Source organism: Klebsiella sp. K5-204 (genome assembly GCF_030128585.1).
Taxonomy (GTDB): domain Bacteria; phylum Pseudomonadota; class Gammaproteobacteria; order Enterobacterales; family Enterobacteriaceae; genus Klebsiella; species Klebsiella quasipneumoniae.
Genome location: NZ_JAKUZS010000006.1, coordinates 342,564 through 453,372 on the forward strand (window position 1 = coordinate 342,564; position 110,809 = coordinate 453,372).

The 110,809-nt window shown below is 56.0% G+C and carries 88 protein-coding genes, 2 pseudogenes and 1 riboswitch; of the genes and pseudogenes, 56 read left to right on the top strand and 34 right to left on the bottom strand.

Going from position 1 to position 110,809, the window contains the following annotated elements; genetic code table 11:
• Nucleotides 1–21 precede the first annotated feature (21 nt).
• A complete protein-coding gene (gene fghA / locus MKR05_RS17685) occupies nt 22–855 on the bottom strand; it encodes an S-formylglutathione hydrolase (protein WP_107112127.1) in 834 nt (277 codons plus the stop codon).
• 360 nt (nt 856–1,215) lie between these two features.
• On the opposite strand from fghA, the gene folE reads away from it, so the two are divergent.
• From folE to mglC, 6 genes are all read left to right on the top strand, one after another.
• Nucleotides 1,216–1,884: a GTP cyclohydrolase I FolE gene (folE, locus tag MKR05_RS17690; protein ID WP_023290444.1), complete on the top strand. Its 669-nt coding sequence runs from the start codon at nt 1,216–1,218 to the stop codon at nt 1,882–1,884.
• A gap of 15 nt (nt 1,885–1,899) precedes the next feature.
• Nucleotides 1,900–3,057: a DUF418 domain-containing protein YeiB gene (gene yeiB / locus MKR05_RS17695; protein WP_044524213.1), complete on the top strand. Its 1,158-nt coding sequence runs from the start codon at nt 1,900–1,902 to the stop codon at nt 3,055–3,057.
• A gap of 155 nt (nt 3,058–3,212) precedes the next feature.
• Nucleotides 3,213–4,235 (top strand): HTH-type transcriptional regulator GalS, encoded by a 1,023-nt coding sequence (gene galS, locus MKR05_RS17700; RefSeq protein WP_065804930.1) that lies wholly within the window; start codon nt 3,213–3,215, stop codon nt 4,233–4,235.
• Between the two features lie 296 nt (nt 4,236–4,531).
• Entirely contained in the window at nt 4,532–5,530 is a 999-nt protein-coding gene (mglB, locus tag MKR05_RS17705; RefSeq protein WP_023290441.1) for a galactose/glucose ABC transporter substrate-binding protein MglB, read from the top strand.
• Between the two features lie 118 nt (nt 5,531–5,648).
• Nucleotides 5,649–7,169, top strand: coding sequence for a galactose/methyl galactoside ABC transporter ATP-binding protein MglA (gene mglA / locus MKR05_RS17710; RefSeq protein ID WP_072420991.1), 1,521 nt, complete (start codon nt 5,649–5,651; stop codon nt 7,167–7,169).
• A gap of 15 nt (nt 7,170–7,184) precedes the next feature.
• Nucleotides 7,185–8,195, top strand: a complete 1,011-nt coding sequence (gene mglC / locus MKR05_RS17715; protein ID WP_002912871.1) for a galactose/methyl galactoside ABC transporter permease MglC — start codon at nt 7,185–7,187, stop codon at nt 8,193–8,195.
• A gap of 70 nt (nt 8,196–8,265) precedes the next feature.
• Here the strand turns inward: mglC and sanA are convergent, their stop codons facing one another.
• The 4 genes from sanA to MKR05_RS17735 all read right to left on the bottom strand — a co-directional run bounded on the left by sanA (nt 8,266) and on the right by MKR05_RS17735 (nt 11,430).
• Entirely contained in the window at nt 8,266–8,982 is a 717-nt protein-coding gene (sanA, locus tag MKR05_RS17720; RefSeq protein ID WP_004201624.1) for an outer membrane permeability protein SanA, read from the bottom strand.
• Between the two features lie 345 nt (nt 8,983–9,327).
• Nucleotides 9,328–10,212 carry a cytidine deaminase gene (gene cdd, locus MKR05_RS17725; protein ID WP_053810132.1) on the bottom strand — a complete coding sequence of 295 codons (885 nt, stop codon included), beginning with the start codon at nt 10,210–10,212 and terminating at the stop codon, nt 9,328–9,330.
• Nucleotides 10,213–10,340: 128 nt separating this feature from the next.
• Nucleotides 10,341–11,036: a CidB/LrgB family autolysis modulator gene (locus MKR05_RS17730; RefSeq protein WP_004201621.1), complete on the bottom strand. Its 696-nt coding sequence runs from the start codon at nt 11,034–11,036 to the stop codon at nt 10,341–10,343.
• Entirely contained in the window at nt 11,026–11,430 is a 405-nt protein-coding gene (locus MKR05_RS17735; protein ID WP_023290438.1) for a CidA/LrgA family protein, read from the bottom strand. The genes MKR05_RS17730 and MKR05_RS17735 overlap by 11 nt, the downstream gene beginning before the upstream one ends.
• Before the next feature lie 358 nt (nt 11,431–11,788).
• On the opposite strand from MKR05_RS17735, the gene dusC reads away from it, so the two are divergent.
• From dusC to MKR05_RS17760, 5 genes are all read left to right on the top strand, one after another.
• Complete coding sequence (dusC, locus tag MKR05_RS17740; protein WP_023290437.1) at nt 11,789–12,721, top strand: tRNA dihydrouridine(16) synthase DusC; 933 nt, start codon at nt 11,789–11,791, stop codon at nt 12,719–12,721.
• A 356-nt stretch (nt 12,722–13,077) separates the two neighbouring features.
• Nucleotides 13,078–14,442 (top strand): carbohydrate porin, encoded by a 1,365-nt coding sequence (locus MKR05_RS17745; protein WP_238875196.1) that lies wholly within the window; start codon nt 13,078–13,080, stop codon nt 14,440–14,442.
• Nucleotides 14,443–14,597: 155 nt separating this feature from the next.
• Nucleotides 14,598–15,431, top strand: a complete 834-nt coding sequence (gene bglG, locus MKR05_RS17750) for a transcriptional antiterminator BglG (RefSeq protein ID WP_023290435.1) — start codon at nt 14,598–14,600, stop codon at nt 15,429–15,431.
• 29 nt (nt 15,432–15,460) lie between these two features.
• On the top strand, nt 15,461–17,431 hold the full coding sequence (gene bglF, locus MKR05_RS17755) for a PTS beta-glucoside transporter subunit IIABC (RefSeq protein WP_238875195.1): 1,971 nt from the start codon (nt 15,461–15,463) through the stop codon (nt 17,429–17,431).
• A 15-nt stretch (nt 17,432–17,446) separates the two neighbouring features.
• Entirely contained in the window at nt 17,447–18,841 is a 1,395-nt protein-coding gene (locus tag MKR05_RS17760) for a glycoside hydrolase family 1 protein (RefSeq protein WP_048297900.1), read from the top strand.
• A gap of 33 nt (nt 18,842–18,874) precedes the next feature.
• On the opposite strand, the gene MKR05_RS17765 is transcribed toward MKR05_RS17760, so the two are convergent.
• Nucleotides 18,875–19,609 carry a bifunctional 2-polyprenyl-6-hydroxyphenol methylase/3-demethylubiquinol 3-O-methyltransferase UbiG gene (locus tag MKR05_RS17765; RefSeq protein ID WP_032453514.1) on the bottom strand — a complete coding sequence of 245 codons (735 nt, stop codon included), beginning with the start codon at nt 19,607–19,609 and terminating at the stop codon, nt 18,875–18,877.
• 128 nt (nt 19,610–19,737) lie between these two features.
• Here MKR05_RS17765 and mdtQ point away from each other — a divergent pair, with 128 nt between their 5' ends.
• On the top strand, nt 19,738–21,177 hold the full coding sequence (gene mdtQ, locus MKR05_RS17770; protein ID WP_080901712.1) for a multidrug resistance outer membrane protein MdtQ: 1,440 nt from the start codon (nt 19,738–19,740) through the stop codon (nt 21,175–21,177).
• Between the two features lie 32 nt (nt 21,178–21,209).
• Here the strand turns inward: mdtQ and MKR05_RS17775 are convergent, their stop codons facing one another.
• Nucleotides 21,210–21,779, bottom strand: a complete 570-nt coding sequence (locus MKR05_RS17775) for a DedA family protein (RefSeq protein ID WP_023290430.1) — start codon at nt 21,777–21,779, stop codon at nt 21,210–21,212.
• A 153-nt stretch (nt 21,780–21,932) separates the two neighbouring features.
• On the opposite strand from MKR05_RS17775, the gene MKR05_RS17780 reads away from it, so the two are divergent.
• Both MKR05_RS17780 and pbpG read left to right on the top strand, forming a co-directional pair.
• Nucleotides 21,933–22,520, top strand: coding sequence for a Yip1 family protein (locus MKR05_RS17780; RefSeq protein WP_032453512.1), 588 nt, complete (start codon nt 21,933–21,935; stop codon nt 22,518–22,520).
• Between the two features lie 188 nt (nt 22,521–22,708).
• Nucleotides 22,709–23,659, top strand: coding sequence for a D-alanyl-D-alanine endopeptidase (pbpG, locus tag MKR05_RS17785; protein WP_023290428.1), 951 nt, complete (start codon nt 22,709–22,711; stop codon nt 23,657–23,659).
• A gap of 389 nt (nt 23,660–24,048) precedes the next feature.
• Here pbpG and MKR05_RS17790 read toward each other — a convergent pair whose 3' ends face one another.
• Both MKR05_RS17790 and dld read right to left on the bottom strand, forming a co-directional pair.
• A complete protein-coding gene (locus tag MKR05_RS17790; RefSeq protein ID WP_002912829.1) occupies nt 24,049–24,603 on the bottom strand; it encodes a GNAT family N-acetyltransferase in 555 nt (184 codons plus the stop codon).
• A gap of 85 nt (nt 24,604–24,688) precedes the next feature.
• Nucleotides 24,689–26,434, bottom strand: a complete 1,746-nt coding sequence (gene dld, locus MKR05_RS17795; RefSeq protein ID WP_048982084.1) for a D-lactate dehydrogenase — start codon at nt 26,432–26,434, stop codon at nt 24,689–24,691.
• A gap of 194 nt (nt 26,435–26,628) precedes the next feature.
• On the opposite strand from dld, the gene bglX reads away from it, so the two are divergent.
• The 5 genes from bglX to MKR05_RS17820 all read left to right on the top strand — a co-directional run bounded on the left by bglX (nt 26,629) and on the right by MKR05_RS17820 (nt 32,806).
• Complete coding sequence (bglX, locus tag MKR05_RS17800) at nt 26,629–28,926, top strand: beta-glucosidase BglX (RefSeq protein WP_284118441.1); 2,298 nt, start codon at nt 26,629–26,631, stop codon at nt 28,924–28,926.
• A 136-nt stretch (nt 28,927–29,062) separates the two neighbouring features.
• Nucleotides 29,063–29,980, top strand: coding sequence for an ABC transporter substrate-binding protein (locus MKR05_RS17805; protein ID WP_023290425.1), 918 nt, complete (start codon nt 29,063–29,065; stop codon nt 29,978–29,980).
• 7 nt (nt 29,981–29,987) lie between these two features.
• Nucleotides 29,988–31,145, top strand: a complete 1,158-nt coding sequence (locus tag MKR05_RS17810) for an ABC transporter permease (RefSeq protein ID WP_044524199.1) — start codon at nt 29,988–29,990, stop codon at nt 31,143–31,145.
• Nucleotides 31,138–32,085, top strand: a complete 948-nt coding sequence (locus tag MKR05_RS17815) for an ABC transporter ATP-binding protein (protein ID WP_044524197.1) — start codon at nt 31,138–31,140, stop codon at nt 32,083–32,085. Before MKR05_RS17810 ends, MKR05_RS17815 begins: the two co-directional genes overlap by 8 nt.
• Nucleotides 32,069–32,806, top strand: a complete 738-nt coding sequence (locus tag MKR05_RS17820; protein WP_023290422.1) for an ABC transporter permease — start codon at nt 32,069–32,071, stop codon at nt 32,804–32,806. The genes MKR05_RS17815 and MKR05_RS17820 overlap by 17 nt, the downstream gene beginning before the upstream one ends.
• Here MKR05_RS17820 and MKR05_RS17825 read toward each other — a convergent pair.
• A complete protein-coding gene (locus MKR05_RS17825; protein WP_002912762.1) occupies nt 32,781–32,894 on the bottom strand; it encodes a protein YohO in 114 nt (37 codons plus the stop codon). The two genes, MKR05_RS17820 and MKR05_RS17825, sit on opposite strands and share 26 nt — an antisense overlap.
• Before the next feature lie 229 nt (nt 32,895–33,123).
• On the opposite strand from MKR05_RS17825, the gene MKR05_RS17830 reads away from it, so the two are divergent.
• Genes MKR05_RS17830 through MKR05_RS17840 form a run of 3 tightly spaced genes read left to right on the top strand, consistent with a single transcriptional unit; the run spans nt 33,124 to nt 36,043 of the window.
• Nucleotides 33,124–34,812: a sensor histidine kinase gene (locus MKR05_RS17830; protein ID WP_004189065.1), complete on the top strand. Its 1,689-nt coding sequence runs from the start codon at nt 33,124–33,126 to the stop codon at nt 34,810–34,812.
• Nucleotides 34,806–35,525 (top strand): two-component system response regulator BtsR, encoded by a 720-nt coding sequence (gene btsR / locus MKR05_RS17835; RefSeq protein WP_023290421.1) that lies wholly within the window; start codon nt 34,806–34,808, stop codon nt 35,523–35,525. Before MKR05_RS17830 ends, btsR begins: the two co-directional genes overlap by 7 nt.
• A 47-nt stretch (nt 35,526–35,572) precedes the next feature.
• Nucleotides 35,573–36,043, top strand: coding sequence for a DUF1456 family protein (locus MKR05_RS17840; RefSeq protein WP_023290420.1), 471 nt, complete (start codon nt 35,573–35,575; stop codon nt 36,041–36,043).
• 109 nt (nt 36,044–36,152) lie between these two features.
• On the opposite strand, the gene metG is transcribed toward MKR05_RS17840, so the two are convergent.
• Nucleotides 36,153–38,186 (bottom strand): methionine--tRNA ligase, encoded by a 2,034-nt coding sequence (metG, locus tag MKR05_RS17845; protein ID WP_032429194.1) that lies wholly within the window; start codon nt 38,184–38,186, stop codon nt 36,153–36,155.
• Between the two features lie 153 nt (nt 38,187–38,339).
• Between metG and apbC the strand changes: the two genes are divergently transcribed.
• A complete protein-coding gene (gene apbC / locus MKR05_RS17850; protein WP_023290418.1) occupies nt 38,340–39,449 on the top strand; it encodes an iron-sulfur cluster carrier protein ApbC in 1,110 nt (369 codons plus the stop codon).
• Here apbC and MKR05_RS17855 read toward each other — a convergent pair.
• Together MKR05_RS17855 and MKR05_RS17860 are read right to left on the bottom strand one after the other, a co-directional pair.
• The gene (locus tag MKR05_RS17855) at nt 39,446–39,907 is read right to left on the bottom strand and encodes a GNAT family N-acetyltransferase (RefSeq protein ID WP_032453497.1); all 462 of its coding nucleotides are present in this window, start codon (nt 39,905–39,907) and stop codon (nt 39,446–39,448) included. The two genes, apbC and MKR05_RS17855, sit on opposite strands and share 4 nt — an antisense overlap.
• A complete protein-coding gene (locus MKR05_RS17860; RefSeq protein WP_004201590.1) occupies nt 39,882–40,199 on the bottom strand; it encodes an RcnB family protein in 318 nt (105 codons plus the stop codon). Before MKR05_RS17860 ends, MKR05_RS17855 begins: the two co-directional genes overlap by 26 nt.
• 183 nt (nt 40,200–40,382) lie before the next feature.
• Here MKR05_RS17860 and MKR05_RS17865 point away from each other — a divergent pair, with 183 nt between their 5' ends.
• A complete protein-coding gene (locus MKR05_RS17865; RefSeq protein WP_032453496.1) occupies nt 40,383–41,282 on the top strand; it encodes a LysR family transcriptional regulator in 900 nt (299 codons plus the stop codon).
• Here MKR05_RS17865 and MKR05_RS17870 read toward each other — a convergent pair.
• Both MKR05_RS17870 and MKR05_RS17875 read right to left on the bottom strand, forming a co-directional pair.
• On the bottom strand, nt 41,272–42,615 hold the full coding sequence (locus MKR05_RS17870; RefSeq protein WP_023290415.1) for an NCS2 family permease: 1,344 nt from the start codon (nt 42,613–42,615) through the stop codon (nt 41,272–41,274). The two genes, MKR05_RS17865 and MKR05_RS17870, sit on opposite strands and share 11 nt — an antisense overlap.
• A gap of 2 nt (nt 42,616–42,617) precedes the next feature.
• Nucleotides 42,618–44,429 (bottom strand): adenine deaminase, encoded by a 1,812-nt coding sequence (locus MKR05_RS17875; RefSeq protein WP_238875193.1) that lies wholly within the window; start codon nt 44,427–44,429, stop codon nt 42,618–42,620.
• Nucleotides 44,430–44,549: 120 nt separating this feature from the next.
• On the opposite strand from MKR05_RS17875, the gene MKR05_RS17880 reads away from it, so the two are divergent.
• Nucleotides 44,550–45,464 (top strand): LysR family transcriptional regulator, encoded by a 915-nt coding sequence (locus tag MKR05_RS17880; protein ID WP_048336188.1) that lies wholly within the window; start codon nt 44,550–44,552, stop codon nt 45,462–45,464.
• Here MKR05_RS17880 and MKR05_RS17885 read toward each other — a convergent pair.
• Both MKR05_RS17885 and MKR05_RS17890 read right to left on the bottom strand, forming a co-directional pair.
• Complete coding sequence (locus MKR05_RS17885; RefSeq protein WP_023290412.1) at nt 45,461–45,883, bottom strand: universal stress protein; 423 nt, start codon at nt 45,881–45,883, stop codon at nt 45,461–45,463. The genes MKR05_RS17880 and MKR05_RS17885 overlap by 4 nt on opposite strands.
• Nucleotides 45,884–46,022: 139 nt before the next feature.
• Nucleotides 46,023–47,999, bottom strand: a complete 1,977-nt coding sequence (locus MKR05_RS17890; protein ID WP_104466545.1) for an alkyl/aryl-sulfatase — start codon at nt 47,997–47,999, stop codon at nt 46,023–46,025.
• Nucleotides 48,000–48,200: 201 nt separating this feature from the next.
• Between MKR05_RS17890 and MKR05_RS17895 the strand changes: the two genes are divergently transcribed.
• Complete coding sequence (locus MKR05_RS17895; RefSeq protein WP_087827396.1) at nt 48,201–48,836, top strand: helix-turn-helix domain-containing protein; 636 nt, start codon at nt 48,201–48,203, stop codon at nt 48,834–48,836.
• Nucleotides 48,837–48,903: 67 nt separating this feature from the next.
• Here MKR05_RS17895 and MKR05_RS17900 read toward each other — a convergent pair whose 3' ends face one another.
• On the bottom strand, nt 48,904–50,880 hold the full coding sequence (locus tag MKR05_RS17900; RefSeq protein ID WP_023290409.1) for an alkyl/aryl-sulfatase: 1,977 nt from the start codon (nt 50,878–50,880) through the stop codon (nt 48,904–48,906).
• Between the two features lie 238 nt (nt 50,881–51,118).
• Nucleotides 51,119–51,216: riboswitch (TPP riboswitch) on the top strand.
• A 34-nt stretch (nt 51,217–51,250) separates the two neighbouring features.
• On the opposite strand from MKR05_RS17900, the gene thiM reads away from it, so the two are divergent.
• From thiM to fbaB, 3 genes are all read left to right on the top strand, one after another.
• Nucleotides 51,251–52,024, top strand: a complete 774-nt coding sequence (gene thiM / locus MKR05_RS17905) for a hydroxyethylthiazole kinase (RefSeq protein ID WP_023290408.1) — start codon at nt 51,251–51,253, stop codon at nt 52,022–52,024.
• The gene (gene thiD, locus MKR05_RS17910; RefSeq protein WP_009307429.1) at nt 52,021–52,821 is read left to right on the top strand and encodes a bifunctional hydroxymethylpyrimidine kinase/phosphomethylpyrimidine kinase; all 801 of its coding nucleotides are present in this window, start codon (nt 52,021–52,023) and stop codon (nt 52,819–52,821) included. Before thiM ends, thiD begins: the two co-directional genes overlap by 4 nt.
• Before the next feature lie 147 nt (nt 52,822–52,968).
• Nucleotides 52,969–54,021 (top strand): class I fructose-bisphosphate aldolase, encoded by a 1,053-nt coding sequence (fbaB, locus tag MKR05_RS17915; protein ID WP_004201578.1) that lies wholly within the window; start codon nt 52,969–52,971, stop codon nt 54,019–54,021.
• 81 nt (nt 54,022–54,102) lie between these two features.
• Here fbaB and MKR05_RS17920 read toward each other — a convergent pair whose 3' ends face one another.
• The gene (locus MKR05_RS17920; RefSeq protein WP_048982266.1) at nt 54,103–55,044 is read right to left on the bottom strand and encodes a sugar-binding transcriptional regulator; all 942 of its coding nucleotides are present in this window, start codon (nt 55,042–55,044) and stop codon (nt 54,103–54,105) included.
• A 206-nt stretch (nt 55,045–55,250) separates the two neighbouring features.
• On the opposite strand from MKR05_RS17920, the gene dalD reads away from it, so the two are divergent.
• The 4 genes from dalD (at nt 55,251) to MKR05_RS17940 (ending at nt 60,149) form a co-directional block, all read left to right on the top strand.
• Entirely contained in the window at nt 55,251–56,618 is a 1,368-nt protein-coding gene (gene dalD, locus MKR05_RS17925; RefSeq protein ID WP_044524177.1) for a D-arabinitol 4-dehydrogenase, read from the top strand.
• A gap of 9 nt (nt 56,619–56,627) precedes the next feature.
• Nucleotides 56,628–58,091: a xylulokinase gene (gene xylB / locus MKR05_RS17930; protein ID WP_284118448.1), complete on the top strand. Its 1,464-nt coding sequence runs from the start codon at nt 56,628–56,630 to the stop codon at nt 58,089–58,091.
• A gap of 69 nt (nt 58,092–58,160) precedes the next feature.
• The gene (dalT, locus tag MKR05_RS17935) at nt 58,161–59,438 is read left to right on the top strand and encodes a D-arabinitol transporter (RefSeq protein WP_032453479.1); all 1,278 of its coding nucleotides are present in this window, start codon (nt 58,161–58,163) and stop codon (nt 59,436–59,438) included.
• 48 nt (nt 59,439–59,486) lie between these two features.
• A complete protein-coding gene (locus MKR05_RS17940) occupies nt 59,487–60,149 on the top strand; it encodes an HAD family phosphatase (RefSeq protein ID WP_284118485.1) in 663 nt (220 codons plus the stop codon).
• A 290-nt stretch (nt 60,150–60,439) separates the two neighbouring features.
• Here MKR05_RS17940 and yegS read toward each other — a convergent pair whose 3' ends face one another.
• The 8 genes from yegS to MKR05_RS17980 all read right to left on the bottom strand — a co-directional run bounded on the left by yegS (nt 60,440) and on the right by MKR05_RS17980 (nt 74,328).
• Nucleotides 60,440–61,336 (bottom strand): lipid kinase YegS, encoded by an 897-nt coding sequence (gene yegS, locus MKR05_RS17945; RefSeq protein ID WP_023290399.1) that lies wholly within the window; start codon nt 61,334–61,336, stop codon nt 60,440–60,442.
• 242 nt (nt 61,337–61,578) lie between these two features.
• Nucleotides 61,579–62,940: a tRNA 5-hydroxyuridine modification protein YegQ gene (yegQ, locus tag MKR05_RS17950; RefSeq protein ID WP_032428934.1), complete on the bottom strand. Its 1,362-nt coding sequence runs from the start codon at nt 62,938–62,940 to the stop codon at nt 61,579–61,581.
• A gap of 320 nt (nt 62,941–63,260) precedes the next feature.
• Nucleotides 63,261–63,983 carry a two-component system response regulator BaeR gene (baeR, locus tag MKR05_RS17955; protein ID WP_023290397.1) on the bottom strand — a complete coding sequence of 241 codons (723 nt, stop codon included), beginning with the start codon at nt 63,981–63,983 and terminating at the stop codon, nt 63,261–63,263.
• Nucleotides 63,980–65,476 carry a two-component system sensor histidine kinase BaeS gene (baeS, locus tag MKR05_RS17960; protein WP_023290396.1) on the bottom strand — a complete coding sequence of 499 codons (1,497 nt, stop codon included), beginning with the start codon at nt 65,474–65,476 and terminating at the stop codon, nt 63,980–63,982. The genes baeR and baeS overlap by 4 nt, the downstream gene beginning before the upstream one ends.
• Nucleotides 65,473–66,888 (bottom strand): MFS transporter, encoded by a 1,416-nt coding sequence (locus MKR05_RS17965; protein WP_284118452.1) that lies wholly within the window; start codon nt 66,886–66,888, stop codon nt 65,473–65,475. Before MKR05_RS17965 ends, baeS begins: the two co-directional genes overlap by 4 nt.
• A 1-nt stretch (nt 66,889) precedes the next feature.
• On the bottom strand, nt 66,890–69,967 hold the full coding sequence (gene mdtC / locus MKR05_RS17970) for a multidrug efflux RND transporter permease subunit MdtC (RefSeq protein ID WP_284118454.1): 3,078 nt from the start codon (nt 69,965–69,967) through the stop codon (nt 66,890–66,892).
• Entirely contained in the window at nt 69,968–73,090 is a 3,123-nt protein-coding gene (locus MKR05_RS17975; protein WP_284118455.1) for an MdtB/MuxB family multidrug efflux RND transporter permease subunit, read from the bottom strand.
• The gene (locus MKR05_RS17980; RefSeq protein WP_284118457.1) at nt 73,090–74,328 is read right to left on the bottom strand and encodes an MdtA/MuxA family multidrug efflux RND transporter periplasmic adaptor subunit; all 1,239 of its coding nucleotides are present in this window, start codon (nt 74,326–74,328) and stop codon (nt 73,090–73,092) included. Before MKR05_RS17980 ends, MKR05_RS17975 begins: the two co-directional genes overlap by 1 nt.
• 300 nt (nt 74,329–74,628) lie before the next feature.
• Here MKR05_RS17980 and MKR05_RS17985 point away from each other — a divergent pair, with 300 nt between their 5' ends.
• On the top strand, nt 74,629–75,903 hold the full coding sequence (locus MKR05_RS17985; protein WP_109547120.1) for a dicarboxylate/amino acid:cation symporter: 1,275 nt from the start codon (nt 74,629–74,631) through the stop codon (nt 75,901–75,903).
• Between the two features lie 274 nt (nt 75,904–76,177).
• Here MKR05_RS17985 and MKR05_RS17990 read toward each other — a convergent pair whose 3' ends face one another.
• The 5 genes from MKR05_RS17990 to yegD form a co-directional block, all read right to left on the bottom strand.
• Nucleotides 76,178–76,789, bottom strand: coding sequence for a transcriptional regulator (locus MKR05_RS17990; RefSeq protein WP_023290390.1), 612 nt, complete (start codon nt 76,787–76,789; stop codon nt 76,178–76,180).
• 116 nt (nt 76,790–76,905) lie between these two features.
• Nucleotides 76,906–77,046, bottom strand: coding sequence for a small membrane protein (locus MKR05_RS17995; RefSeq protein WP_004146563.1), 141 nt, complete (start codon nt 77,044–77,046; stop codon nt 76,906–76,908).
• Between the two features lie 237 nt (nt 77,047–77,283).
• Nucleotides 77,284–77,988, bottom strand: a complete 705-nt coding sequence (locus MKR05_RS18000; RefSeq protein WP_080901732.1) for a response regulator transcription factor — start codon at nt 77,986–77,988, stop codon at nt 77,284–77,286.
• Between the two features lie 14 nt (nt 77,989–78,002).
• Nucleotides 78,003–79,859 carry a sensor histidine kinase gene (locus tag MKR05_RS18005; RefSeq protein ID WP_101992260.1) on the bottom strand — a complete coding sequence of 619 codons (1,857 nt, stop codon included), beginning with the start codon at nt 79,857–79,859 and terminating at the stop codon, nt 78,003–78,005.
• 289 nt (nt 79,860–80,148) lie between these two features.
• Nucleotides 80,149–81,501 (bottom strand): molecular chaperone, encoded by a 1,353-nt coding sequence (gene yegD, locus MKR05_RS18010; RefSeq protein ID WP_284118460.1) that lies wholly within the window; start codon nt 81,499–81,501, stop codon nt 80,149–80,151.
• 136 nt (nt 81,502–81,637) lie between these two features.
• Here yegD and alkA point away from each other — a divergent pair, with 136 nt between their 5' ends.
• From alkA to asmA, 4 genes are all read left to right on the top strand, one after another.
• A complete protein-coding gene (gene alkA, locus MKR05_RS18015) occupies nt 81,638–82,486 on the top strand; it encodes a DNA-3-methyladenine glycosylase 2 (RefSeq protein ID WP_102006413.1) in 849 nt (282 codons plus the stop codon).
• 114 nt (nt 82,487–82,600) lie between these two features.
• Nucleotides 82,601–83,242 (top strand): uridine kinase, encoded by a 642-nt coding sequence (gene udk / locus MKR05_RS18020; RefSeq protein WP_002912442.1) that lies wholly within the window; start codon nt 82,601–82,603, stop codon nt 83,240–83,242.
• A gap of 90 nt (nt 83,243–83,332) precedes the next feature.
• Nucleotides 83,333–83,914, top strand: a complete 582-nt coding sequence (gene dcd, locus MKR05_RS18025) for a dCTP deaminase (protein ID WP_004151145.1) — start codon at nt 83,333–83,335, stop codon at nt 83,912–83,914.
• A 30-nt stretch (nt 83,915–83,944) separates the two neighbouring features.
• Complete coding sequence (asmA, locus tag MKR05_RS18030; protein WP_284118462.1) at nt 83,945–85,792, top strand: outer membrane assembly protein AsmA; 1,848 nt, start codon at nt 83,945–83,947, stop codon at nt 85,790–85,792.
• 749 nt (nt 85,793–86,541) lie between these two features.
• Here the strand turns inward: asmA and MKR05_RS18035 are convergent.
• A complete protein-coding gene (locus MKR05_RS18035) occupies nt 86,542–88,125 on the bottom strand; it encodes a TerC family protein (protein ID WP_023290384.1) in 1,584 nt (527 codons plus the stop codon).
• A gap of 757 nt (nt 88,126–88,882) precedes the next feature.
• Between MKR05_RS18035 and galF the strand changes: the two are divergent.
• Nucleotides 88,883–89,811 (top strand): annotated as a pseudogene (gene galF / locus MKR05_RS18040) (GalU regulator GalF).
• A 360-nt stretch (nt 89,812–90,171) separates the two neighbouring features.
• The gene (locus MKR05_RS18045) at nt 90,172–90,801 is read left to right on the top strand and encodes a phosphatase PAP2 family protein (RefSeq protein ID WP_284118463.1); all 630 of its coding nucleotides are present in this window, start codon (nt 90,172–90,174) and stop codon (nt 90,799–90,801) included.
• A 544-nt stretch (nt 90,802–91,345) separates the two neighbouring features.
• Here the strand turns inward: MKR05_RS18045 and MKR05_RS18050 are convergent.
• A pseudogene (locus MKR05_RS18050) lies at nt 91,346–91,472 on the bottom strand (hypothetical protein).
• A 287-nt stretch (nt 91,473–91,759) separates the two neighbouring features.
• Here MKR05_RS18050 and MKR05_RS18055 point away from each other — a divergent pair.
• From MKR05_RS18055 to MKR05_RS18130, 16 genes are all read left to right on the top strand, one after another.
• A complete protein-coding gene (locus tag MKR05_RS18055) occupies nt 91,760–93,193 on the top strand; it encodes a capsule assembly Wzi family protein (RefSeq protein ID WP_117129385.1) in 1,434 nt (477 codons plus the stop codon).
• Between the two features lie 145 nt (nt 93,194–93,338).
• Nucleotides 93,339–94,475, top strand: coding sequence for a polysaccharide export protein (locus tag MKR05_RS18060; protein WP_117129386.1), 1,137 nt, complete (start codon nt 93,339–93,341; stop codon nt 94,473–94,475).
• Between the two features lies 1 nt (nt 94,476).
• Complete coding sequence (locus MKR05_RS18065; RefSeq protein WP_071787526.1) at nt 94,477–94,914, top strand: protein tyrosine phosphatase; 438 nt, start codon at nt 94,477–94,479, stop codon at nt 94,912–94,914.
• A 14-nt stretch (nt 94,915–94,928) separates the two neighbouring features.
• Entirely contained in the window at nt 94,929–97,091 is a 2,163-nt protein-coding gene (locus MKR05_RS18070; protein WP_023340512.1) for a polysaccharide biosynthesis tyrosine autokinase, read from the top strand.
• A gap of 67 nt (nt 97,092–97,158) precedes the next feature.
• Nucleotides 97,159–98,256 carry a glycosyltransferase gene (locus MKR05_RS18075; RefSeq protein WP_284118466.1) on the top strand — a complete coding sequence of 366 codons (1,098 nt, stop codon included), beginning with the start codon at nt 97,159–97,161 and terminating at the stop codon, nt 98,254–98,256.
• Between the two features lie 22 nt (nt 98,257–98,278).
• Nucleotides 98,279–99,124, top strand: coding sequence for a glycosyltransferase (locus MKR05_RS18080; protein ID WP_117129388.1), 846 nt, complete (start codon nt 98,279–98,281; stop codon nt 99,122–99,124).
• A gap of 57 nt (nt 99,125–99,181) precedes the next feature.
• Nucleotides 99,182–100,282 (top strand): EpsG family protein, encoded by a 1,101-nt coding sequence (locus MKR05_RS18085; protein WP_117129389.1) that lies wholly within the window; start codon nt 99,182–99,184, stop codon nt 100,280–100,282.
• Between the two features lie 154 nt (nt 100,283–100,436).
• Nucleotides 100,437–101,459, top strand: coding sequence for a cellulase family glycosylhydrolase (locus MKR05_RS18090; RefSeq protein ID WP_284118469.1), 1,023 nt, complete (start codon nt 100,437–100,439; stop codon nt 101,457–101,459).
• A 151-nt stretch (nt 101,460–101,610) separates the two neighbouring features.
• On the top strand, nt 101,611–102,765 hold the full coding sequence (locus MKR05_RS18095; RefSeq protein ID WP_284118470.1) for a glycosyltransferase family 4 protein: 1,155 nt from the start codon (nt 101,611–101,613) through the stop codon (nt 102,763–102,765).
• Between the two features lie 71 nt (nt 102,766–102,836).
• A complete protein-coding gene (gene wcaJ / locus MKR05_RS18100) occupies nt 102,837–104,234 on the top strand; it encodes an undecaprenyl-phosphate glucose phosphotransferase (protein ID WP_117129392.1) in 1,398 nt (465 codons plus the stop codon).
• Between the two features lie 21 nt (nt 104,235–104,255).
• Nucleotides 104,256–105,236 (top strand): glycosyltransferase family 2 protein, encoded by a 981-nt coding sequence (locus MKR05_RS18105; RefSeq protein WP_284118474.1) that lies wholly within the window; start codon nt 104,256–104,258, stop codon nt 105,234–105,236.
• Between the two features lie 18 nt (nt 105,237–105,254).
• Complete coding sequence (locus tag MKR05_RS18110) at nt 105,255–106,160, top strand: glycosyltransferase family 2 protein (protein WP_284118475.1); 906 nt, start codon at nt 105,255–105,257, stop codon at nt 106,158–106,160.
• A gap of 33 nt (nt 106,161–106,193) precedes the next feature.
• Complete coding sequence (locus MKR05_RS18115; RefSeq protein ID WP_284118477.1) at nt 106,194–107,726, top strand: oligosaccharide flippase family protein; 1,533 nt, start codon at nt 106,194–106,196, stop codon at nt 107,724–107,726.
• A gap of 63 nt (nt 107,727–107,789) precedes the next feature.
• Nucleotides 107,790–108,809: a polysaccharide pyruvyl transferase family protein gene (locus MKR05_RS18120; RefSeq protein ID WP_284118478.1), complete on the top strand. Its 1,020-nt coding sequence runs from the start codon at nt 107,790–107,792 to the stop codon at nt 108,807–108,809.
• Nucleotides 108,810–108,984: 175 nt separating this feature from the next.
• Entirely contained in the window at nt 108,985–110,391 is a 1,407-nt protein-coding gene (gene gndA, locus MKR05_RS18125) for an NADP-dependent phosphogluconate dehydrogenase (protein ID WP_284118479.1), read from the top strand.
• Between the two features lie 225 nt (nt 110,392–110,616).
• Nucleotides 110,617–110,809: sugar phosphate nucleotidyltransferase (locus MKR05_RS18130; protein ID WP_167876883.1), on the top strand; the 193-nt coding region annotated here is incomplete at its 3' end.

Consider the following 110,809-nt stretch of genomic DNA (forward strand, 5'->3'; position numbering starts at 1 on the left):
GAGTCGCGGCGCAGGTTGCGTTTAGTTAAAGAGATGCTGCGCGTGGAAACGCAGATGGTCTTCGATAAACGAGGCAATAAAGTAGTAGCTATGATCGTAACCGGGCTGGATGCGCAGCGTTAACGGCCAGGCCTTCTGCCGCGCGACCTCCGCCAGCACCGCGGGCTGCAGCTGTCCGGCGAGGAACGGATCGTTATCGCCCTGATCGATAAGCGTCGGCACCGCGTCCGCCGGCTGGCTGGCCTGCATCAGGGCGCAGCTGTCCCAGGCGCGCCATGTCGATTCATCGGCGCCGAGATAGGCGGTAAACGCTTTCTTGCCCCACGGCACCTGGGAGGGATTGACGATTGGCGCGAAGGCGGAGACGCTGACGTAGCGGCCGGGATTGGTGAGCGCCATGATAAGCGCGCCGTGACCGCCCATCGAGTGGCCGCTGATGGCGCAGCGTTCGCCGACGGTAAACTCGCTGCGGATAAGCGCGGGCAGTTCGTCGCGCAGGTAATCGTACATCCGGTAGTGCGCCGCCCACGGCGCCTTGGTGGCGTTCAGGTAGAAGCCAGCGCCTTGCCCCAGATCGTAACCGTCATCGTTGGCCACCTCGTCACCGCGCGGGCTGGTATCCGGCATCACCAGCGCGATGCCCAGCGCGGCGGCAATGCGCTGAGCGCCCGCCTTGGTGGTAAAGTTTTCATCGTTACAGGTCAGCCCGGACAGCCAGTACAGCACCGGCGGCGGCGTTTCACGCTCAGGCGGTAAAAAAATGCTGAACGTCATGGCGCAGTTCAGGACAGGGGAGTGATGACGCCAGCGTTGTTGCCGGCCGTCAAAACAGCGATGCTCTTCAAGCAGTTCCATGCAAGGCTCCTCGGAAGGGATGTGCGCGTAAACGTTCATAATACAGATATTTCATTAGCCGGTGAGCAACTTTCACTTTCTCCTTTTGAGAACTTACTGCATCATTAATGCAACTTATAGCCAACATGCCGGTGTAGCGATGGCGCTTATGGATGCGTACAGCGGTTGGATCATTCCGGATTCGGCGATAGGGATTTGGCGTCGCGCCTGAGGCGTGGCTTCGCGCCTTAATAAAAGGCAGCGCCAATTTCAATAATTATCGTTACGGCTACTGGATTCTGTGCGCCACCTCACGCACAATGAATACAAACTTTGCCCCCAGAAAAAGCAAAGAGCGCCACACCTGCAGGAGAAACCCAAATGTCATCACTGAGTAAAGAAGCCGTCCTCGTTCATGAAGCGCTGGTCGCTCGTGGGCTGGAGACGCCGATGCGTGCGCCAGTACAAGAAATTGATAACGAAACACGCAAGCGTTTGATTACCGGTCATATGACCGAGATTATGCAACTGCTGAATCTGGATCTGAGTGATGACAGTCTGATGGAGACCCCGCATCGCATCGCCAAAATGTATGTCGATGAGATCTTCTCCGGACTGGATTACTCCCGTTTCCCGAAAATCACCGTCATTGAAAACAAAATGAAGGTCGATGAAATGGTCACCGTGCGCGATATCACCCTGACCAGCACCTGCGAACACCACTTTGTCACCATCGATGGTAAAGCGACGGTAGCCTATATCCCGAAAGATTCGGTGATCGGCCTGTCGAAAATCAACCGCATCGTGCAGTTCTTCGCCCAGCGCCCGCAGGTCCAGGAGCGTCTCACGCAGCAGATCCTGATCGCGCTGCAGACGCTGCTCGGCACCAGCAACGTGGCGGTATCCATTGACGCGGTGCATTACTGCGTGAAAGCGCGCGGCATCCGCGACGCGACCAGCGCCACTACCACCACCTCCCTCGGTGGCCTGTTCAAATCCAGCCAGAATACCCGCCAGGAATTCCTGCGCGCAGTACGTCACCACAACTAAAACGGAGCAGGGTACATGGAGAGAAATGTCACGCTGGACTTTGTCCGCGGCGTCGCCATCCTCGGTATCCTGCTTCTCAATATCAGCGCCTTCGGCTTGCCGAAGGCCGCTTACCTCAATCCGGCCTGGTCAGGAAGCGCGACCCTCAGCGACGCCTGGACCTGGGCGATCCTTGACCTGCTGGCGCAGGTGAAGTTTCTTACCCTGTTCGCGCTGCTGTTTGGCGCCGGTCTGCAGCTCCTGCTCCCCCGCGGCAAACGCTGGATCCAGTCGCGGCTGACCCTGCTGGCGCTGCTTGGTTTCATTCACGGTCTCTTCTTCTGGGATGGCGATATTCTGCTGGCCTACGCCCTGGTGGGGCTGGTGAGCTGGCGCATGGTGCGCGAGGCGCAGCATGTTAAATCGCTGTTTAACACCGGGGTGGTGCTCTACCTCACCGGTATTGCGGTGCTGGTCCTGCTGGGGATTATCTCGGGGACGGCCGCGAATCGCTCCTGGGTACCGGACGCGGCCAATCTGCAGTATGAGCAGTACTGGAAGCTGCACGGCGGCATGGAGGCGGTCAGCAACCGGGCGGATATGCTGTCGGACAATCTGTTGGCGCTCGGCGCGCAGTATGGCTGGCAGCTGGCGGGGATGATGCTGATAGGCGCGGCGCTGATGCGCAGCGGCTGGCTGAAAGGGCAGTTCAGCCAGCGTCACTATCGGCGCACCGGCGCGCTGCTGGTGCTAGCCGGGATGGCGGTGAATGTGCCGGCTATTGTCGCCCAGTGGTATCTGGCCTGGGACTATCGCTGGTGCGCGTTTTTACTGCAGGCGCCGCGTGAACTGAGCGCCCCGCTGCAGGCTATCGGCTATGCCTCGCTGGCCTGGGGCTACTGGCCGCAGCTCTGCCGTTTCCGCCTGGTGGGGGCTATCGCCTGCGTCGGACGCATGGCGCTGAGCAACTACCTGCTGCAGACCCTGATCTGCACCACCCTGTTTTATCATCTCGGGCTGTTTATGCGCTTCGATCGTCTGCAGCTGCTGGCCTTTGTTCCCCCCATCTGGGCCGTCAACCTCCTCGTGTCATCACTCTGGCTGCGCCGCTTCCGCCAGGGGCCGGTGGAATGGCTGTGGCGTCAGTTAACCCTGCGTGCGTCAGGGACATCATTGAAAGACACATCCAGATAACGATCTCGATCACAATCATTAACAAAACGGATGTAAACGTTTCCAGCCGTGTGACCTCACTCACGTAGCGGACCGCGGGTCGCTGCCAGAATAGCCTCCTTGCTGAGCACAGGAGGTGAATGTGACGTGCTGTAATTCTCTTAAGGTCGCTGAGTATGATCACCATTCGTGATGTCGCCCGCCAGGCGGGCGTATCCGTGGCCACCGTGTCGCGGGTGCTGAACAATAGCGCGCTGGTGAGTCCGGATACGCGCGACGTGGTGATGAAAGCGGTGACCCAGCTGGGCTACCGGCCCAACGCCAACGCCCAGGCGCTGGCCACCCAGGTCAGCGATACCATCGGCGTGGTGGTGATGGACGTCTCCGATGCCTTCTTCGGCGCGCTGGTGAAAGCGGTGGATACCGTCGCCCAGCAGCATCATAAGTATGTGCTGATCGGCAACAGCTATCACGAGGCGGAAAAAGAGCGCCATGCCATCGAGGTGCTGATCCGCCAGCGCTGCTCGGCGCTGATCGTCCATTCTAAAGCGCTCAGCGATGCTGAACTGAGCGACTTTATGCAGCATATCCCGGGGATGGTGCTGATCAACCGCATCGTGCCGGGCTTTGCCCATCGCTGCGTCGGCCTCGACAACGTTAGCGGCGCGCTGATGGCTACCCGCATGCTGCTCAATCACGGCCACCAGCGCATCGGTTATCTCTCCTCCAATCACGGCATTGAAGACGACGATATGCGCCGGGAAGGGTGGAGCAAAGCGCTGCAGGAGCAGGGCATCATCGCCCCGGACAGCTGGGTCGGGTCCGGCTCCCCGGACATGCAGGGCGGCGAAGCGGCGATGGTCGAACTGCTGGGGCGGAATCTCGGCCTCACTGCGGTGTTCGCCTATAACGACAGCATGGCGGCCGGCGCGCTGACCACGCTGAAGGACAACGGCATTGTCGTGCCGCAGCATCTGTCGCTGATTGGCTTTGATGATATTCCTATTTCCCGTTACACCGATCCTCAGCTGACCACCGTGCGCTATCCGGTGATGTCGATGGCGAAGCTGGCCACTGAGCTGGCGCTGCTGGGGGCGGCCGGCAAGCTGGATCGCGAGGCGATGCACTGCTTTATGCCCACCCTGGTGCGCCGTCACTCCGTTGCCCAGCGGCAAACTGTGGGGCCGATCACTAACTGAAGCGGCGGCGGGATGTAACCGCTTTCAATTTGTGAGTAAATTCACAGTATATTAACATTCACCTGATTATGATGGCAGCGTTTACCAGTCTGAACCGCGAGGTGATGGGAAATCCTCACTTTCTTCAGTAGGAACAAGGCGTTAAACGAGTATTAGAGTCGTATTTTTCTGGAGCGTTACCCGACACGGAAGACCGAATTTTCGTCGTGAAATGCGTTGTGCGGTAACACTAATGCAACAAATCCCGCCCGCACTTTTTCACAAAAATGACCCTGCATAATAAAACCGGAGATTCCATGAATAAGAAGGTGTTTACCCTCTCTGCTGTAATGGCTGGTCTGTTATTTGGCGCCGCAGCGCACGCAGCAGATACCCGTATCGGCGTGACGATTTATAAATATGACGACAACTTTATGTCGGTGGTGCGTAAGGCGATTGAAAAAGATGGCAAATCCGCGCCTGACGTCCAGCTGCTGATGAATGACTCGCAGAACGACCAGTCGAAACAAAACGATCAGATTGACGTGCTGCTGGCGAAAGGCGTGAAAGCCCTGGCGATCAACCTGGTTGACCCGGCTGCGGCGGGAACGGTCATCGAAAAAGCGCGCGGGCAGAACATTCCGGTGGTGTTCTTCAACAAAGAGCCTTCCCGTAAAGCGCTGGATAGCTATGACAAAGCTTATTACGTCGGTACCGACTCGAAAGAGTCCGGGATTATTCAGGGCGATCTGATCGCCAAGCACTGGAAAGCCAACCCGAACTGGGATCTGAATAAAGACGGCCAGATCCAGTACGTCCTGCTGAAAGGCGAGCCGGGCCATCCGGATGCGGAAGCGCGTACCACCTACGTTATCAAGGAGCTGAATGATAAAGGCCTGAAGACCCAGCAGCTGCAGATGGACACCGCCATGTGGGATACCGCCCAGGCGAAAGATAAAATGGACGCCTGGCTCTCCGGCCCGAATGCGAACAAGATTGAAGTGGTGATCGCTAACAACGACGCCATGGCGATGGGCGCGGTTGAAGCGCTGAAAGCGCACAACAAGAGCAGCATTCCGGTGTTCGGCGTGGATGCGCTGCCGGAAGCCCTGGCGCTGGTGAAATCCGGCGCGATGGCCGGTACAGTGCTGAACGATGCTAACAACCAGGCGAAAGCGACCTTCGATCTGGCGAAAAACCTGGCCGACGGAAAAGACGCTGCGGCAGGCACCAACTGGAAAATTGACAACAAGATTGTTCGCGTCCCCTATGTGGGCGTCGATAAAGACAACCTGAGCCAGTTTACCGGCAAATAATCGTGATGTGAGTTGCGGGCGTGGGTTATCCACGCCCGATTATTCCTGATACAGAACCAGACTCCTGCTGGCGTTATTGCGCCGGACGGGGCGTGCATGAACGCAGCCAGGTATAACTATGGTCAGCAATAATAGCGAACGGTCAGGCGAATATTTGTTGGAGATGAGCAACATCAACAAATCGTTTCCTGGCGTCAAGGCTCTTGATAATGTCAACCTGAAGGTTCGTCCGCACTCCATTCATGCGTTAATGGGTGAGAACGGCGCCGGTAAATCGACATTATTAAAATGCCTTTTTGGGATCTATCAAAAAGATTCCGGCAGCATTCTTTTTCAGGGAAAAGAGATCGATTTCCATTCGGCGAAAGAAGCCCTGGAAAACGGTATTTCGATGGTACATCAGGAATTAAACCTGGTCTTACAGCGTTCGGTCATGGACAACATGTGGCTCGGGCGTTATCCCACTAAAGGTATGTTTGTCGATCAGGACAAAATGTACCGGGACACCAAGGCCATATTTGATGAGCTGGATATTGATATCGACCCTCGCGCCCGCGTCGGTACCTTATCGGTATCCCAGATGCAGATGATTGAGATCGCCAAGGCGTTTTCCTATGACGCCAAAATCGTCATCATGGACGAGCCGACGTCCTCGCTGACGGAAAAAGAGGTCAACCATCTGTTTAAGATCATCCGCAAGCTGAAAGATCGCGGCTGCGGTATCGTCTATATCTCGCACAAAATGGAAGAGATTTTCCAGCTGTGCGATGAAATTACCATCCTTCGCGACGGCCAGTGGATCGCCACTCAGCCGCTGGAAGGGCTGGATATGGACAAGATAATCGCCATGATGGTCGGGCGTTCGCTCAACCAGCGCTTTCCGGATCGCGAAAACACCCCGGGAGAAGTGATCCTCCAGGTACGCAATCTCACCTCCCTTCGCCAGCCGTCCATTCGCGATGTCTCCTTCGATCTGCATAAGGGCGAAATTCTCGGTATCGCCGGTCTGGTGGGCGCGAAGCGGACCGACATCGTGGAGACCCTGTTCGGGATCCGTGAGAAGGCCAGCGGCACCATCACCCTGCACGGGAAGAAGATCAACAACCACAGCGCCAATGAGGCGATTAACCACGGTTTTGCGCTGGTGACCGAGGAGCGGCGCTCCACCGGGATTTACGCCTATCTGGATATCGGTTTTAACTCGCTGATCTCCAATATTAAGAAATATAAAAACAGCCTCGGCTTGCTGGATAACTCGCGGATGAAGAGCGATACCCAATGGGTCATTGACTCTATGCGCGTTAAAACCCCCGGCCAGCATACGCAGATTGGTTCGCTTTCCGGTGGTAACCAGCAAAAGGTCATTATTGGCCGCTGGCTGCTGACCCAGCCGGAGATCCTGATGCTGGACGAGCCGACGCGCGGTATCGACGTCGGCGCCAAATTCGAGATCTATCAGCTGATTGCCGAGCTGGCTAAAAAAGATAAAGGGATCATTATTATTTCCTCCGAAATGCCGGAACTGCTGGGGATTACCGACCGCATTCTGGTGATGAGCAACGGCCTGGTCGCGGGCATTGTTGAGACTAAAACCACCACGCAAAACGAAATACTGCGTCTTGCGTCATTGCACCTTTAAGATCAGGGGCTTCACATGAGTGCGTTAAATAAAAAGAGTTTTCTCACTTACCTGAAAGAGGGTGGGATATATGTCGTCCTTCTGGTCCTGTTGGCCATTATTATTTTCCAGGATCCGACATTTTTAAGTCTGCTGAACCTGAGTAATATTCTGACCCAGTCCTCGGTGCGTATTATTATTGCCCTCGGGGTGGCCGGACTGATCGTCACGCAGGGCACCGACCTCTCCGCCGGCCGTCAGGTGGGACTGGCGGCGGTGATTGCCGCGACCATGCTGCAGGCGGTGGATAATGCCAACAAGGTGTTTCCGGATATGGCGACCATGCCGATCCCGCTGGTCATCCTGCTGGTATGCGCCATCGGGGCGGTCATCGGCCTGATTAACGGGATCGTCATTGCCTATCTGAACGTGACGCCGTTTATTACCACCCTTGGGACCATGATCATCGTCTACGGCATTAACTCGCTGTACTACGACTTCGTGGGCGCGTCGCCGATCTCCGGCTTCGACAGCCATTTCTCCCATTTCGCGCAGGGGTTTGTGGCGCTGGGCTCGTTCCGCCTGTCCTACATCACCTTCTACGCGCTGATTGCCGTCTTCTTTGTCTGGATCCTGTGGAACAAGACGCGCTTTGGCAAAAACATCTTCGCTATCGGCGGTAACCCGGAAGCGGCGAAGGTCTCCGGGGTCAACGTAGCGTTGAACCTGCTGATGATTTACGCCCTCTCCGGCGTGTTCTACGCCTTCGGCGGCCTGCTGGAAGCCGGTCGTATCGGCTCGGCGACCAATAACCTCGGCTTTATGTACGAACTGGACGCCATCGCCGCCTGCGTGGTGGGCGGCGTATCGTTCAGCGGCGGGGTAGGGACCGTATTCGGCGTGGTGACCGGGGTGATTATCTTCACCGTGATCAACTACGGCCTGACCTATATCGGCGTTAACCCTTACTGGCAGTACATCATTAAGGGGGCGATCATTATCTTCGCCGTGGCGCTGGATTCCCTGAAATACGCCCGTAAGAAGTAATTTTTGCCTGAGTAAAAACCCGCGCCTGGCGCGGGTTTTTTTATATCTGAAACGGATGCGTTGATGGAGGCTACTTTTCTTTCTGCAGCTCCAGTAGCTGCTCCGGGGTGACCGCCGGGTAGGACTGGGCGTCATCCGGCACGTCGTGCTGCTGCGCCGGAATCGGAATTAAAGGACCGAGGAAGCGCGGTTCCCGTTTGAAGATGTAGAGGTCCGCCAGCGCGCCGAAGCGGGCGCCGAATTCGCGCAGCCGCACGCTCCACATATCCTTCGGCGACGGCACCGCGTAGCACTGAGCCTGGATCCCCATATGCAGGGCGATAAACAGCGCCCGTTCGCAGTGGAAGCGTTGGGTGATGATAATGAAGTCGTTGGTGTCGAACACTTTGCGGGTGCGGACGATCGAGTCGAGCGTGCGGAAACCGGCATAGTCCAGCACGATATCCGCCGGATCGACGCCGCCTTTAATCAGGTCCCGGCGCATAGTCATCGGTTCATTGTAGCTTTGCAGGGCGTTATCCCCGCTCAGCAGCAGATAGTTGACCTTGCCGCTGTTGTAGGCGTTGAGCGCGCCCTGGATGCGGTAGCGGTAATACTGATTGATCACCCCGGTGCGGTAGTATTTAGCGGTGCCCAGCACCACGCCGACCTGGCGGTAGGGGAGGTCCTGCAGCTCGTCATAGATATAGGGCGCGGTTTTCCAGCTCATCCAGCGGTCAAGACCCAGCACGGTCAACAGCAGCAGGCCGAGCAGGACTAACAGGCTGTAGAACACACGCTTTAACATGAACTTGGCTCAATAATAGACAACGGAGTCTTCAGGCTACTTTACCCGCCGGGTAAGCGCAAGAAACCCGCGTTTAATTGCGGGGATTTTCAGCAATATGGACCGATCGCCGATCCCAGACCGGGTAAGGCGTAGCCGCAACCTGTTCTCCGGCCCTCCGGGAACGTCTCAGCGACTTTGAGGCTGTCAGGTCGGCAGTTTCAGCAGCCATCGCGATCTTCAGCTCGCAATGGCGCGAACGGTAGGTCGGGTTAGCGGAGCGCCACCCGACAACATAACGGCATAAAAGGTCGGCCGGATTAGACGAAACCGCCATCCGGCCATCTGCTCAGGCGCGCAGGCTGATTAACCTAACAGCACGCGCTCGATATTGTGGCAGCCCAGCGCCTTCAGGGTGGCGACGGTGGCGTCCCACTGAATCAGCGCCGCATCGGCTTTCTCCGCCAGGATCGCCCGCTGGATGTCCGGATAATCATAGCCGTTGAGGCTGAGGAGATTCAGCGCCCCCTGCAGCGGCGGCAGCGTCGGGTTGAACGCCGCGTTTTCCGCATAGCTGCCGCTGAAAAGGGTGCCATCTTTCAGCTCCAGCGCTACGCCGGAAGGCGAGTGGCTGTAAGGCGCGTGGCAGCGGTTAGCGGCCTCAATCGCCGCCTGGGACAGGGCATCGCCGCTGACCGGGAAGCCGTGGTTCTGGTGGTCCATCAGCAGGGTTTTGATCTCCAGGTCTTTCGGGCCGAAGGCATCCGGCAGATAGTGCTGCAGCGCATGGGCTTCGCGACCGGGCAGATGAATGCGCAGCGCCAGTCCGCTGTTCAGTTCGTTCATAAACTGACGACAATGGCCGCACGGCGTGTAGTTCACCGTGATAGCGCGCAGGGAGGTTTCACCGCGCAGCCAGGCGTGGCTGATGGCGCTCTGCTCTGCATGGACGGTCTGCTGCATGGTGGCGCCGAGAAACTCCATGTTGCCGCCAAAGTACCAGCGGCCGCTGACGCCGCGGGCGATAGCCCCGACGTTAAAGTGGGAAAGGTCGGCGCGCGCGCAGGCGGCGGCCAGCGGCAGTAGCGCAAAGGCCAGCGCGTCTTCGTCCAGACCTGTCGCCTGTTGCAGCGTCGCCACCTGATCGGCCTCGAGCAGCGCCGGGAAGTGCGGGTCGGCGAGCATCGGGGCGATGGCCGCCTGCAGGTCTGCTGCCAGAGTCGTCAAAGCAGCTTGAAAACGTGAGTGCATAGCGTTGCCTCATAACAGTGTAATGGGAAACCAGTGTACGGGCGTCAAGGGGTTTCAAATGTGATTTACGTCCCATTGCTAATGCAACTTTTCATCGTTGCATTAATAAATGTGATACGAGTCACATTTTATCCCACTACCGCAAGGATCAGCGGGAATAAAAACGGCGCCATCAACGAGGTGATGATCCCGCACAGCACCAGCGCCAGCGAGCTGAACGCCCCTTCCTGATAGTCCAGTTCCGCACAGCGGGCGGTACCGAGGGCGTGCGAGGCGGTGCCCATCGACAGGCCGCGCGACGCTTTAGTGCGAATACGCATCAGGTTGAGCAGGGTATGGCCGAATACCGCGCCAAGGATGCCGACAAAAATCACGCACACGGCGCTGATGGCCGGGATGCCGCCGATACTGCCGCTCACCGCCATGGCAATCGGCGTGGTCACCGATTTGGGCAGAACAGAGGCGGCGATCTGCGGTGTGGCGCCCATCAGCAGGGCCACGGTGGTGCCGGTGATCATCGCCACGCAGCTGCCGATAAAACAGATGGTGATGATCGATTTCCAGCGCGCGCGGATCTGGTGCAGCTGTTCATACAGCGGGAAAGCCAGCGCGACCACCGCCGGCTGCAGCAGATCGTTCAGGATCTTGCTGCCGGCAAAGTAACGCTCATAGGAGATCCCGGTCAGCAGCAGAAACGGGATTATCACTACCATCGCCACCAGCAGCGGGTTGAGCAGCGGGAATTTGAAGCGGGCCGCCAGTTTGCGGGCGAGGAAAAAGACGATCAGGGTTAGCGGCAGCGACCACCAGATTTCATGCATCATTTTTCTTTTCCTTTTGCCCAATCACTTTGCGTTCGCCGTGCACCAGGTGGGAGCTCCAGCTCACCACCACAAACACCACCAGCGTGCTGATGGCGCAGGAGATGACGACCGGCCCCAGCTGGGCGCGCAGCAGATCCCAGTACTGCATCACGCCGACGCCGATCGGCACGAACAGCAGCGCCATATAGCGGATCAGGATATTGCAGCCGGGGTTGACCCACTGCGGCGGCATAATTTGCAGCGCCAGCAGCACGAAGAGGATCAGCATGCCGATGATGCTGCCGGGGATGGTGATGGGCAGCAGCCCGGCGATAAATATTCCGGCGTATAAGCAGGCGTAAATCAGGACAAAAGCCCGCAGGTAGTGCCAGATAATAGTCAGCGATTTACTCATGGTAATAACCCTTGATGAAGTGCATTCATCATACAATTAATCCCTAAAATGTGCTACCGATCACATCATGAATTCTATGCATAGCGCTGATAGCGTACGGGAACAATAGCCTCTCCCGGTAGGACCTGACAGCTCGCAGCTTTGGGTATATCGGGTCCCACGCTACCTTTTTGGAAGAGAAGCGGCAAATGAAGGCGGTATGAGATGCCGCAGACTCCTGTAAAGCATAGAGATTATCTCCTCGCTTTGTCGCATTCGCCGAATGGGGAATGGCGTACGGCAGGGGGGACGCATTGAGCACTTTCAACCAACGCCCGGAGGCGCTACCATAGCGCCTCTTTTTTTTCCGGGTAACGATATGCGTGTACTACTGGCGCCGATGGAAGGCGTGCTCGATTCGCTGGTGCGCGAGCTGCTGACCGAAGTGAACGATTACGATCTGTGCATCACCGAGTTTCTGCGGGTGGTGGATCAACTGCTGCCGGTTAAATCGTTCTACAGGCTGTGCCCGGAACTGCATCATCAAAGCCGCACCCCGTCCGGTACCCGCGTGCGCGTCCAGCTGCTGGGGCAATATCCCGAGTGGCTGGCGGAAAACGCCGCCCGCGCGGTGGCGCTGGGCTCGTGGGGCGTCGATTTAAACTGCGGCTGTCCGTCGAAGCTGGTGAACGGCAGCGGCGGCGGGGCGACGCTGCTGAAAGATCCGGAGCTTATCTATCGCGGCGCGAAGGCGATGCGCGAGGCGGTGCCCGGACATCTGCCGGTGACGGTGAAAGTTCGTCTCGGCTGGGACAGTGGCGAACGGCGCTTTGAAATCGCCGACGCGGTGCAGCAGGCGGGGGCCAGCGAGCTGGTGGTCCACGGCCGCACTAAAGAAGATGGCTACAAAGCGGAGCGCATCAACTGGCAGGCCATCGGCGAGATCCGCCGGCGCCTGACCATTCCGGTAGTCGCCAACGGCGAAATCTGGGACTGGCAAAGCGCTCAGGACTGTATGGCCGTCACCGGCTGCGATTCGGTGATGATTGGCCGCGGGGCGCTCAACGTACCGAACCTCAGCCGGGTGATCAAATACAACGAACCGCGCATGCCGTGGCCGCAGGTGGTTCAGCTGTTGCAAAAATATACCCGTCTGGAAAAGCAGGGCGATACCGGCCTGTATCATGTGGCGAGAATTAAGCAGTGGCTAGGCTATTTACGCAAGGAATATACCGAGGCGCTGACGCTGTTTAATGAAATTCGCGCCCTGCAAACCTCTGCTGAAATAGCGGCGGCGATCGCCCGCTATTAAGCGCCATATTGTTATTCGCTTCACATATTATTACTTGTCTGCCTATTGATGATAGGCATGAGTGAAATAAAGTGATACTGTGCGGTCAATCAATTCAGGATTGCTACTGAACGCAGGCAAAACCTAAGCACTTCCGTCATTCGTGGCGGCAAGTGCTTAGGTTTTTTTTTGGCCAAAATTTAACGGTGGGTAAATGATGACGTAAAACAAGAGATTGTCATTCATCTTTTCTCTGGCACGGTCGCGGTTTTATTACCGAAGGAGGCCCCTGCCATTCATTTTTTAAAAAAAGAAAACAGGTAAATAAATAGCCTGGGGATCCCCTTTGTTTTTATTCAGTCACGGTGGAGATCACAATGTATAACAAAAAAATAAATCAGCTTTTTATCGGCGCGGCGCTGGCGGCGATGGCGCCCGTCGTGAACGCGGCGCAAACCCCGGCGTGGAACGGCAGCGTGCTGGGGTTTGAAGCCGGACAGCCAGGGCTGCTGGGCGATATGCTGGGCATTCGTCCAATCCTTGAAGAGAACGGCTTTCATTATAATCTCGGCTATCTTAACGAGATGGCCTACAACGCCGGCGGCGGTTATAACCACGATAAACATCTGGCCTATATTGACCAGGTGTCGTTGACCTTTACCCAGGATCTGGAGCGCTGGACCGGCATACCGGACGCCCGTCTCGAGGGCAACATCGTCAACCGCAACCACGATGATAACCTCACCACGAAACGGCTGCAGGATCCGCGGGTCAGCTTCAACGATCTGTCGCAGGAGAGCTGGGGCGGCGGGTCGATCACCCGTCTCGGCTGGCTGACCTTCGCCCGCAGCTTTGACGACCGTCGCCTGACCTGGCGCATCGGCATGATGAACAAGGTGCAAACCTTCGACCAGATCATTCCCTGCGATTTCCAGTTGCTGACCCAGTGCGGCGGCAAATCGGCCAACTCGCTGACCTGGAATAACTGGAACATCCACACCTGGGGCACCACCCTGGAGTACAAGCTGACGCCGACGATCACCCTCAAAGGCGGGGTGATGGAGCAAAACCCGCAGGCCGCCTCGCGCAGCCATGCCTGGAGCTGGTCGACGAAGGGCAGCAAAGGCATTTTACTGCCGATGGAGATCGAAACCCGTCCGCTGATGAATGGCCTGCCGGGAGCCTATAACCTCGGCGTGGTCTGGACTAACGCGCCGCAAAGCGACCTCTACAGCGGCAAATCCGGCGGCGCCGGGGCGACGGACCCGCAGGGCTACGCCGAGCACGACAGCACCTGGTTTATGTACGCCGGCCTGAACCAGCAGATTACCCGCCACGCCGACGATCCGCTGCGGGGAATGAGCGTCTCGCTGAGCGGCAGCCTCAGCGACCAGCGCAGCAACTATATCCACTCCGCCGTCGCCGCCTCGATGCGCTACCGCGGGCTGTTTGACGCCCGTCCGGAGGACTGGATCGGCTTCGGCCTGACGTGGATCGACATGAGCAGCCACTACGCGCGCAATCAGCGCTATATGAACCAGCTCAGCGGCGCCGCCGACTATAACGATCCGGCCTGGCAGCCGGTGGCCGGCCACTCGCTGAACGGCGAACTCTATTATCGCTTCCGTCCGGTCTCCTGGCTGGAGCTGCAGCCGGGCCTGCAGTACTGGCACCGTCCGGGCGGCGTTGCGCAGACCCAGGACGCGTGGGTGGTGGAGTGGAAAACCGTCGTCACCTTCTGATAGTCGCGATCTTAATCACGTTTTTTCACTTGTCAGGTTGAGCGCCTAGCAGAAGTTGTTACAGTGCTGGCGTTGGATTGCAACTGCTGCGGCAGGCAAAACCTGATTACCTGGCGTTTCGTCGGGGGTCAGGTTTTTTTGTTTCTGGGGTCAATATGCAAATCGCCAAAGTACTCAATAACAATGTGGTGGTGGTTCTTGACGAACACCAGCGCGAACAGGTGGTGATGGGGCGAGGGCTGGCCTTTCAGAAACGCCCGGGCGACGCGCTGGACGACAGCAAAATTGAAAAAGTCTTCGCCTTACAAAGCGATGAACTGGTCGGCCGCTTAGGTGAACTGCTCAGTCAGATTCCGTTAGAAGTGATGACCACCTGCGATCGCATTATCGACCTGGCGCGCGGGCGGTTGGGCAAGTTACAGGAAAGTTTGTACATCACGTTAACGGATCACTGTCACTTTGCTATCGAGCGGCAGAAAAAGGGTATCGCACTGCGTAACGTGCTGCTGTGGGAGATCAAGCGGCTCTATCCGAAGGAGTTCGCGCTGGGCCAGGAGGCAAGGGCCATTATTGGCAAACGGCTCGGCGTGGCGCTGGCGGAGGATGAGGCCGGATTTATCGCCCTCCATCTGGTGACGGCGCAGCTCAACAGCGAAATGCCGGAGGTCATGCACGTGACCCGGGTGATGCAGGAGATCCTGCAGCTGGTGAAGTATCAGCTGCAGCTGAACTACGACGAGGAGTCGCTGAGCTATCAGCGTTTCGTCACCCACCTGAAGTTTTTCGCCCAGCGGATGCTGACCCGCACGGTGGTGGAAGATGACGACGTCTCGCTGCACAGCGCGGTGAAAGACAACTACGCCAAAGCGTGGAAGTGCGCGGAAACGGTGGCGACGCATCTGCAAAAGCAGTATCAGCGGGCGCTGACCACCGAAGAAATTATGTTTCTTGCCATTCATATTGAACGGGTAAGAAAAGAGGGACGCTAAGTCTCCCGACAAAACTGGATTGTTACTGCATGATGCAGGCAAAACCTGAGCGCGACGCCTACCGGCGTGGTTCTCGGGTTTTTTTATTTTTACTACTCAGTCGCCGGTTGTCTGCGGGCAGCGGCAGTAAGGAAAAGAGCATGGAATATAAAGCACTCGCGCAGGATATTCTCCGCCGCGTCGGCGGCAAAGAGAACATTGTGAGTCTGGTTCACTGTGCGACACGTCTGCGTTTTAAGCTGAAAGATAACGGCAAAGCCGATGCCGAAGGGCTGAAGGCCAACCCGGGCGTCATTATGGTGGTGGAGAGCGGCGGCCAGTTTCAGGTGGTGATTGGCAACCACGTTCACGACGTCTGGCTGGCGGTGCGTCAGGAGGCAGGGTTAAGCGACGACAGCGAACCGGTGGCGGAAAGCGTTGAAAAGGGGTCGCTGCTGGGGCAGATCATCGATGTCGTGTCGGGAATTTTCACGCCGTTTATCGGCGTGCTGGCGGCCTCCGGTATCCTGAAAGGGATGCTGGCGCTGGCGGTCGTCTGCGGTTGGCTGACCCCGCAACAGGGAACCTATAAAATCTGGTTTGCCGCCAGCGACGCGCTGTTCTTTTTCTTCCCGCTGTTTCTCGGCTACACCGCCGGTAAAAAATTTGGCGGTAACCCGTTTGTCTCGATGGTGATCGGCGGGGCGTTAACCCACCCGCTGATGATTCAGGCCTTTGAGGCCAGCCAGGCGCCGGGCGCGGCGGTGGAGCACTTTCTCGGCATCCCGGTGACCTTTATTAATTACAGCTCATCGGTGATCCCGATTATTCTCGCCTCATGGGTCTGCTGCTGGCTGGAGCGCAAGAGCAACGCGCTGCTGCCGTCATCGATGAAAAACTTTTTTACGCCGGCGATTTGTCTCGCCGTTGTGGTTCCGCTGACGTTTCTGCTGATTGGCCCTCTGGCGACCTGGCTCAGTCATCTGTTGGCCCAGGGGTATCAGATTATCTACGCGGTGGCGCCGTGGCTGGCGGGAGCGGCGATGGGCGCGTTGTGGCAGGTTTGTGTGATCTTCGGCCTGCATTGGGGACTGATTCCGCTGATGATTAACAATCTGACGGTGCTTGGCCATGATTCCATGCTGCCCATGCTGCTGCCGGCCGTTATAGGGCAGGTCGGCGCGGTGCTGGGTATTTTGCTGAAAACCCGCGATGCCCGTCAGAAAGTGCTGGCCGGTTCTGCGTTTTCAGCGGGCATCTTCGGCATTACCGAGCCCGCTATCTATGGCTTAACATTGCCGCTGCGCCGGCCGTTTATCTTCGGCTGCGTGGCGGGCGCCATCGGCGGCGCTATTGTGGGTTTCAGTAACGCTAACGTCTATTCATTTGGCTTCGGGAACATTTTTACCGTGGCGCAAATGATCCCGCCCCAAGGGCTTGATAGCACCGTTTGGGGCGGCATAGTGGGCATCTTCGCGGCGTTGATTATCTCCTGTGGCTTAACTTTCTTCGCCGGCCTGCCGCGCGCCAGCGCCGCGCCGGGCGCCGTGGCGGTAGCGCCGGTCTCGGCAAACGACATTCTGGCGCCGATAAGCGGCAGCGTCATCGCCCTCGATCAGGTGCCGGACAGCACCTTCGCCAGCGGCCTGCTGGGGAAAGGGGTCGCCATTATCCCGGCGGTAGGCAAAGTCATCGCCCCGTTCACCGGCGAAGTGGCCTCTCTGTTTCAGACCAAACACGCCATCGGCCTGCAGAGCGACAGCGGCATTGAGCTGCTGATCCACGTCGGCATCGACACGGTCAAACTCGACGGCGTGCCGTTTACCGCGCATGTGAAAGAGGGCGACAGAGTACAGGCCGGCGATCTGCTGATTGAGTTCGATCGTCAGGCAATTCTGGACGCCGGTTACGACCTGGCGACCCCGATTATTATCAGCAACAGCGATGACTATCGCGAGATCGACACGGTGGCGCCCAGCGCCGTCGAAGCCGGTCAGCCGCTGTTGTCAGTCAGCCATTAATCACAGGAGAGAGAGATGAAAACATTCCCGGCAGATTTTTTATGGGGCGGCGCGACCGCGGCGAATCAGGTGGAAGGGGCGTACCTGGAAGATGGCAAAGGGTTATCCACCTCCGATGCGCAGCCGCACGGCGTCTTCGGCGAAGTGGTCGAGCGCGTACCCGGCGACAGCGGGATTAAGGATGTGGCGATCGATTTTTACCATCGTTACCCGGAAGATATCGCCCTGTTTGCCGAGATGGGCTTTAACTGCCTGCGGGTGTCCATCGCCTGGACCCGTATCTACCCCAACGGCGATGACGCCGAGCCGAACGAAGCCGGACTCGTGTTCTACGACAAGTTGTTCGACGAGATGGCGAAGCACAACATCACCCCGCTGGTGACGCTGTCGCATTATGAAATGCCGTGGGCGCTGGTGAAAAACTACGGCGGCTGGGGTAGCCGGGAGGTGATTGGCTTCTTTGAGCGCTACGCCCGGACGGTGTTCAGCCGTTATAAAAACAGGGTCAAACTGTGGCTGACCTTTAACGAAATCAATATGTCGCTGCATGCCCCGATGACCGGCGTCGGCCTGCCGGCCGGCAGCAGCAAAGGCGAGGTGTATCAGGCCATTCACCACCAGCTGGTGGCCAGCGCCCTGGCGGTCAAAGCCTGTCACGAGCTGGTGCCCGAGGGCAAAATCGGCAATATGCTGCTCGGCGGGCTGATGTATCCCCTGAGCTGCAAACCGGAAGATGTGTTCGAGACGCTGCAGGAGAACCGCAGCTGGCAGTTCTTCGGCGACGTGCAGGCGCGCGGGGCGTACCCGGGCTATATGCAGCGCTTTTTCCGCGACAACGGCATCACGCTCGACATCACCGAGGCCGATCGCGACACGCTGAAAACCACCGTCGATTTTATCTCCTTCAGCTACTACATGACCGGGTGCGTCACCGCAGATGAGGCGCTGAACCAGCAGGCGCGCGGCAATATTCTCAGCATGGTGCCGAACCCGCACCTGGCGAGCTCGGAGTGGGGCTGGCAGATAGACCCCCTGGGCCTGCGTACGCTGCTGAACGTGCTGTGGGATCGCTATCAGAAGCCGCTGTTTATTGTGGAAAACGGTCTGGGCGCCAAAGATAAGGTGGAAGCCGACGGCAGCATTAACGATGACTACCGCATCAGCTACCTGAACGACCATCTGGTGCAGGCGCGGGAGGCCATTGACGATGGCGTTGAGCTGATGGGCTTTACCAGCTGGGGACCGATTGACCTGGTGAGCGCCTCGAAGGCGGAGCTGTCGAAGCGCTACGGCTTTATCTATGTCGACCGCCATGATGACGGCACCGGCACCCTGGCGCGCAGTAAGAAGAAGAGCTTTGACTGGTATAAAGAAGTGATTGCCAGCCGCGGCGCCAGCCTGAAAGCGTAACGCTTCTCCGCCCGGCCATCGTCGGGCGGGGGATTAAGCCGGTTTACGCGCGCGCAGTAAAAAGATCATCGGCCGCTCTTTCTCTTCATCCAGGGCGGGCTGTTGAGCAATCTGTTCGGCGCCTGGCCCCCACTCATCCAGTTGCTCCAGCACAAAACCGGCGGCGATAAGCGCGTTTATCCAGCTCGAGAGTTTGCGGTGCTGTTTAATGACGCCCTCGGCAAACCAGTTGCTGACGCGCTCCCCCTCCTGCTGATAGTGGCTGACCGGCCAGCTCTTTTGCCCCTGTTCATTCACCTGCCATCCCTGCTGCAGCGGCGCGGTATAGATGGGATGTTCGGCAGAAAAGACCAGGATACCGCCAGGGACCAGCGCCTGCTGCAGGGTGGAGAAGAGCGGGGCGATGTCGGGTAAATAATGCAGAGCCAGCGAGCTGTAGATCAGATCGCAGCTGTTGGCGGGCAGCGTCAAGGTTTGCAGATCGGCGCAGCGGTAGTCAATCTCATCCCCGCGGGTCATTTCCCGTGCCTGCGCCAGCATACGCCGGGAGATATCAAACCCCATTATCTGGCTGGCTCCCTGCTGCTGCGCCCAGCGGCAAAACCAGCCGTAGCCGCAGCCGAGATCCACCACCCGCAAACCGGCTAGCGGCGGCAGCATTTGTTGCAGGGCAGGCCACTCCGGTGCGCCATCCAGCCCTTTCACCGAACGATCGAGGGTTGCATAGCCGGCGAAGAAGTGCGGATCGTCATAAATATTCTGGCTCATATTCATCCCTTGAATTGATAAGTTTGTTTATTTTTAGCAAACTAATAATTTAGTCACACGCTTTACTAAACGCGTTTAATTCAATTAACTTATGATCACTCACCTGATTATGTTATCTGACCTGTCTAATGAAATTGAGATTAAATAATAGCGCGCTGGCGGCCTTGCCCCTGGCCATCGCGCTGGTAGGCTGCGCGCCTTCCCATGAGGTTGCTCGTCCGCCGCAGCAGCAAATTCCGGCTTCCCACGTTGCCATGGATCTTCCCGCCGCCGTCAAAAACGGCTGGCCGCAGACCGACTGGTGGAAAGACTACCACGATGCCCAACTGGATAATTTGATTCAGCGCGCGCTCGCCAACGCACCGGATATGCAGATTGCCGAACAGCGCATCAGGCTTGCCGAAGCGCAGGCCAGAATGTCGCAGGCGAATCTTGGCCCGGAGATGGATTTCTCCGCTGACATCGAACGTCAACGCATGTCGGCCGAAGGCCTGATGGGGCCGTTCGCCACCGACACCGACGGCAATACCGGCCCGTGGTACACCAACGGTACCTTCGGCCTGACCGCCGGCTGGGATCTCGATCTGTGGGGCAAAAACCGTGCGCTGGTGAAAGCCCGCATCGGCGAGCTGAAAGCCCAGGTGGCCGAGCAGGCTCAGACCCGCGAGCTGCTCTCCGGCAGCGTGGCGCGCCTGTACTGGCAGTGGCAGACGGAAGCGGCGATCAAAGCGGTGCTGCAGCAGGTGAAAAACGAGCAAAATAATATCGTGACGGTCGACAAGGCCCTGTATCAGCGCGGGATCACCAACTCCGCCGAAGGGGCGGAAAACGATATTAACGTCAGCAAAACCGACCAGCAGCTGGCGGACGTGGCGGGCACGATGAAAGAGATTGAAGCGCGGCTGATGGCCCTGACCAACAGCCAGAGCCAGTCGCTAAACCTCAAACCCGCCAGCCTGCCGACGGTCAGCGCGCAGCTGCCGGACACCCTTGGCTATGAGCTGCTGGCGCGTCGTCCGGATCTGCAGGTCGCTCACTGGTATATCGAGGCGTCGCTGAGCGAAGTGGACGCGGCGAAGGCGGCGTTTTACCCGGACATCAATCTGATGGCGTTCCTGCAGCAGGATGCCCTGCACTTAAGCGATCTTTTCCGCCATTCGGCGCAGCAGATGGGCGTCACCGCCGGACTGACGCTGCCGATCTTCGACAGCGGTCGCCTCAATGCCAATCTGGATATCGCCAGCGCGCAGAACAGCCTGTCCATCGCCCAGTACAACAAAGCGGTGGTGGATGCCGTCAACCAGGTGGCGAAAACCGCCAGCCAGGTCGAGACGCTGATGGCCAAGAGCCAACAGCAGCAGCAGGTTGAAAAAGACGCCCAGCGGGTGGTGGACCTGGCGCAGGCCCGGATGGCGGCGGGGATCTTGCCCGGCTCCCGGGTCAGTATGGCGAAACTCCCGGCGCTGCAGGAGCGTATCACCGCCTTGCGCCTGCACGGCCAGTGGATTGACGCCAGCATTCAGCTGACCTCGGCTCTCGGCGGCGGCTACCACCAGGCGGTGAAGTAACCGGCCACCCGGCGCGTCAGCGGGCGCGCCGCTCAGTCTTTCTTCTTCCCTTCGCGCCGCCTGAACCACCAGTGGGCGGCCACGACCACCACCACCGCGAGGATCAGCCAGATCCAGTGCTTCAGATGGGCGTCGAGGTGGTGCAGCCACGGGCCAACCACCTCGCCGCCAAGATAGCCTATGGTGGTAAACAGCAGAGCCCACACCAGCGCCCCGGCAATATTGAGCGGCAGGAAAATGCGCGGCGGCAGGCGGCTGGCGCCGATCAGCAGGGGGCCGATCACCCGGAAGCCGTACATAAAGCGGGTGCCGATGACAAACAGCCACGGCCGGTGCTGGATCATGCGCTGGGCTTTCCTGATCCGCGCCTTCTGGCTGGCGAAACGGCGCAGAATGCGCCCGCCGAAGCGGCGACCAAGCAGATAGAGCAACTGATCGCCAATCATCCCGCCGAGGGCGACAGCGATCACCACCAGGGGAAACTTCAGTAGTCCCTGATGCGCCGCGACGCCGCCCAGCAGGGTAATGGTCTCACCTTCCGCCATGCTGCCGACGATCAGCGCCGCGTAGCCATACTGGGAAATCAGGTGATTGATATCCATAAACAGCTTATCTCCTTACCTCATCACCTGTTAATCATACACCCTGCAGACCAAAACGCGTCGACGCAGATTTTTTGTCCTGTACACAAAATAATCTACAGGGTGAATTATACTTGGATCAGTGCAGTACGAAGCCGTGACAAGGGGGACGCTATGAACCATGTCTGGGGGCTCTTCGCTCATCCCAATCGGGAGATGAGCGTGATAAAGAGCGAGAATGAAACCATTTCTCATCACTATACGCATCATGTGCTGCTGATGGCGGCGGTTCCGGTGGTTTGCGCCTTTATCGGCACCACGCAGCTGGGCTGGAACTTCGGTGACGGCACCATTATTAAACTGTCGATGTGGACCGGGCTGGCGCTGGCTGTCCTGTTTTATGCCGTGATGCTGGCCGGGGTGGCGATCATGGGGCGGGTTATCTGGTGGATGGCCAGGCAATATCCACAGCAGCCTTCCCTGAAACGCTGCATGGTCTTTGCCGGCTATGTGGCCACGCCGCTGTTCCTGAGCGGGATTGTGGCGCTCTATCCGCTGGTCTGGCTGTGTGCGCTGATCGGTACCGTTGCCCTGTTCTATACCGGTTATCTGCTCTATCTCGGGATCCCGACCTTCCTGAGCATTAACCGGGAAGAGGGGCTCAGTTTCGCCAGCTCGACCCTGGCCATCGGGGTGCTGGTGCTGGAAGTACTGCTGGCGATCACCGTGGTGCTATGGGGGTATGGCTACCGACTGTTCTGATCGGACGAAACGGGTCAATATGCATTGCCGGCAAATATGTATTTTATGTCGGCAATGCAGCATTTCTTCACGATTCTTATTAGGCACAGGGCCTTACGGCGCGGTATGATGGCGTTTGCCAGCGAAGTTGCCCACTTAACCTCGCGGCGTACGTTCAATAACGTGCAAAAATACTTTTCAGAATGCCCATGATGCCGAAATTCCGAGTCTCTTTGCTCAGCCTGACCTTGCTGCTGGCTGTGCCTTTTGCGCCCCAGGCGTTAGCAAAAACCCCGACGGCGGTAGCCGCCTCGCAGCCGGACATCGCTTCCGGCAGCGCCATGATCGTCGATCTGGCCACCAAAAAAATCATCTACGCCAGCCAGCCGGATCTGGTGCGCCCGATGGCGTCGATCACCAAGGTGATGACCGCCATGGTGGTACTCGATGCCCATCTGCCGCTGGATGAAATGCTGACGGTGGATATCAGCCATACTCCGGAAATGAAGGGGATTTACTCCCGCGTGCGTCTCAATAGCCAGATCAGCCGCCGCGATATGCTGCTGCTGGCGCTGATGTCTTCCGAGAACCGCGCGGCCGCCAGCCTGGCGCATCACTATCCGGGCGGCTACGACGCCTTTATTCGCGCGATGAACGCCAAAGCGCAGGCGCTGGGTATGACCCATACCCGCTATGTGGAGCCCACCGGTCTGTCGGTGCATAACGTCTCCACCGCTCGCGATCTGACCAAACTGCTGATCGCCAGCGAGCAGTATCCGCTGATTGGCCAGCTGAGTACCACCAAAGAAGAGACCGCCACCTTTGCCCATCCGGCCTACAGCCTGCCGTTCCGCAACACTAACCATCTGGTGTATCGCGACAACTGGAACATCCAGCTGACCAAAACCGGCTTCACCAACGCTGCCGGCCACTGCCTGATTATGCGCACGGTGATTAACCAACGCCCGGTGGCGCTGGTGGTGATGGATGCCTTCGGCAAATATACCCACTTCGCCGACGCCAGCCGTTTGCGGACGTGGATCGAGACCGGGAAGGTGATGCCGGTCCCGGCTTCGGCGCTGAGCTATAAAAAGCAGCGCGAAGCGCAGATGGCGGAGGCGATGCTGAAAGGCGGCGCCCAGACCGCGCAGAACGATTAATCTGCATATACCCCGGATGACGGCGCATTGCGCCTTATCCGGGATAAAGATGCATTTATATCAAAGGGTTATCAGGTCTTGTAGGCCCGGCAAGCGCAGCGCCGCCGGGCGATCACGCCGAGTGCCGCGTTTGTGCCGGATGGCGGCGGACGCCTTATCCGGCCTACGTTATTTGGCGCTGGGTTCGCCCCCTTCGCAGGCCCGGCAAGCGCAGCGCCGCCGGGCAATCACGCCGAGTGCCGCGTTTGTGCCGGATGGCGGCTGACGCCTTATCGGCCTACGTTATTTGGCGCTGGGTTCCGCCCCTTAGTAGGCCCGGCAAGCTCAGCGCCGCCGGGCAATCGGGCTGGGGGGTTTATGCCGCGAGCCGCGGGATGTGACGCCGAATATTACTCCGGCAGCGTCCAGTCGCCGTCACCCAGCGCGCGCTGCATAATCAACGTATCCCGCCAGTCGCCCATCTTATAGCCGACGCTGCGCAGCTGACCTGCCACGGTAAAACCGAACTTTTTATGGATCGCCAGCGAGCCGGCATTGTTATGGCCATCGCCGATGATCGCCAGCATCTGCCGCCATGGGCCTTTCTCGCATTCGGCGATCAGCCGCGACAGCAGCGCGCTGCCGATGCCGCGCCCGCCCATTCCGGATTCCACGTAGATCGATTCTTCTAGGGTGTAGCGATAGGCCGGGCGCGGGCGATAGAAAGTGGCGTAGCAGTAGCCGACGATAGCCCCGCGCCACAGCGCTACCAGCCAGGGCAACCCGTTATCGCGCACGGTCTGGATCCGTTTACGCATTTCGTCAACGGTGGGAGGGATCTCTTCGAAGGAGGCGCGGCCATTCAGCACGTGCCAGACATACAGCGCGGCGATGGCGTGGGCATCGTCGGGCAGCGCTTCACGAATTTCTAAATCACTGTCGAGTAACGGGGCCTCTGCAGGCATGGCGGCGCTCCTGAATCTGCCGGAGAGACATTCTCCGGCGTGCAGCGTAATACAGAAGCGCCAGGCTGAATAGTCCTGCCGCCGATTATTGCGGATCCGTCGGGGAGGCCGGCGCCGGGGCCGCTTCACCCCAGTATTTCTGCTTGCTGGTTTTGCCGATCCCCGGGTTCATGCTGTTGGTCGGATCGTTCTGGCGATAGAACTGCTGCAGGCTCTCCGGCGCTTCATACAGATGACCCACGTTATGCTCCGCCGGGTACTGGGCGCCGCGGGCTTTCAGCAACGCCAGCATCTGCTCCTTCAGCGCATGGGCGTCGACCCCTTTCTTGACGATGTAATCCTGATGGAATACATGGCACATAAAGTGGCCATAGTAGAGCTTATGCACCAGCTGGCTGTCGATCTCCGGCGGCAGATGTTCGAACCACTCGGTATCGTTGCGGCGCAGGGCGATATCCAGCGCCAGAATATCTTCCACCTCGTCAGCATGCACCGCCTGATAGCGGATCGCCGCGCCCGCGGCGGCAAAGCGATGGAGGAACGCTTTGCTGCCTTCCTCCGGCGTGCAGGCGAAGAACTCCCCCTCGGCCTGTTGGAAGTACGCCGTCAGCCAGCGCTGCGCTTCTTCGATGCCGTCGCCGGCCATCTTCAGCAGCAGATGGTGTTCATATTTGTCGCGCCAGGTTTTCATCCGCTCCGGTAAATGCGCCGGGAAGACGTGGCCGAGCTTCTGCATAAAGCGGTCGGTAAAGTGCGGCTTAAACAGCGACACTTTCTCCAGCATCGCGTCGGTGCGCCCCTTCATGGTGAAGAAGAACGGCATTTTGTCGGTGCCGAGCTTGTCGATCATCAGGAAGGTGTCTTTGCCATACTTCTCGGCGATATCGTAAATATCGCGGTGCATATATTCCCCGGCCACCGGCAGATGCTGGAACTCGGCGAGGATATGGCGGCGGATCTCGGTCAATACCTGCGGCTGATTGGTGCCAATGTAAAACACCTGCTGGCGCTTCTCCGCCGGGAAGGTATCGAGACGCGCGGCGAAAACCGCCAGTTTACCGGCGCAGCCGGAGGATTCGAACAGGCGGTCCGGGTCGGCGTTGTAGCGCGCCGGGGTGTCGGCATCGACATCACGCACGCGGGTAACATAGTCGTGATCGTGGGCGTGACGGCCATCGTGCAGCACATCGCTATCGCTGATCCGCTCGTCGTCGAGTCGGCTGAGGATCTGCTCCGGCGTACTGCCGAGATCGATGCCCAGATGGTTGACCAGCTTCAGCTTACCGTCGGCGTCAATCTGCGCGAACAGCGACATCTCGGTATAGGCTGGCCCGCGCTGCACCAGGGAGCCGCCGGAATTGTTGCAGATCCCGCCGATCACCGACGCGCCGATGCACGATGAGCCGATCACCGAGTGCGGCTCGCGCCCCAGCGGTTTCAGCGCTTTTTCCAGTGAATAGAGAGTGGTGCCGGGCCAGGCCAGCACCTGCTCGCCTTTGTCCAGCAGATGCAGCTTATCCAGGCGCAGGGTGCTGATAATCACGATCTCGCGATCGTAATCATTGCCGTTGGGGGTGGAGCCTTCGGTCAGGCCGGTGTTGGCCGCCTGCATCAAAATGATTTTATCGGCGTCGACGCAGGCGTTGAGCACGCGCCAGAGTTCCAGCAGGGTGCCGGGAAAGACAACCGCCAGCGCTTCGCCCTGGCCGGAGCGGAAGCCTTTGCGGTAGCGCTGGGTTTTTGCCGGGTCGGTCAGCAGATGCGAAGGGCCAACCAGGCGCGCCAGGTCAGCCAGAAACGTTTTATGGGTGTTAGTGGGTGCAGATGACATGTTCCACTCCTTGTGGTGGTGCGCGAAATATCGAGGATAAGCATAGCGCTTTGTATGACAATTTGATGCATGAATGTTTCGCAAAAATCAGAGAAGAACCTTAGCATTCTGCGGGCGCGTTGTTTATATATATGGCAAACTGCGGTTTTTATTATGTTTTACCAAGTCCCCGTCTGAGAAAAAGCGAGATAACAATGAAATGGCTCTGCACTGTAGGCGTCGCCGTGAGTCTGGCGCTGCAACCCGCGCTGGCGGATGAACTGTTTGGTAACCACCCCCTGACCCCGCAGGCGCGGGATGCCTTTGTTACCGACCTGCTGAAAAAAATGACCGTGGACGAGAAAATCGGCCAGCTGCGTCTGATAAGCGTCGGCCCGGATAACCCGAAAGAAGCGATCCGCGAGATGATCAAAGCGGGCCAGGTGGGAGCGATTTTTAACACCGTCACCCGTCCGGATATCCGCGTTATGCAGGATCAGGTGATGCAGCTTAGCCGCCTGAAGATCCCGCTGTTCTTTGCCTACGATGTGCTGCACGGCCAGCGCACTGTCTTCCCAATAAGCCTCGGTCTGGCCTCGTCGTTTAACCTCGACGCGGTGAAAACCGTGGGCCGCGTGTCAGCTTATGAAGCCGCCGATGACGGGCTGAACATGACCTGGGCGCCGATGGTCGACGTCTCCCGCGACCCGCGCTGGGGACGCGCTTCCGAAGGCTTCGGGGAAGACACGTATCTGACCACGATGATGGGCCAGGCGATGGTGGAGTCGATGCAGGGCAAGAGCCCTGCTGACCGCTATTCGGTGATGACCAGCGTCAAGCACTTCGCCGCCTACGGCACGGTGGAGGGCGGGAAAGAGTACAACACGGTCGACATGAGCCCGCAGCGTCTGTTCAACGACTATATGCCGCCGTATAAAGCCGGTCTCGATGCCGGCAGCGGCGCGGTGATGGTGGCCCTGAATTCGCTGAACGGCACCCCGGCGACCGCCGATTCCTGGCTGCTGAAAGATGTCCTGCGCGACCAGTGGGGCTTTAAAGGCATCACGGTTTCCGACCACGGCGCCATCAAAGAGCTGATCAAGCACGGCGTGGCCTCCGACCCGGAAGACGCGGTGCGCGTGGCGCTGAAGTCCGGCATCAACATGAGCATGAGCGACGAGTATTACAGCAAATACCTGCCGGGGCTGGTGAAATCCGGCAAGGTGACCATGGCTGAGCTGGATGACGCCACCCGTCACGTGCTCAACGTCAAATATGACATGGGGCTGTTCAACGATCCGTACAGCCACCTGGGACCAAAAGATTCTGACCCGCAGGACACCAACGCGGAAAGCCGTCTGCATCGTAAAGAGGCGCGCGAAGTGGCCCGCGAGAGCCTGGTGCTGCTGAAAAACCGTCTCGATACGCTGCCGCTGAAAAAATCCGGCACTATCGCAGTGGTGGGCGCGCTGGCGGACAGCAAACGCGACATGATGGGCAGCTGGTCGGCGGCGGGCGTGGCCGATCAGTCGGTGACCGTCCTGACCGGCATCAAAGAAGCGCTGGGCGATAACGGCAAAGTGATTTACGCCAAAGGGGCGAACATTACCGACGACAAAGGCATTGTCGATTTCCTCAATCTGTATGAGAAAGCAGTGCAGGTTGACCCGCGCTCGCCGCAGGAAATGATCGACGAAGCCGTCGCGGCGGCGAAGCAATCCGACGTGGTGGTCGCCGTAGTGGGCGAGGCGCAGGGGATGGCCCATGAGGCCTCCAGCCGGACCGACATCACCCTGCCGCAGAGCCAGCGCAATCTGATTGCCGCCCTCAAAGCCACCGGCAAACCGCTGGTGCTGGTGCTGATGAACGGCCGTCCGCTGGCGCTGGTGAAAGAGGATCAGCAAGCCGATGCGCTGCTGGAGACCTGGTTTGCCGGCACCGAAGGCGGGCATGCCATCGCCGACGTGCTGTTTGGCGACTATAACCCGTCGGGCAAGCTGCCGATGTCCTTCCCGCGCTCGGTGGGGCAGATCCCAACCTACTACAGCCATCTGAATACCGGTCGGCCGTATAATCCGGAGAAGCCGAACAAGTACACCTCGCGTTACTTCGATGAGGCCAACGGCCCGCTGTACCCGTTTGGCTACGGTCTGAGCTACACCACCTTTAGCGTCTCCGATGTCACTATGTCGTCGGCCACCCTGCCGCGCGACGGCAGCGTGACCGCCAGCGTGCAGGTGACCAACACCGGCAAACGCGAAGGGGCGACAGTCATTCAGCTGTATCTGCAGGACGTCACCGCCTCCATGAGCCGGCCGGTGAAAATGCTGCGCGGCTTTAAAAAGGTCACCCTCAAGCCGGGTGAAACGCAAACCGTCAGCTTCCCGATCGACGTCGACGCGCTGAAGTTCTGGAACCAGCAGATGAAATACGTCGCTGAGCCGGGCAAATTCAATGTCTTTATCGGCGTGGACTCCGCCCGCGTGCAGCAGAGCGAGTTTGAGCTGTTGTAAGACAGAGCCCTTAAGCCCAACGTCACACGTTAAAGGCCGATTAATCGGCCTTTTCTTTTTCGTATCGCTGGCAAATGGACTACGCTTTTCTCTTAAGCTTCTGTAAGCGAAGCGCAAAAGAACTGAGGGAAGCGGGATGAAGATGGCGACGAAATGGTCCGGCGCGCTGGCGCTGGCCGCCCTGATAAGTGTGCCGCTGCAGGCGGCGGAGCCGGTGAAGGTCGGCTCGAAAATTGATACCGAAGGGGCGCTGCTGGGCAATATGATCCAGCAGGTGCTGGAAAACCACGGCGTCAAAACGATTAATAAAATCCAGCTCGGCACCACGCCGGTGGTGCGCGGGGCGATTGTCGCCGGCGAGCTGGATATCTACCCGGAGTATACCGGCAATGGCGCTTTCTTCTTTAAAGATGAAAACGACCCGGCATGGAAGAATGCCCGGCAGGGCTATGAGAAGGTGAAACGCCTGGATCAGGAGAAACATCAGCTGGTATGGCTCACCCCGGCGCCGGCTAACAACACCTGGACCATCGCCGTGCGCCAGGAGCTGGCGGAGAAAAATCATCTGACCTCGCTGGCCGACCTCAGCCGCTATCTGCAGCAGGGCGGCGAATTTAAGCTGGCGGCTTCGGCGGAGTTTATTGAACGCCCGGACGCGCTGCCGGCGTTTGAAAAAGCGTATGACTTCAAACTCAACCAGAACCAGCTGCTGTCGCTGGCCGGGGGCGATACGGCGGTGACCATCAAAGCGGCGGCGCAGCAGACCTCCGGCGTTAACGCGGCGATGGCCTACGGCACCGACGGCCCGGTGGCGGCTCTGGGGTTACAGACGCTGAGCGACCCGCAGGGCGTGCAGCCGATTTACGCCCCGACGCCGGTGGTGCGCGAGGCGGTGCTTAAAGCCTACCCGCAGATCGCCGACTGGCTGAAGCCGGTCTTCGCCAGCCTCGATGAAAAGACCCTGCAGCAGCTCAACGCCCGCATCGCGGTGGAAGGCCAGGATGCGAAGCGCGTGGCGGCAGATTATCTGCAGCAGAAAGGCCTGCTGAAGTAAGCCACCGGTGACCATTCGCTGTACTCACCGCGTCGGCCTGCTGCTGACAGGCCTGCTGCTGGTTACGCTGGCGCTGCCGTTTATCGCTTACGCGCCGAATCGCTTACTCTCCGGGGAAGGGCGCGGGCTGTGGCAGGTGATGCCCTGGCTCGCCGGCGTTCAGCTGGCGGCAGCCCTCGCCGGGATACTGCTCTGCTGGCTGCCGGGCAGGGTTGCGCCGCTTCTCCATCTGCTGCTGGCCGAACTGCTCTTCCCGCTGCTTATCTGGGGCAGCGGCCAGGCGGCGATTGAGCTCTCCCGGCACGGCTCGCCGCTGGCGCGCACCTCGCCCGGCAGCGGTCTGTGGCTGTCGCTGGCGCTCTGCCTGCTGCTGGCCAGCGAGGCCATTCGTCATCTTACCGCCCGGCCGCTGTGGCGCTGGCTGCTCAATGCGCAAGTCTGGCTTCTGCCCATCATCCTGCTCGCCGCCGGGGCGCTCGATCAGCTCTCGCTGCTGAAGGAGTATGCCAACCGCCAGGAGGTGTTTGACGACGCCCTGCGCCAGCATCTGCTTCTGCTGTTTGGCACCCTGCTGCCGGGCCTGATCATTGGCCTGCCGCTGGGGGTATGGCTCTGGCGGCGTCCGCGCTGGCAGGCGCCGGCCTTCACCGTGCTCAATGTGATCCAGACTATCCCGTCGGTGGCGCTGTTCGGCCTGCTGATTGCCCCGCTTGCCGGTCTGGCGCGCTATTTCCCGGCGCTGGGCGAGCTGGGCGTCTCCGGGACCGGCGTGGCGCCGGCCCTGATCGCCCTGACGTTGTATGCGCTGCTGCCGCTGGTGCGCGGGGTGGTGACCGGCCTGCAGCAGGTGCCGCGGGATGCGCTGGAGAGCGCGACGGCGATGGGCATGAGCGCCGGTCAGCGTTTTCGTCAGGTGCAGCTCCCGCTGGCGATGCCGGTGCTGTTGCGCAGCCTGCGGGTGGTCAGCGTGCAAACCGTCGGCATGGCGGTGGTGGCGGCGCTGATCGGCGCCGGCGGCTTTGGCGCGCTGGTGTTCCAGGGGCTGCTGAGCAGCGCGCTGGATCTGGTGCTGCTCGGGGTCGTGCCGACCATTGCCCTGGCGGTGGTCGTGGATGCTCTGTTCGCCCTGTGGGGCGCCTGGCTGAAAGGAGAGGCCAATGATTGAATTTGAAGGGGTCAGCAAAGCGTTTGCCGGCCACCCGGCGGTGAAGGACCTGACCCTGCAGCTGCGCGAAGGCGCTTTCTCGGTGCTGGTGGGAACCTCCGGCTCGGGCAAGTCGACGACGCTGAAAATGGTCAACCGCCTGCTGGAGCCGGACCGGGGCATGATTCGCTTTGCCGGCGAAGACATCCGCCAGCAGCCGCTCCTGACCCTGCGGCGGCGGATGGGCTATGCCATCCAGTCCATCGGCCTGTTTCCCCACTGGACGGTGGCGCAGAATATCGCCACCGTGCCGCAGCTGCAAAAATGGCCGCGGGGGAGGATCGCCGACCGGGTCGACGAGCTGATGGCGCTGCTGGGGCTGGAGGCAACGCTGCGCGACCGCTACCCTCATCAGCTCTCCGGCGGCCAGCAGCAGCGGGTCGGGGTGGCGCGGGCGCTGGCGGCAGACCCGGAGGTACTGCTGATGGATGAGCCCTTCGGCGCCCTCGACCCGGTGACCCGTGAGGCGCTGCAGCAGGAGATGCTGCGCATCCATCGCCTGCTGGGGCGGACGATTGTCCTGGTGACCCATGATATTGACGAAGCGCTGCGTCTCGCGGACCACCTGGTGCTGATGGACGGCGGCGAGGTGGTCCAGCAGGGGGCGCCGCTGGAGATGCTCCTGCGGCCAGAGAATCGCTTTGTGCAAACCTTTTTTGGCCGCAGCGAGCTGGGCGTGCGCCTGCTGTCGCTGCGCGAGGTGCGAGACTATCTGCGTCCCGACGAGCGGCTGGCGGGCGAGGGGCTGACCGTCACCATGACCCTGCGGGAAGCGCTGTCGCAGTTTGTCGCCCGGCGCTGCGAGGCGCTGCCGGTGGTGGATGCCGAGGGGCACCCCTGCGGCACGCTGCATTTTGCCGATCTGCTGCGCCAGGAGGCGAGTCATGAAGGCGCTTCGTGAGCCGCTGTGGTGGCTTAGCGCGCTGTTTATCGGCCTGCTGGCGGGGCTGCCCTACAGCGCGCCGCTGTTCAGCCGGCTGTTTCCGGAACTGCCGCGGCCGGTCTACCAGCAGGAGAGCTTCTGGGCGCTCACTGTCGATCACGGCTGGCTGGTGGCGGCGTCCAGCCTCGCGGCGACCGCTGTCGGGCTGGGGGCAGGGGTGGCGGTCACCCGGCCCGCGGGCAGCGCGTTTCGTCCGCTGGTGGAGACCATCGCCGCTATCGGGCAGACCTTTCCGCCGGTGGCGGTGCTGGCGATGGCGGTGCCGGTGCTGGGCTTTGGCTGGCTGCCGGCGCTGATCGCCCTCGCGCTGTATGGCATACTACCGGTGCTGCAAGGGACTCTGGCCGGTCTGGGGTCGATACCGTCGGGCGTGTCAGATGTGGCAGAAGGAATGGGCATGACCGGCTGGCAGCGTCTGTGCAAGGTGGAGCTGCCTCTGGCGGCCCCGGTAATCCTGGCGGGGATCCGCACCTCGGTCATCGTCAATATTGGTACCGCGACGATAGCCTCGACGGTGGGGGCCAATACGCTTGGGACGCCGATCATCATCGGCCTGAGCGGGTTTAATACCGCCTATATCGTGCAGGGGGCGCTGCTGGTGGCGCTGGCGGCGATTATTGTCGACCGCGCATTTGAGCGCCTGGCCCGCTGGCTCAGCCGACACCGCCACGTACAATAAAGGAATAGCCGGCCAGCATCACGCCGCTGATCCCGCCGATGGCCATAAGTAAGAAGAGAGTGACGACCGCGATTTTCGCTGGCTTCATAATAGGCTCCTGATGTTAACAGGGGGATTATACGGTGAAGCACAGGTGTTAATGAAACATTAATTGCGGTTTAGCGCGCCGCGCCGGGCTTTTTGCCGCTTTCGCTGCGTCACACGCCGCAAAAAAGTGTGATCCTGCCCGTCATTTTTCATTTTTATGCAGGGCTTCAAAGAAAGTCTCCGCCAGGCAGTGTAAGGTACGCGCTTTCAGGAATGTGTGGTTTGCGGGTATGTACGAGTTTGATCTGGTGTTGCTGCTGCTTCAGCAGATGTGCGTATTTTTGGTCATCGCGTGGTTGATGAGCAAAACCCGACTGTTTATCCCCCTGATGCAAGTCACCGTTCGCCTGCCGCACAAGCTGCTGTGCTACGTCACCTTCTCCATTTTCTGCATTATGGGGACCTATTTTGGTCTGCATATCGAAGACTCTATCGCCAACACCCGCGCCATCGGCGCCGTGATGGGCGGCCTGCTCGGCGGCCCGGTGGTCGGCGGGCTGGTGGGGCTGACCGGCGGCCTGCACCGCTACTCGCTGGGGGGGATGACCGCCTTAAGCTGCATGGTCTCCACTATCGTCGAGGGGCTGCTGGGCGGTCTGGTGCACAGCGTGCTGGTCAAGCGCGGCCGGCCGGACAAAGTCTTTAGCCCGCTGACCGCCGGGGCGATCACCTTCGTGGCCGAGCTGGTGCAGATGATGATTATTCTGCTGATCGCCCGCCCGTTCCAGGACGCCCTGCATCTGGTGCAGAGCATTGCTGCGCCGATGATGGTGACCAATACCGTCGGCGCGGCGCTGTTTATGCGCATTCTGCTGGACAAGCGGGCGATGTTCGAGAAGTACACCTCCGCCTTTTCCGCCACGGCGCTGAAGGTGGCGGCGTCCACCGAGGGGATCCTGCGTCAGGGGTTCAACGAAGAGAACAGCATGAAGGTGGCCCAGGTGCTGATCCAGGAGCTGGATATCGGCGCGGTGGCGATCACCGACCGCGACAAGCTGCTGGCGTTTACCGGCATCGGCGACGACCACCACCTGCCGGGCAAACCTATCTCCTCCTCGTATACGCAACGGGCGATTGAGACCGGGGAGGTGGTGTATGCCGACGGCAACGAGGTGCCCTACCGCTGCTCGATTCATCCGCACTGTAAGCTGGGGTCGACGCTGGTGATCCCCTTGCGCGGCGAGAACCAGCGGGTGATCGGCACCATCAAATTGTATGAGGCGAAAAACCGCCTGTTCAGTTCGATCAACCGCACCCTCGGGGAGGGGATTGCCCAGCTGCTGTCGGCGCAGATCCTCGCCGGGCAGTACGAGCGGCAGAAGGCGCTGCTGACGCAATCCGAAATCAAGCTTCTGCATGCCCAGGTCAACCCGCACTTCCTGTTTAACGCGCTTAACACCCTGAAGGCGGTGATCCGTCGCGACAGCGAGCAGGCCGGCCAGCTGGTGCAGTATCTGTCGACCTTCTTTCGCAAGAACCTGAAGCGGCCGACAGAAATCGTCACCCTCGCCGATGAGATCGAGCATGTTAACGCCTACCTGCAGATTGAGAAGGCCCGCTTTCAGGCTAACCTGCAGATCCAGATGGCGGTGCCGGAAGGGCTGGCGCATCACCAGCTGCCGGCCTTTACCCTGCAGCCGATCGTGGAGAACGCTATTAAGCATGGCACATCGCAACATCTTGGCGTCGGCGAAATTACCATTCGCGCCAGCCAGGACGATCGCTGGCTGCAGCTGGATATCGAAGATAACGCCGGGCTGTACCGGGCCAACCCTCAGGCCAGCGGGCTGGGGATGAATCTGGTGGACAGGCGGCTTCGGGCGCGTTTTGGCGCCGACTGCGGTATCAGCGTCACCTGCGAACCGGAGCGCTTTACCCGTGTCACCCTACGTTTGCCCCTGGAGGAGAATGCATGCTGAGAGTATTGATCGTCGATGATGAGCCGCTGGCGCGGGAAAACCTGCGTATTTTGCTGGAGACTCAGCGCGATATCGAGATCGTCGGCGAATGCGGCAACGCGGTGGAGGCGATTGGCGCGGTCCATAAGCTGCGTCCCGACGTGTTGTTTCTCGACATCCAGATGCCGCGCATCAGCGGCCTGGAGATGGTCGGGATGCTCGACCCGGAGCACCGCCCCTATATTGTGTTTCTCACCGCCTTTGATGAATACGCGGTGAAAGCCTTTGAGGAGCACGCCTTTGACTATCTGCTCAAGCCGATTGAAGCTGCCCGGCTGGAGAAAACCCTCGCCCGTCTGCGCCAGGAGCGTAATCTGCAGGATGTGTCGCTGCTGGATGACGCCCGGCAGACGCTGAAATACATACCCTGTACCGGACACAGTCGTATCTGGCTGCTGCAGATGGAGGATGTGGCCTTCGTCAGCAGCCGGATGAGCGGGATCTACGTGACCGACCGCGAGGGCAAGGAGGGGTTTACCGAGCTGACCCTGCGCACCCTTGAGAGCCGCACGCCGCTGCTGCGCTGTCATCGCCAGTATCTGGTGAATATGGCGCACCTGAAGGAGATTCGCCTGGAGGAGAATGGTCAGGCGGAGCTGCTGATGCGCGCCGGGCAAACGGTGCCGGTGAGCCGGCGCTATTTAAAAAGTCTGAAAGAGGCGATTGGCCTGTAAAGCTGCTACACTGCGCCCCATTGCATCATCGACAGTAAAAGGCACTCATGCTCAGTAATGATATTCTTCGTAGCCTGCGCTACACCCTGAAAGTCAATAATAACGATATGGTGCGCATTCTTGCGCTATCCGATATGGAATCCACCTCCGCCAGCTTCGACACCTGGACGACGAAAGAGGATGAAGAGGGCTTTGTCCGCTGCCCGGACATTATTCTGTCGGGGTTCCTCAACGGCCTTATCTATGACAAGCGCGGTAAAGACGATTCGGCGCCGGAGCTGGCGCTGGAGCGCCGGGTGAATAACAATACGGTGCTGAAAAAGCTGCGGATCGCCTTCTCGCTGAAAACGGACGATATTGTGGCGATCATGAGCGAGCAGAAATACCGCGTTTCGGTGCCGGAAGTGACCGCCATGATGCGGTCGCCTGACCACAAAAACTACCGCGAGTGCGGCGACCAGTTTCTGCGCAATTTCCTGCGCGGCCTGACCCAGCGGGTACATAACCCGAAGGCGTGATGGTTAGCCGGGGGGCGGCTTCGCCTTACCCGGCCTACAAAACCCGTCGGCCCGTGCAAGGGTAGCGCCGCCGGGCAAAAAAAGCCGGAGATATTCTCCGGCTTTTTTATTATTTCACCTGCTGACCCGGCTTCGCGCCGTCGTCAGGGCTTAACAGGAAGATATCCTTCCCGCCAGGGCCGGCGGCCATCACCATCCCTTCCGAGATGCCGAAGCGCATTTTGCGCGGCGCCAGGTTGGCGACCATCACCGTCAGGCGGCCAATCAGCGGCTGCGGATCCGGATAAGCGGAGCGGATGCCGGAGAAGACGTTACGCTTCTCGCCGCCAAGATCCAGCGTCAGGCGCAGCAGCTTGTCGGAGCCCTCGACGAATTCCGCGTTTTCAATCAGCGCCACGCGCAGGTCGACTTTGGCGAAATCGTCAAAGGTGATGGTTTCCTGAATCGGATCGTCCGCCAGCGGGCCGCTGACCGGCGCCGCGGTGGCTTTCACCTCTTCTTTAGAGGCTTCCACCAGGGCTTCCACCTGCTTCATCTCGATGCGGTTGTACAGCGCCTTAAACGGATTGACCTTATGCGCCAGCAGCGGCTGCTGGATGGCGTCCCAGCTCAGCTCGCTGTTGAGGAACGCTTCCGCGCGCGCGGCCAGCTGCGGCAGGACCGGCTTCAGCCAGGTCATCAGCACGCGGAACATATTCAGGCCCATGGTGCAGATGGCCTGCAGGTCGGCGTCGCGGCCTTCCTGTTTCGCCACCACCCACGGAGCCTGCTCATCGACATAGCGGTTGGCCACGTCGGCGAGGGCCATGATTTCGCGGATGGCCTTACCGAACTCGCGGCTGTCCCACGCTTCGCCGATGCTTTCCGCCGCGTCGGTGAAGGTTTTGTACAGCGCCGGGTCGGCCAGCTCAGCGGCCAGCACGCCGTCAAAACGCTTGCTGATAAAGCCGGCGTTGCGCGAAGCGAGGTTAACTACCTTGTTGACGATGTCGGCGTTAACGCGCTGGATAAAGTCTTCCAGGTTGAGGTCGATATCATCGATGCGCGAAGAGAGCTTGGCGGTGTAGTAGTAGCGCAGGCTGTCGGCATCAAAGTGCTTCAGCCAGGTGCTGGCCTTAATGAAGGTGCCGCGCGACTTAGACATCTTCGCGCCATTGACCGTCACGTAGCCATGCACGAACAGGTTGGTCGGTTTACGGAACTGGCTGCCTTCCAGCATCGCCGGCCAGAACAGGCTGTGGAAGTAGACGATGTCCTTGCCGATAAAGTGATACAGCTCGGCCGTGGAGTCTTTCTTCCAGTATTCGTCGAAGCTGGTGGTGTCGCCGCGCTTGTCGCACAGGTTCTTGAAAGAGCCCATGTAGCCGATCGGCGCGTCCAGCCAGACGTAGAAATATTTGCCCGGCGCGTTCGGAATTTCGAAGCCGAAGTAAGGCGCATCGCGGGAGATGTCCCACTGCTGCAGGCCGGATTCGAACCACTCCTGCATTTTGTTCGCCACCTGCTCCTGCAGCGCGCCGCTGCGGGTCCACGCCTGCAGCATTTCGCTGAACGACGGCAGGTCGAAGAAGAAGTGTTCGGAGTCACGCATCACCGGCGTGGCGCCGGAGACCACCGATTTCGGGTCGATCAGTTCGGTGGGGCTGTAGGTCGCGCCGCACACTTCGCAGTTATCGCCGTACTGGTCCGGAGATTTACACTTCGGACAGGTGCCTTTCACAAAACGGTCCGGCAGGAACATGCCTTTTTCCGGATCGTAGAGCTGAGAGATGGTGCGGTTTTTGATAAAACCGTTCTCTTTCAGACGGGTGTAGATAAGCTCCGACAGCTCGCGGTTCTCGTCGCTGTGCGTCGAGTGATAGTTATCGTAGCTGATGTCGAAGCCGGCAAAATCGGTCTGATGCTCCTGACTCATCTCGCCAATCATCTGCTCCGGAGTGATACCGAGCTGTTGCGCCTTGAGCATGATCGGCGTGCCGTGGGCGTCGTCGGCGCAGATGAAGTTGACCTCGTGGCCGCGCATTCGCTGGTAACGGACCCAGACATCAGCCTGGATGTGCTCCAGCATGTGGCCGAGGTGGATGGAGCCGTTGGCGTACGGCAGGGCGCACGTTACCAGAATTTTCTTCGCGACTTGAGTCATAGTGAGCATTACATCTTCTGTTGTAAAAAGGGCTTCCGATATTACCAAAAGGGCTGTGGGTGCGCCATAAATGGCTGCCCATATATGGATAATCCTTTCCTGTGATAAACTCTGTGATTACTGAAAGCATCTCAAAACAACAAAGGAGTCGGGATGAATTCGCAATCCCAGGCCAAATCCCCCGAGCGCCTCCGCGCGATGGTCGCCGGAACGCTGGCCAATTTCCAGCACCCAACCCTGAAGCATAATCTCACCACCCTCAAGGCGCTGCACCATGTCGCCTGGCTGGACGATACCGTTCATATCGAGCTACAAATGCCGTTCGTCTGGAGCAGCGCCTTCGAAGCGCTAAAAGAGCAGTGCAGCGCCGAGCTGTTGCGCATCACTGGCGCGAAGGCCATCGACTGGAAGCTGACCCACAGCATCGCGACCCTCAAGCGCGTGAAAAACCAGCCCGGCATCAACGGCGTGAAGAACATTATCGCCATCAGCTCCGGGAAAGGCGGCGTCGGTAAATCTTCTACTGCCGTAAACCTGGCGCTGGCGCTCGCCGCGGAAGGGGCGAAGGTGGGCATTTTGGATGCCGATATCTACGGCCCGTCGATTCCGACCATGCTTGGCGCGGAAGACAGCCGCCCGACCTCGCCGGACGGTACCCATATGGCGCCGATCATGAAGTTCGGTCTGGCCACCAACTCCATCGGCTACCTGGTGACCGACGACAACGCCATGGTGTGGCGCGGGCCGATGGCCAGCAAGGCGCTGATGCAGATGCTGCAGGAGACCCTGTGGCCGGATCTCGACTACCTGGTGCTGGATATGCCGCCGGGCACTGGCGACATCCAGCTGACGCTGGCGCAGAACATTCCGGTCACCGGCGCGGTGGTAGTCACCACGCCGCAGGATATCGCGCTGATCGACGCCAAAAAAGGCATCGTGATGTTCGAAAAAGTGGAAGTGCCAGTGCTGGGGATCGTGGAAAACATGAGCATGCATATCTGCAGCAACTGCGGGCACCATGAGCCGATCTTCGGCACCGGCGGCGCGCAAAAACTGGCCGAGAAATACCACACCCAGCTGCTGGGCCAGCTGCCGCTGCATATTACGCTGCGGGAAGATCTGGATAACGGCACGCCGACGGTGGTGGCGCGTCCGGAAAGCGAATTTACCGACATCTACCGCCAGCTGGCGGGTCGGGTGGCGGCCCAGATGTACTGGCAGGGAGAAGTGATCCCGGGTGAGATTGCCTTCCGCGCCGTTTAAGGCCGCGGCGAGCGCATCAGCCAGTATCCGCCCTCGGGCGAGGCGCCCTGTGCTTCGATGGTCCAGCCGTGACGCTGGTAGAAGCGCAGGGCGTTTTTATTTTCCATCAGGCACTTCAGCGTCCCGCTGGCGGTAAAGGTCCGTTCGACCTGCGCCAGCAGCGCGCTGCCGATATGCTTGCCCTGCCAGTCCGGGTCGACGAACAGATGGTGAAGAAAGTTATCGGCGGTCCATACGGCGGCAAAGCCCACCGGCAGGCCGTCGTATTCCGCGACCCATAGCTGTTCATCCGCGGTGGCGGCATCGAAATCTTCCAGCCGCCATGTCGTGGAGGGAAGCCAGGTCCACGACATACTGCGCGCCCGCAGAAAGAGCTGGCGCAGCGCCGGAAAGTCCGCTGGTTCGCCGGGGCGGATGCGGAGTTTGAGCGGATCAGCGATGATAGAAGATCTCGCCATCGTACACCTTGAGGATTTTGCCTTCGGTGTCGGTGATCAGCACGTAGTTACCGCCCATATAGGTCCAGTGGCTGCCGGCGTCCGGCGCGGGCAGATTACGCTGCTGCCACCCTTTGATGTTGTATTCGGGGGTGAGGTACATCGCCGGAACGGTGTCGCCAATGTGAAACTGGGTGAAGTCGGCGGTGAACTCTTTCAGCGCATACTGATCGATCCCCGCGGCAGAAGCCGTCCAGCTGGCGCCGGCGGTGGCAAGGAGTACGCCCAGAAGCATCATTTTTGTTTTACGCATAGTTTCCTCAATATTACCTGGACTCAAAATAGCAGCCTCGTATCATTCCTGATGCGTTGCTGAAATGGCAAGCACTGGATTTTTAAAAAGTGTAAGCAAAACACGGCGCAAGTCCTGCGCCGCTTGCGTTGCAGCGACGGTGATGCCTATTTTGGGAGCAATCTGAAGCAGGGGAGAATCGGCATGTTCAGGCTGGAAGATCTGACCTTATTTGTCCGCGCCGCGGCACTGGGCAGTTTTAGCGACGCCGCGCGCGAGGCGGGGCAGCAACCGGCGCAGGTGAGCGCGGCGATTAAGCGTCTGGAGACAATCCTCAATATTCGCCTGTTCGCCCGCTCGACCCGCAGCCTGCGCCTGACGCCGGAGGGGGAGACCTGGCTGCCGTATGCCACCCAGATGCTCGATACCCTCGAGGCCGGCCTGCAGAAGATCCAGACCCCGGACGATGAAATTCGCGGCATGCTGCAGATCGCCGTGCCATCGGATCTCGGGCGTAACCTGCTCCTGACCCTGTTCCGCGACTTTCGGCAACGCCACCCGGCGCTGCGCCTGCGGCTGCTCTTTTCCGACCAGCTGACCGACGTGTTTAAAGATCCGGTGGACGTCGCGTTTCGCTATGGCAATAACGATGACGCCTCGTTTATTTCGCTGCCGGTGGCGCCGGAAAATCGTCGGGTGCTGGTGGCCTCTCCTGAGTGGATCGCCCGCCACGGCGAGCCGCAGACCCTTGAGGAGCTCGGCCAGCACAATGCGTTGATCTACATATTGCGCGGCCGCCCGTTCGACCGCTGGTCGCTGAGCCTCGACGGCGAAGTTCTGCAGCAGAAGGTCTCCGGCACGGTGATGAGCGATGACGCGGAGGTGATCCGCCGGCTGGCGGTGGCCGGGGAGGGCATTGCCTATAAATCGATGCTCGACGTCAGCGACGATCTGCGGGCGGGTCGCCTGCGGCGCCTGCTGCCGCGTTACCAGGGGGATGTGGTGCCGTTGAACCTGATTTGTCCGCACCGCAAACAGCTCTCTGCCGCGGTGCGTTTGTTATATGAAGAGGTGAAATCACATTGTGAAGGGCTTAATGTCTAACTAAGGTCGCGAAGTAGTAGACCAGCGGGACGGCCAGCACCCACAGGCCAATCGGGATTTCCCGCCACTTGCCGGCGATGGCCTTGATCACAATGTAAAACAGCAGCCCGCCGGCGATGCCGGTGCCGAAGCTGTTGGCGATGAGGGTGATCATCACCATCATCAGCACCGGCAGGCCGTCGGTGAAGTTGCCGAGATCCACTTTGCGCAGGCCGCTGAACATGTTCAGGCCGATCAGGATCAGCGCCGGGGCGGTGGCCTCCTTCGGGATCATCAGCGCCACCGGCGTGAACAGCAGCATCAGCAGGAACATCACCGCCGCTGACAGCGCGGTGAGGCCGGTTTTGCCGCCGGCTTCCGCCGCCGCCGAGGACTCAATCAGCGCCGTCGCCGCCGGAATACCTACCCACGGGCCGAGCGCCGCGGCAATCGAATCGACCATAAACGGGCGATTAATCTGCGGCATGTTGCCTTCTTCATCCAGCAGACCCGCCTCGCCGCCCACCGCCAGCGTCGTCCCCATGGTGGAGAAAAACTCAGAAGCGAAAAAGACGAACAGGAACGGCAGGAAGGCGATGTTTAACGCCCCCAGCAGGTCAACCTCTCCCAGCACCGGGGCCAGCGAGTGGGGGACATCGATAAAATGCGTCGGCAGTTTCGTGACGCCGAACGGGATCCCCACCAGGGTAGCGCACAGAATGGCCCACAAAATGGCGCCCGGCACCTTACGCGCCTGCAGGGCTATCGCCAGGAACAGGCCGCACAGCGCCACCAGCGCGCCGGGGGCGAGGAAGTCGCCGAGCATCAGGGCGTTGGTTTTGGCATTGGCGAGCACCAGCCCGGCGTTGCGAAAGCCGAGGACGGCGACGAACAGGCCGATGGAGGCCGTCAGCCCCAGCTTGATCGACTGCGGAACCGAGCGGGTGACCACTTCGCGCAGGCCAAAGCGGGTCAGCAGGAAGAAGAGAACCCCCGACCAGCAGGCGATCCCGAGGCCTGTCTGCCAGCCAATCCCCTCGCTACCGGCCAGCGTGACCCCCACCAGCACTGAGCCGCCAATGCCCGGGCCGACGATAAACGGCAGGTTGGCGTAAAACGCCATCAGCAGCGAGCCGACGACGAAGACCAGAATGGTGCCGGTGGTGGCGGCGCCTTTGTCCATTCCGCCTATCGCCAGCAGTCCCGGGATGACCACCAGTAAATAGGCGGCGGCGAGAAAACCGGTGATCCCGGCCAGGCATTCGCTGCGCAGCGTGCCGCCGCGCGAGCGCAGCGCAAAGCGGCGCTCCAGCCAGTTATCGCGGGCGGAAGAGTGAAGTGTGTTATCGGCCATGCTCAGGCTCCGTGAGGATTATTGTTGTGAGGCGTTGGCGCCGGGGTTTCCCGGCAGGCTATCAACGGGTCGACTATCTGGCGGCTGCCGCCGTCGGTCAGACCCAAATCGGTTAAATGCGGCCCGGCGTTACAGGCAAGACAGGTGCCTTCAATGGCCTTAAAGACCCGGTACGGCGGCTCCCAGTCGGCGACTTTGCTGCTCAGATCGCGCAGCTCGCGGAACTGACGCGCCAGGTCGGCCGCCGGGAGATCCGACAGCATGCCGGCAATCGGCATCGCCACATGGGCGAGGATCTCGCCCCGTTGCGCCAGCGCCATCCCGCCGCCGGAGGCGATAAGCTGGTTGGCCGCCTGCGCCATATCCTCAGCATTGCGCCCGAGCACCACAAGATTGTGTGAATCGTGGGAATAGCTGGTGGCGATGGCGCCGCGCAGCTCGCCCCAGCCTTCAAGCAGGGCGATTTGCGGCGTCGCCTGATGGCGGCCGTGGCGGTGCTTGACCCAGATCAGGCTGAAGCCGGCAGGCAGTTGGACCTGGCCGTCGCGGATCTGCACTTCGACCTCACCCCACTGGGTGAAGCGCGCGCCGCGGATATGGCGCAGGCGGGCGACGCCGTGGCGAATGCCCTTGATGCGCAGGATAAAGTCATCGGCGGCGAGGGGGGCTATCTGCAAGGTATCGCGCGGCGGCGTCACGCCCGGCGCGGGGGCGATCGGCTTCAGCAGGCGGCCGGCATGGGCCAGCCGTTCCCCGCCAACGTAGACTTCGCGGGCCGCCAGTTTCTCCAGGGAATCAAACACCACCAGGTCGGCGCGTCGCCCGGCGGCAATCAGCCCGAGATCGTGACGCTGCAGGCGAATAGCGGCGTTGAGGGTGGCGAAACGCAGCGCATCGACCGCCGGTAATCCATGCTCGATCAGCAGGTTGAGCAGGGCGATGATCCCGCCTTTCTCCAGCAGCATATCCGGCGGCACGTCATCGGTGCAGACGGTGATCTGCGAGGAGAGGTGCGGCAGCGTTTTCAACGCCGCCACGATATCCGGCAGCAGGTAAGGGTGCGAGCCGCGGATCTCGATCGTCAGCCCGGCGCGCAGTTTTTCCAGCGCGTCGTCCGCCGAGGTCAGTTCGTGATCGGAGGTGACGCCGGCGGCGAGGTAGGCCTGCAGGTCGGCGCCGCTCAGCCCGCGGGCGTGGCCTTCAATCAGTTTTCCGCTGTTGAGACCGGCCTGGACAATCTCCTGCATCCGCTCGCTACCGTGCAGCACGCCGTGCATATCCATCACTTCCGCCACGCCGCGCACTTCCGGCCAGCCGAGCATGGTCTCCATTTCCGCGCCGGCGAAATCGGCGCCGGACATTTCGAGTCCGGGGGTGGAAGGCACGCTCGACGGCGCGGCGACCATCACCTGCAGCGGCAGGTGGCGGCTGGCGTCTACCGCGTAACGCACGCCCTCGACGCCGAGCACGTTGGCCAGCTCATGCGGATCCCAGAACACCGCGGTGGTGCCCTGGGTGAGGACGATTTCGGCGTAGCGCTCGGGCGGCAGGTGGGAGCTTTCGAGGTGCACGTGGGTGTCCATCAGGCCGGGCGACAGGTAGCCGCCGGACAGGGAACGCACTTCATGGGCGTCGACGCGGCTGCCGCGCGGGTGGACGCTGGCGATCATCTCGCCGACGATACCGACGTCAGCCGGGCGGATTTCGCCCGTGGCCATATCGACGATCTGCGCATCGACCAGCAGCAGATCAAACGGGGATTCGCCGCGCGCGGCCTGCACGGCGCGACGGCGGACTTGAGCATTGCTGGACATAACCACTCCGGCACAAGGATAATGCGGATACTCTAGGGGCATAGCAAACGTTTGCCCAGATGAATAAATTTATCACCCGATAAGCTCGGGTTATTGTGCAGGACCACCGTAGCGAACCCGATGATGAACGAACCCTGGCAGCGGCTGCCCGCGCTCTCTCTTAAACAGCTTCAGTATTTCGTCACCCTGGCCCAGCTGCGCCATTTTACCGATACCGCCAGTCGGCTGGCGATTAGCCAGCCGGCGCTGAGCAGCGCTCTGCGGCAAATTGAAACGGTGCTCGGCGGCAAGCTGGTCAACCGCACCGCTTCGGCGGTCACCCTGACTGAACTGGGGGCGGCGATTTTACCCCACGCCCAGCGGATCCTCAGCGTGGCGCAGGCGGCCTTTTTCGATATGCAGCAGATCGTCGAGGCGGGCGGCGACGGGACGGTGCGCATCGGCCTGGTGCCGTCGGTCAGTTCGCTGCTGTTTCCGCTGCTGCCGCAGACCCTGGCCCAGGCCTTTCCCCGCCTGCGTATTGAATTTCACGATCAGACCAACGATGCGCTCATCCAGGCGCTGCAGCGCGGCGAGATTGATTTCGGCATCGGGGCGATCGACAGCTCACTGCCCGCAGAACTGCTGGTCTATCCGCTGCGCGACGATCCCTTCGTGGCGGTGCTGCACCGCGACGATCCGCTGGCCGCGCAGGCGCATCTGCCGTGGAAACAGCTGGTGGGGCGGGACATTGCCGTCTTCTCGAAGGGCAATATTCAGCGGCTGGTGGCGGCATTAGTGGAGAGCCATCGCCTGACGCTGACCACCCGCTACCAGGTGGACTATATCGAAACCCTGTATGGCCTGGTGCGCTCGCGCTTAGCGGTGGCGATACTGCCGGAGCTGTACACCACCCATCTGCAGGACCCGGCGCTCAAGGTCGCCCAGCTGCAGCAGCCGGCGTTGACCCGCACGGTGGCCCTGATGCGCGGGCCGCAGGCGCTGCCGCCGCTTATCGAAGACTGTTTTTCCCTGCTGCAGGCCGCCTTGCGCTAGGGCAGGTGCTTGATCAGCACGTCTATGGTCAAGTGGTTGATGTACTCCAGCGAGTGTGAGGAGAGGACGCCCAGCAGCCGGTTATGGTGCCCGGCAATAATTAAATCGATCTGCCGCTGTCGAACGCAGGTTTCGACATCTTCAAAGCGGCGGGTGGTCACCAGCGAGAGGGTATCCACCGGCAGGGAGACGGTGCAGGCCAGCTCGTTGAGCAGGGCTTTGGCCTGGATCACCTCCTGCGAGACCTGATCGTCGCGCAGGCTGTCGGAAACATAGTTCAGCGCCCGGTAGTCGGTGCTGATGTGGGCGATAGTGATGCGCATGCCGTTCTCTTCCGCCATTCTGGCGGCATGCTCGAGCAGCGGGACGCCGTCCTGACTGCTGTTAATCAGTACCAGCGCATGGTGATAAAGCGCCATAAATACCTCCGCGCAAAAAGTTGTCCTCAGCGTATTTTGAGCCGCGGGCGGGGGGATGGCAAACCCTCGGCGCGTTTGCCTGAAGATAAAGTTCCCCCGCGGCCTGACAGGCGGCGGGGGAGCGTGGGGCGCGTTGCGCTTACGGGGTGACGATGTTGAACCAGAAGGCAAAGGTGTCCATATAGCTCAGCATTTCGTCGAGCTTAGCGCCATTGCCGCTAATGTTAACCTCGCCGTTGGCCTGAGCTTGCTTCAGCGTCTCCTGTTTCAGGATGATCTTATTCAGGGTGTCGCGGCTGAGCGAGATGCTGGCGTCTGCGTTGTCGGCTACCGCATTGGCGGTATGGTTAAGCACGCCGTTTTCCAGCTCCAGTTTGTACTTGCCGCCGTCTTTACCGAGGTCGATGTTAAAGACCGCTTTAGCCGCCCCGGCTTTTTCGCCGTTGATATGCACCCCGAGGTAATCGAAGAACATTTCCGGCGTCATCGCCCGCACGGTATCCGGACTGGCGGTGTTCGGCGTCGGCAGTTTCTGCACGCCGTTACGCAGCTCCTGAGCGCCGGTGAGGTAGAAGTTGCGCCAGGTCCCGGCTTCCGCCTGATACCCGAGCTGCTCCAGGGCGTCGGCTTCCAGATGACGCGCCTGCTGATTGTTCGGATCGGCGAAGACGATTTTGCTGGTCACCTGCGCCACCCAGCGGTAGTTCCCCTGCTGGTAGTCGGCTTTGGCTTTCTGCATGATGGCATCGGCGCCGCCCATATATTCCACGAACTTCTTCGCCGCCTGCTCTGGCGGCAGCTCGTCGAGGGTGGCCGGGTTGCCGTCGAACCAGCCGAGGTAGAAGACGTAGGTCGCTTTTACATCGTGGCTGACGGAACCGTAGTAGCCGCGGCTGGACCACTGTTTCTCAAGGGACTCCGGCAGCTTGAAGTTGGCGGCGATCTCATCGCGGGTCATGCCCAAATTCGCCATCCGCAGAGTCTGGTCGTTGATATAGCGATACATATCGCGCTGACCTTTCATCAGCTTAACGATATTGTCGTTGCCCCAGGTCGGCCAGTGGTGCTGCGCGATAATCACTTCCGCATCGTTGCCCCAGCGGTCGATGGCGGCGTTGATGTATTTCGACCACGCCAGCGGATCGCGGATTTTGGCGCCGCGCAGCGAGTAGGTGTTGTGCAGGGTATGGGTGACATCCTCTGCCGCCTCGATCATTTTCTTCTCTTTGACATACCACAGCATCTCAGACGGCGCTTCCGAGCCCGGCGCCATCATAAAGTCATAGGTCAGGCCGTCGATCACTTCCTGCTGACCGGTATGGGTAATGTAGTTGGTCGGCGGGATCAGCGTGACGGTACCCGCCGAGGTGGTGGTGCCGAGACCGGCGCCAACCTGACCTTTGGCGTCCGGCTTCAGCAGGTTGCCATACATATAGCTGGCGCGGCGGCTCATTGCGGTACCGGCCATGATATTTTCGGAAACCGCTTCTTCCATAAAGCCGTCCGGGGCGTAAATCTTCACTTTTCCGGCTTTGACATCGGCTTCATCCACCACCCCGCGGATACCGCCGTAGTGGTCTACATGGCTGTGGGTAAACAGCACCGCCACCACCGGTTTTTTCGGCCGGTGGGCAAAATAGAGCTCCAGAGCCTCTTTAGCCGGTTCGGCGCTTAGCAGCGGGTCGATGATGGTGATCCCGGTTTTGCCTTCAATAATGGTCATATTGGAAAGATCGAGATTACGGATCTGGTAAACGCCGTCGGTGACTTTGAACAGACCGCCGATATTAAGCAGCTGCGACTGTCGCCACAGGCTGGGATTGACGGTGTCCGGCGCCTTTTCGCCCTCTTTGACGAAATTATATTTGGCCGGATCCCAGATAATATTTCCCTGGTCACCTTTGAGCATCGCCGGCGGCAGGGGCGCGATAAATCCCTGATGGGCGTTGTTAAAGTCGGTTTTATCCGCAAACGGCAGTTTACGGTATAGGGCCTGGTTCGCCTCCCGCGTGGCCGGTGTGGCATCCTGTTGTTGCGCGGCGGCAAAGGCGGTTACCGACAAAGACGATAACATTCCGGCCAGCGCCAGATTTTTGGCTATCTGATTTAATTTCATCACTACCTCTCAGGTAATTTATTATGCGGAAATAAAAAATATCTCCCGCTTAAAAAGTGAATGGCTTGTCGTTTATTCTAAAGACTAATATTCCGCTGAATAGTCCCATATGGGACTGGCGCGGCGCCGCTAAAGGATCTCCTCGTCTTTAGCAGGCGAGGGCTGCTATACTGTCGCTAACGGCGCAGGCGAGGGCAGAAAATGAATTTCCAGGAAATACATAGTTATTATAAGACGTTAGCCATAGCCGACTTTTTTGCCGATATCCTCGTGGAAGGTGAAGAGGTTATTCTCGCCGCCAATAAAAAATGGTGCCCGCAACCGGGGTATATTTATTTTTGTACCGAGGGTTCGCTATCCATATTAATGCCGGATGATGGGTTGAATATCGGTAATACTATTGAGCATATGCCGATTGGCCTGATGGAACGGTATTGCCCGCTGGCGAAATTTGAATATACCGGAAGCGCAACCGTGACGCTGCGTAAAATTTCCTACGCCACTTTTGATCGCCTTTTTATTGCTACCCACCCGCAACGCGTTGAGGCGCTGGCGAAGGTGTTGGTGTTCATGAGTATCTTTACCATCGACCTGCACAATGAACGTCGCCAGGTCACCAGCTACCAGACGATTCGTCCGATGCTGTATCGCTATTTGTATCGGCAGCATACGCATGAGGGTGAAAATGAGGGGCTGGCGTTATTTATCATCCGGCGTACCAATCTTTCGCGCACTCATGTGTTTCGCGTGCTGGCGGACTTAAAGGCGGGGGGATATATCACGATGAAACGTGGCAAACTGATCTCTATCGATCGACCGCTGCCTGCGGAGTACTGACCGGGCAGGAGAGGGTAACAAGGCAGAATGCTCTGTCTTGTTACCCACGACGCCTGTCAGCGAATCATTACGGCGTCACGATGTTAAACCAGAAGTCAAACGGGTCCATATAGCCTAACATCTCATCGAGTTTAGCCCCGTTACCGCTGATTTTAACTTCCCCTTTATCTTCCGCCTGCTTCAGGGTCTCTTCTTTGAGAATGATTTTATTCAGGGTAGCGCGATCCAGCGTCAGGGTGGCATCCGCCTCTTTGGCTTGCGCATTGGCGGTGTGGTTCAGCACGCCGTTTTCCAGTTCCAGTTTATATTTACCGCCGTCATTGCCCAGATCGATATTGAAGACCGACTTCGCATTGCCCGCTTTTTCGCCATTAATATGGACCGCCAGATAATCAAAGAACATTTCCGGGGTCATGGCGCGGACGGTGTCCGGGCTGGCGGTGTTCGGGGTCGGACCTTTCACCACGCCATTGCGCAGTTCCTGGGCGCCGGTAAGGTAGAAATTACGCCACGGGCCGGACTCCGCCTGATAGCCTAATTGCTCCAGGGCATCGGCTTCCAGATGACGCGCCTGCTGGTTGTTAGGGTCGGCGAAGACGACTTTGCTCACCACCTGGGCAACCCAGCGGTAGTTACCCTGGTCGTAATCCTCTTTCGCTTTCTTCAGGATGGCATCCGCGCCGCCCATGTACTCGACGAACTTCTTCGCCGCTTCTTCCGGCGGCAGTTCGTCAAGGGTGGCCGGGTTGCCGTCGAACCAGCCGAGATACAGCACGTAGGTGGCCTTCACATCGTGGCTGACCGAGCCGTAGTAGCCGCGGTTAGCCCATGTATTGGCGAGGCCGTCCGGCAGCTTAAAGTTAGCGGCGATTTCATCGCGGGTCAGGCCTTCGTTAGCCATCCGCAGGGTCTGGTCGTTGATGTAACGATACAGGTCACGCTGACTCTTCAGCAGGTTAACCACGTTCTCGTTGCCCCAGGTCGGCCAGTGGTGCTGGGCCATAATGATCTCAGCCTTATCGCCCCAGCGAACGATCGCCTGGTTGATATATTTCGACCACGGCAGCGGTTCACGGATCTTCGCCCCGCGCAGCGAGTAGGTGTTATGCAGAGTGTGGGTGACATCCTCTGCGGATTCGATCAATTTCTTCTCTTCGATATACCACAGCATTTCTGACGGCGCTTCGGAGCCTGGCGCCAGCATGAAGTCATAGGTCAGGCCGTCGATCACCTCTTTCTGGCCATCCTTATCAATGATGTTGGTTGGCGCAATCAGGGTGACGGTGCCTGCCGAGGTGGTCGTCCCCAGGCCCGCGCCCACCTGGCCTTTAGCGTCCGGCTTCAGCAGGTTGCCGTACATATAGCTGGCGCGGCGGCTCATGACGTTCCCGGCCATGATATTTTCCGCCACCGCCGCTTCCATAAATCCGGACGGCGCGTAGATTTTTACTTTACCCGCTTTGACGTCGGCTTCATCAACCACGCCGCGCACGCCACCGTAATGGTCAACGTGGCTGTGGGTGTAGATCACCGCGACGACCGGTTTTTTACCCCGGTTTTTATAGTAGAGATCCATGCCGACTTTGGCGGTTTCAGCCGAGACCAGCGGGTCTACGACGGTGATCCCCTCTTTGCCCTCAATGATTGTCATATTGGAGAGATCGAGGTTGCGGATCTGGTAGACCCCGTCGGTGACTTCAAACAGGCCGCTGATGTTGATCAGCTGCGACTGACGCCACAGGCTCGGGTTTACGGTTTCTGGCGCTTTTTCCCCTTCTTTAATGAAGGCGTACTGGCCCGGATCCCAGATGACATTGCCCTGTTCGCCTTTGATGACCTCTGGCGGCAGGGCGGCAATAAAGCCTTTATGCGCATTGGTGAAATCGGTGTTATCGGAGAAGGGGAGTTGGTTGTAGAGGGCATCGTTCGCTTTTTTGGTCGCTTCGGTTGCCTCTTTGGCTGACGTATCTGCCCAGGCGGCGAAAGCGAGACTACTCAACATGCCCGCTAACGCTAACCCTTTCACTATCGGGGTTAATTTCATTGGAATCCTCATTTATTGCATGGTTCGTTCGGTTTTACCGATTTAACGCAGGTGACTGTTTGTTACAGATTTTTTAAATATAACCACACATTTACATTCATCCAGTTTTGTTTGCAAAAAACACATTTTTAATCAGAAATTACGCCTTTTGTATTAGCTGGCGGACGGGGAAAAAAGCCGGTCAGCTTGTGTTACACCGCCACATTTCATATCCTGCTTCAGGAAAATGTTGTACCGCTTTTATGACTCGGGGTGCCCTTCTTCGTTGAAGGCTGAGAAATACCCGTACCACCTGATCTGGATAATGCCAGCGTAGGGAAGTCAGAGACCGCAGGGTCATTGCTTCTACCTCGTCTGGCGGGAGCAAACCATGCCTGAGCTGTTGAATCCCGCGCCTGTCGCGCACCTGCGCCATCTGCTGCGCGCCCATTCCCCCCTTGTGCACTGCATGACCAATGACGTGGTGCAGACCTTTACCGCCAATGTCCTGCTGGCCGTCGGCGCCTCGCCGGCGATGGTGATCGATCCCCGCGAAGCGGCGCAGTTCGCCGCCATCGCCGATGCGCTGTTAATCAACGTCGGCACCCTGACCGAAGATCGCGCAGTGGCCATGCGTGCCGCAGTGGAGCAGGCCCGCCAGGCCGGCAAGCCCTGGACGCTGGATCCGGTGGCGGTCGGCGCCCTGACCGTGCGCACGGCCTTTTGTCACGCGCTGCTGGCCTTCCAGCCGGCGGCCATTCGCGGGAATGCCTCCGAAATTCTGGCGCTGGCCGGGATGAGCGCCGGCGGGCGCGGGGTGGATACCACCGATACGGCCGCCGCGGCGCTGCCGGCGGCCCAGGCGCTGGCTCGTCAGTTGACCACCGTCGTGGCGGTCACCGGTGAGGTGGATTACGTCACCGACGGCGAGCGGGTGCTCAGCGTGGCGGGCGGCAGTGCGCTGATGACTCGGGTGGTGGGCACCGGCTGCGCGCTGTCGGCGGTGGTGGCGGCGAGCGCGGCGCTGCCGGGAGACCGGCTGGAAAACGTGGCCGCCGCCTGCGGGCTCATGAAGCAGGCCGGGGAAATCGCTGCCCGTCACGGGGGGCCCGGGAGCTTTGTTCCGGCGTTTCTCGACGCGCTGTATCAGGAGGTGCGCGCATGAAACGCATCAATGCTCTGACCATCGCCGGCACCGATCCCAGCGGCGGGGCCGGTATCCAGGCCGATCTGAAAACCTTCTCCGCGCTGGGGGCCTACGGCTGCTCGGCGATCACCGCCCTGGTGGCGCAGAATACCCGCGGCGTGCAGTCGGTCTATCGTATTGAACCGGACTTTGTGGCGGCGCAGCTCGATTCGGTGTTCAGCGATGTGCGCATCGATACCACCAAAATCGGCATGCTGGCGGAAACCGATATTGTGGAAGCCGTGGCCGAGCGGCTGGCGCGCTACCGGGTGGCCAACGTGGTGCTGGATACCGTCATGCTGGCGAAAAGCGGCGATCCGCTGCTGTCGGCCTCGGCGGTGGAGACCCTGCGTCAACGATTGTTGCCGCAGGTGTCGCTGATCACCCCGAACCTGCCGGAAGCGGCCGCCCTGCTTGATGCACCCCATGCGCGCAACGAGCGCGAAATGCTGGAGCAGGGGCGGGCGCTGCTGGCGCTGGGCTGCGGCGCGGTATTGATGAAGGGCGGCCATCTCGACGATGCCGAGAGCCCGGACTGGCTCTTCACCCGCGAAGGGGAACAGCGATTTACCGCGCCGCGAGTACAGACCAAAAACACGCACGGCACCGGCTGCACGCTCTCGGCGGCGCTGGCGGCGCTGCGTCCGCGTCACGCCGACTGGGCGGCCACCGTTACCGAGGCCAAGGCCTGGCTGTCGGCGGCCCTGGCGCAGGCCGACTCCCTGGAGGTGGGCCACGGCATCGGGCCGGTGCACCATTTCCATGCCTGGTGGTAAATGGCAGCGTAACGGGACAGCAGAATCTCCTGAAAAAATGCCCTCCCGGCTGGAAAATAGGCTAAGTCGGTACCAGGCTTAACCTGCCCAAAATAATTGGGTTGGGATAATGCATGCCGGCTCCGGCCGGCCTTACGGGAGATTGCTATGACTGATATTACGCAGTTGCTGGGCAAAGATGCCGAGAGCCTTTTGCAGCACCGTTGTATAACCATTCCGGCCGACCAGCTGTATCTGCCTGGCGCAGATTATGTTGATCGGGTGATGGTGGATAACAACCGGCCGCCGGCGGTGCTACGCAATATGCAAACCCTGTACAACACCGGACGACTGGGGGGGACCGGCTACCTGTCCATTCTGCCGGTCGACCAGGGCGTGGAGCACTCGGCGGGGGCCTCCTTCGCCGCCAACCCGCTGTACTTTGATCCGAAAAATATCGTCGAGCTGGCGATCGAAGCCGGCTGTAACTGCGTGGCGTCGACCTACGGCGTGCTGGCCTCGGTGTCGCGCCGTTACGCGCATCGTATTCCTTTCCTGGTGAAGCTCAACCATAACGAAACGCTGAGCTACCCCACCGAGTACGACCAGACCCTCTACGCCAGCGTTGAGCAGGCGTTCAATATGGGGGCGGTGGCCGTGGGCGCGACGATCTATTTCGGCTCGGAACAATCGCGTCGTCAGATAGAAGAGATCTCTGCGGCCTTTGAGCGGGCCCATGAGCTGGGCCTGGTCACCGTGCTGTGGGCCTATCTGCGCAATTCGGCATTCAAGAAAGACGGTGTCGACTACCATGTTTCCGCTGACCTGACCGGTCAGGCCAACCACCTGGCGGCCACCATCGGCGCCGATATCGTCAAGCAAAAGATGGCGGAGAATAACGGCGGCTACAAAGCGGTTAACTTCGGCTATACCGACGACCGGGTGTACAGCAAACTGACCAGCGATAACCCCATCGATCTGGTGCGCTACCAGCTGGCCAACTGCTACATGGGCCGCGCCGGGCTGATTAACTCCGGCGGCGCGGCGGGCGGGGAGACCGACCTTGCCGACGCGGTGCGCACGGCGGTGATCAATAAACGCGCCGGCGGCATGGGGCTGATCCTTGGCCGCAAAGCGTTTAAGAAATCGATGGCCGACGGCGTGAAGCTGATCAATGCCGTGCAGGATGTCTATCTCGACGGGAAAGTGACTATCGCCTGATAAGCACCAGTATCGTTGGGTTCCCCGGTGGCGCGACGCGCACCGGGGTTACCGTTTTGTATGTGTCCTCAGTCCGCGCCGTTAGCGCGTCAGCAGCCAGCGCGCGGTATGTTCATCGGTCACCAGACCGTTGATCCAGCCGCCTTTAAGGGCGGCCAGGATCGCCGGTCGTTTGTATTCTCCACAGGCCGCGGCAATCCGCGGGCAGTGGTTCTGGCGGATATCATAGCTGGTGATCATGCGGTTGATCTCGCTGTCTACCACCTCGCCTTCTGCATCGATAAACCGCCCGAGGATCTCCCCGATGCCGCCGCGGGCGGTCAGCTCATCCATCTGCGCCTGATTGATAAAGCCGTCTTTAAAGATGGGACTTTGCGTGCCCAGCGGACCAATGCCGACAAAAATGACGTCCGCCTCCCGGGCGACGCCAGAGACGCTGCGGAATAAGCGATTGGTGCACCACATCTCATACTCATCCGCGGTCTGGGCGTAGCGCGGCGCAGGCCACTGATAGTACTTGGCCTTAATTTTGCGGGTGAGCAACAGGGGCACGTCATCGTAATAGTTGCACTGCCCGTCGGCGTCCATGGCGCTGATCAGCGCCACGCAGCGGGTATTCAGGCTGTCGAAATCGATGCGCTGCAGCGCTTTTTTCAGGGTCAGGCCCGAGCCCAGGCCGATGATTTTCTCTTTATCATCCTGCAGATAGCGAGCCATCAGCTGATAGCAGCCAAACGATACGCTGTCGAGGGTACTCTCTTCGCTAAAGGCGGGGACCACATTGCACTCGAGAAGTCGGTACTTTTCCTGCAACAACTGCGCATAATCGAGGCAGTTCGCCACCGGATGGTGCAGATTAATCGACACAATCCCTTCTTCTTTCGCGGCGGCGATCAGCCGTTGCACCACCGGTCTGGAGGTGCCCAACTGGCTGGCGATCTCGCTCTGATTCTGGCCGGCGATGTAGTACATCCATGCGGCACGCACCTTCTGATCCAACCGGATATCGTCTTCTTTACTCATGGTTTCCCGCCCTAAGTTGCTGGCCAGGGCACGCAATTGGCCCGGCGAATATCCGCATTCTCGCCGTGGTTGCCATAACTGGCAAGCTTTTGCTCTTTTCTGGTCATTTGTAATTTAATTGGGTAATTGCTCTTTTGTGATCCTTGGCTCTTATTTTGGTCAAATGATCAATTACAGTGGCGCCATCCACTCAAGGAGAGCAGAACATGAACAATCAATTCACATGGCTTCATATCGGTCTGGGTTCTTTTCATCGCGCGCATCAGGCGTGGTATCTGCACCGTCTGATCGCTTCCGGCGATAAGCGCTGGCGCATCGCGGCGGGCAATATTCGTAATGACGCCGAGCAGGTGGTGCAGGCGCTGGCGGCGCAGGACGGACGTTACGTCCTGGAGACCGTCAGCCCCGAAGGGGAGCGTGAATATGAAGAGATCACCTCAATTCAGAAACTGCTGCCGTGGCAGGCCGGGCTGCAGCCGCTGATTAACGAAGGGGCCAACCCGCAAACCAAAGTTATCGCCTTTACCGTGACGGAAGGGGGGTACTACCTGAATACCCGCCATCAACTGGAAACCAGCAACCCCGATCTGCAGGCTGACCTGAAAGGCGAATGCAAAACCATTTACGGCACCCTCGCGCGGATCCTGGAAAAGCGCATGGCGGACAACGCCGGGCCGCTGACCCTGCTCAACTGCGACAACGTGCGTCATAACGGCGAGCGCTTCCACGACGGGATGGTGGAGTTCCTGCAACTTACCGGCAAACAGGCGGTGATTGACTGGATGGCGGCCAATACCACCTGTCCGAACACCATGGTGGACCGCATCACCCCGCGTCCGGCGGCCGATCTGCCGGCCCGTATCAAAGCGCAAACCGGCATTGACGATAAGGCGCCGGTCATGGGCGAGACCTTTATCCAGTGGGTGGTGGAGAACAATTTCCGCGATGCCCGCCCGAACCTGGAAGCGGTCGGCGTGGAGATGGTCGAGTCGGTTATCCCGTATGAAGAGGCGAAAATCCGCATCCTGAACGCGTCGCACAGCTGCATTGCGTGGGCGGGGACCTTAATCGGCCAGCAGTATATTCACGAAAGCACGCTCACCGATGTTATCTACGCCATTGCCGACCGCTACGTCACGGAAGATGTGATCCCATGCCTGGGCGATAACGGCATTGATTTGCCGACCTACCGCGATGTGGTGCTCAAGCGCTTTACCAACCCGCATATCCAGGACACCAACCAGCGCGTCGCCGCCGACGGTTTCTCGAAAATTCCGGCGATGATCGCCCCAACCCTGCAGGAGTGCTATCAGCGCGGCGTCCGCCCGGAAGCGACCGCCATGCTGCCGGCGCTGTTCTTCGTCTTTATGGAGCAGTGGCATAAGGGAACCCTGCCGTATCAGTACCAGGACGGCATCCTGGATGAGCAGGCGGTGCATGAGATGTATGAGGCTCAGGATCCGCTGGCTGTCTTCGCCCGCGATAAAGCCCTGTTTGGTGACCTGGCCGACAACGCGGATTTCCTGGCGCTGATGCGCGAGAAAGTCGCCGCCGTTTACACGCTGATTAAATAAGAGGTGGCTATGTATCTGGGTATCGATCTTGGCACATCGGAAGTCAAAGCGCTGGTCATTGATGAGAACAATCAGGTTATCGCCAGCCATAGCGCGCCGCTGAGCATTCAGCGGCCTCATCCGCACTGGTCAGAACAATCACCGGAGTTATGGTGGGAGGCGACGGAGTATCTGATGGCCACGCTGCGGGAAAAATGCGCCCAGCACTGGCCGGCCGTCAAGGCGATTGGCCTCTCCGGACAGATGCACGGCGCGGTGTTGCTGGATGAAAAGGGGGAGACGATCCGTCCGGCCATTCTGTGGAACGACACCCGCTGCGCCGCAGAGTGCGCGGAGCTGGAGGAGATGGCGCCGGACCTGCATCAGGTGGCGGGTAACCTGGCGATGCCCGGCTTTACCGCGCCGAAGCTGCTGTGGGTGCGTCGTCACGAGCCGCAAAACTTTCAGCGCACCGCCACGGTGCTGCTGCCGAAGGATTATCTGCGCTACCGGATGACCGGGAAGAAAGTCTCCGATATGTCGGACGCCGCCGGGACGCTGTGGCTGGACGTGGCGAAGCGCGACTGGTCCGATGCGCTGCTGGACAAGTGCGGTCTGTCGCGCAGCCAGATGCCGACGCTGGTGGAAGGCTGCGAGGTTTCCGCCACCCTTGACCCGCAGGTGGCCGAACGCTGGGGGCTGAACGCCTCGGTGGTGGTGGCCGGGGGCGGCGGCGATAACGCGGTCAGCGCCATTGGCGTCGGCGCGGTCTCGCCGGGGGACGCGTTTATTTCGCTCGGCACCTCCGGGGTGCTGTTTGTGGTGACCGACGCCTATCGTCCGGCGCCGCAGTCGGCGGTCCATGCGTTTTGTCACGTTCTGCCGAACCTGTGGCATCAGATGAGCGTGATGCTCAGCGCCGCCAGCTGTTTGCAGTGGTTCTGCCGCCTGACCGGCACCACGGAGGTGGCGCTGCTGGCGGAGATTGCCGAGCTAAGCGAAGAGGAGAAGGCCAACGCGCCGTTCTTCCTGCCCTATCTCTCCGGGGAACGTACCCCGCATAACGATCCTGACGCTCGCGGCATCTTCTGGGGCATGACCCACTCCAGCCTGCGCGCCCAGCTCGGCTACGCGGTGCTGGAGGGGGTGAGCTTTGGCATCAACGACGGCCTGCAGGTATTGAAAGAGAGCGGGACGCCGATCGCGCAGTGCTCGCTGGTGGGCGGGGGCGCCCGCAGTCCGTTCTGGGCCCAGCTGCTGGCCGATATTCTCGCTATGCCGGTGGTGACCCACAAAGGCGGAGAGACCGGCGGCGCGCTGGGCGCGGCGCGGCTGGCCTGCCTGGCGGCGGGCAAACCGGTTGCCGCGGTATGTGAAAAACCGGAAGTGTGGCAGACCTGGCGTGCGGACCCGGTACGCCATCAAACCCTGATGCAACGCTACGCACAGTTTAAGGCCCTGTATTTAAACGATCTGCACTATCGGCAGCATTAATTTTTATCACCATAACCGCTCCGGTGAACTAACCGGAGCGGCCTCCTGTACCCTGAAAACGAGGTCATTATGTCTATCAATAATAAACAGTGGCTCGGTTTACCCCTGAACCTGCTCTGGGGATACATCGCCATTGCCGTATTTATGACCGGCGACGGTTTTGAATTAGCCTTTCTCTCGCACTATATCAAAGCGCTCGGATTCTCCCCGGCGGAGGCCTCCTTTGCCTTTACCCTCTACGGCCTGGCCGCCGCGCTGTCGGCGTGGATTTCCGGCGTGGTGGCGGAAATTATTACGCCGCTGAAAACCATGATGATTGGCTTCGTGCTGTGGTGCGTGTTCCACGTGCTGTTCCTCGTTTTCGGCCTCGGTCACGCCAACTATGCGCTGATCCTGGTTTTCTACGGCATTCGCGGCTTCGCGTATCCGCTATTCCTCTACTCGTTTATCGTGGCGATTGTCCATAACGTCAAAAGCGACAACGCCAGCTCGGCCATCGGCTGGTTCTGGGCGGTCTATTCCATCGGCATCGGCGTCTTCGGCAGCTATATTCCGAGTTTCACCATTCCGCACATTGGCGAAATGGGCACCCTGTGGCTGGCGCTGGCCTTCTGCGTTACCGGGGGCGTGATTGCTCTGGCTTCCCTGCGCCATATTAAAACGCCGCAGCATATGCAGAACCTGACCACCCGCGAGAAGTTTGCCGAGCTGGGCCGCGCCGCGACGCTGCTCTATACCAACCGCAATATTCTGCTGTCGAGCATGGTCAGGATCATCAATACCCTCTCGCTGTTCGGCTTTGCGGTGATTATGCCGATGATGTTCGTCGATGAGCTGGGCTTTAGCACCTCGGAATGGCTGCAGGTGTGGGCGGTCTTCTTCTTCACCACCATTTTCTCTAACGTGCTGTGGGGCATTCTGGGCGAAAAACTGGGCTGGATGAAGGTGGTGCGCTGGTTCGGCTGCATCGGGATGGCACTCTCCAGCCTGGCGTTTTACTACATCCCTCAGCACTTCGGCCACAGCTTTGCGATGGCGCTGATCCCGGCCATCGCCCTGGGGATCTTTGTCGCCGCCTTCGTGCCGCTGGCCGCCGTGTTCCCGGCGCTGGAGCCGAAGCACAAAGGCGCGGCGATTTCGGTGTATAACCTGTCGGCGGGGATGTCGAACTTTCTGGCGCCGGCGATCGCCGTGGTGCTGCTGCCGTTCTTCAGCACCATTGGGGTCGTCATCGCCTATACCGCATTGTACGTGGTGGCCTTTTTCCTCTGTGCGTTTATCCGCGTCGAGCAGCCGGGATTTTCCCACAAGGAAGCGCCGGCCAGCGAGCAGGTGGAGTTCTCTTAAGGTGATGCGGCTGGCGTGCCAGGCATGCCAGCCTTAATGAGGTGAATGATGAGTATTCAGGCAGTGATTTTTGACATGGATGGCGTGATTATTGATTCCGAAAGCCTGTGGCGGCAGGCGCAAATCGAGGCCCTTGCGCAGTGGGGGGCAACGGCGAGCGTGGCTGAGTGTGAAACCCTGACCAAAGGCAAACGCCTCGACGAAATTGCCCGCACATGGTGCCGCTATTTTCAGCTTAACGTTGCCCCGTCGCTGCTGGAAGACGCCATATTGCAGCGCATCACCGGCCTGATCGCCGCCGAAGGCGAGCCGATGCGCGGCGTGCATGAGGCGTTACGCTATTTTCGCCATGCCGGCTATAACATTGCCCTCGCCACCTCCTCGTCCCGGCAGGTTATCGCCGCCGTGCTGAACAAGCTCTCGCTGTGGCACTTTTTTGACGTGATCTCCAGCGCGGACGATGAAGCGCAGGGCAAGCCGCATCCGGCGGTGTATCTGACGACGTTGGATAAGCTTAATCTCGACGCCAGCCGGTGCCTGGTGATCGAAGACAGCTTCAACGGCTTTTGCGCGGCTCAGGCCGCGGGTATTCCTGCGGTGGTGATTGCCGAAGATAGCCAGCACGCGCGTTTTCAGGCCGCCGTGGGCCGTTACCGGGCGCTGCCTGAACTGCTGGAAGCCCTCACCGCCGAGCCAGAGGCGGCGGTTTAAGTCAACCATTTGTGGGCGCAGACATTCCCGGGATGTAGCTGGTCGGTTAATCTCTTCTCTGCGCTCACGCCCCATTTATAGCTTTAACACCCTCGGAGGCAGGGGAGCTGTGCCGAACCGGTGTTTTGCCGGGTGGCGGCTGACGCCTGACCCGGCCTACATTGACCCACCCGGCTGACCCGGCCTACATTGACTTACCGGATGGCGCGGCGCTTGTCCGTGCTGCATGAGAGCCGCGGACCGCAGGCCCGGCAAGCGCAGCGCCGCCGGGCGATGGGCGCCTGTCCGCCTCAGCGCAACAGCGGGCAGTCGGGCGGCAGCCGGCAGCGCAGGGCCGCCGGTAACAGCTCCATGCGGAAAGTTTTGCCGGTCAGCGGTTCGCCGTCGAGGTTAAACGTCATCTCATGAGGGGCGGTGATCTCAAACCACGAGGAGACGCCGTCGACAATATTCGGCGAGTTTTCCGGATTCGCCAGGGTGCTGAAGAGGGCAGGGATCAGCTCTTCGCCGGTGAAAATGCGCAGATGCAGCAGGCCGTCGTTAATCAACGCCTCCGGACACAGCTGCTGGCCGCCGCCCGCCTGGCGGCCGTTGCCGATGCCGATGACCAGCGCATCGCCCTGCCAGTGAAAGTTCTCCCCGCGGATCTCGCAGCGGTCCGGCTTCAGGGTATCCATGCGCATCAGGCCGTGGATTAAATAAGAGACACCGCCGAGCGCGGCTTTGAGTTTTTCCGGCGTTTCGGTGGTGATCCGGGTGCCGAACCCGCCGGTCGCCATATTAATAAAGCCGGTCTTATCATTAACCCGGGCGATATCTATCGGCACATCGCGGCCGACGATCGCCAGCTTCAGGGCGCTGGCCAGATCCTGCGGAATACCGACGCTGGTGGCGAAGTCGTTGGCCGTGCCCAGCGGTAAAATCCCCAGCGCCATCCTGCTGCCGCGCTCCACCAGCGCCGTCGCCACTTCATTAATGGTGCCGTCGCCGCCGCCGGCGATCACCGTTTCAACGTTCAGCTGCAGGGCTTCATCGATAAACCGTACGGCATCGCCCTTTTCCCAGGTGACGCGGACGTGAATATCGATCCCTTCGTCACGCAACAGGTTAACCGCCTCGCGTAGCTGCGGTTCATTGGCACCTTTGCCGTTAAGGATCAGTAAGCTGGCAGTAAACGTAGACATCATCAAGGGAACCTTTATTGCTCAATGTTGCATAAAGTGTACCGCATGACGCCAGCGAAGGCCGGAGGAGAGACAAAAAAATAAGCCCGCGTAAGGGAGATTACGCAGGCTAAGGAGGTGGTTCCTGGTACAACTAGCATTTATGGGTTATGTTTTTCAGCGAAATGGATGATACCTGTTTCGATCGAAACGGTATGTGATCCGATTCTAATATCCTTACATCGTGAAAAAATAACGCAAATTAACTAGTTACCGTGCGGATTTCTGGTTGTCTGACCAGTAAAGTTGCGCATCAGCAGCGCATACTGCAGGGGCAGGTCATCCGGCACAGGCAACCATACGGTATAGCCGTCGCCCGGGGCCACCGGCATGGCTTCGCCTTTGCCATTTTCCATCTGCTCGAGGGTGAAGTTGACGTTACCCTGCGGGGTCATCAGTTCGAGACTGTCGCCAACGCTGAACTTATTTTTGACCGCCACAGCCGCCAGCGGGCCGTTACGCTCCCCGGTGAATTCGCCGACAAACTGCTGGCGCTCGGAGAGCGAGTAGCCGTACTCGTAGTTCTGATAATCGTCATGGGTATGGCGGCGCAGGAAGCCTTCGGTGTACCCGCGATGGGCCAGTCCTTCCAGCGTTTCCAGCAGGCTGGTATCGAAAGGTTTGCCGGCGGCAGCGTCGTCGATCGCCTTGCGGTAAACCTGTGCGGTGCGCGCGCAGTAATAGAAGGATTTGGTGCGGCCTTCGATCTTCAGCGAGTGAACGCCCATCTGGGTCAGACGCTCAACGTGGGCGATAGCCCGCAGATCTTTCGAGTTCATGATGTAGGTGCCGTGCTCGTCCTCGAAGGCGGTCATGTACTCGCCCGGGCGTTTGGCTTCCTCGATCATAAAGACTTTATCGGTCGGCGCGCCGATGCCGAGGGTTGGCTCCACGGTCTGCACCGGGATCGGCTCATATTTGTGGACGATGTTGCCGACGTCGTCCTCTTTGCCTTCCGCCACGTTATATTCCCAGCGGCAGGCGTTGGTGCAGGTTCCCTGGTTCGGGTCGCGCTTGTTGATATACCCGGAGAGCAGGCAGCGGCCGGAGTAGGCCATGCACAGCGCGCCGTGGACGAAAATCTCAATTTCCATCTCCGGCACCTGGCGGCGAATTTCTTCGATTTCATCCAGCGACAGTTCACGCGACAGGATCACGCGGGTCAGCCCCATCTGCTGCCAGAATTTGACCGTCGCCCAGTTGACGGCGTTGGCCTGCACCGAAAGATGGATCGGCATATCCGGAAAGTTTTCCCGCACCAGCATGATTAAACCCGGATCGGACATGATCAGCGCGTCCGGACCCATCTCCACCACCGGCTTCAGATCGCGAATAAACGTTTTCAGCTTGGCGTTATGCGGGGCGATGTTGACCACCACATAGAATTTTTTACCCAGCGCGTGGGCTTCATTGATGCCGAGCTGCAGATTTTCGTGATTGAATTCGTTGTTACGCACGCGCAGCGAGTAGCGCGGCTGGCCGGCATAAACGGCATCGGCGCCATAGGCGAAAGCGTAACGCATATTCTTCAGCGTTCCCGCCGGGGAAAGGAGTTCTGGTTTAAACATGGTGTTCTCGTTCTGATGACAGGTCAGATTCGCCGCACCCGGTGCGGCGAGTTGGGGGAGTGTCCCCACATTAAGGGCGGGCATTGTAGCGCCGCGGCGAAGGGGAGTAAATATCAGTTGGGTATCTTTCAGCATGGCTAATTTGTTTGCCATTTTGAACCTGGGCAGTGCTCATACTGACAGCACTAATAACGCCTGGAGGGATAGGCTCTATGGAATTCCCCCGGGTTGCGGCGTAAACGCCTTACCCGGGCTGCGGATTGCAGACGGCGGTGAACGTGTAGCCCGGCTAAGCGCAGCGCGAGCCGGGAAAAGGCTAACTACGCCAGCCGGCAGGCGTCCGCTTCCCAGCGATAGCCAACCCCGTATACGGCGCGGATAAACGACTGTTCGGCGTCCAGCGCCTCCAGTTTGCGCCGCAGGTTCTTGATGTGGCTGTCGATGGTGCGGTCGGTCACTACCCGATAGTCGTCATACAGATGGTTGAGCAACTGTTCGCGGGAGAAGACCTTCCCCGGCTCCTGGGAGAGGGTTTTCAGCAGCCGGAACTCGGCGGGGGTGAGGTCCAGCAGCTTGTCGCGCCATGAGGCCTGAAAACGCCCCTCGTCGACAATCAGCGGGCTCTGGGCGTCCAGCGCCTGCAGGTCGCGCTGCGGCTTGCAGCGGCGGAGAATGGTTTTCACCCGGGCGACCACTTCCCGCGGGCTGTAGGGCTTGCAGATATAGTCGTCGGCGCCGATCTCCAGCCCCAGCAGGCGGTCGATCTCTTCGATTTTCGCCGTCACCATCACCACCGGAACGTCGGAGAAGCGGCGGATTTCCCGGCACAGCGTCAGGCCGTCGGTGCCGGGCAGCATCAGATCCAGCAGGATCAGATCCGGCGGGGTCTGCCGAACGTAGGGCAGGACCTTATCGCCATGGTTAATCAGCGTAGGCGCATAGCCGGCGGCCTGCAGATAATCAATCAGCAGCTGGCCGAGCTTGGGTTCATCTTCCACGATCAGAATGCGCGGGGTGTTTTCATCTACAGGCAATTCAGTCATACGTCTCTCGGTAAATCATGTTCCAGAGGTAACTCAACTTTAATGCTAACCCCGCCAAAAGGCGAATGGTCGGCGCGCAGGGCGCCGCCGTGGGCCGCTACGATATTGAGGCAAATCGCCAGCCCGAGGCCGGAGCCGCCGCTGGCGCGGTTGCGCGATCCTTCCGCCCGATAAAAGCGTTCGCACAGGCGGGCCAGCTGCTCATCGCTGACCCCGGGGGCGCTGTCGGCGAAGTCGATCACCAGCATCCGTCCGCTGCGGCGGGCGGTAATGTGCAGGCTGCCGCCGCTGTCGGTATAGCGCAGGCTGTTCTCCAGCAGATTGTTGAAGAGCTGCATCAGGCGGTCGCGGTCGCCGAAGATCATCGCCTGCTCCGGGAGCGACACCTGAATGCTCAGCTGCCGGCCGGCGAAGCGCTCGCGAAACGCGCCTGCGGCCACCTCCAGCAGGGTGATGATATCCAGCGAGGTTTTCTGGTAGGCCAGCGCGCCCTCATCGGACATCGACAGCTGGTGAAGGTCGTCCACCAGCTTGGTGAGGGTGGCGACCTCGGCCTGCAGGGAGGGAATGGACTCAGGAGTGAAGCGCCGGACCCCGTCCTGAATCGCCTCCAGTTCGCCGCGCAGCACCGCCAGCGGGGTACGCAGTTCATGGGAGATGTCGGCCATCAGATCGCGACGCATCTGCTGGTTGCGCTCCAGGGTGCTGGCGAGCTGGTTAAAATCCTGCGCCAGGCGGCCGAGCTCATCGCCGCCGGTCACCGTCACGCGGGTGGAAAAGTCGCCCGCCGCCAGCTTATGGGTGCCTTCCACCAGCCGCTTCACCGGCGCCAGCAGGCCGCGGGCCAGCGGGAAGGTGGCCAGCGCGGCAAGCAGGGTGGCAAGGGCAACGATCAGCCAGCTGGTGCGCTTCTGCTGCCGGTCGAAGTTAATGTCGGTATTGCGGGTTAGCCTTTCCACCGGCGAGGCGATCACTCTCCCTACCTCCACGCCGTTGACCATAATGCTGCGCTGGCTGCCGTCCTCCGGCACGCGCTCGCGGGGGCCCACCAGCACGCGGCCAGACTGATCGACCACCCAGAACATGGTGCGCCAGCCGTGGGGCGGCATTTCCGGCCTCGGGCGCGGGCCGTCAGGGGGGCCATCCGGCGGCGGCCCGTCCGGACCGGCGTCCGGCGCGTCCATCGCCCCCGGCTTCATGGCGTGCCCCGGCGGCGAGCGGTCGTCATTATCCCGTTCGAAGGTGCGCAGCAGCTGGAAGATAAAGCGGTCGTTGTTGCGCAGAAACGCCCAGCTGCCGTGCTGGGCATACTGCTCGCTCAGCGCGTCGCTGAGCATGGTTAACCGCTGCTCATTGCCGCGCTTGATGTAATCGATAAACCCGCGTTCGAAACTGATGCGCACCGCCCAGTGCATGCTGATCAGCAACACGATGCAGGTGGCGAAAATAGCGAGGAACAGCTTGCCGGTAATGCCCGGGCGCCAAAATTTCACGATCCACTCCTGTTGCGTCGACGAATGACGGTATTACTGCCGAGGTCATCCGGTACCCGGGAAAAGATGAGCGCTGGCAGGGCGATGATCGCCGCCATGCTCAGATAGGTATAGAGAAAGATCTGATGGGTGCCGGCGGCGTCGAGGCTCAGATGCTGCTGGCCGTACAGCCCCAGCAGCAGCCCGGCGATGGTCACGCCAATGCTCATCGACAACTGCATCACCATCGACAGCAAACTGTTGCCGCTGCTGGCCAGATCGTCGGGGAGATCTTTCAGGGTCAGGGTATTCATCGAGGAGAAGCGGCTGGCGTTGATCATCCCCTGCAGAAACAGGATCAGCGGCAGCACATAATACCAGCCCGCCAGGGCGCTAAACATAAACAGCAGGCTGACCGCCGCCAGCCCCAGAGTGCTGGCGACCAGCACCCGACGATAGCCGAAGCGGTTGACCACCTGGACCACGATCCGCTTCATCCCCATGCTGCCGAGCACCATCGGGATCATCATTAGTCCGGCGTGGAAGGGGCTAAAGCCGAGGCCGATCTGTAGAAACACCGGGGTCATAAACGGCAGCATGCCGCTGCCGATGCGCCCGGCGAAGCTGCCGCCGAGGCCAAGGGAGAAGGTGCGGTTGCGAAAGAGGTTGAGGCTGAACAGCGCCCGGGCGTTACCGCGGGCATGCCAAAGGTACAGCAGCAGGGCGGCGAGACCGATGGCCACCAGTCCCGCCAGCCAGCGTGTCGATATGCCGAGCCCTTTCTGGCCGTCCAGGGCCAGGGTCAGGGGCGCCATCCCGGCCGCCAGCAGCACAAAGCCGGCGAGATCGAAGCGCCGGGTCTGCATGGTGTAGTTGGGCATCAGGCAGAGGGTGGCGATGGCCCCGACGATCCCCACCGGGATGTTAATAAGGAAGATCCAGTGCCAGGAGGCGTACTCCACCAGCACCCCGCCCAGCGCCGGGCCGAGCAGGGGGCCGACCTGCCCCGGCAGAGTAACGAAGGTCATCGCCGCCATGTACTGATCGCGCGGGACGATCTTCATCACCGTCAGGCGGCCGACCGGCACCATCATTGCGCCGCCGACCCCCTGCAGCACCCGGGCCATTACCAGCTGGTCGAGGGTGCTGGCCTGGGCGCAAAACATCGATCCGGCGGTAAACAGCACGATGGCGGTAAAGAAAATATTGCGCACCCCGACCCGGTCGGCCAGCCAGCCGCTGGCCGGGAGCATCACCGCCACCGTCAGGACATAGGAGACGATGATCATATGCATATGCAGCGGACTCTCTCCGAGGCTTTTGGCCATCGAGGGGAGGGCGGTGTTGACGATGGTGGTGTCCAGCGACTGCATAAAGAAGCCGAACGCCACTATCCATAGCTGCCAGCGCACGCTGGCCGGGAGGTCTGTCATCTTATTCGCTTACCGGTTGAGTGGAATGACGCGAAAAACGCAGCCGCAAACGGTCAAAGAAAAGATAGACCACCGGCGTGGTGTAGAGCGTTAACAGCTGGCTCATCACCAGACCGCCGACGATGGTGATCCCCAGCGGCTGGCGCAGCTCGGAGCCGTCGCCGCCGGAGAGCACCAGCGGCAGGGCGCCGAACAGCGCGGCGAGGGTGGTCATCATAATCGGCCGGAAACGCAGCAGGCAGGCCTGGAAAATCGCCTCTTCCGGCGTCAGGTTGCCGGTGCGCTGCGCCTCAAGGGCAAAATCAACCATCATGATGGCGTTTTTCTTCACGATGCCAATTAATAACATGATCCCGATAAGGGCGATGAGGCTGAACGGGGCATCGAATATCTCCAGCGCCAGCAGCGCGCCCACCCCGGCGGAGGGCAGCGTCGAAAGGATGGTCAACGGATGCACATAGCTCTCGTAGAGCATCCCCAGCACGATATAGACCGTGGCGATGGCCGCGAGGATCAGGATCACCTGCGCGTTCATGGTCTGCTGGAACACCTGAGCGGTACCGGCAAAGGAGCCGCGTACGGTGGACGGCACCCCGAGCTGGGTCATCGCGCGGTTAATCGCCTCGCTGGCTTCCGACAGCGAGCGGCCGGTGGGCAGGTTAAAGGAGATAGTGGACGCCGCCGACAGCCCCTGGTGGTTCACCGACAGCGGGGCGTTGGCCGGCTGCCATTTGGCGAAGTAGGCCAGCGGGATCGGCTTGCCCTCGCTGTTGATGACAAACATCTTATCCAGGGCGCTGACGTCCTGGGTATAGGCCGGGTCGACCTGCATCACCACTTTATACTGGTTCAGCGGCTGGTAGATGGTGGAGATCTGCCGCTGGCCGAAGGCGTTGTTCAGCAGGTTGTTGGCGTCCTGAACGCTGATGCCAAGGCGCGACATGGTATCCCGGTCATAGACCAGGTCCATTTCGGCGCCATTGTCCTGCTGATCCGAGTTGACGTCCGCCAGCTCAGGCAGCGCCGCCAGCGCTTTGCGGATCTTCGGCTCCCATTCGCGCAGCGCCGACAGGTCATCGGACAGCAGGGTGTACTGATAGCTGGCGTTCGACTGCCGGCCGCCGACGCGGATATCCTGCACCGCCATCAGGAACAGATTGGCCCCGGGCTCGTTGGCCAGTTTTTTGCGCAGCCGGTCGATCACCTGCTGCGCCGTCTCGTGGCGCTGGTCGCGCGGCTTGAGGGTGATAAACATCATCCCGCTGTTGACCCGCGAGCCGCCGGTAAACCCGGTGACGTTATCCACCGCCGGATCTTCGCGAATGATCTGCATAAAGTCCTGCAGCTTGCCGCGCATCGCCTGGAAGGAGATGCTCTGGTCGGCCTGAATGCCGCCCATCAGCACCCCGGTGTCCTGCTCCGGGAAGAAGGTTTTCGGGATCGAGATATAGAGCCAGACGCTGAGGGCGATGGTGCCCAGCACCACCAGGCCGGTCAGGCGGCTGTGCTTCAGCACCCATTTTAACGACTTACCATAGCCACCCTGCATTGCCACCAGCAGGCGGCCAAAGCCGCGGTTGCGCGTCGGCTGGTGGGGTTTGCCGCTTTTCAGCAGCCAGCCGCACATCATCGGCGTCAGGGTGAGGGAGACCGCCAGCGAGATGCCGATCGCCACCGACAGGGTGACGGCGAACTCGCGCAGCAGGCGGCCGGGCAGGCCGCCCATCAGCAGCAGCGGCAAAAACACCGCCACCAGCGACAGGCTCATCGACAGGACGGTAAAGCCGACCTCGCGGCTCCCCTGCAGCGCCGCCTGCAGCGGTTTCATCCCCGCCTCCAGATGGCGGGAGATATTCTCCAGCACCACGATGGCGTCATCCACCACGAAGCCGGTGGCGATGGTCAGCGCCATCAGCGACAGGTTGTTAAGGCTGAAGCCGCACAGGTACATGGCGGCGAAGGTACCGATCAGCGAAACCGGAACCGCCACCGCCGGGATCAGCGTCGCGCGCCCGGATCGCAGGAAGAGGAACACCACCAGGATCACCAGCGCCACCGAAATCACCAGCGTCTGCTCCACCTCCTCCAGCGAGGCGCGAATAGTCGGCGAGCGGTCCTGGGCGATCTGCAGATCGATGGCCGCCGGAATGGTCTGCTGCAGCTCCGGCAGGCGGGCGCGGATGCTGTCCACCGTCTGGATGATATTGGCTTCCGGCAGTTTGCGGATCATCAGCAGGATCGCCGGTTTGGCGTTGGTCATCCCGGCGTTGCGCACGTCCTGCACCGAATCCGAGACGGTGGCGACATCCCCCAGCCGCACCGCGGCGCCGTTCTGGTAGTGGACGATCAGCGGCTGATAGTCGGCGGCGGTCTTCAGCTCATCGTTGGTCTGCACCTGCCAGCGGTGGGCGCTTTCCTCCAGCGCCCCCTGCGGTTTGCGCACGTTAGCGTCGCTGATGGCGGTGCGCACCGCGTCCAGCGACACGCCCTGGTTAAACAGCGCCTGCGGGTTGAGATCGACGCGCACCGCCGGCAGAGAGCTGCCGCCGACGTCGACATCGCCGACGCCGTCGATCTGCGCGATGGTCTGCGCCAGCTGGGTGGAGGCGAAATCATACAGCTCACCCTGGGAGTAGGTGTCCGAGGTCAGCGTCAGGATCATGATCGGCGCATCCGACGGGTTGGCTTTGCGGTAGGTCGGACGGCTCGGCATCCCGCTCGGCAGCAGGCTTTGCGCGGCGTTGATCGCCGCCTGCACGTCGCGCGCCGCGCCGTTGATATCGCGGTCGAAGTTAAACTCGAGAATGATGCGGGTGCTGCCGAGCGAGCTGGAGGAGGTCATCTCATTGACCCCGGCAATCCGCCCCATGGAGCGCTCCAGCGGGGTGGCCACCGACGAAGCCATGGTCTCCGGCGAGGCCCCCGGCAGCGAGGCACTGACCATGATCACCGGGAAATCCACCTGCGGCAGCGGGGCCACCGGCAGCAGCCGGAAGCCGAGAATGCCGCACAGGGTGATGGCCAGCGAGATGAGGATCGTCGCCACCGGGCGGTAAATGAAGAGGGCGAAAAACTTCACTTACGCCTCCTCTTCCTGACGCGGGAAGCGGCGCTTCAGATGCAGCGACAGGCGGTCGAACAGCAGGTAGATCACCGGGGTGGTGAACAGGGTCAGCACCTGGCTGAGCATCAGACCGCCGACCATGCCGATCCCCAGCGGACGCCGCAGCTCGGCGCCGACGCCGGTGCTCAGCATCAGCGGCAGGGCGCCGAGCAGGGCGGCGAGGGTGGTCATCAGGATCGGGCGAAAACGCAGCAGACAGGCCTGATAGATCGCCTCCCGCGGCGGCATACCCTGCTCGCGCTCGGCGGCCAGCGCGAAGTCGATCATCATGATGGCGTTCTTCTTCACGATGCCGATCAGCAGAATAATGCCGATGATGGCGATCACGTCCAGCTCGCTGCCCGCCAGCCACAGCGCCAGCAGCGCCCCGACCCCGGCGGTGGGCAGGGTGGAGAGAATGGTGATCGGATGGATGAAGCTCTCATACAGCACCCCCAGCACGATATACATCGCCACTACCGCGGCCACGACCAGCCAGACGGTGCTGCCCAGCGCCGACTGGAAGGCCAGCGAGCTGCCCTGGAACTGGGTGCGGATATCGGTCGGGAAATCCAGCGACTGTTCGGCGGCGAGGATCGCCTCCACCGCTTCGCCGAGCGAATAGTTGTCCGGCACGTTAAACGAGATGGTGGTCACCGGGAACTGATCGAGGTGGTTCACCGACAGCGGGGTAAAGCGCTGCTCCACCGTGGCGATGGCGGTCAGCGGCACAATGCCGCCGTCGCTGCTGGTCAGGCGGATATTATCCAGCGCCGCCAGGCCCGGCGTCGCTTCGGTATCCTGCTCAAGCACCACGCGATACTGATTCGCCTGGGTGTAAATGGTGGAGATCAGCCGCTGGCCGAAGGCGTTGTACAGCGCGTTATCGACGTCCGCCATCGAGATGCCGAGGCGGCTGGCGCTGTCCCGGTCCACTTTGATGTAGGCGGCCAGGCCTTTGTCCTGCCAGTCGCTACTGACGTCGGCCAGCTGCGGCTGAGCCTGCAGGCGGCTGAGCAGCGGTGGCACCCAGGTGCTCAGCGCCTCGAGGGAGTTCGCCTGCAGTGTGAACTGGTACTGGGTGCGGCTCACCGTGGTGTCGATGGTCAGATCCTGGGTCGGCTGCAGATAGAGCGCCACGCCGGGGACGCCGGCCACCGCCTGCTGCAGACGGCTAATCACCGTCTGAACGCGGTCGTCGCGTTCATCCAGCGGCTTGAGGTTGATCTGCAGGCGGGCGCTGTTCAGCGCCGGGTTGGTGCCGTCGACGCCGACAAACGAGGTCAGGCTCTCCACCGCCGGATCCTTGAGGATAATGTCGGAAACCTGCTGCTGGCGCTGGGCCATGCTGGCGAAGGAGACCGACTGCGGCGCCTGGAGGGTGCCCTGGATAATGCCGTTATCCTGGATCGGGAAGAAGCCTTTGGGAATAAAGATCCACAGCAGGATCGACAGCGCCAGGGTGCTCAGGGCGACGCCGAGCGTCAGCCACGGATGGTTCAGCACCCGGCTCAGCCAGCGGCCATAGACGGCGATCACCCGGTCAAAGAAGCGCTCGCTGGCCCGCGAGAAGCGGTTCTGCTTTCGCAGCGATTCGTGGCTTAACATGCGGGCGCACATCATCGGCGTCAGGGTCAGGGAGACCACCGCCGAGATAAGAATAGCGACGGCAAGGGTGACGGCGAATTCGCGGAACAGGCGGCCGACGATATCGCCCATAAACAGCAGCGGGATCAGCACCGCGATCAGCGAGAAGGTGAGGGAGATAATGGTGAAGCCAATTTCCCCTGCGCCTTTCAGCGCGGCGGCCAGCGGTTTCTCGCCTTTTTCGATATAGCGCGAGATGTTCTCGATCACCACGATGGCGTCATCCACCACAAAGCCGGTGGCGATGGTCAGGGCCATCAGCGTCAGGTTGTTGATGGAGAAGTCGAGGAACACCATCACCGCGAAGGTGCCCACCAGCGACAGCGGCACCGCGACGCCGGGAATAATGGTCGCCGGGACGTTGCGCAGGAACAGATAGATGATCATCACCACCAGGGCGATGGCCAGCATCAGCTCAAACTGCGTGTCGCGCACCGAGGCGCGAATATTGGTGGTCCGGTCGGAAAGAACCTGCACCTTCACCGATTTTGGCAGGCTCTCGGTAAGCTGCGGCAGCATCTGGCGAATGCTGTCGGCGGTGTCGATAATGTTGGCCCCCGGCTGACGCTGGACGTTCATCACGATGGCCCGCTGCTGGTTGGCCCACGCCCCCAGCCAGCTGTTCTCTGCGCCTTGTTCGACGCTGGCGACGTCGCTAAGGCGGATCGGCGCCCCGTTCTGATAAGCGATAATCAGCCGGCGGTAATCCTCAGCGGACTGCATCTGATCGTTAGCGGAAAGCGTCACCGCGCGGGCCGGGCCGTCGAGGCTGCCTTTCGCCGAGTTAACGTTGGCGCTGGTGATGGCGGTGCGCACGGTTTCGCTGGTCAGGCCGAGGGCGGCGATGGCCTGGGCGTTCAGCTTGACCCGCACCGCCGGGCGCTGGCCACCGGCGAGGGTCACCAGACCGACGCCGGAAACCTGGGAGATCTTCTGCGCCACCCGGGTCTCCACCATATCCTCCACCTGGGTCATCGGAATGGCCGAGGAGGTGACGGCGAGGGTCATGATCGGCGGATCCGCCGGGTTGACCTTGCTGTAGACCGGCGGGTTGGGCAGATCGCTCGGTAGCAGGTTGGTGGCGGCGTTAATGGCCGCCTGCACTTCCTGCTCGGCGACGTCCAGCGGCAGGGTCAGCTGGAACTGGAGCGTGACGACCGAGGCGCCGCCGGAGCTTTGGGAGGACATCTGCTTAAGGCCGGACATCTGGCCGAACTGGCGCTCCAGCGGGGCGGTGATGGCGGAGGTCACCACGTCCGGGCTGGCGCCCGGATAGAGGGTGACCACCTGGATGGTCGGGTAATCGACCTCCGGCAGGGCGGAGACCGGCAGAAAACGGTAGCCGATGATCCCGGCCAGCAGGATCGCCACCATCAGCAGCGTGGTGGCCACCGGACGCATAATAAATAGCCGGGACGGGCCGCCGGTGCGGCCTGGGGGTAACACCTGCATCAGGAACGCGCTCCGTGTTTACCGCTCTGGCGTGGGGCGGGCTGCGCCTGCTCGCCGCTGCTGGCGGTGACAACTTCCACTTTCGCCCCTTCGGTCAGGCGGTCAATCCCGTCGGTGACCACGCGATCCCCGGCGGAAAGCCCGGCACTGATCACCACTTTCTGGCTGTCCTGAATCCCCGGAATGACGCTGTGTTTGCTGACCTTATTCTCATCGTTCAGCACCCATACAAAATGCCCTTCGTTGCCCATCTGCAGGGCGGCGGCAGGGATCACCACCGCGTTCTGCTGGGTATCCACCAGCAGGCGGGCGTTAACGAACTGGTTGGGGAACAGGGCGTCGTCCAGATTGCTAAAGCGCGCCTTCAGCTTGATGGTCCCGGTGGTCGCATCGATCTGGTTGTCGAGGCTCAGCAGCTCCCCGACGCTGATTTTCTGCTTATTGGTGCGGTCCCAGGCTTCGACGCTGAGCGCTTTGCCCGCTTTCTGCGCCTGCACCACCGTGGCGATGGTGCTTTCCGGCAGGGTAAAGACCACGTCGATCGGGTGCGTCTGGGTGAGAACCACAATCCCGGTGGTATCCCCGCTGGAAATCTGGTTGCCGATATCCACCTGCTTTAAGCCGACGCGGCCGTCAATCGGCGCGGTGATGCGCGTCCAGTCGAGCTGCAGCTGGGCGCTGGCGACGGCCGCTTCATCGGCCTTCACGGTGCCGGCGGATTCCACCACCAGCGACTGCTGGGTGTCGAGCTCCTGGCGGGAGACGAGGTTGGTTTTCACCAGCTGCTGGTAACGGGCCAGATCGCGGCGGGCGTTGGCCAGGGTGGCGTTATCTTTCGCCAGCTGACCCTGCGCCTGGGCAAGGGCCACCTTAAACTGGCTGGGGTCGATCTGCGCCAGCAGATCGCCGGCTTTGACCTGCTGCCCCTCCTGGAAGTGAAGGCTCAGCAGCTGGCCGTCGACCCGGCTGCGGACGGTGACGGTATTGGCCGCCGTCACGGTACCCAGCCCGGTAAGATAGCGCGGCACCGCTTGTTCGGTCGCGGTGGCGGCCTGCACCGGCGCCAGCGCGCCGCCAAAGCGACCATGGCGCGCGCCGCCCGGCCCCTGCGGACCCTGCCCGGCGGCGGGCGTCCCGCTGCCGCTCGTTCCACGATCGTGCCAGAACCAGTAGGCGGTCCCGGCGATAATCACTACCGCCAGCGCGGCGCCCCAACGACGTATGTTACTGCCTTTCATTAGTTTACGGTCTCATCCTGAAGCGTTTCGCTGAATGATACTAGTTTAGTGAGGGAAGGGGCCGTAAAAATGGAGGAATTATGAAAAGAAGGTTGAGAAATGTCTGGATAACGGCGGCGATGGCGGGCGGTCTCGCCGCCGATTTCCGGGGTGATATCAACTTTTAGTTTAAAAAAGTAAAAAATAGTTGTATCCGCAAGGGCTTTAATTAGATTTATGCGGTGAATAAATCAGTGCATTTCCATAATAATAAAATATGCACTTAAAAATCAACGTGTTGAATAATCAGGGGTCATTGCTGTGGCAAACGCAAACAAACTCACGCTCTTCATCGTCATTTTTATGCTGATGGGGATCCTCTCCGGCGCGGCTATCCATGCCTACGCGACGCCGACCACCATCTCCGCATGGGCAGACAACATCACGCTGCTGACCGATCTGTTTCTGCGCTTAATCAAAATGGTCATCGCGCCGTTGGTGTTCAGCACCCTGACGGTCGGTATTATGCGCCTCGGCGAGACGGCGACCATTGGCCGGGTGGGCGGTAAGGCGATGGTGTGGTTTATCACCTCGTCGGTATTATCCATTCTCGTCGGGCTGGTGATCGTCACCTTCCAGCACCCGGGCGCCGGGCTAAACCTGACGGTGCCGAAAGAGGCGGTGGATACCGGCCTGGCGGTCAGCGGCATGAACCTGAAAGGGTTCCTGTCGCATACCATACCCACCAGCATCACCGAGGCGATGGCCAACAACGAGATCCTGCAGATTGTGGTGTTCTCGATGTTTTTTGGCATCGCCGGCGCGTCGCTGGGGGAGAAGTTTAATGCGCCGCTGGTGGCGGCCCTTAACGTGGTGTCGCACATTATGCTGAAGGTGACGGGCTATGTGATGTACGTTGCGCCGCTGGCCATCTTCGCCGCCATCTCGTCGGTGATTGCCTCGCAGGGGCTGGGAATTTTGCTCAACTACGCTTCGTTCATTGGCGGTTATTACCTGGCGGTGCTGCTGACCAGCGCGGTGCTGATTGCCGTCGGCTATATGGTGCTCAAGAAAGAGGTCTTCCGCCTGCTGAACATGCTGAAAGATCCGGTGCTGGTGGCCTTTACCACCAGCAGCTCGGAAGCGGCCTATCCGAAGACCCTCGAGCGGCTGGTGAAGTTTGGCTGTTCGCGCAATATCGTCTCGTTCGTCCTGCCGATTGGCTACTCATTTAACCTCGTCGGCTCGATGGTTTACTGCTCCTTCGCCGCGATGTTTATCGCTCAGGCCTATAACGTGTCGCTGAGCTTCAGCGAGATGACGGTCATGATGCTGACCCTGATGCTGGCCTCAAAAGGCATCGCCGGGGTGCCGCGCTCGGCGCTGGTGGTGCTGGCGGCCACCATTCCCAGCTTCCATATTCCGGTTGCCGGGATCCTGCTGCTGATGGGCATCGACCACTTCCTCGATATGGGTCGCTCCGCCATCAACGTGCTGGGCAATGGCATCGCCACCGCCATGCTGTCGAAAAATGAAGGTCTGCTCACCGACGAGGAAGCGCAGCCGGACTGGGAAGCGGAAAAAGTGGAAGCCTGATCCTGCCGCGCCCTCGCGCAGAGGGCGCCATTCCACATGGAAAAAAAGACCCCTGACAGGCACGTCAGGGGCAATGTGACGAAGTATCAGTTTTCCTCGTAAATAGTCTTTTTTCTTATATAAAGGCGCGCGGTAACGTCTTTATACCGAGGAAGCGTCAGAGTTTAACGTTATGTCTGGCAGCGCTGGCGCTTTTTTAGCATTCAGCGGCTATTTTCAGATTTCCGACAATATAGCCAGGTGAAAATCTTATTTTCTTCTGCACGCTATTTGCCTACCAGCGCTCACGTAACAGATTCATAAACTGGAAAAAGTCGTGGTTATTATTCAGGCTGTATTTTTCCATTATCTTATTCTTATGATAAGCGGCGGTGCGGGGGCTGACGCGCTGCAGGGCGGCGATTTTACTCATATCGAGACCTTCGAGAATACCGTGCACCACGGCGGTCTGGGAGCGCGACAGCACGCGATGCGGGCAGCTGGCGCAGCTGAGCTCCCGGCCTGCGTCGTCGGTGGCCGAAGGCGCCATACAATGCTGGAGCTCGCTTTTAATAATCGTCAGCAGTTGCGGAATACTGGCCGTCTTGAGCGAGACAAAAATGACCCCTTTCAGGCAGTTAATCATGAAATCCTCTTCCGGCAGCTGGTCGTAGCTGTGGAGGATAATCAGCGAACTGCCTTTTTTCCTGTTTTTAATCAGCGTATTGCACAGGTAGATTTCGCCGGGGATCACTTCGCAAATGATGATGTCTTCCCCTGACAGGTCATTATTCCGCCAGGAAAAGCGCGCCCGCTGATCGCCCCGGGTGAGGTCATTGACCATGGCGACCAGCGATTCACGGACAAAGGTGTTACGGGTATTGATGGTGACATTAATGTTTCTCATGGCGTTATTTCCTTACGCAAAAACATAACGCCATGCTGTGACACATCCTCCGGGCGTATGCGGTGTGTTGACTGTATTAAAGTGCCTACAATATGTTTTTATTATTCTACAGTGAATTATTTACGACGCATTGAACGCTTATCGTTGAAGGTAAATTTCTGCCGTCTCCTGTCTTTCAGATAGGAAATAAAACTGTATACAGAGATGCTGAAGAAAAAAATGCATAGCAATAAAACTAACCACGTTTGCATGGCCATTGTTTATACCTTGTTTGTGTTGCATGGTGTCAGAATTTGCCGCGAACGGCTAATACGTTTTGTTATATGCTTTTCTGTCCAATGAAAATCATACGACATCATCCTTATGTAGTAGCACTATAAGAAAGTTCTTAAGGTCATCGTCAGTCTCATTCCTCTCATTTCTCTCAGAAAATGAGAAAAATTAACACTTGCGAGTCATTCATATCCAGCATGGCCGCCGACATACCCCGTCCATCAGGAGATAAAGGCCAGCCCCTTACCAAAGATGGCGCGTACGGGCAGGTGGATCCCTTGCTGGCGAGCCTTGTGGCGCAGGCGGCTAACCACCACGTCGATGCGGTGCAGGTCAGGCTCGCTTTCATGGGCGAACAGGCAGGCATGGAGATCCAGCTTGCTGCACACTTCGTTGCGATTGCGCATTAAGAGCTCCACCAGGCGATATTCCTGCTGGGTTAACTCCAGCGTCCGGGCGTCGGGTGAGATCAGTTTATCTTCGTGCAGACGCCACAGCCCGGTGGCGGGGGGTGAGACGGCGCTGGCCGTCTCCGGCGGCGGGGAGGCCGCCGGGCGATCCTGCTGCAGGCGGGCGCCGAGGGCGGTCAGGGTCTCCGCGAGGTGGGCGAAGTTAACCGGCTTGATCAGGTAAGCATCCGCCCCGAGGCTCAGCGCCTGCAGTTTATCCTGCTGCTGGCCGCGGGCGCTGACCACCACCAGACCGTAGTGGCCCAGCTCATGCAGGTAGCTCAGGACGCTGAAGCCATCCTCGCCGGGCAGACCGATATCAATCAGCACGATGTCCACCGGATGGCTGTGCAGCTGCCGCCAGAAGGCTTCGGCGCTGCACGTCCCCCAGACCTCGAAGCCGCGATAGCCCAGCCAGGCCAGCAGTTCATCCAGCAGATCGGGGTTATCTTCAATTATCGCCAGCCGTAAAGCCATGCGTCGTTCTCCTCTTAAGCAACCGTGGGGAGGGTTAGAATAAAGGTGCAGCCGTCCGGGCCATGCTCGGCCAGCCACAGTTTGCCATCATGAGCCTGCACGATCTGGCGCGCAACATACAGTCCGAGACCGGTGCCACCCGGCACTGGCGATGTATGTTCTCCGCGCCGATAGCGCTCAAAGATCAGTTCCGCCTGCCCGGCGGGGAGGCCAGGACCGTAGTCGCGAATGCGCAGCTCTGTTTGCCCGGCATCGGCGTGAATATCGATGGTGATTTCGCCCGGCGGCGAATACTTGACCGCGTTATCCAGCAGGTTGGCGATGGCGATGCACAGCAGGCCGGCGTCGGCCTGTAGCTGCGGACTTTCCACCGCGCCGTGATGGCGAATGTTCAGGTAATGGTCGTGGGAGATAGCCACTACCGAGGCCGCCATAGTGATCACCGTCAGCAGGGCGGTCTGCTGGCGGTCGACGTGCAGATCGTGGGAAGCGAGGCGGGCGTCGGCGAGGCAGTTATCGGTGAGCTGCACCAGACGGGTGGCGGCGCGGCCGATGCGATCGAAGCGCGCCTCCTGGCTGTCCGACGCCGCCGAGAGGCGGAGATTCTCCAGCGCGGCCTGGATCACCGCCAGCGGGGTGCGGAATTCATGCGCCACCATGCCCATAAACTGCCGCTGGTGGAAGCTGGCCTCACGCTCGATCTGCAGCTCGCGCGCCAGGCGCTGCTTCTGCTCCAGCTGACGGTTTTCAGCCCGCACCCGCAGGATGGCAATGATCAGCACCGTAATGATGTGGACGATCAGCGCATACTGCCAGAGGGAATAGATCGCCATATGAAACGGGATAATACCGTGGATCGACAGCTGCACCAGCACCGCGGCGGCGACATAGAACGGCGGCAGGAGCCCCAGCAGGAGGGTGTTGCGGTCGATAGCTTTTTTGCGCCACAGCCACCAGGAGGTGAAAAGCAGCACCGGAGTGATAATGATAAAGATCACCCCTTCAATCTGCATGGCGAGGCCGTAAAACCCCAGCGGAATGCTGACCTGCAGCAGCAGGTTGAGCGCCACGGCGGCGATCAGCAGCCGGTAAAGCCGCGGCATATTTTTCTTCAAATCAAATATCTCGCTGTGCAGCCACAGGGCGGTGGCATAGCTGAACAGGGAGAGGCTGCTGATCATAAAGTCCTGGAAGGGCAGCGCGGCGTGGCCGAAAAACCACTCCGGGAAACCGTGCAGGGCGGCTACCAGCGGATAATTGAGCGAGAAGAAGCAGATGCCCCACAGCAGACGCCGGCGCAGGGCCAGGGCCAGCCACAGCGCCACGCCGCTGGCGACCGCCGCGAGGCCAAAATAGAAGCTCCAGAAGGCGGTGTCGGCGGTGGCCCGCTGCAGATAGGCCTGCGGAGAAGAGAGGGAGGCCAGCAGGATCAGGGTGCTGGTGCTCTGCAGGCGAAAGACCATCTCATAGCCGGCGGCGGTGGGCGGCGGAGGGAGGATCAGCACGCTTTCCCGATAGTGGAGATCGCTCTCCCGGGCGATGTCACGGTCGCCAAAGGTCCGTGCGGTCCACGGCGCGTCGCTGCCCAGTGGCCGGTAATAGAGAGTCAGGTGGTCGACGAAAGAGGGGCCAATCTGCAGCCAGCGCGACTCGCCGGCAAACCAATCACCCGGCAGCTCGCTGCGCAGCCACAGGGTTTTGCGTGAATAGCCGAAGGAGGGGATTTGCCGGGTGGTGGCGAGCTGGTCCACGGGCAGGTCGGCAAAGCGATCGATGGTCATCTGGCCGCTGTCGTCCGCGTACCATTCGACGGGGATATCTGTTCCCAGTTGTCGGGGCGCCGACTGCGCCTGCGGGGCGATCAGCAGCAAGAGCAATCCGCAGCTGACCAGCCAGCCTGCCAGGAACCGCGGCCGGCAACGCCGGACCGCTGCGAAGATCGCAGACACCCTTTTCAATCACGCCCCCTTGCGGCATGGAAAGATTACTGACCGCAGACGACTGGCTACGGTATGGATAATACGCCCCCGGAAGCGGAGGAAAGTGGACAGGCCTGTCCGGACGAACAGGCCATTTTGCGTGGGAGACCAGGAATATTCCAGCGTAATCTGCAACGCCGCGATCAGGACAGACCTGCTGCGCGGCAGCGCCGGGCAAGGGCTAGCGGAAAACCACCTGCGCCCAGCGGGCCAGCCCGGCGGTTACTGAGCCAAAATCATCGCCACCGGCCAGCGGAATACCCGGGAGCTTGGCCGCCAGCGCCTTTTTGATCAGCGGTGAGCGGGCGCTACCGCCGGTCAGATAGATCACGTCCGGGGTGGTCTGGCTGCTGTCGAGGGCAAGCTGCACCTGTTCCATAATGCGGCTCAGCGGCTGATCCAGCGCCGCTTCCAGCCCCTGCCGGGCGAAGGCGGTGGCCAGCTCGTCCTGAATAAACGGCAGCGCGGTCTCGACGCTGTCCGCGCTGGAGAGGGCGATTTTGCTCTCTTCGGCGCTGCGCACCAGACGATAGCTCAGGCGCTGACGCCAGACCTTCAGCAGCAGGGCCACTTTATCGGCATCCCGGGCGCTGCGCAGCAGGTCGTTAAGCAGACGGCCGTTGGCGGTGCTGTAGAAGTCGCTCTGCGCCGGGACGTCGTTGATCGCCACCGCGTTCCACCACGGAAGGATCGGCAGCGCGGTGCCTTTCTCCGTTTCGCCGCCCATGCCAAGCAGGGGCATCAGGCATTTGAAGGCCAGGGCAATATCGAGGTCGTTACCGCCGATGCGGCAGCCGCTGTGGCCGAGCAGGCTCTGCTGGCGGTCGGCGCGCTCCCGCCACTGCGGGCCCATCAGCAGCAGGGAGCAGTCGGTGGTCCCGCCGCCGATATCGACGACCAGCACCCGCTTCTCTTCACTGAGGGTGGCTTCGAAATCCAGCCCGGCGGCCACCGGTTCAAACTGGAAGACCACATCGCGGAAACCGGCGCGGAGGGCGGCCCGCTCAAGGATCCCCTGCGCCTGGGCGTTGGCTTCGTCGCCGCCGAGGCCCTGGAAGTTGATCGGCCGGCCTATCACCGCCTGGTCGATCTGCTCGGGCAGCTGGCTTTCCGCCTGCAGCTTGATGTGCAACATCATGGCGCAGACCAGGTCTTCAAACAGGGCCACCTGCTGCGGCTTGAGGCCGCTGGCGCCGAGGAAGGACTTTGGCGATTTGACGAAGTAGACCTCTTCCGGATCTTCAACATACTGATGCAGGGAGGCGAGGCCGAACTGCACGCTGTTGCGCAGCACCTCAATGTCTTCGTCGCGGTTGGCGGCGATGGCCCGGCGCAGCAGCGCCTGGTTTTCGTCGCTGTGGGTCGGCACCTCGTGATGGCGATAGAGCCACTCGCTGACCGCTTCGCGCGTCGGCGCGCAGAGCATGGAAGGCAGCAGCGCGCTGCCGTTTTCCAGCGTCAACAGCTGGGGCTTGTTTTCCCGCATCACGGCCACCGAACAGTTGGCGGTGCCGTAGTCAAAACCAATAAACATCGTCTGCAAAATCCCCATGCCGGTGAAGAAGGGGGGCGACTTTAGCGGATCGCCGTCATGCCGACAACCGGAATTTAAAAGCAAGGCGCTGACGGTGAAGGGCGACTATCATTGAAACGCTATATAAGGAGAGCTTATGGTGCTGTTACCCTGGACCCCGCCCTACGACTGGGGGTGGATGGTTGGTTTTCTGCAGGCGCGCGCGGTCGCCGGCGTCGAGCGTTTTCATGACGGAGGCTACAGCCGCAGCTTTCGCGTAGCAGGCCACGGCGGGCTGATTCATCTGGCGCCGGACGAGGAGGCGCAGGGCCTGCGGGTGACGCTCTCCCCGGGGCTGCAGCCGGTGGCGGAGATCTGCTATGCGCGAATTGGCCAGCTGTTTGATCTGGCCTGCGACCCGCAGCAGGTCGCTCGTACGCTGGGCGACCTGGCGCAGGCGCGGCCGGGGCTGCGCCTGCCCGGGGCGCTGGACGCTTTCGAACAGGCGGTGCGCGCGGTGCTCGGCCAGCTGGTGAGCGTGGCGATGGCCGCCCGGCTCACCGCCAAAGTGGCGGCCGGCTGGGGCGAACCGCTGGCGGACGCCCCCGGCTATGTTCTATTCCCGACGCCGGAGGCGCTTTCCCGGGCCGATGCGCAGGCGCTGAAGGGGCTGGGGATGCCGCTTCGCCGCGCGGAGGCGCTGATCCACCTTGCCCGGGCGGCGCTCAGCGGCGAGCTGCCCCTGACCGCGCCGGCGGATATCGACGCCGGGCTGCGTGAATTGCAGACTTTGCCCGGGATTGGCCGCTGGACGGCCAGTTATTTTGCCCTGCGCGGCTGGCAGGCGAAGGATATCTTTTTGCCGGACGACTACCTGATTAAACAGCGCTTTCCGGGAATGACCCCGGCCGCCATCGCCCGCTATGCTCGCCGCTGGCAGCCGATGCGATCTTATGCGCTGTTGCATATCTGGTATACCGATGACTGGGCGCCGGCGGCGGAATAGCCGTCCGGGGCGCATACCACTGGTATCGGGGCGCTGAAATCCCTATAATTGCCGCGTTTGGCGGTCCGCCGCCACCCTCCATCTCTATCCAGGTTAATCAGGTCGCAAAAATTTATGACTGATATGTCCCATCAGTGCGTCATTGTAGGCATCGCCGGCGCATCGGCTTCTGGCAAAAGTCTTATTGCCAGTACTCTCTATCGCGAATTGCGTGAACAAGTTGGCGACGAACATATTGGCGTCATTCCGGAAGACAGCTATTACAAAGATCAAAGTCATCTGTCGATGGAAGAGCGCGTCAAAACTAACTATGACCACCCGAGCTCAATGGACCACAGTCTGTTGTTCCAGCACCTGCAGATGCTGAAAAGCGGCCAGCCGATTGAGCTGCCGGTCTACAGCTACGTCGAGCATACCCGCACGCCGAACACCATTCACGTCGAGCCGAAGAAGGTGATTATTCTTGAAGGGATCCTGCTGCTGACCGATGCGCGCCTGCGTAACGAGCTCAACTTCTCTATTTTCGTCGACACCCCGCTCGATATTTGCCTGATGCGCCGCATTAAGCGCGACGTTAACGAGCGCGGCCGCTCCATGGACTCGGTGATGGCCCAGTATCAGAAGACCGTGCGTCCGATGTTCCTGCAGTTTATTGAGCCGTCGAAGCAGTATGCCGACATCATCGTGCCGCGCGGCGGCAAAAACCGCATCGCGATTGATATTCTGAAGGCCAAAATCAGTCAGTTCTTTGAATAACCTGGCCGAATTGTGTAACGTGCAAAGAGTAGCCCTGTTGCCCTCTCCGCCGCGAAGCGTGCGGGAAGCAGCCTTATAAGGAGAAAGCCCATGCGTCTGTGTGACCGAGATATCGAAGCCTGGTTGGATGAAGGGCGACTGGCCATCAATCCGCGCCCGCCCGTTGAGCGTATTAATGGCGCGACGGTTGATGTACGGCTGGGTAATAAATTCCGCACCTTCCGCGGCCACACGGCGCCGTTTATCGATTTAAGCGGCCCGAAGGCCGAGGTGAGCGCCGCGCTGGACCGCGTGATGAGCGAAGAGATCGTTCTGCCGGAAGGGGAGGCCTTTTTCCTGCATCCGGGCGAACTGGCGCTGGCGGTGACCTATGAGTCAGTCACCCTGCCTGCCGACCTGGTGGGCTGGCTTGACGGGCGCTCCTCGCTGGCGCGCCTGGGGCTGATGGTGCACGTGACCGCGCACCGCATCGACCCGGGCTGGTCCGGCTGCATCGTGCTGGAATTCTACAACTCCGGCAAGCTGCCGCTGGCGCTGCGCCCGGGGATGCCCATCGGCGCGCTGAGCTTTGAACCATTATCGGGCCCGGCGGCCCGGCCGTATAACCGCCGTGAAGACGCCAAATATCGCGACCAGCAGGGCGCGGTGGCGAGCCGAATCGACAAGGATTGATAACGTCAACGGGGTGTTGCTGAGGGTGCCATGAGACGAATACTGACAACGCTGATGATCCTGCTGGCGGTCATTGTCGCCGGGCTTACCTCGTTGGTATTGCTGGTCAATCCCAACGATTTTCGCGCCTATATGGTGCATGAGGTGGCAGAGCGCAGCGGTTATCAGCTTGAACTCGATGGCCCGCTGCGCTGGCACGTCTGGCCGCAGCTCAGCATTCTCAGCGGGCGCATGACGCTGACCGCCAGAGGCGCTGAAGAGCCGGTGATCCGCGCCGACAACATGCGCCTCGACGTGGCGCTGCTGCCGCTGCTTTCGCACCAGCTGCAGGTGAAGCAGGTGATGCTCAAGGGGGCGGTGATCCAGCTGACCCCGAAAACCGAGGCGGTTCGCGACAGCGCCGCGCCAGTGGTGCCGCATGACAACACCCTGCCGCTGGCCCCGGAGGACCGCGGATGGTCCTACGATGTGCGCCAGCTGCAGGTGGCCGACAGCGTGCTCTTCTTCCAGCATGAAAATGGCGAGCAGGTGACCGTGCGCGATATCCGCCTGCAGATGGAGCAGGATGAGAATCACCGGGCCACCGTCGATTTCTCCGGCCGCGTCAACCGCGACCAGCGCGACCTGGCGCTGAACTTCTCCGCCACCGTGCAGGGCGGCGACTATCCGCATTCGTTAAAAGCCGACTTTAGCCAGCTCAGCTGGCAGCTGCGCGGCGCTGAGCTGCCCCCCGACGGCATCAATGGTCAGGGGAGTCTGCAGGCCAGCTGGCAGGAAGATAGCAAGACCCTGCGCTTTGATAATCTGAACCTGATGGCCAGCGGCAGTACCCTCACCGGCAACGGCAGCGTGGTACTGGGAGAGCGCCCGGACTGGTCATTGGATCTGCACGCCACCACCCTGAATCTCGACAGTCTGCTGGCGTCCTCTTCGCCGGCGACCGACAGCAGCGCCAGCCAGCAGGGCCAGAGCCAGACGCGCCCGCTGCGTCCGGTGATCGCCGACAGCGATGAGCGCGAAGATTACCAGAGCCTGCGCGGCTTTACCGGCCGGATGGCCCTGAGCGCCGACCAGCTGCAGTGGCGCGGCCTGAACTTCACCCAGGTGCAGAGCGAGATCAGCAATAAGCAGGGGCTGCTTACGGTCAGCAAAATGCAGGGCAGCCTCGACGGCGGCCAGCTTTCCCTCCCCGGCACCCTTGATGCCCGCGGCGACACGCCGCAGGCGACGTTCCAGCCGGCGCTGCAGAACGTGGAGATCGGTTCGCTGATCAAAGCCTTCAACTATTCCTTAAGCCTGACCGGCAAGCTGTCGCTGACCGGCGAGTTTTCCGGAGCGCGCATTGACGCGGATGATTTCCGCCGTCGCTGGCAGGGCCAGGCGCAGATCCAGATGACGGATACCCGTACCGAAGGACTTAACTTCCAGCAGCTGGTGCAGCAGGCCGTGGAGCGCAGCACCAACGTCCGGGCGCAGGAAAACTATGACAACGCCACCCGGCTGGATGCCGTGAGCAGCCAGCTAACGCTGAATAACGGGCTGGTGACGCTGAACCGCGTGCAGGGGCAGTCCGACGTGATGGCAATGACCGGCGAAGGACAGCTCGATCTGCAGAAAGAGAACTGCGATATGCGCTTTAACGTGCGCGTGCTCGGCGGCTGGAAAGGTGAGGGCAAGCTTATCGACCGCCTGAAGCAGACCGCCATCCCGCTGCGCATCTACGGCGACTGGCAGTCGCTGAGCTACAGCCTGCAGGTGGACCAGATCCTGCGTAAACAGCTGCAGGATGAAGCGAAGCAGCGCCTCAACGACTGGGTCGAACGTAATAAAGGCAGCAAAGAGAGCAAAGACGCCAAAAAGCTGCTCGATAAGCTGTAATCGTCCAGACCAGCAGCCCGGGACTACCGGGCTGTGAGCATGTCGTCAAAGTGTGATGCCACATTGATGCCGGGCGGCGGCTACGCCTGACCCCGCCTGGGTTGTGCGGCAGGGGTTATCCCCCGGTTTGTGTCGCCATCCCGTAGGCCTGATAAGCGAAGCGCCATCAGGCAGTGTGGCGGCGGTAGAGCATCAATTCCCCGTGATCTGAGAATGTCGTCCAGGTGTGATGTCACGTGGATGCCGGGCGGCGGCTACGCCTGACCCCGCCTGGGTTGTGCGGCGGGGGTAATCCCCCGGTTTGCGTCGCCATCCCGTAGGCCTGATAAGCGAAGCGCCATCAGGCAGTGTGGCGGCGGTAGAGCATCAATTCCCTGTGATGTGAGCATGTCGTCCAGATGTGATGTCACGTTGATGCCGGGTGGCGGCTACGCCTGACCTAGGCTGGGTTGTGCGGCAGGGGTAATCCCCCGGTTTGTGTCGCCATCCCGTAGGCCTGATAAGCGAAGCGCCATCAGGCAGTATGGCGGTAGAGCATCAATTCCCTGTGATGTGAGCATGTCGTCCAGGTGTGATGTCACATTGATGCCGGGTGGCGGCTACGCCTGACGCCGCCTGGGTTGTGCGGCGGGGTAATCCCCCGGTTTGTGTCGCCATCCCGTAGGCCTGATAAGCGAAGCGCCATCAGGCATGGGTTTGATTAGCCGTCCCACCGCCCGGGATACCCCGGGCCGTTTTATGCCTGACGATTACACCTCATAATCCAGCTCATCCTGCTTTGCCGGCGGAACGATCTGCACCTTTTGCACCCGATGGCTGTCGACCTGCAGCGTGCGCAGGGTATAACCGTCAATCTCAATGGTTTCTCCCACCTGCGGCACATGCTGCAGATACTCCATCAGCAGACCGGCAACAGTGTGGTACTCACGTTTATCATCCAGCGGCAGCGGAACATACTGCACCAGATCCTCCAGCGGCATATGGCCGTTAACCGTCCACGAACCGTCCGGATGGTGCTGAATATCGTGCCGGGCGTCGATCTCCTCCACCTCGTTGGGCAGATTGCCGGCAATGGTCTCCATCACGTCGCTCAGGGTCACAATCCCCTCGACGGAGCCAAACTCATCCACCACAAAGGCAAAATGGGTGCGGGCCTGACGAAACTGCTCAAGAGCGGAGAGGAGCGGTAACCCTTCCGGAAAGACCAGCGGCTGGCGCACCAGCGCCTGCAGATCCAGCGGCTCCTGGCGCAGGGACTGCTGGAGCAGGTCGATAACATGCACCACCCCCAGCAGGTCTTCATTATCCTTTCCGCCGGTGACCACCAGGCGGGTGTGCTGATTTTTTTCCACCAGGCTGCGGATCTCTTCCTCCGGCGCGCTGAGGTCGATGCGCTCGATATCATGGCGGGAGGTCATAATACTGCTGACGCTGCGCTGATTAAGGTTCAGCACCCGCTCAATCATCAACCTTTCCTGCGGATTAAACAAAGGATGATGGTCCTGATCGGCCACCAGCGACGCCGTGTCAGCATCCAGTTCAGCTTTTTCCTTCTGACCGCTCAGCAGGTTCATTACCGCCTCGGTAGTGCGCTGACGCAGCGTCATATTGGCGGAGAGAAAGCGACGGCGGTTAAACAGCGCCAGCTGGTTAAGGGCTTCAATCATCACCGAGAAGCCAATTGCCGCATATAAATAGCCTTTCGGAATAATAAAGCTGAAGCCTTCAGCAATCAGGCTGAAGCCGATCATCAGCAGGAAGCTCAGACAGAGGATCACGATGGTCGGGTGGCTGTTAACGAAGCGCGTCAGCGCCTTGCTGGCCATCAGCATCAGGCTGATAGCGATGATCACGGCGGCCATCATCACCGCCAGGTGGTCGACCATGCCGACCGCGGTGATCACCGAGTCGAGCGAGAAGATGGCATCAAGCACCACGATCTGCGCCACCACGGCCCAGAATTTAGCCCCTCTGCGCTGGGTGGGATTATCGCTGTCTTTTCCCTCCAGCCGCTCATTAAGCTCGACGGTCGCTTTAAACAGCAGGAACAAGCCGCCGAACAGCATAATTAAATCGCGGGCGCTGAAGCTGAAGTCGTGAAAAACAATCAGCGGTTTGGTCAGGGTGACGAGCCAGGAGATAGAGGCCAGCAGCAGGAGACGCATCACCATCGCCAGCATCAGGCCAGTGATCCGCGCGCGGTCGCGCTGGGCGGGCGGGAGCTTCTCAGCGAGGATAGCGATAAAGACCAGGTTATCGATACCTAACACCAGTTCGATAACGACCAGCGTGACGAGACCTGCCCAGATTGACGGATCGGCAATCCATTCCATATGTATTAAAACCTGTACGACTGCGGTATGTGTTACCCCGATCATGGATAAGATGGGTATAAAATGCAATAACGACGCGGATAGCGCCCTGCCACGGGTGGATATATTTCCAGCAGATTAAGCGAACCGATAAGAATTATGTTCCGGTAAAGAACAGTGAAAAAATAACACTATGGCGGTTGCCTGGAATAAGCGGGCCAATATCAGAACGTCTGCCGCTGGGTTTCCTACAGGGCGCAAAAGCGGCGTTGTGACACCGCTCGTCGCAGCGAGAGGTGATGCTTACGCTATGGGGGAAGAGCGTAATCCCTCGCAAAATCGGCATAATTCAGCTCATAAAGGGGGCGCAGAATAGGGCGGCTCCTGGTTTTATTCCGCCGATTATGGCTTGTATAGCGACCTGTCCAGCGGTAAATGCTGAAATATATTGCCTGGATAAATTTATTATCTATACCTATTCTTTGCGGGCATAGGTGCGGCACGGCAGCCCTGGCGTGCTGGCGCGCCCTGTGGACGGGGATTTCGGCCACTTTGCACGGCGCAGAGAAACGCGCCGCTGAATAACCTGATCGAGAATAAGATTATTCTCACTTCTAACTGTTGGTAAAAGGGAGTTATGTGTATTCTTTTACGTGACAGTGAATTTAAGAATTTGGCGGGCAGATGCCCGGGCAGTATCCGTGTATTATCAGTTTCAATGGATTTGTGACATGTACAATTTTGCAAAACCGCGTGTTTTGCAACCAAACAGGTGAAGATGAATATGGCGAATTTGAAAGCGGTTATTCCGGTCGCAGGACTAGGCATGCATATGCTGCCGGCCACAAAGGCAATTCCAAAGGAGATGCTGCCGATCGTTGATAAGCCAATGATTCAGTACATTGTTGACGAAATCGTCGCCGCCGGGATCAAAGAGATTGTTCTGGTGACGCACTCCTCGAAGAACGCGGTGGAAAACCACTTTGATACCTCCTACGAGCTGGAAGCCCTGCTTGAGCAGCGCGTGAAGCGCCAGCTGCTGGCGGAAGTCCAGGCCATTTGTCCGCCGGGCGTAACCATCATGAACGTGCGCCAGGCGCAGCCGCTGGGTCTGGGCCACTCTATCCTCTGCGCCCGTCCGGTCGTCGGGGATAACCCGTTTGTGGTGGTGCTGCCGGATATCATCCTCGACGGCGGTACTGCGGACCCGCTGCGCTATAACCTCGCCGCTATGGTCGCCCGCTTTAACGAGACCGGCCGCAGCCAGGTGCTGGCGAAACGCATGCCGGGGGATCTCTCCGAATACTCCGTGATCCAGACCAAAGAGCCGATGGCGGCGGAAGGGCAGGTAGCACGTATCGTCGAGTTTATTGAAAAACCGGACGAACCGCAGACTCTGGACTCCGACCTGATGGCGGTGGGCCGCTACGTGCTGTCGGCAGATATCTGGGCCGAACTGGAGCGCACCGAGCCGGGCGCCTGGGGGCGTATCCAGCTGACCGACGCCATTGCCGAACTGGCGAAAAAGCAGTCCGTCGACGCGATGCTGATGACCGGCGAAAGCTATGACTGCGGTAAGAAAATGGGCTATATGCAGGCCTTCGTCACCTACGGAATGCGTAACCTGAAAGAAGGCACCAAATTCCGCGAAAGCATCAAAAAACTGCTGGCCTGAACGCCAGCCTGAGACCGGGCGGCAGGCTCTAAACATCGGTCCTGCCGCTCATAACGTTATGCAGAATTTATTCATAACGTGAATGTTATAACGATTGTAAAGAAACGTATGGCTTCGGAGACTTCTGGTAGTTTGTCTCTGGCCTCTGTGGTGCAATGGTCGGAGTAGCGGCAATAATGCTTTATGAATAGTCACTTAGTGCGACAATTCCTAAAGTGCAGGGAAAGCGGTCAACGTCAGCCAAAAATAAAACTTGACTGCGATCATGTTTCCGCTTTAAACATCTCACTTGCATGCATAAAAATGTGAAATGAATTGGCATGCGAGCTGGTACAGACATTATGGATAATCCCTGAGCACGGCAGTGGACATCATCGAAGGATCACAGGTATATGAACTGGCAACTCATCTCATTTTTTGGCGATAGCACCGTTTTGCTGCCCAGCGCAGCGGCGCTGTTTATTGTCCTGATGCTGCGTAAAACGTCGCGGTTGCTGGCGTGGCAGTGGAGTTTGCTGTTCGGCATCACCGGCGCCATCGTCTGCGCCTCCAAACTGGCCTTTATGGGCTGGGGACTGGGTATTCGCGAGCTGGATTACACCGGCTTCAGCGGCCACTCAGCGCTCTCCGCAGCCTTCTGGCCTATCTTCTTATGGCTGCTCAGCGCTCGTTTTTCGGCGGGTGTGCAAAGAGTAGCCGTCGCCACCGGCTATGTTTTAGCCGCGGTGGTGGGGTATTCACGGCTGGTCATCCATGCGCATTCCGTCTCGGAAGTGATCGCTGGCCTGCTGCTGGGTGCTGCCGGCAGCGCTTTGTTCCTGCTGCTGCAAAAACGTACCACCCATTCGGAAAGCGTGAGTATTTCCTGGGGCGGCGTCGCGTGCCTGGTGATGGTCCCGCTTATCCTGTTGCATAGCGGCAATAAAGCCCCGACTCAGTCCCTGCTGGGGCAGATCGCTACTACAATTGGTCCGCTGGACAAACCCTTTACGCGTACCGAGCTGCACAAGCAGGCCTGGTAATTGCCATTTGTTTTACAGGGGAAATTAAGTTTTCGCCGGTTAATTAGACAAATAAGAAAATAATCTACTATATGCCAGTCAATTGATAATTCATATTTATGAAATAATGAAGTGCTACTAAATTATTATTGTCAATTTGTCTGGATATAGCCGTGGTCAGACGTTTCTTAAATGCGTTCAGAAAGCGCTGTTCCACATGGTTGAATAATCCTGTATCGAGAAACTATTAGAAATTGTAGTTGACTGTCGCGTCATCATCTGATTTTAGGATGACGTAAGTATGATGGAAAAAACCTTTTTTTTACAAACAGTTATCTGTTCTTGGGCCAGCATAACGCCCCCAGGCAGATGTTTGATAGTTGAGAGCAAGAAATAATCTTTATTGGCGAGCCGCTTATTTTTCGCCAATAAAACAGCGGATGGCATTAATTGGCAGATATTCGGCAGCAAGACTCCCAATTGTGACCGAAATCCCGTAGACTTAACGCCGCAAAAAATAAAGGCCTGACCAATTATTCATCCACAGGTCGATAAAATAAGTCGTTCAGGTAGTCAGTGCGCTGGTAGCTGTTAAGCCAGGGGCGGTAGCGTCGCTGAAGCCGCTTGCTGCTGTACAATAGTTCCTGTTTAACGGCTGTAAAAATCGACCCTGCCAGGATGAATACCCTCATCAGATATCTAACCATCTTCCACGGATATCCTCAGAAGTTGGTCAGGAGCGGCTGCTGATATCACCTGGACATTAATTTTCCCATCTCATCGATAGCCTGTAGGGTAAAATTCGCCTACATTGTGAGCTGGGCGGATGTTATGAAGATGACAAGCAGCTTAGGGTAACTGTACTTGCCTCGCCGGTGTTGCACAGTGAAGTCAGCTGGTGCCGCGAGCGCTTTCTATCTTGCTATTCCCCTCATTCTCATTGAGATACGACAGCGGGGCTGAAAATGGATCTTGTACAATGATAAAAATTGCGCGCATTGCCGTGACGTTGGGTTTGCTTTCCTCACTGGGAGCCCAGGCTTACGCGGCCGGGTTAGTAGTAAATGATAACGATCTGCGAAACGACCTTGCCTGGCTTTCCGATCGCGGGGTCATCCATCTGAGCCTGTCGACCTGGCCGCTGAGTCAGGAAGAGATCGCCCGGGCGCTAAAAAAGGCCAAACCGTCCTATTCTTCTGAGCAAGTAGTTCTGGCCCGTATCAACCAGCGACTGTCTGCTTTAAAAGCCGATTTCCGGGTCACAGGTTATACCTCGACCGACCAGCCGGGCACCCCGCAGGGGTTTGCCCAGACGCAGCCGGCAGATAACTCGTTAGGCCTGGCGTTTAACAATAGCGGCGAGTGGTGGGATGTCCACCTTCAGGGTAACGTCGAAGGGGGAGAGCGGATCAGCAACGGATCGCGCTTCAACGCCAACGGCGCCTATGGCGCAGTGAAGTTCTGGAACCAGTGGCTCTCCTTTGGCCAGGTACCGCAGTGGTGGGGGCCGGGCTATGAAGGCAGCCTGATCCGTGGGGATGCCATGCGGCCGATGACCGGCTTTTTAATGCAGAGAGCCGAGCAGTCCGCACCAGAGACCTGGTGGCTGCGCTGGGTGGGCCCATGGCAGTACCAGATCTCTGCCAGCCAAATGAATCAGTACACTGCTGTCCCACACACTAAAATTATCGGCGGTCGTTTCACCTTTACGCCGTTCCAGTCATTGGAATTAGGCGCATCGCGGATAATGCAGTGGGGAGGGGAAGGGCGACCGCAATCCTTTAGCAGCTTCTGGGATGGTTTTACTGGGCAGGATAATACCGGTACCGATAATGAGCCGGGAAACCAGCTGGCTGGCTTTGACTTTAAGTTTAAACTCGAACCAACTCTCGGCTGGCCGGTAAGTTTCTACGGGCAGATGATCGGTGAAGATGAAGCTGGTTTCCTTCCTTCAGCAAATACATTCCTTGGTGGGGTGGAAGGGCATCACGGTTGGGGTAAGGATGCGGTAAACTGGTACATTGAGGCACACGATACAAGATCTAATATGAGCCGCACTGATTATATTTACACGCATCATATCTACAAGGATGGTTATTACCAACAGGGATATCCATTGGGAGATGCCATGGGCGGGGACGGGCAACTCTTTGCCGGGAAGATTGAGCTGATTACTGAAGATAACCAACGTTGGAGCACACGTCTGGTATACGCCAAAGTTAACCCGGAGAATCAGTCGATCAACAAAGCATTCCCTCATGCAGATACTTTAAAAGGAGTACAGCTGGGCTGGAGCGGGGATGTTTATCAGTCGGTCCGTTTGAATACCTCACTGTGGTACACCAACGCTAACAACAGCGACAGCGACGACGTTGGGGCCAGTGCAGGGATAGAGATACCGTTTAGTTTATAAGGCTGAATGCTGAAAACAGAGGAGAGAGGGTGGTAGCGCTGCAGGACGCAGTCAGCTTTTATCTCTCCATAGGCCGGCAGGGTAGCAACGGCTATGACAGCTGCTCAGGAATTGGCAAATTTTGATTTACTGATGATGTGACATTATGAAGAAAAAACTTGTTAGATTTTCGGCATTAGCGTTAGCAATTGGGTTTTTATCGGGTTGTACGATTATTCCCGGACAAGGATTAAATAGCCTGCGTAAGAACGTGGTAGAGCTTCCGGACAGTGATTACGATCTGGATAAGCTGGTCAATGTATATCCAATGACACCGGGTCTGGTCGATCAGCTTCGTCCGGAAACCGTTCTGGCAAAACCTAACCCTCAGCTAGACAATTTATTGCGCAGTTATGAATATCGCATCGGAGTTGGCGATGTACTTATGGTCACTGTTTGGGACCATCCAGAACTGACAACGCCTGCAGGGCAATACCGCAGCGCCAGCGATACCGGCAACTGGGTTAACTCCGATGGTACCATTTTCTATCCTTATATCGGTAAGGTACAGGTGGCTGGAAAAACTTTGAGCCAAGTACGACAGGATATAGCCAGCCGTTTGACAACTTATATTGAAAGCCCACAGGTTGACGTGAGTGTTGCGGCATTTCGCTCGCAAAAGGCCTATATTACCGGCGAGGTTGTAAATTCTGGCAAGCAACCTATAACCAACATCCCATTAACTGTGATGGATGCTATCAATGCTGCAGGAGGCTTAGCCCCTGATGCAGATTGGCGAAATGTAGTGTTAACCCATAATGGGAAAGATACAAAAGTGTCTCTTTACGCGTTAATGCAAAAGGGCGATCTTACCCAGAATCATCTACTCTATCCTGGAGATATCCTATTTGTTCCTCGTAATGATGATTTAAAAGTATTTGTTATGGGGGAGGTCGGGAAACAGAGCACATTGAAAATGGATCGCAGTGGCATGACTTTAGCTGAAGCGTTAGGTAACGCCGAAGGTATATTACAAGCCTCCAGCGATGCGACAGGTGTATTTGTCATTCGGCAGTTGAAAGGCGATAAGCAAGGTAAAATTGCAAATATTTATCAGCTTAATGCACAAGATGCTTCGGCAATGGTACTTGGTACAGAATTTCAACTACAGCCATACGATATTGTTTATGTCACAACAGCCCCAGTAGTACGTTGGAATCGTGTAATATCACAGTTAGTACCGACTATTAGCGGTGTGCATGACATGACAGAAACGGCTAAGTTTATTAAGGATTGGCCATAAAATGTTTAATACTATTTTAGTTGTTTGTACTGGTAACATATGTCGTTCCCCTATTGGGGAACATCTATTACGTGGTTTATTAACCAACAAAATAATAGATTCTGCTGGGACCAGTGCATTAGTAGGGCATGCTGCAGATTCAAGTGCGTCAAAAATAGCAGCCAGGCATGGATTATGTCTTGAAGGCCATAAAGGAAAACAATTTACTTCGTCATTAGGTCGCAGTTTCGATCTAATCTTAGTGATGGAAAAAAACCATATTGATCATATTGGTCGTATTGCACCTGAGGTTAGAGGAAAAACAATGTTATTTGGTTATTGGTTAGGTAATAGAGAAATACCAGACCCATACCGAAAAAGTGAAGAAGCATTTTCTTCTGTTTATGATTTGATAGAGCAGTCTGGCAAGCTTTGGGCTGAAAAATTAGGTGTAAATTAAGCGGGAATTTTTTAATGACTTCAGTTATAAATAAGAAAGTAGACAATGATTCCGAGGAAATAGATTTAGGACGGTTAATCGGAGAGGTGATCGATCATCGAAAATTGATAATATCAATCACAGCTTTGTTTACCTTGCTTGCTCTAACCTATGCTTTATTTGCAACACCTATATATCAAGCTGATGCACTAATTCAAGTGGAACAAAAGCAAGCAAATGCCATTCTTAGCAATTTAAGTCAAATGCTACCGAATAGCCAACCTGAATCAGCGCCAGAAATATCATTGCTTCAATCGAGAATGATAATTGGAAAAACAGTAGATGATTTGAATCTTCAGGCAAGAGTACGACAAAACTACTTCCCAATTTTCGGTAAAGGTTTTTCACGTATTTCAGGAGAAAAACCTGGTTCGATCGAGGTGTCACGACTCTTTATTCCAAACGTAGGGGATGATACTCCGGAAATTATAGTTAAAATAATTAATGAAAACAGTTTTGAAGTTAATATTGGAGATAATACTGTACAAGGTAAGCGAGGAGACTTAGTTGATATTAATGGTGCAACCCTTAAGATTGATAAAATTGAAGCTAAACCCGGTACTGAATTTACAATTGATTATGTTTCAAGATTGAAAGCTATCACGGACTTACAGGAAAATTTAACGATTGTCGATCAAGGTAAGGATACAGGTATATTGTCCATTTCCTTGACAGGTGATAATAAAGAACTAATTAGCAAAATTATTGATAATATTAGTAATAATTATTTAGCACAGAACATTGCTCGTCAGGCAGCTCAAGACGCAAAAAGCTTGGATTTCTTGAATTTACAACTGCCAAAGGTGCGCAGCGATTTAGATATTGCAGAAAATAAGCTGAATCAATTTCGGCGCCAAAATGATTCAGTTGATTTATCTTTAGAAGCAAAATCAGTGCTTGATCAAATTGTTAATGTTGACAATCAGTTAAACGAATTGACTTTCAGAGAGTCAGAAATCTCTCAGTTATATACAAAAGAGCATCCTACTTATAAGGCTTTATTAGAGAAGAGAAAAACACTACAAGATGAAAAGGTGAAACTTAATAAACGAGTTTCATCAATGCCGGAAACCCAGCAGGAAATATTGCGTCTTAGCCGGGATGTTGAATCAGGCCGTGCAGTTTACATGATGCTTCTAAATCGTCAACAAGAACTTAATATTGCAAAATCTAGCGCAATTGGTAATGTGAGAATTATTGATGAAGCAGTTACGCAACCTAAGCCAGTGAAACCAAAAAAGATTTTGGTTGTTATACTAGGGTTTTTGCTAGGTTGCATGGTTTCAGTAGGAATTGTCTTGCTAAGAGTCTTCTTGCGTCGAGGTATTGAATCGCCTGAACAATTAGAAGAACTTGGCATAAATGTCTATGCAAGTATACCAGTATCAGAATCATTTGCAAAAAACATAACTCGTGATAGTCCTTTGAAAAAAGCAAAGTCTCAAGAGACATATACCTTCCTTGCAGTTGAGAACCCTGCGGATCTAGCTATAGAAGCTATAAGAGGATTAAGAACTAGCCTGCATTTTGCTATGATGGAAGCTCGAAATAATGTATTAATGATTTCTGGAGCAAGTCCAAATGCAGGTAAAACTTTTGTAAGTACAAATTTGGCAGCAATTATTGCTCAGACAGATAAAAAAGTACTGCTAATTGATACAGATATGCGTAAAGGGTATACGCACAAATTATTCGGCAAAAGTAATGAACAAGGTTTATCTGACGTACTATCCGGAAAAATTGCTATAGAAACTGCAGTACAAAAAGAACTGAATATCGGTTTTGATTTTATTTCAAGAGGGATGGTTCCTCCTAATCCTGCAGAACTTTTGATGCACAAGAATTTCGGGCAGTTAATCAGTTGGGCAAGTTCAAATTATGATATTGTAATTTTAGACACGCCTCCAATTCTTGCTGTAACAGATGCCGCCATTATCGGTAATTATGCTGGTACAACACTACTTGTTGCAAGATTTGAAGTTAATACTGCAAAAGAAATTGAGGTCAGCATAAAAAGATTCGAGCATGGTGGGGTAATAGTGAAAGGATGTATATTGAATGGAGTAGTGAAAAAAGCCAGTAGTTATTACAGTTATGGCTATAGTAATTATGGTTATACTTATGACTCTAAGGATTAATTAAAAGAAATGCACAGCGGCGCTGTGCATTTCTTATGTTTTTTGGCGATATCCAAGGCATAAACTCATGAAAAAAAACATATTATTTATAACTTCCAGAACAGATATGGGAGGGGGCCCAAAACATTTACTGCAGCTAATAGAGAATATCAACCAAGAAAAATATAATGTATACTTGGCTTGCCCTAAAGATGAACCGTTCTTCAGTAAATATCATGAAATAGTTCCTAATGAAAATTTTTATTTTTTAAAACATAGGACATTTAATCTTACATATTTCAAGGGGCTCCTAAATTTTTGTAAAAAAAATAACATATCAGTAATACACTCTCATGGAAGAGGAGCCGGGGTCTTCTCCAGATTACTCAAAGTATTCATGAGAAAAGTTAAAGTGATTCATACATTCCATGGGCTAAATCTATCACAAGATAAGGGCTTCAAGACCCTATTAAAAAATAGTGTCTATGTTATATCCGAAAGAGCTTTTTCATATCTTACCGATGAGTTTATATATGTGTCTAATGGTGAATGTAGCATCGCTAAAAAAACAGGTATATCAGGCAGCGCAAACAAAGACAATACCATTATAAATGGTGTGCGAATTCCAAGTGAATATCAAACAAAACTAGTGAGTGAATTATTTAAAATTGTTGTCATTTCAAGGTTTGATTATCAAAAAAACACTGATCTTTTAGTTGACGTTATTAAATGTTTAGATCGTTCAAATGCGAACCCTTCAATAAATATTACAATTGATGTGTTGGGTGAAGGTGATGATATATATAAGTTGGATAATATTACTGGGTTGAAACGAGTAAAGATAATAAAACATGGCAATGTAAATAATCCCTATGTGTTTTTTGATGATGCACATTTTGTGCTAAATACTTCGAGATGGGAAGGGCTTCCATTGAGCGTAATTGAATCCATGGCACGAGGTTGTATACCTATATTAACAGATGTGGTGGGGAATACTGATATTATTGGGCATACTAAATTAAAGAATAATCTTTTCACTTCTGCGTTACAGGTGCCTTCATTAATGAGTCAATATGAAGAAAATCCCTCAAAAATAGATTTAGACGCAAAGGAGGCGCGGGATATTATTATGCATAACTTTAACGAAGTTTTAATGTGTCAAAAGACATTTCTTCTTTATGAATAAGAATATTATAAGTGAATAAGATATGAAAGAAAAATTAGTTAGTGTCTATATACCTACTTGTAATCGTTTAGAAATGCTCAAAAGAGCTATTCGATCTGTATTATTACAAGACTATAAAAATATTGAAATATTAATATGTGACGACAGTTCAACAGATGGTACAGGGGAGTATGTTAAAAAATTAATTTCTGAAGGTAAAAATATTCGGTATTTTTGTACTGAACGGCAATCTGGCGCATGTGCAGCTCGTAATATGGGGATATTTTCCTCGAAGGGTGAGTATATCACAGGACTGGATGATGATGATGAGTTTATGCCTGACAGAATTAGTTCTTTTGTATCGGCTTGGGATGACAAATATTCGTTTCTATGTAGTGATTATATTGATAAATATGCAGATGGAAATGAGAAAAGATTCAAACAAAGAAGATATAAGTTAACACTTAAAGGTCTACTATTAGAAAATCTTGCAACCAATCAAGTATTTACCTTGACGGAACGACTCAAGTCAATTGGTGGATTTGACTTAAGGGCAAGACGTTTTCAGGACTGGGATACTTGGATTAGGTTATGCTATAAATACGGTGATTTCAAAAATTTATCAAAACCATTATATATCATGCACCATGATCATGCTATTGGCAGTAGTCGAGTAACCAGCAGTTATCCAGCGAACTTGGCGTTGGAAGATTTAAAAAATAGAAATATTGAGAAATACTCGTCTTCCGCGCTATATGTGATAAATTATTTAATTAAGTATCATGAAGGCACCTCAAATATAATCGAAGCATCTAAAGCATCTATATTAGCAAGAAATATAAAATTCCTGATCAAGGATGTATTAAAAAAATTAGGATACTTACGATAGCCTATTTTTTGGGGAATGTGTATGTGAATAATCAAAACTATATATGAAGGATAGATTGTGGAAATATACATAATAACAATCACTTTATCGCTGTTCTTATCTTTCGTAGGAATGCATTGTAGAACAAAACTACTTAAAAAGACATGTGTCGGATTTATTGTGGTTATTTGTTCGTTAATGCCAGGTCTAAGAGATATTAGCGTCGGTACAGATTCTTTGATGTACGCTAATTTTCTAGTTGTTGATAGATCATATCATGACTGGCTGGTTAGCGGCATAGCTATCGAACCTGGCTTCGTATTCTTAATAAAATTGTATCAATTGTTTGGCTTGACAAATTATGCATACTTTTTTTTCGGGGTTGCTATAATTTTCAACTATTTAGTAATTTCTACTATATTTAAGTTGTCACCAAATCCACTTATATCTATATTATCATTATTAACTTTCAGTACTATTTATTTTTTTCATTTCAATGTCATCCGAGCAAGTTTAGCGCTGGCCGTATTTTTGTATTCCATTCCTTATATATTGGAGGAGAAATATAAAAAAGCCTATATGGTAATTGCAGTATCAGTATTATTTCATATCTCTGGATTATTATTTGTATTTATCCCTCTAGCATATAAATATATACGCAAAAAACCAGTATTAGTAACACTTGGTTCTATAGCTTTTATGGGGGTTTATTCTGCTTCATCAGTAATACTTAGTTTTCTTGGAAATATTATTGGGACAACAAAATATAGTTCATATAGCGCTGAGAGTAACATTGGTGGTGGTTTTTTTGCTATTTATTTCATATTAGCTTTAGTGTCTGTTTGTTCATTAATTAATAAAAGAGCTCGAGAAAGTAACCTTCATCTATTATGTGTGTATTTGATTTGCATGTCAGCATTGACATGGTTTTGTATTATGTTTTTAGGCTTGCGATATGAGGGACCAGGGCGAGTTGTAGTATATTTCTATATTGGCAGTATTTTTATATTCTCTACGCTGCTTCAGATATTCACTTATACGTCCAGGCTGGTATTATCAGTGCTAATCTTAATTTTATGCTTAGCAATGGCGTATTATATATTTGTCATTAAAGGTGTTTATGGCGTATTCCCCTACACGTTCAATGCTATTTTAACCAAAACATTTGAATTCCTTTAATAATATAAGCATGAATCTGTAGTAACTGCTCATATAACCATATTAATTTAAGTTGGTTTATTTTTAAACTTTATATGTGTTATTGCTCCAGTACAATAAATACATAATTAAACCAAATTGAATGTAACGTAAACAATTAGCAGCGAGGTGAACTATGCGTTTAAATTTAAAGGTTGTCGGTATTTGTACATTTTTGATTACACAATTATTCCTGATACGCAATGCCAATGCCTTTGATTCAGGAATGAATGTTCATCCGGCAACTTTCCCAAACGATCCACTTGTTTTATTACAAACTCTGAAAAAGTACAATATTGATTCATTTAGGGTTGATTATTCTTGGCAAGGCGTTGAGAAAAAAAAAGGATTACTTAATGTTCCTGATTCTAAGCTCGAAAATGCTATTCAACTGGGGGTGAAAGAGGGACTCACCCCGTTGGTAATTCTCAATTATGGTAATAGTAACTATAAAGAGAACACAGGAGGGCATAAAAATATCCGATTAAGTAGTGATGAAGAAATCGATGGGTTTATAAACTACGTCGATTGGGTTTCTAAACACTTTGGTAAGAATAAGATAATATTTGAAATTTGGAATGAATGGAATCACAGTAAGCCTAAATATAATAATAATAGTCTCGAGTCGGCTTTGGATTATGTTGCACTAGTAAAAAAAAGCAGCGAAATTATTAGGCGGAATAATCCAAATGCCATTATTATAGCAGGTGGATTTAACCCGCTTTCAAGAAAAGAAATGAATTGGGGTAAAGAAATTGTTTTGAATGGGATTATGGCGTATGTTGACGGTATATCTATTCACCCATACGATTGGACACATGAGAAAATTACCCCAGCTAATGTTAGCTTAGATAAGATTCGCAAAGCACATGATGAGCTATTGTCTTATTCATCTGGTCATGAAGTAAATTTATACATTACAGAAGTTGGGGTATCATCATTCTCGAAAAATCTTTTTACTGATAAAGATATTGGCCAATATTTGGTTAGTTACTATATAGAAGCTAAAAAATATAATTTCATAAAAGGTGTTTGGTGGTACTGTTTTGTTAATAAGGGTACTGACGCGTCCGATTTTGAAAGTAACTTCGGAATATTAAATGTTGATGGATCACCTAAACCTGCTGCTAGTTATCTATATTCTCTGCCCAAAAATTAATAGGAGCAAGGTCAGTTAAAATACAATTAATGCTCTTTTCATCCTTTATCTACCTATGTCGGTTTTCAATAAGAATTTGTGTATTATACCTCTGTAGTATTATCACTTTTAACTAAAATGATTTCATTCTAATTTAATTATGGGTTTTAATATGTCTCACGATTATAATGTTGGAATAGTAGCTGATTGGTTAGTTACTTATGCTGGTGCTGAAAGAGTAATTAAAGAATTAATCGATTTATATCCTGAATCAAAGCTGTACTCATTGGTGGACTTTCTTTCTCCTGATGCAAGAGGATTAATGGGAGGAAAACATGCAGATACCACTTTTATTCAAAAAATGCCTTTTTCAAAAGATAAATATCAAAAATACTTACCCTTAATGCCCTTGGCTATTGAGCAACTAGACGTTTCTTCGCACGATGTGGTTATATCTAGCAGCCATGCGGTTGCAAAGGGAGTCTTAACTGGCCCAGATCAACTGCATATTAGCTATGTTCACTCCCCAATACGCTATGCTTGGGATTTACAGCATCAATATCTAAGAGAGGCAGGCTTAGATTCTGGTTTCAAAGGCATGTTAGCTAAATATATTCTTCACAAAATGAGAGTTTGGGATTCAAGAACTTCTAATGGGGTGGATCATTTTATTGCTAACTCTCATTTCATCTCAAGGAGGATAAAAAAAGTATACGGACGAGAAGCAGATGTTATTTATCCACCTGTAGATATAAATAATTTTCCATTATTTGAAAAAAAAGAAGATTTCTATCTAACAGCATCTAGATTGGTACCTTATAAAAGAATTGATCTTATAGTTGAAGCATTTAGCCACATGCCAGATAAGAAACTGATTGTTATCGGCGACGGAAGTGAAATGGCAAAAATTAAGGCTAAAGCAAAATCAAACATTGAGATTTTGGGCTACCAATCTTCAAATGTTATGCTGGATTTGATGCAAAAAGCAAAGGCTTTTGTTTTTGCAGCTGAAGAGGATTTTGGTATTACACCTGTTGAGGCTCAAGCATGCGGTACACCGGTAATTGCCTTTGGAAAGGGAGGGGCTTTAGAAACAATCAGGCCATTAGGAGTTATAAATCCTACAGGTGTATTTTTTGAAAGACAGACGGTAGAAGCAATTATTCAATCCATTGAATACTTTGAGAATAATCAAGATAAATTTGAACCGCATATATGTAGAGCAAACACAATTCGCTTTTCTTGTGAACGCTTCGATACCGAAATGGAAAAATACGTTAACGAAAAATGGATGAGTTTTAATGAAAGAAAAAAAATATCTTATTGATTCGTTTGTTTGGTGGTTGAAGTCTATAACTTTGCTCAATAGGAATTATGGTTAATTATGGCGGATTTAGTATGACAACCTTTACTCATCGTGCACGTGTAAATGCAAATGCTTCATTAATATCTATGGTCCAAAGGTTTTCGGATATCCTTATTATTTTTTTGGGGTTGTATTTTACTTGTTTATTTAACCGAACGCCATTTACATACAACCAAGTTCTATATTATTTGACAGTATTGGTTATTTTTCAGATGATAGGAGGAATTACAGACTTCTATCGATCTTGGAGAGGGGTTCGTATATCAACCGAGTTAACCTTAATACTGAAAAATTGGTCGCTTAGCATATTATTAAATTTAAGTATAATATCTCTATATGCGGATGATAACTTAGGTTTTAGCTTTTTTATGCAATGGTACTTAGTAGTATCCTTTGGATTCATATGTTGTCGTACAACTATCAGACTCGGAGCCGGTGTATTAAGAAAATTTGGATACAATACGAGAAGAGTAGCAGTAGTAGGAACATTGCCAGCAGGCATAAACTTACTTAAAGGTTTTTTGGAAGAGCCCTGGCTTGGCTTCATTGTCAAGGGTATATACGATGAAAATCCTGTTAATGACCATAATGGGATACCTTTTGTCGGAGACTTGTCGCAATTAATTTCCGATGCAAGACATGGTGAGTTAGACAGAATCTATATCGCAATGAACATGCATGATGAGGCAAAAATCAAAAAAGTAATAAGTGAATTATCAGATACTACATGCTCTGTACTCCTTATTCCTGATATTTTTACATTTAATATATTACAATCTAGAACTGAAGAGATTAATGGTGTCCCTGTCGTCCCTTTGTATGAGTCCCCATTAAGTGGGATCAATATGGTTTTTAAACGCCTAGAAGATATAATTGTATCATTATCTATACTGATTGTAATTTCTCCAGTTTTATTAATTATTGCTTGTGCGGTCAAATTCACATCACCCGGTCCAGTGATATTTAGACAAATTAGATATGGTATGGACGGGAAGTCTATTAAAGTTTGGAAGTTTAGATCAATGACTGTTATGGAAAATGATCACAACGTCACCCAGGCAACAAAACATGACCTTAGAGTTACTAAAGTAGGTAGATTTTTACGTCGAACCTCTTTGGATGAATTACCTCAATTTTTTAATGTTTTATTTGGTCAAATGTCTGTAGTTGGACCACGGCCACATGCTGTTTCTCACAATGAACAATATCGAACCCTAATCAAAGGTTATATGTTGCGACATAAAGTTAAACCGGGCATTACTGGTCTTGCACAAGTAAACGGTTGGCGAGGAGAAACGGATACGTTGGATAAAATGCAAAAGAGGGTAGAATATGATCTTCTTTATATTCGTAACTGGAGTATTTGGTTGGATTTGAAAATAATATTTTTAACTATTTTCAAAGGGTTTGTAAATAAATCAGCTTATTAAGTCTATACAGAGACATATAAAATGTGTAAAGTAAGTGTTATTGTTCCTGTTTATAATGTTGAAAAGTATTTGTCAGAGTGTATTGATTCATTGTTAAAACAAACATTTGAAGAAGCTGAGTTTATTTTTGTTAATGATGGTAGTACAGACCTATCTGGCAATATTTTAGAAAAATATAAAGAATTAGATAAAAGAATTATTATAATAAATAAAAAGAATGGCGGGGTTGTTACTACACGGCCAGTTGGATTAAAATCCGCATCAGGTCAATACATTATGTTTTTGGATAGTGATGATACTCTTCCTCCTAATGCGATAGAAACAATGTATAGTCTCGCAATTTCTAATAATTGCGATATTGTAGCAGGAAGTCATGATGGAATTTATAATGGTATTATTACTAGGCCGGTGAGGTGGGAAACTAATAAATATGATAAGAGTGTCGATTTTTTAGCTGACTCTGTCGCCGCAAATAATTTCTATTTATGGGGGAAATTGTTTCGTAAGGAGTTATTTAATAGAGAAATCATTTATGGAGATTCAAATTATGGTGAAGATGGTATTTTCCTAATACAAATTTTAAAAGGTGCTAAGACCATAGAAACAACAAATATTGTTGTATATAAGTATAGATTACGTGATGATAGCTTGACTTCATCTCCTACAGCTAAATTATTCATGGATAGATATAGATCTTCACTATTTATTTATAACTATATTATAGCTAACTTCGCGAATGATAATATAAAAAGTATTGTTGAAAGCTATTTTATACATCAAGTATACAAAATGTTAATTGATTGTGGTGGAGTATTTGTTCAGGAGTATAAGACCCCTGTCTTCCCTGTTGAGATGCTACATAATAATAAGAAAAGAATTTTAAAGATTTCATTTCTTGCATATTTTATATTAAGTGTTTATGTTCATCATCCTAAAATGTCAGTTAATATAATTCATTCATTAAAATCCATTAAGAAATTTTTTAAATCTATTAAACGTTGATATTGCTTTGGAGTAAATATGAAACCCAAGAATTTTATTCAAAAATGTAAATCTTATTATATTTATAAAATACAAGATCCTCTGCTTTCAATGATTTACACTAGGTTATTTCAGAGAAATAATAAGATTAAAAGTGGACGTTTTCAAAACCTTGCAAATGTATTGCCCAATGTAGATGTCAGCTTAACAACACACGGTGATCGCATTGCAAGTGTACATATTACGATTGAGTCAATATTAAGTGGTAAAGTTTTGCCAGCAAGAATTATACTATGGTTAGATAATGAAAATGCTATTAAAAATCTACCTTTGTCTCTGGTTAGACTTAAGGATAGAGGCTTAGAAATCAAACTTTCTAAGAACTACGGCCCACATACTAAATATTTTCCGTATATTTTGGAGAGAAAATATAATGATTATTTAGTTACAGCTGACGATGATATTATTTATCCGAAGAACTGGTTGTTTGATTTATATTCTGCTGCTAAAAGCTGTTCTGATGTAATTGTCTGCCATCGTGCACATGAAATTACTTTTGATGATCGAGGGAAATTTAAACCTTATGAAGAATGGAACGCATGTAGATCAATTGAAAAAAATATTGGTTTTTTTGCAACTGGCGTTTCTGGTGTAATTTATCCTAAAAACTTCCTTGCTCATTTGTATAAAGCTGGTGACGATTTTATAAATAAATGTCCTCGAGCCGATGATGTCTGGCTGCATTACATGGCATATTTAAACAACTATAAGGTCATGCAACTTAAAAAAGCAAGTGCTCATTTTTTGATTGTTAATAACACCCAACACTTGGGACTTATGAATACCAATGTATTAATGAGTCAAAATGATAGCCAAATATTAAAAACATATTCCTTTAAGGATATGGAAAATATTTTTTTATTGAGTAAGGTATGCAATCAATAAAAAGCCAATAACTAATCATATGACGTTGGATATATGTCAAAGAATAAACTCATAGTAAAAAACACTCTTTACTTGGCTATAAGGACATTGTTGTCATTATTCATCTCATTCTACACAACTAGAATTGTTCTGCATGAACTAGGTGTGTCAGATTACGGTCTTTTTAGTGTCATTTTTGGAACTGTAGCATTTTTTGTATTTATTGTATCAGCTATGAACGATTCGGTTCAAAGATTCATCTCTATTAATTTAGGAGCTAATAATTATTCTGCGGTCAGTAATACGTTGAAAAATAGTTTATTGATATATTTTTTAGGCGGAATATTCTTTTTTATTCTTTTGCTTATAATTAGAGGTTACGTTATAGGCCATGTATTGACCATCGATGTTAATTCATTGTCTACAGCTAAAGAAGTATATATTATTGCATTGTTTTCAATCTTTATCTCTATTATTCAGACTCCTTTTAATGCACTTGTATTAGCACATGAAAAGATGTCTTTTTACGCGTATATGGCAATATTTGATTCCCTTTCAAAACTTATTGTTTCTTTTGTTCTTACTGTATTGCCTTACAATAAGTTAATTATATACTCATTATTGCTTTTATTGTCGTCTTTGACCAGTTTCTGTATATATGTTTTCTATTGTTATAAAAGTTTTCCTCTGTCTTTTAAAGGTGGAGTATTAAGTCGTAAAGTAATTAAAGATATTACAATGTTTTCATTTTGGAATACATTTGGAAATTTTGCATATGTGTGTAGAACGCAAGGGATTAATATAGCGATAAATGTTTTTTTTGCAACAACTGTCAATGCTGCTTATGCTTTATCAGCAACTATTCTTAATGCCATTAATTCGTTAACTCAGTCATTAGTTTCGGCGGTACGACCACAAATATTTAAGTCATATGCTGAGAAGAATGAGCAGAGATACCTTACGTTGGTAACTTACTGTTCAAAATATACTTTTTCATTCCTTTTTTTACTATCCTGCCCGGTACTTATATGCACAAAAGAACTTTTGTCTGTTTGGTTAGTTAACATTCCACCTTACACTATAGGATTCGTCCGGTTGGTTATTATTGTTGCGTTAATTGATAGCTTTTCATCAAGCGTTATTGCTGGTGTGCAGGCTGTTGGCAGAATAAAAATCTATCAATTGACGGTTAGTTTTTTTGTTTTCATTAGTTTACCTTTTGCATATTTCCTTTTTAAATTAGGGTTTTCTCCTTTTAGCGCATATATTCCCTTGGTAATCACATCGGTTATAAATTTATTTTTAAGATCGTACTTTCTTGCCAAATATACAAGCTTCGATTTTAATGCCTATGTTTTTAAAATTGTATTGCCATGTGTTTTTTCAGCTGGTGCAACTTATGCTATTTCATATTATATTAATGTATCCTTCTCTCCCGATGGTATATTATTAACATTACTTGCCTGCTCTTTTTACTCCTTTATTTATATGATTTTTGCTTTGGTTTTTGTAGTGAGCAAATTTGAAAGGAAAGTTATTTTATCGACTGTGATTTCTAAATACCATGTTTTTCGCATGAGGAAATAGCTACACACTTCGCGGCCTTATTGCACCACGAGATTAGGTTTATTATTTTTTTTTGGAGCTATAATGAAACTGTATTATTATAAAGATGTTATTGGTAATTTTGGTGATGATTTAAATTCCTGGCTTTGGGATGCTCTTATACCAGATTTTTTCGATCAAGATGAGTCTGTTAGAATGTCAGGGATTGGAACTATTATAAACACAGCCATGCCTAAGGCTGGTAAGTGGGTGGTTTTTTCAAGTGGAGTTGGTTATGGTAATCCCCCAAATAATTTTGGTGATGATTCATGGGATATTCTTGCAGTTAGAGGTCCATTAAGTGCTAAAGTACTTGGGTTGCCAGAAGATAAGTACATAACCGATGGCGCTGCATTATTAAATACTCTTGAGGAATTTAAACCCTTATCCGAAAAAGAAAGAAATGGCACGATTTTTATACCACATCATCATGCGCTTTTAACAGGTAACTGGCAGTATGTATGTGAACAGGCTGGTGTTGAATTTGTAAATCCACAATGGGATGCAAAGATCGTTATAAATAAAATACGAGGGGCAAAAATGGTTTTAGCAGATGCAATGCATGCTGCTATTATCGCTGATGCGATGCGCGTTCCATGGCTTCCTTTAATAACATCTCCTCAGATAAATACCTTTAAATGGTTGGATTGGACTCAGACAATTAAGGAAAAATATTCCCCACTGGTTTTAGGTAGTAGCAGTTTACGTGAGTCAATTCGCAGCCGAGGTTTGGGCTTTTATGGAGAGAATTATTATATTAAGGATTTAACTCTGGATTCCGCTCTGTCTGATTTTTATAGCAAGAGAACGTATAAAGGTAGACCATGGTGGCCCAAATATAATAAAGTTGCAAAGAAGTTAGTATCAGTTGTTCCTGATAAGATTGCATTATCTTTAGGGCAAGCAACTCTAAATAAGTTAGACCTAAAGTATATTGAATCTGCTGTTAAAATGCTTGAGTCTTGCAAGGCAAGACAACCATTTTTAAGCAATGATAATGTTTTTTATGAAAACGTAAGTAAACTAATGTCTTGCGTCGATAAAGTTAAAAAATATAAAGTTTGATTTTCATAGAAATGCCTTTTATTAATCGTATTTAAAACATCCCATATTAAATAAGTAACTCTCTTAAAAGAGAATTACATAGTTTATGCTATGAGTTTTTTACGTTTTACGCTAACATAATGTTATTACAAACCTGCGAACATGTCGCAGTGACCACACCTGACAGGAGTATGTAATGTCCAAGCAACAGATCGGGGTTGTCGGTATGGCTGTGATGGGGCGTAACCTTGCGCTGAACATCGAAAGCCGTGGTTATACCGTCTCCGTTTTCAACCGCTCCCGTGAAAAGACCGAAGAAGTGATTGCCGAAAACCCAGGCAAGAAACTGGTTCCTTACTACACAGTACAAGAGTTTGTTGAATCCCTTGAAACACCACGTCGTATCCTGTTGATGGTGAAGGCCGGGGCTGGCACCGACAGCGCCATCGATTCCCTGAAGCCTTACCTCGATAAAGGCGACATCATCATTGATGGCGGCAACACTTTCTTCCAGGACACCATCCGTCGTAACCGTGAGCTGTCTGCCGAAGGTTTTAACTTTATCGGTACCGGTGTTTCCGGTGGTGAAGAGGGGGCTCTGAAAGGGCCTTCCATCATGCCTGGGGGGCAGAAAGAAGCCTATGAGCTGGTTGCTCCTATTCTGAAGCAGATTGCAGCGGTTGCTGAAGACGGTGAGCCGTGTGTGACCTATATCGGTGCTGACGGTGCTGGTCATTATGTGAAGATGGTTCATAACGGCATCGAGTATGGCGACATGCAGCTGATTGCTGAAGCTTATGCGCTGTTGAAAGGCGGTCTGACACTTTCCAACGAAGAGCTGGCGCAAACCTTCACCGAATGGAACGAAGGTGAACTGAGCAGCTACCTGATCGACATTACCAAAGATATCTTCACCAAGAAGGATGAAGAGGGTAAATACCTCGTCGATGTCATTCTTGATGAAGCAGCAAACAAAGGTACCGGTAAGTGGACCAGCCAGAGTTCACTTGATCTCGGCGAACCTCTGTCTCTGATCACCGAGTCCGTATTTGCTCGTTACATCTCTTCACTTAAAGACCAGCGTGTAGCTGCTTCTAAAGTGCTGAGTGGACCCCAGGCTCAGCCAGCTGGCGATAAAGCGGAATTTATCGAAAAAGTGCGTCGCGCTTTATACCTCGGTAAAATCGTTTCCTATGCTCAAGGCTTCTCTCAGCTGCGTGCTGCTTCTGATGAATACAACTGGGATCTGAACTACGGTGAGATCGCTAAGATTTTCCGCGCTGGCTGCATCATTCGTGCGCAGTTCCTGCAGAAGATCACTGATGCTTATGCGCAAAACGCTGGCATTGCTAACCTGTTGCTGGCCCCGTACTTCAAACAGATCGCTGATGACTATCAGCAGGCGCTGCGTGATGTCGTTGCTTATGCCGTGCAGAATGGTATTCCGGTACCGACGTTCTCTGCAGCAATTGCCTACTACGACAGCTACCGTTCCGCAGTTCTGCCAGCTAACCTGATTCAGGCTCAGCGTGATTACTTTGGTGCGCACACCTATAAGCGTACAGATAAAGACGGTGTGTTCCACACAGAGTGGTTGGAATAATTTTCTTCACACAGTCAGGCCATTTGGCCTGACTGTTTTAATTTTATATTTAATGTTACAACCTGACCTTAAGCATTTCCTTTCTACAAATATTTCAAATATCTAATTTTTAACCTTTTTAAGAATTTGCCATATTTATTATCTTGTACACCTATATTAGTCTGCTTCTGGCCTCAGTGATTTACTGGGTGTTAAATAACAGGGTTTTAATTAAAGGATATTAATATGTTACTTCCTGTGATAATGGCTGGTGGTACCGGCAGTCGTCTCTGGCCGATGTCTCGCGAGCTTTACCCGAAACAGTTCCTCCGGCTGTTCGGGCAGAACTCCATGCTGCAGGAAACCATCACCCGACTCTCGGGCCTTGAAATCCATGAACCGATGGTCATCTGTAACGAAGAGCACCGCTTCCTGGTGG

Coding starts and splice junctions, on each gene's coding strand:
- yeiB (WP_044524213.1), top strand. CDS start 1,900: ATGGAGAGAAATGTCACGCTGGACTTTGTCCGCGGCGTCGCCATCCTC.
- MKR05_RS18000 (WP_080901732.1), bottom strand. CDS start 77,988: ATGGCTTTACGGCTGGCGATAATTGAAGATAACCCCGATCTGCTGGAT.
- MKR05_RS17975 (WP_284118455.1), bottom strand. CDS start 73,090: ATGCAGGTGTTACCCCCAGGCCGCACCGGCGGCCCGTCCCGGCTATTT.
- dld (WP_048982084.1), bottom strand. CDS start 26,434: ATGTCATCTGCACCCACTAACACCCATAAAACGTTTCTGGCTGACCTG.
- gndA (WP_284118479.1), top strand. CDS start 108,985: ATGTCCAAGCAACAGATCGGGGTTGTCGGTATGGCTGTGATGGGGCGT.
- MKR05_RS17860 (WP_004201590.1), bottom strand. CDS start 40,199: ATGCGTAAAACAAAAATGATGCTTCTGGGCGTACTCCTTGCCACCGCC.
- xylB (WP_284118448.1), top strand. CDS start 56,628: ATGTATCTGGGTATCGATCTTGGCACATCGGAAGTCAAAGCGCTGGTC.
- MKR05_RS17995 (WP_004146563.1), bottom strand. CDS start 77,046: ATGGCCATGCAAACGTGGTTAGTTTTATTGCTATGCATTTTTTTCTTC.
- baeR (WP_023290397.1), bottom strand. CDS start 63,983: ATGACTGAATTGCCTGTAGATGAAAACACCCCGCGCATTCTGATCGTG.
- sanA (WP_004201624.1), bottom strand. CDS start 8,982: ATGTTAAAGCGTGTGTTCTACAGCCTGTTAGTCCTGCTCGGCCTGCTG.
- MKR05_RS17890 (WP_104466545.1), bottom strand. CDS start 47,999: ATGAAATTAAATCAGATAGCCAAAAATCTGGCGCTGGCCGGAATGTTA.
- fbaB (WP_004201578.1), top strand. CDS start 52,969: ATGACTGATATTACGCAGTTGCTGGGCAAAGATGCCGAGAGCCTTTTG.
- MKR05_RS18105 (WP_284118474.1), top strand. CDS start 104,256: ATGTGTAAAGTAAGTGTTATTGTTCCTGTTTATAATGTTGAAAAGTAT.
- MKR05_RS18035 (WP_023290384.1), bottom strand. CDS start 88,125: ATGGAATGGATTGCCGATCCGTCAATCTGGGCAGGTCTCGTCACGCTG.
- MKR05_RS18115 (WP_284118477.1), top strand. CDS start 106,194: ATGTCAAAGAATAAACTCATAGTAAAAAACACTCTTTACTTGGCTATA.
- MKR05_RS17940 (WP_284118485.1), top strand. CDS start 59,487: ATGAGTATTCAGGCAGTGATTTTTGACATGGATGGCGTGATTATTGAT.
- MKR05_RS17885 (WP_023290412.1), bottom strand. CDS start 45,883: ATGGCGCTTTATCACCATGCGCTGGTACTGATTAACAGCAGTCAGGAC.
- MKR05_RS17780 (WP_032453512.1), top strand. CDS start 21,933: ATGAACCATGTCTGGGGGCTCTTCGCTCATCCCAATCGGGAGATGAGC.
- MKR05_RS17865 (WP_032453496.1), top strand. CDS start 40,383: ATGTTCAGGCTGGAAGATCTGACCTTATTTGTCCGCGCCGCGGCACTG.
- MKR05_RS17765 (WP_032453514.1), bottom strand. CDS start 19,609: ATGAGCCAGAATATTTATGACGATCCGCACTTCTTCGCCGGCTATGCA.
- galS (WP_065804930.1), top strand. CDS start 3,213: ATGATCACCATTCGTGATGTCGCCCGCCAGGCGGGCGTATCCGTGGCC.
- thiM (WP_023290408.1), top strand. CDS start 51,251: ATGCCTGAGCTGTTGAATCCCGCGCCTGTCGCGCACCTGCGCCATCTG.
- apbC (WP_023290418.1), top strand. CDS start 38,340: ATGAATTCGCAATCCCAGGCCAAATCCCCCGAGCGCCTCCGCGCGATG.
- MKR05_RS18080 (WP_117129388.1), top strand. CDS start 98,279: ATGAAAGAAAAATTAGTTAGTGTCTATATACCTACTTGTAATCGTTTA.
- MKR05_RS17880 (WP_048336188.1), top strand. CDS start 44,550: ATGATGAACGAACCCTGGCAGCGGCTGCCCGCGCTCTCTCTTAAACAG.
- MKR05_RS18045 (WP_284118463.1), top strand. CDS start 90,172: ATGAACTGGCAACTCATCTCATTTTTTGGCGATAGCACCGTTTTGCTG.
- cdd (WP_053810132.1), bottom strand. CDS start 10,212: ATGCACTCACGTTTTCAAGCTGCTTTGACGACTCTGGCAGCAGACCTG.
- btsR (WP_023290421.1), top strand. CDS start 34,806: ATGCTGAGAGTATTGATCGTCGATGATGAGCCGCTGGCGCGGGAAAAC.
- yegD (WP_284118460.1), bottom strand. CDS start 81,501: ATGTTTATTGGTTTTGACTACGGCACCGCCAACTGTTCGGTGGCCGTG.
- MKR05_RS17980 (WP_284118457.1), bottom strand. CDS start 74,328: ATGAAAGGCAGTAACATACGTCGTTGGGGCGCCGCGCTGGCGGTAGTG.
- MKR05_RS18090 (WP_284118469.1), top strand. CDS start 100,437: ATGCGTTTAAATTTAAAGGTTGTCGGTATTTGTACATTTTTGATTACA.
- bglX (WP_284118441.1), top strand. CDS start 26,629: ATGAAATGGCTCTGCACTGTAGGCGTCGCCGTGAGTCTGGCGCTGCAA.
- folE (WP_023290444.1), top strand. CDS start 1,216: ATGTCATCACTGAGTAAAGAAGCCGTCCTCGTTCATGAAGCGCTGGTC.
- MKR05_RS17815 (WP_044524197.1), top strand. CDS start 31,138: ATGATTGAATTTGAAGGGGTCAGCAAAGCGTTTGCCGGCCACCCGGCG.
- yegQ (WP_032428934.1), bottom strand. CDS start 62,940: ATGTTTAAACCAGAACTCCTTTCCCCGGCGGGAACGCTGAAGAATATG.
- bglG (WP_023290435.1), top strand. CDS start 14,598: ATGCAAATCGCCAAAGTACTCAATAACAATGTGGTGGTGGTTCTTGAC.
- MKR05_RS17965 (WP_284118452.1), bottom strand. CDS start 66,888: ATGACAGACCTCCCGGCCAGCGTGCGCTGGCAGCTATGGATAGTGGCG.
- yegS (WP_023290399.1), bottom strand. CDS start 61,336: ATGATGTCTACGTTTACTGCCAGCTTACTGATCCTTAACGGCAAAGGT.
- MKR05_RS17920 (WP_048982266.1), bottom strand. CDS start 55,044: ATGAGTAAAGAAGACGATATCCGGTTGGATCAGAAGGTGCGTGCCGCA.
- bglF (WP_238875195.1), top strand. CDS start 15,461: ATGATGCAGGCAAAACCTGAGCGCGACGCCTACCGGCGTGGTTCTCGG.
- dalT (WP_032453479.1), top strand. CDS start 58,161: ATGTCTATCAATAATAAACAGTGGCTCGGTTTACCCCTGAACCTGCTC.
- MKR05_RS17870 (WP_023290415.1), bottom strand. CDS start 42,615: ATGGCCGATAACACACTTCACTCTTCCGCCCGCGATAACTGGCTGGAG.
- mglB (WP_023290441.1), top strand. CDS start 4,532: ATGAATAAGAAGGTGTTTACCCTCTCTGCTGTAATGGCTGGTCTGTTA.
- MKR05_RS17775 (WP_023290430.1), bottom strand. CDS start 21,779: ATGGATATCAATCACCTGATTTCCCAGTATGGCTACGCGGCGCTGATC.
- MKR05_RS17760 (WP_048297900.1), top strand. CDS start 17,447: ATGAAAACATTCCCGGCAGATTTTTTATGGGGCGGCGCGACCGCGGCG.
- MKR05_RS17895 (WP_087827396.1), top strand. CDS start 48,201: ATGAATTTCCAGGAAATACATAGTTATTATAAGACGTTAGCCATAGCC.
- mglA (WP_072420991.1), top strand. CDS start 5,649: ATGGTCAGCAATAATAGCGAACGGTCAGGCGAATATTTGTTGGAGATG.
- MKR05_RS18070 (WP_023340512.1), top strand. CDS start 94,929: ATGACTTCAGTTATAAATAAGAAAGTAGACAATGATTCCGAGGAAATA.
- metG (WP_032429194.1), bottom strand. CDS start 38,186: ATGACTCAAGTCGCGAAGAAAATTCTGGTAACGTGCGCCCTGCCGTAC.
- mdtQ (WP_080901712.1), top strand. CDS start 19,738: ATGAAATTGAGATTAAATAATAGCGCGCTGGCGGCCTTGCCCCTGGCC.
- MKR05_RS18110 (WP_284118475.1), top strand. CDS start 105,255: ATGAAACCCAAGAATTTTATTCAAAAATGTAAATCTTATTATATTTAT.
- MKR05_RS17730 (WP_004201621.1), bottom strand. CDS start 11,036: ATGATGCATGAAATCTGGTGGTCGCTGCCGCTAACCCTGATCGTCTTT.
- dalD (WP_044524177.1), top strand. CDS start 55,251: ATGAACAATCAATTCACATGGCTTCATATCGGTCTGGGTTCTTTTCAT.
- alkA (WP_102006413.1), top strand. CDS start 81,638: ATGGTGCTGTTACCCTGGACCCCGCCCTACGACTGGGGGTGGATGGTT.
- MKR05_RS18095 (WP_284118470.1), top strand. CDS start 101,611: ATGTCTCACGATTATAATGTTGGAATAGTAGCTGATTGGTTAGTTACT.
- MKR05_RS18075 (WP_284118466.1), top strand. CDS start 97,159: ATGAAAAAAAACATATTATTTATAACTTCCAGAACAGATATGGGAGGG.
- wcaJ (WP_117129392.1), top strand. CDS start 102,837: ATGACAACCTTTACTCATCGTGCACGTGTAAATGCAAATGCTTCATTA.
- MKR05_RS17745 (WP_238875196.1), top strand. CDS start 13,078: ATGTATAACAAAAAAATAAATCAGCTTTTTATCGGCGCGGCGCTGGCG.
- mglC (WP_002912871.1), top strand. CDS start 7,185: ATGAGTGCGTTAAATAAAAAGAGTTTTCTCACTTACCTGAAAGAGGGT.
- MKR05_RS18055 (WP_117129385.1), top strand. CDS start 91,760: ATGATAAAAATTGCGCGCATTGCCGTGACGTTGGGTTTGCTTTCCTCA.
- MKR05_RS17830 (WP_004189065.1), top strand. CDS start 33,124: ATGTACGAGTTTGATCTGGTGTTGCTGCTGCTTCAGCAGATGTGCGTA.
- MKR05_RS17790 (WP_002912829.1), bottom strand. CDS start 24,603: ATGCCTGCAGAGGCCCCGTTACTCGACAGTGATTTAGAAATTCGTGAA.
- thiD (WP_009307429.1), top strand. CDS start 52,021: ATGAAACGCATCAATGCTCTGACCATCGCCGGCACCGATCCCAGCGGC.
- dusC (WP_023290437.1), top strand. CDS start 11,789: ATGCGTGTACTACTGGCGCCGATGGAAGGCGTGCTCGATTCGCTGGTG.
- MKR05_RS17825 (WP_002912762.1), bottom strand. CDS start 32,894: ATGAAGCCAGCGAAAATCGCGGTCGTCACTCTCTTCTTACTTATGGCC.
- MKR05_RS17875 (WP_238875193.1), bottom strand. CDS start 44,429: ATGTCCAGCAATGCTCAAGTCCGCCGTCGCGCCGTGCAGGCCGCGCGC.
- pbpG (WP_023290428.1), top strand. CDS start 22,709: ATGATGCCGAAATTCCGAGTCTCTTTGCTCAGCCTGACCTTGCTGCTG.
- asmA (WP_284118462.1), top strand. CDS start 83,945: ATGAGACGAATACTGACAACGCTGATGATCCTGCTGGCGGTCATTGTC.
- MKR05_RS17805 (WP_023290425.1), top strand. CDS start 29,063: ATGAAGATGGCGACGAAATGGTCCGGCGCGCTGGCGCTGGCCGCCCTG.
- MKR05_RS18120 (WP_284118478.1), top strand. CDS start 107,790: ATGAAACTGTATTATTATAAAGATGTTATTGGTAATTTTGGTGATGAT.
- MKR05_RS17990 (WP_023290390.1), bottom strand. CDS start 76,789: ATGAGAAACATTAATGTCACCATCAATACCCGTAACACCTTTGTCCGT.
- fghA (WP_107112127.1), bottom strand. CDS start 855: ATGGAACTGCTTGAAGAGCATCGCTGTTTTGACGGCCGGCAACAACGC.
- MKR05_RS18060 (WP_117129386.1), top strand. CDS start 93,339: ATGAAGAAAAAACTTGTTAGATTTTCGGCATTAGCGTTAGCAATTGGG.
- MKR05_RS17820 (WP_023290422.1), top strand. CDS start 32,069: ATGAAGGCGCTTCGTGAGCCGCTGTGGTGGCTTAGCGCGCTGTTTATC.
- MKR05_RS17900 (WP_023290409.1), bottom strand. CDS start 50,880: ATGAAATTAACCCCGATAGTGAAAGGGTTAGCGTTAGCGGGCATGTTG.
- MKR05_RS17840 (WP_023290420.1), top strand. CDS start 35,573: ATGCTCAGTAATGATATTCTTCGTAGCCTGCGCTACACCCTGAAAGTC.
- MKR05_RS18065 (WP_071787526.1), top strand. CDS start 94,477: ATGTTTAATACTATTTTAGTTGTTTGTACTGGTAACATATGTCGTTCC.
- MKR05_RS17735 (WP_023290438.1), bottom strand. CDS start 11,430: ATGAGTAAATCGCTGACTATTATCTGGCACTACCTGCGGGCTTTTGTC.
- udk (WP_002912442.1), top strand. CDS start 82,601: ATGACTGATATGTCCCATCAGTGCGTCATTGTAGGCATCGCCGGCGCA.
- MKR05_RS17855 (WP_032453497.1), bottom strand. CDS start 39,907: ATGGCGAGATCTTCTATCATCGCTGATCCGCTCAAACTCCGCATCCGC.
- dcd (WP_004151145.1), top strand. CDS start 83,333: ATGCGTCTGTGTGACCGAGATATCGAAGCCTGGTTGGATGAAGGGCGA.